This window comes from Bacillus sp. FSL H8-0545 (assembly GCF_038006105.1).
Classification (GTDB): Bacteria; Bacillota; Bacilli; order Bacillales; family Bacillaceae_G; genus Bacillus_A; species Bacillus_A cereus_U.
Window position 1 is genome coordinate 2,605,658 of sequence record NZ_JBBOUO010000001.1, and the last position, 115,343, is coordinate 2,721,000.

A 115,343-nucleotide genomic window follows, 5' to 3' on the forward strand; every position below is an offset into this window, starting at 1 on the left:
AAATCCCTACTGATTCAATCAGTAGGGACGATATTTATCGCGGTACCACCCTAGTTGTAGACTTCTTTCGTCTACCTCTCTTCATTGTTAACGATCAATATGACCGTCTTTCCCTTCATAAAGACAATACTATCTTTACTACGAAAAAGATGCTCCAGGACTGTAATTCGCTCTTGTTTTTGTACTGGTTCGCACCAACCACCAGCTCTCTGTTACAGGGAAACAACAACTACTCCTTTTCCTTTCAACGCATGACTATTTTATTTTCAAGTTGGACCACTAAAATACAAAAAGTCCCTACTGAATAAATCAGTAGGGACGATATTTATCGCGGTACCACCCTAGTTGTAGACTAACTTTCCGTCTACCTCTCTTCACTGTTAACGATCATTTGACCGCTCTTTCTTCATAAAGACAATACTATCTTTACTACGAAAAAGATGCTCCAAGACTGTAATTCATGATTATCCCTGTACTGGTTCACACCAACCACCAGCTCTCTGTTACAGTAAGACTAACCACTACTGTGATCTCTTCATTGCACTTTGTTTATTCAAATGTTTTTGAAATTGAATAAGTATGATTCGTATTATAGAACGCTTTTCAAAACACTGTCAATAACTTTTTATTTTTTTTAAAAAAATTCCACTTCTGCCCTATAATTCCCCTTGTAAATTCCCCATTACAATTCCGATACGAATCATCTCATTTTCAATTAAGTTTAATACATGTTTTTCTACTTCATACTGGATTAATAGTTCTTTTATTTGTATGATTTCATTTTCAAGTAAATCAGCTTCTTGACGTGTTTGAAGTAAAATGAAAAACACATTTGCATACTGTTCTTTATACGCTTTCATGCTATCCTTCTTTTCAAGCATCTCAATAAATAACTGTTTCATTTCCTCTTGATTGCATTGCCCTTCTACACCTAGAAATTTACTCGAAATAATACAAAGCCCTTTTTCTAAAATCTCATCCATACATAATACAATACGTAAAAGCATCATATATTCTCTCGTTGATATTACGCCCATTTTCGGACGTTCTCTTAAAAATACATGTAGCCACGCTGTCCAAAATTTTTGTTGTTCTTTTCCGCTTAACGTTTTTACGTAGTAGCATACATACTGCATAAATTTAATTTTATTCTCTTCGTTTTCTTGCATTAAAAGTGGATATAACCAATCTGTTTTTTGCTCCCAATACAGCACACATTTAATAAATACAAAACTAAGCCATTTTAAAAACGCTTCTCTCGTATACGGATGTAGCAGCTCTAAATGCTCTACCGCATATTTAATATATCTCTTCATCTCTGTAAATAAAGGTAAATTAATTTGCGTATAACATAATCCCGCCCACGCATACTTGGTCAACTCATTTTCTTTCTTTAAATCTAAGTAAGGTAATACATATTTTCGGCACCATTGCTTCTCAATATGGTATAAAAACGTAATATCTGCTGTTAAACGGGCTAACATAAAGTTCGTTCTTTCCGAAGTAACCCTTACCTGTTCCTCAAATAAAAATAAATATTCATACACATTACGATCATATAAGTGATCGTATGATAACAGTTTTAGTAATACAGCGGTCATCTTCCCAACAGGATGCTGTATAGACTCATTGTAAAACTCTTGTTTTCCAATTTTAAAATCCGTTTCCCCTCTCATAACTTGTGGAAATACTGAAAAAGCAAAGCGTTTTATAACCCGTATACTATTCTCTTCTAGCTCTTCTAATCGATTGCTAATTTCATATAGAAAACTACTAATTAACCAATGAAAAGTAGTATTTCTAACAAACTTCTGCAATAACGGAATGATCCTTTGAATCTGCTCACTCGTTAAATTCCTATTATTTCTCCACTCTCTAATACAAACAAACCAAACTTCATTACTAATTTCATGTACGCCTACTAGTTGATAAGCAAACGAAATACTCCACTCTACATTTAATTTACATGCTTTTGATAACATCTCTACAAAATGGCGTTGTTCAAAAACACCATCTTGAGAGAACTGCCGAACTTGCTTCATTATTTCATCGTCTTTCAGCTGTAGTAATCCATCAGCTGTTACATTACAAGTTATGCTTTGTTCAATATATTCTTTCTTTGGAACACTGTATCGATCAGAAGAAAAATGAGGGTGCTTCTGTTTCATTAATTCATATCCTTCTATCGTGCATCGACTATTCGAATCACATGCAAATAATGTATCTAGAACGAGACAAGCATCAAACGCCCTCTCTTCTGCAAGATGTTCTAATACAGTTTGAATAATTTCCTCTTTTGTTTCTTCTAAAGCATCTGCATAATAATTCTTTAAAAGTTGAAACACTTCATGTTTATATGTGACATCTAGCAGAAGACCTTCATGTAGTAACCACTTCAGTTTGGCATCCGCAGTAACGAATACATTTTTACTCATTGCTTCAATCGCAATTCGCTTTTGAAGTACACTATCTGTTTCTATCATTTCTGTAATATAATAATTCGCTTTTTTCTCATTGTTTTCACATAAATATGTAAGACACTCTTTTACAATTTGAATTAAAAACGTAAAATCATTTTGCTGTAACTCCTGCTCTGAAATTTCTCTATCTCTTCTTTTCAGTGCATTTTGTCTTAATGACAATAGTTGTATTTTTTCTAACCCCGTAACCATAATTGGATTTGCGTAGTAAGTAATATGTGGTCTCATTTTCTCTTTCCAAATTCGCTCCACATGAGAAAAAATAGGCATTGGTATACGACTCGATTCCTCGAGTTCAATCGACTCTTGCGTATCATTTCCCCATCTTCTTACACGCTTCAATTTTAGTTTTCCATCTAAAATAAACGTTAACAACAACAAGCCAATTTCTTTATGCTCAGGGAAAGAACATTTTTGCAATAAGTATGAAATCATTTCAATAGAGCTACTATCTTTCTCTGCTGTTTCTAATAAAAGTAATGTCCATCTTGCAAACAACAAAGGGTCCATCGCTTCTTTCGTTTCGTTTAAGTAAGTACAAATTGTTCGCCACCATAACGGGGATATTTTAGAATGATTTTTAAAAATCAATTGAAATAGTTCTTTTTGATGACTAAATAGAAATTGCTCCACTAACCATTCTGCAAGCAATTCATCTACTTCATCATAATTTGCTGTAAGCAAAAATAAATTTCGTAATTTCCCTTCCGCTTCAAGCCATTCTACCCATTCGTAATCACGAGCAAATTCAACGAAGTACCGAACGGTTTCAATTTTTTTTATTGACTGTTTTATATAGGATAATTGCTCCTGCTCTACTGATGGAGGTACGGTTACAATATCACGAATACGCATTCTTTTCGTAATATAATTATCCCCCATTAATTCCGCCCACCGCTTCACCGCTTTCACAAGTGCCTGATGATTATTTGCTTTATTCGGATACACAATCGGTCTTATCCCTAAATGCTCCCAATGATATGTATTATCCCCTTGTGCGACGAAAGCATAACGCCTTGTACTCGGTGGTAAGCCTGTTGCTAAATATTTCATTACAGGATCATTATGACTATACCCAACGAATAAAACAGTGTAATTTGAAAATAAATCAACTAAAAATCGTCTCGCCCATCCTTCTGTTAAGTAAGCCCTTCCAAAATCACCATCCGTTAAAATTAAAGCTTCTTTCTCTTGTTCTACATTCCCATGTATGTAAGCCAATCCTTTAAACGCTCTCCCTGTCGGTAAAGCAGGTGCATAATAAATATTCAGCTCTCTATTCATTTCTGTAATTACAGACGTAAAATGTTGATCAAAGTTTGTCGTTACAATTCGAACATCCGTATCTAACGGAAACAGCCTTGGAATCGCATAGTGTAATGGATTTGGTTTTGATTTTTCTATATTAACGAGGTCTCTTGCAACTTGATGCACATCTTTCGTTTTCGCAATTTTACCGAGATAATAATCGTGGGGTTCTGTCATCTCACGCCTTTCGACATATAAAGCTTTCGAAATTTCATCAACTAAATCATCGAAATTCGGTAAGTTTGATTTCCCCTTCATAGAAACTCCTGCTCCAACGAATAATACTAACTTCCCTTGTTCAAGGTGATCGATTAACTCATCTGGAATTTCTACTTCTGAAGTAATCCACATCCCGGATTCCCCCTTACCTAAAATGTCATACGCTCTCATTTTACTATAACATTTTTTAATTGTTTTTTTAATATTTAGATAAAATTTCGACGTGATAAAGTTTTATATAAATTAAACCGTTCCAATGTATGAACTCCTGAATTTATTGTAAAACTATGTATAAATGGGAGGTGTAAATATTGAGTGATATTACTGTAATACTTATCAAATTTATATCATGCATCATCGCTTTTAGTATCGGACTAGCTCTATTTTTCCCAGCAACGCTCGTCCAAATCATTTCTTTTAGTCTCTTCGTCACAATCGTTTCTTATATGTTTGTTGATAAAATTATTTTAAATCGAATTGGCAATTCCGCTGCCATTATGACGGATTTCTTACTTACGTATTTAAGCGTCTGGATTTTCGGTAATATTTTATTAGACAACTACATGCAAATTGCATGGGGCAGTATCCTTTCTGCCATCGTCTTTACATTATCAGAAGTAATCGTCCATCGCTTTTCTAATTCCCACTCAAGGCACAACAATGATAACATTCGAATTAATCGCCGGTTTGCATATGGTACGGAGTTTGCTGAAGAACAGAATGTGTTGGATAAAGATAAGAAGAAATAAAGCCATAATTACTGGTGCAAAAAAGGAGCTGTCTCATCCGTCGAATTTTTGACGATGTGGCGCTCCTTTTTATTTTTTGTAATATCAATACGGTGAATGAAATTATATTAACGATTTTTTGAATATATCTATCGTAACTCTAATTATATCAACGATTCGACAAAGAATATCGACAATGTTTGACGACCTATCCTCTAATAAAAAAGCTGCCCCCATTTAGAGACAGCCACTTCAATACTTACGCTTCTACTTTTAGATCTTTCAATGCAACAACATCCGCAAATGATCCAAACACAACATTATGATGCTTTACAATATCTTCAGCACGCAATACATCTGTATCAAACGTACTATGCGCATCACTCACTAATGTTACTTTATATCCTTCACTAAACGCTCTGCGCGTTGTCGTATCAACACAGTACTCTGTTTGCATTCCTGAAATAATAACATGCTCAATCCCTTTTTCTTGTAACACTTCGTTTAAGTTCGTCTTATGGAATGAATCTGGCGTCGTCTTTTCAATGATATTGTCCCCTTCTTGCGGTGCAATCGCCGCATGTACTTTCCAGCCATCTGTACCTTTTTCTAACGGATGATCTTTTGGCCCGTTATGTTGTACATAAATAACCGGAATACCATTTGAACGACATTCCCCAATAAGCTCTTGCAACGTTTCTAAAAACTTTTCCCCATTATGTACTGGGATTCCTGCTGTATACATACCCGCTTGCACATCAATAACTAGTAATGCCTTTTTCATTTCACACAGCTCCCTTTGTTTGTATAAGCCCTTTCATAAATCATTATAATTGTTTATATTCCATCATCCAACAATCTTCTAATTTCCCCTCATGCAGTTCATGTTCCTTTAAAATCTTCACTTTTTTAAATCCGCATTTTTCATAACAGCTTATCGCACGTACATTATTTACTCTAGGATCCATCGCTATCGCTTCTGCTCCTAAGCTCTCCATAATGTATGTAATTGCCGCTTCAACAAGGGTTGTTCCAATCCCTTTTCCCCAATACGCTGGTTCACCGATAAATTGGTCCATTCCCCACACATTTTTCATTTCTTCATATCCATATAACGCTTTCCATTCGGAATCAACAGGATATATTTGTATGTAACCGATCGGTATTTCATTGAACTCTACTAAACACCTTTTTTCATTACTATTTGGATTATGTATAAAATGATCGAGTACCTTTTCTACAGACTGCGGATTATCTCTTCCTTCGTAATACTGTAAAATTTCTGGATTTGTTAACCATTTTGAAATGATAGGTGCATCGTCTTTTGTTACATATCTAACTAATAAATTTTCTTTTTGAAATAACATGTAGCACCTCTTTATTAGCATTTTATAAACTGTTAAACTTTATTTCAAATCAACATCATTCTTATTTAATAACCCCTACTCCTCCCATGTATGGACGCAATACTTCTGGGATTATAACTGAGCCGTCTTCTTGTTGGTAGTTCTCTAAAATAGCTGCTACTGTACGCCCTATAGCTAACCCAGAACCATTTAATGTGTGCACAAATTCTGGTTTTGCACCTGGTGTACGACGGAAACGTATGCTTGCACGACGCGCTTGGAAATCTTCACAGTTTGAGCAAGAAGATATTTCACGATATACCCCATAACTTGGTAACCAAACTTCAATGTCATATGTTTTCGCAGCTGGAAATGCTATATCAGCTGTACATAATACGATAACTCGATAAGGTAATCGTAATAATTGTAGTACTCTTTCGGCATTCGCAGTTAATTTTTCTAACTCATCGTATGATTCTTCTGGCTTAGTATATTTAACCATTTCAACTTTGCTAAATTGGTGCTGGCGAATAAGTCCTCTCGTGTCACGTCCTGCACTACCAGCTTCAGAACGGAAACATGGCGTATGAGCGGTAAAATTAATAGGTAATTCTGCACCATTTAATATTTCGTCACGATAATAGTTCGCTAATGGTACTTCCGCCGTTGGAATTAAAGAGTAATCTGTGTCTTTTAATGTAAATACATCTTCTTTAAATTTCGGGAATTGTCCGGTTCCTATTAAACTATCGCTATTTACGATAAACGGTGGAATCACTTCTGTATATCCATGTTCTTCAACATGTAAATCTAGCATAAAGTTAGCTACTGCTCGCTCTAAACGTGCTCCCAAGCCATTGTAATATACAAAGCGGCTTCCTGTTACTTTTGCTGCTCGCTCAAAATCTAGTAATCCTAATTTTTCAGCAACTTCCCAATGTGGTTTTGCTTCAAATGAAAATTCGTTTATTTCTCCCCACTTACGTAATTCAACATTATCATCTTCTGATGCTCCAATAGGCACTGTTTCATTAGGTATATTTGGTAATGCCAATAATATAGAATTCAATTTCTCTTCTACATTATGTAACTCATCATCTAACGTTTTAATACTTTCTCCTACTTCACGCATTTCACTAATAAGTTCATTAGCATCTTGTTTTTCACGCTTTAACTTCGCAATACGATCAGATACTCCATTACGTTTACTTTTTAATTCTTCTACTTCTACTAACAGTTCACGACGATTTTGATCTAATTCTTCAAATGTATCCAATTCAAGAAACTCTCCACCGCGATCAATCAATTTTTTCTTTACTTCTTCAAAATTAGCACGTAATACTTTTACATCTAACATGTCTTATCTCTCCTTTAATAAGTGACTAATGTCATCTTCTTCGTTCACGTTAAGCTTTTAAGATAGGGAATTTCACTAAAAAAACACAAAAAACTCCCGTCCCTATAAAAGGGACGAGAGTTAACCCGCGTTGCCACCCTAGTTGAAAGCATAGAAAATGTAAGATTTCCACTTAAAAAATTAACGGTTTTTAACCGGAAACGATTACTAACTTCACATTGAAGGGTTCCACATTTCGCTCAAGGACGGATTCACAAGCGCTTTCTATCGGTTTACACCACCCACCGACTCTCTAAAAAAAAAGATACTTGTTACTACTTCCTTTCATAGCTTTTAAACAATATAAATTTTAATTATCATTACTTTACAATAATTCTGTTTATTTTTCAAGAAAATATTGTATCTTTAAAATAAAGAGTTCCTATAATCAAACCACAAATAAACTGGAGGTTATTTACGATGTCTCATATCACTTTGAAAGCAATAACTTCTATAAACTGGCGAGAAGCGCTTACTAAAACAATTTTCAATGTAACAAAGCAAAAAACTAAAACAATTTGGAGATGAGACTTTGAAATCGACATTAATCATTCTTCGCGGAAACTCCGCAAGTGGCAAAACAACAATCGCAAAGGAACTGCAAGAACATTTCGGGCAAGGAACACTTCTAGTCTCACAAGACGTTGTGCGCAGAGATATGCTAAAAGTTCACGATACAATAGGTAACTTATCTCATGATTTACTATTTGAAATTACGAAGTACGGAAAAGGAAAATGTGAATTTGTTATTTTAGAAGGTATACTGAACAGTCGTAGATACGGTGATATGCTGAAAGAATTAATACATTATTTCGAAGGAAACGCTTATACATATTATTTTGACTTATCACTTGAAGAAACGATTAGACGGCATAATACGAGAGAAAAACGACTTGAATTTGGAGAAGATTTATTGAGTAAATGGTATAACCCGCACGATACAATTGAAGTTGATAAAGAAACTGTTTTTACAGATGATTTCACGCAAAAAGACATATTTCATGCCATTGTTAATGATGTGACACATCAAAAATAAGACGGACAGGATGAGTCAGTCTTATTTTCATTATGTTCCTTGTATTTCAGTTTTGATAACTGAACAATCTTTACATAAGTAATAATATATCTTCATTTCACCAAACTGAAAATCAACTACTGAAATAAGTTCCCGTTCCTCAAGGTCTTGTGTAATTGTAGCAACATATTTCATCTCTTTAGAACAAGCTGGACATCCCAAATCTTCTGGAACTTCATCGTATAAAGGCGCTCCTAACAATCTACATATATATTCCGAACCGAATAAGTCAAAAGCTTCCCAGTAACGATCTTCATCAGTAGGTATATCTTCATTTTTCATATTTGTTAGCTTTACATTAGTTTTTGGTAGATCGACCGGTAGTTTATCCTCATCTTCCATTATCCAATCTTCCGTATTGTCCTGCTTTATTATTTGTACCGTTTTACCACCATTACTTAACTGAAAATATTGCGGCTCCCACACCATCGAACAATTCAAGCAAGAAACGAATGGTAAAACATTCATTTCATCATTTTTAAGTTCAACAAGCCTATCATCTTTCAAATCTAAACTAAAGATTTGATGCATTTTCTCATTGCATAGCTTACATAGTGGTAAGTCACAATCTTGACCACCAAAATAATGATTATATGAATCTTTCCCTTCAATTACTCTATACCCTTTTATTTCATTGTAATGTGTGCCATATAATTCTGTTGTCATATTTAATCCTCTTCTCGCTTATAAAGGTGATCCTCGATACTAATCTTTTAATAACTTTCGGTACATAAAACATTTTTTATTGTTGCTAATCATCATTTTTCTTATTCTTATCACCGTTATCTTTTTGGTATGAATACGATAATAAAATAATAACAATTTACCAGAAGACTGAGTTCTGTATCCATTCTGACACTATAGGGATTTGGAACGTTATAAACCCTAGTATAAGACTAAATAGAATAATTACTATTTTATGAATATTTTTCTCCTATTTATCTAATTGTATTTTAATAGTGATAGAAGAACAATATGGTTGTCAGAAATACAAATAAGGATTAAATAATTCAATATGGTTACTTTTACTGCTCACTGTACTCAGCAGCAAAAGTAAGGTTTTATTCTTTTACATATCCTTCAAATTTTTTCAATGAATCACATTAAGGCAAAAAATAAAAGCCAGTCTCAATAAAGAGAACTGACTTCTATTTGGATAACCATTATTATAAAACTTTTACTTTAACAGTTTGTCTTCCCCAGTTCATAGCTTTACTTTTTGAACCCATTAAAACATCAATACGATTTCCTTTAATAGCACTACCAGTATCACCAGCAATAGCTTCTCCATAACCTTCTACCCATACTTTAGATCCTAATGGGATTACCTTCGGATCTACTGCGATAATTCTCATATTAGGATTTGCCGTTAAATCATGACCCATCGCAGTTAAAACGCGTCCACCATATGTACCATTTTCACTTGGATCAGCAGTATATGCTGTCGCTACTACCGTTAATTCACGTTTAGCAGACTGTGAGTTATTTTTAGATACTTCTTGTGTCTTTGTTGCTTCTTTTGCTTTCGCTTGTTCTTGCTCTTTCGCTTTCGCTTGTTCTTGTTCTTTCGCTTTCGCTAATTCTTGTTCTTTCGCTTTCGCTTGTTCTTGTTCTTTTACTTTCGCTAATTCTTGTTCTTTCGCTTTCGCTTGTTCTTGTTCTTTTACTTTCGCTTGTTCTTGCTCTTTCGCTTTCGCTAATTCTTGTTCTTTCGCTTTCGCTTGTTCTTGTTCTTTTACTTTCGCTAATTCTTGTTCTTTCGCTTTCGCTTGTTCTTGTTCTTTTACTTTCGCTAATTCTTGTTCTTTCGCTTTCGCTAATTCTTGTTCTTGTTCTTTCACTTTTACTTCTTCTTTCGCTTTTACTTCTTCTTTTGCTTTTACTTCTTCTTTCGCTTTTACTTCTTCTTTCTTTCGCTTTTACTTCTTCTTTCGCTTTTACTTCTTCTTTTGCTTTTACTTCTTCTTTCGCTTTTACCTCTTCTTTCGCTTTTACTTCTTCTTTCGCTTTTACTTCTTCTTTCGCTTTTACTTCTTCTTTCGCTTTTACTTCTTCTTTCGCTTTTACTTCTTCTTTCGCTTTTACTTCTTCTTTCGCTTTTACTTCTTCTTTTGCTTTTGTTGCTACCTTAGCTTTTGCAACTTCCTGCACTTTTGCTTCTTCTTTTACTTTTGCAACTTTCTGCGTTTTTGCTTCTTCCTTCGCATTTACCGCTTTTTGTACTTTCGCTACTTGCTTCGTTTTCTCTTCAGCTTTCTTTTCAATTGGTGCTGTACTTGATAGGAAAGAAACGTTTGCATAAGCTGTTTTTCCTTTATACTCAAATTGTAGCCATCCATCTTTTACTTGATGCGTTGATTCAATTACATCATCTTTTTTCAGTCTGCCAAGAATTTCTGATTCTGTGCTCGCTTCAGAACGTACATTTAATAGGTTTGCTGTTACATGATAAACATCTTTTGTAAATTCCGAACTTACAAACAATTCTTTACCATTTAAATCAATTTTTGACCATCCTTCTTCAGTATTTATAACTTTTAACTTTTGTCCTTCTTTTACTTTTTCGATAACTTTTGATTCCGTTGTTGGCTTTTCACGTACGTTGAGTACATCCGCTGTTACGATAGTTTCTGCGATAGCAGATGTTGTAAAAGCCCCCAATCCAAAAACTGTTGCTGTTGCTGCGCCAATTAATTTTTTCATAATAGCCTCCATTGCGTTTTTTGGGGTTTTATCAAATGCTTCCATAAAATTAGGTGATTTCACGGAATATCAAAACATTTGCAAAGGTACATTGATATCGCTTAATATACCGTTATTAAAACCCTTTACTCCAATAGTATCAAATTCTCATTTTTAATTCTATACATTATAAATCTACTTATCTTATATAAACGTTTCCTATCCTTCTTCTTTTTACTAAATGGTTGTCGCAATTCCTGCCAGAAATAAACTTACGATTGCTAAAAATTGAGTACCGACTATAGCCCCTCTTAAATGAAACTTGTAATCTTTATATCCCTTCATCCCTTCCGTACAAGGAATAACAACAAATCTCGGAGTAATCCAGCAAAATATAAGCCAATCGATTATTAATAAATCTACTAAATTGAAAATCATTAAAATGCTAAAACTATGTAAATAGGCCTCAATATACAATAGTTTTTCATGTTGATGTAATATATATGTTGAAACGAAAGGAGTACCGAAGAGAATCACATTGTATGCAATACTAAAGTAAATCGTTTGCTTTTTTTCATTAATCGATTTCGGAAAAACTACCTTTTGAATATCTTTTGGATAATCATTTAACCAAAGACGAGGATTATAATATAAAGACCCCAAAATCATTACGGATAGTACAATAGACATGATGACACCAACGTACATTGTTTGCTCTAATTGACTCATAAGTCTCATTCACCCTTTTCTGTAATTCCTATGTAAGTCATTCACTTAATTACACATTGTATGTACGTATACAACCAAAAATTAACAATTACCTTTAACACCGAATCAAATTTCTTGCAATGTACATGCAACTTTTATACAGTGGAAGCCTAATTAGTACAGATAGGATTGGTGAAACCTATGAAAATCGAACATATCGCAATTTGGGTAAATGATTTAGAATTAATGCGTACTTTTTATACGAAGTATTTTAATGGCAAGGTAAACTCTTTATATCATAACGAAGCAAAACAATTTGAATCTTATTTTATTACGTTCGAATCTGGAGCAAGGCTTGAACTTATGCGTAAGAAAGGTATAGAAAACGAGCCTAATCTTAATATAACTGGCTATGCACATATGGCTTTCTCTGTTGGCAGTAAGGAACGTGTGAATGAACTGACAAAAACGTTAAAAGAAGCAGGCTATTCTTTATTAAATGGACCACGTTTCACTGGAGATGGCTATTATGAAAGTGTAATAAGCGATCCAGAAGGCAATCAAATAGAAATCACGATTTAACTATCGTTTATCTTTTCTGAAGAACAAATGAAAATTAGTTTGGAGGAATACTATGCATAAGCTATATTTTAGTAAATTTGAAGCGACAGACTTCAATTTATATTTCCAGCTCGTATCAAATGAAAAAGTGATGGCACAAATTACGGAACGTACCATTCCGTTAGGCGAGGCGCAAAACGACTATAAAAAATTGTTAAAGCGTAATAAAAAACATAGATTATTCGGCTCCTACAAAGTGTATGACTCTATTACAAATGAATTTATCGGACTTGGACATATAACAGTAAATGAGGCTGATTTTAAAGAAGCAGAACTTGGCTATATGATTTTGCCAGAGCACTGGGGAAAGAGATATGGTAGTTGTATTGCAAAGGAATTAATAAATATAGCGAAGCAGACAGATGTAAGCGTACTAAAAGCAATTATCGATCCGAGCAATATCCCCTCTCGGAAGATTTTACTAAACGTTGGTTTTACATCAGATATAGTTTGTGAGATTGATGGATTACCTGGGGAGATTTTGAGTACATATATTTAACTATATAAAAAAGCAATGCTACATTTGAACTAACCGTAGCATTGCTTTTATCTTTTATTATTATAAAAGTCCATTTTCACTTTAATACGAACTAAATCATTATTTCTTTATCTCGTCTACTACACTTTGAACTAAAGAGATAAGAGCTTTCTTTGTATCCTCATCTGTTATTTTTGCATCATCACTAAATTTAGTGCGCACAGATGGGATTAATAGCGAACCATTTTGAACGACAATTGTATCTAGCATACCTAGCGTAAGTAATAATGATTCATGAGCTTTATCCCCTCCAGCAATCGACGGTGAAGCTGTTATAATAGCAACTGGCTTTTTATAAAGTTCCGCTGATGAAACAAGCCATTCTAATGCATTCTTCAAAACTCCTGGAATACTTTTTGCGTACTCTGGTGTACAAATAATAAGTGCATGTGCTTCACTTAATGTCTTTCGAAATTCTTCAACAACAATCGGTGCTCCAACTCGATCTACATCCGGATTAAAATGAGGTAGTTCCCCTATCCCATTATAAATAGTGTAATCTATACCTTCTGGAATAAATGCTGCTAAAGTTTTTAATATGTTTGTGTTGGATGATCCTTCCCTAATACTTCCTGAAATCGCTATGATTTTTTTGTGTATACTCATATGATCCCCTCCTACAAACATCATACTTATGCAGCCATAGAAAAATCAAAAATATTGAACTATTTAACAAGCTGTACATTCATCAATTTTGTTTACATAATAATATTATGGTTTATTTTTAACCTTTTATAAAATAGGTAAGGAAACTCCATATTTGTTATCCTATTTGAGAACGGACAAATCATGTTTGTAAATGGTTTTCACGACTATTATGAATGTTGGCCAGCTGGGGTCCAATGTGAGGATTTGCTTGTAGTTGCTGCACCTGTTATCAAAGGTGAAAAGTGGGTTATGACGCAATGGATGAGTAGAAGAGCATTGTTGTAACAAGTAAATTTACCGACTTTATCATTTTAACCGAGAAGCCCTCCTCCTCTAGACCAAGTGAAGGTTGGGATAGTTCAATTCCAATCTACAATTGAAGTTTTTTGTGAAATTCATTAAAAACATACAAACAGCCATCGTTTCATGGAATGATGGCTGTTTCTGTTTACCATTATACATAATCTTAACTTGGTGGCTGCGTTATTTATAACAGCCGATCAACCTTCCTACTATACAATAGAAAACATCATGTACACTCCAACAACGAAGAAAACGGCTAATGTCTTAATTATCGTAATACCAAAAATCTCTTTATAAGCTTCTCGGTGTGTTAATCCTGTAACTGCAAGTAAAGTTATAACTGCTCCGTTATGAGGGAGAGTATCCATACCTCCCGCTGCCATTGCAATTACACGATGCAGCACATCTAACGGAATATCAAAGTTCGCTGCCGCTTCAATATATTTATCTGCCATTAAACCTAATGTAATACTCATTCCACCCGAACCTGATCCCGTCAGACCGCACAAAATATTCGTCATGACCGCTCCGCTAATTAAAGGGTTTGAAAATGTACCTGTCAAAGAATTTTGAATCATGACAAATCCGGGTAAAGCTGCTATAACGGCACCAAATCCATACTCGGCTGCAGTGTTCATGGCAGCTAAGATTGAACCACTTACGCCCACGCTTGTAATAGATTGAAACTGTTCTTTTACCGCTTGGAAGTTTAATAATATAGCAGCAAGTATTCCGATAAGAAGTGCCATTTCCACTGACCAAATACCTACGACTTGTCCCATATCAATCGTTCCGTACTCCTTCAAACCTATAGATGCAAAATCAAATCCCTTTGTATACCAAACCGGGATGAATTCTGTAAAGACTTTATTCATCACTCCGACCAGTACAAGCGGAAGAAAAGCTACCCAATAACTAGCTGGAATAACCTCGCTGGAAACAATAGGCGCTTGCACCAATTGCGCGCTAGTTGTGGCAGCCAGTTCAGAAGTGGCACCGCTTTTTCCGAAGTACCCCTCTCCCTTAGCGGCAGCCTTCTTCCTGCACCTTTCCAAATACATCATGCCACATATAAAGATAAACAGTGCTCCGATAATCCCTAATGTAGGAGCTGCATAAATATCTGTTTTAAAGAACGTAGTTGGAATAACATTTTGGATTTGAGGTGATCCAGGAAGTGAATCCATCGAAAACGTGAATGCACTGAATGCAATTGTCGCTGGAATGAGACGTTTCGGAATATCCGCCTCGCGAAATAATTGCGCCGCAAACGGATAAATCGCAAATACTGCGACAAATAAACTGACACCACTGTATGTAAGAATCGCTCCCATTAACACGATGGAAAGAATAGCTCTTTTCACGCCTATAAAATGGATGATAATTTTCGCGATTTTTTCTGCTATTCCAGTGATTTCTACCACTTTACCGAATATCGCTCCAAGCAAAAATACAGGAAAATATAATTTTATGAATCCGACCATCTTCGCCATAAAAACATTAGAAAAGAATGGTAAAACATTCGCCGGTTCCGTTAAAAATACAGCCAACAAAGCACATAACGGAGCGAATAAAATGACTGAGAATCCTCGGTAAGCTACAAATATAAGCAAGCCAAGCGATAGCAATACAATCAATAAATCCATAACCGCATTCCCCCTCAATAAAATAGATTCTCTTAAATTTACTTTACACCCTTTTATATTTATATATATTATTGCAACACCTGCCAGAGGCAGGCATTACTTTTTGTTATTTTATTTATGATGAAAAAGCGGTACCCTCTTTTCTATAAAAGCCTCCACCCCCTCTCTTACATCACTCGTTTGAAATACATGGCCGAAATTCTCAGCTTCTATTTTTAGCCCGTCCTCAAGAGAAGAAGATAATCCCTTATTGATAGATTGCTTCATCAAAGATAAAGCAGGAAGGGAAAATTGAGCCATCTTCGCGGCTAGTTCCTTCGCCTTATTCAGCGCTTCGCCACGCGGAACAACATGATTCACCAAACCAACTCGCCAAGCTACCTCGGCAGTGAACGGTTCACCAGTGAACATCATTTCTTTCGCACTTGCAGTTCCTATTAATCGAGGCAAACGTTGCGTGCCTCCCGCACCTGGAAACAATCCTAACTTCACCTCTGGAAGTCCGATTTGGGCATGTTCTTCTATAATCCGTAAATCACATGATAAGGCTAATTCACACCCGCCCCCAAGCGCTAATCCGTTAATAGCAGCGATTACAGGCTTCGACAATCTTTCTATTTTATTTAATGGATTCTGAAGCCACAATGATTTTCCCTCTGCATATTCATTCCCTTTCCCAATCCATTCCGGAAATGACTTGATGTCTCCTCCTGCAACGAAGGCCTTTTCTCCAGCGCCAGTTAGAAGTACAGCAATTACTTCATCATCCCGTTCGATTTCATCGACCACCACCGTCAGTTGCTCAACCACAGCACCGCTCAATACATTCACAGGAGGATTATCAATGATGATTGTCGCGATTCCTTTTTCTTTGGACCATGTAACAACCCGCTTATTTTCCAATTCAATCCCTTCTTTCCAATATGTAATGAGATACTTTTACTACCGTCAGCACATCAACTCGTTCTTTTAATTACATAGCCGACCTTTTCACTATCCCAAGCAGTACCGATTCCTTCCTCCTTCAGCTTGAACTTCTGAATCCGTTCCGTCGCAGTTTTTGGAAAAGTTTCACTGAACTGAACATATCGCGGCACCATGAAGTAAGCCATACGTTCTTGACACCAATCTATAATCTCTTCATGGGACATCGTTTCTCCTTTCTTTACAATCACATATAATTTGACATCCTCTTCTCCCACTTCCGATGGAACACCGATGGCCGCTGATTCAAGTACTTTCGGGTGATTATTCACTACCTTTTCGATTTCCCAAGAGGAGATATTTTCTCCACGCCTCCGGATACACTGTTTGATTCGATCGCAAAAATATAAGTAACCTTCCTCGTCTAGATAACCACGATCTCCTGTATGGAACCATCCCTCCTTCATCGCCTCTTCTGTTTTATCCCGCATTTTATAGTAGCCTTCCATGAATGCTTGTCCCTGTAAGGAACGTATAAAAATCTCTCCAATTTCACCAGTCCGCGCTTCATTTCCATCCTCATTGACAATCTTCGTCTCTACGTAAGAATAAGGCTTTCCAATAGAAGGCGGCTTATTGGCATTCAATGGATTCGTTACACAAAAACCCGTCGTTTCCGTTAATCCGTAACCTTCTACAATCTGGACGCCAAACCTCTCCTCAAACGGCTTCCAAAATCCCTTAGGCGTAGCAGCACAAGCCGTCACCCTTACAAAATTTTCATTATCGTTTTCCTTTTCTGGTTGCTTGCAGAGAATAGGAATCATAGATCCTAAAGAATTAAAAATGGTTGCGCCATGACCACGAATTTCATCCCAAAATCTAGAAGCACTAAACCGCTTGCCAAGAGCAATCGTCGCATTGGAAGAAATAGCACCGAGTACTGTATGGGCCTGGGCGTTAATATGAAATAACGGCAACGCTGTAAATAAAATATCTTTCGAACTTGCGCCAACCATATAGGTGGCAAATGACTGCGCAGAATTTACATAGGCAGAATGACTTAACATGACCCCTTTAGGTAATCCAGTCGTTCCAGAGGTATAAAGAATACTGTTAATAGAAGAGGAGGAAACAAATTCAGTTGGAAGGTGATGATTATTTGTATTCAGTACATCTTTCAATTCGATTACCAGCGGTTCTTTACCATCGTTCAAATTGATTACGCTTTCATCATTTCCGTAAACGACAATTTGAATGTCCCTTTGTATAAATGGCAAACAAGAAGCAATTTGAGGAACAAATTCCTTATCAACGATAATCAGCTTGCAATCAGAGTGAGATAAAATATACTGTAGGCCCTCTCCTTTTAAATGCACATTCAGAGGCACCGCAATTGCTCCCATAAAAGATAAAGCAAACCATACATCCAGATATTCAGGAGTGTTATGAAGCATAATACAAACCTTGTCACCTTTTTGAATACCGAGCTCACAAAATCCCGCTGCGGCTCTAGTAATTCGATGATAGAGCTCCTCATACGTAACTCTTTGTTCTTCAAATTGTAAATAGACCTTACTTGGTGTTTTTTCAATACTTTGCATAATAAAATGTGGCAAACTGTGATTTTCCAGCATTGAATTCCATCCCTTCTTGCTATAATCTTTTTTATTTATATAGCAAGAAACATGCCAAAAATCGACTCATTCTCTATTCCCTTATTCCTTCAGGGATATACCCAAGTCTCCCTTACATGTCCACCTTCACATGTCGCATTTGCGCTACAAATGATTACGATCATGTCGCATCTATAAGAAAGTGTCGCAAAAAAGAGACAGTATGTATTACTGCAAACCAAACAAAAAAAGGGCCTGTTTGCCCTTTGCTTCCTTTCACAAAATTCCATATTTTTCTATTTTACGATATAAGCTAGCCCGATGAATCCCTAAAAGCTTGGCTGCCTCTTTTATATTTCCAGCTGTCTTTTCCAAAGCCCTTGTAATCGCCCGTTTTTCAGCCGATTCCACTTCCTCCTGCAGTGAATAACTCATCTCATTCTTCTCTTGATCCACCGCAAATATTTCATGATATAACTCTTCTTCCAAATCTTTTTTCCGCAAATATACAGGAAGATGATGCACTTGAATAATCATTCCTTCTATAACATTCATCGCTCGTTCTAACACATTCTCTAGCTCCCTAATATTGCCTGGCCAATCATGCTCCATGAATATATCCCTTACTCTCTCATCCAATGAAAGAACGCTACTACCCAGCTCCCCATTCAATTTCCGAATTAAAAATTCCATTATATGTATCATATCTTCCTTTCTCTCTCGTAACGGAGGAATATCGATCGCAAACACATTCAACCTATAATATAAATCCTCCCTAAATTCCCCTCTTTGCACCATTTCACGAAGATTTCGATGTGTCGCCGCAATGAAACGGACATCAATCTTTTGAATTTTCGTACCACCAATTCTTTCAATCTCTTTCTCTTGCAACACACGCAGCAACTTCACCTGCATGTCCAAAGACATATCACCGATCTCATCTAAAAACAACGTTCCCTTATGGGCCAACTCAATCTTCCCAGGCTTACCACCTTTTTTCGCTCCTGTAAAAGCCCCCTCTTCGTATCCAAATAATTCAGCCTCCAAAAGATCCCTCGGAATCGCAGCACAATTCAAACGAATAAATGAACCCCTAGCACGCGGACTTGCACGATGTACCGCATGCGCAAAGAGCTCCTTCCCTGTACCGCTCTCTCCTCTTATCAAAACGGTAGACCGACTTTTAGAAACCTTCAAGGCCATCGTTTTAACTTCTTTCATTTTCGCACTCTCTCCTATAATACTTTGAAAGGACAACCTACCTTCTTGCAACCGCTGTAATTCAGTTTGATAGTAAGATAACTTTGATTCCATTGCACTAATCTGATCCCCCAAAGCTTTAAACTGCTGTATATCATGAAACATAATTTTACCAATCGCACCAATAACCTCACCGTCCTTAACAATAGGTATGCGAGTTGCGATAATATTCCGATTACTTATACGCTGGATATGCCCAATTTCCACCTGTCCCGTCTTCACGATAATATGCATCCTCGTATTCTCAACAACCTCCGTACAATGCTTACCTATCGCTTCCTTTGGATCATCAATCCCTAAAAATTGTGCATAAGAACCACTTAAAAAATTGACAATCCCTTGTTCATTTACCCCTAGAATACACTCCGACAGTAAATTCAAGGCATTTTCATACCGACTGATGATACTTTCCAAGGACTGTATACTTTTTTCCTTGTTTTCCAAAATGGCAATTGATCCATCTTCTTTCCCGCTCTGATATACACGGGATTCATTCATAATCAATACTTGGTTGCCCACCTTACACTCGTACTTGTACAAACTATCATTTTGATTCACTACTAGCTTTTTACGATCAGGAATAATCGTTGATATATGCTTACCTATTATTTCATTTTCTTTTTTATGTAACATGCTGCAGAATGGTTGGTTGCTGAATGTGATGATTCCATCATGACTTATGACAGCAATTCCGTTATTCATTACCTGAAGAGCCTGGCTTGTTAACTGCAAATTCATTCTTTCATCCATATGCATTTGGAAGCCCCCCCTATCAAATTGTGCTCTTTCTCGCATGTATTATATATTCATTTTAAACATTTACTTTCCTTCGGCTCTTCCGTTTGAAGTAATAATTTCTTGAACCAGTAATATAGCTGATTAACCGGTAGGTTCTTTTTTGACACCTGTCAGGTTTTAATAATCCAATTTCTTTAAATCCTTGGATGTAAGAAGATGAATCTCATGGGCTATTTACAACTTGTAGGTGAGGAATATTTGACGCTTACCTTAGATACCTAATGAGTTTTATGAAAAGTAAAAAACAGTTGATGGAGTGTCTTCCATCAGCTATTTTAATTACGAATTTTGGTGATGAAACCCATAATTATTAGATTTACTTTAGCATAGCTTCTTATCCCCCAATCCCCAACTAAACCATCTCCCATGCCCTTCCGTTTCCCCAACAGTTTCACAATATTCGTTTCCGTTAATATAATAATCAATATGAAGGTCCCGGTCCCAGATGTTGTTATATAGGTGGAATACATCACGTTTTGCACCAATGTCTTTAATTTGTTTTTCTAGCGTATGTTTTACATTTTCAGGTATTTGGTTTGCCACATGTGTATGGAAAATACAAATCACTGCATCTTCCCTTATTTGATCTGCAATGGCCGGAAGAAGTGCTACACCGTCACCTTCTATTAATCTCACTGATTTTTCTTTTACAAGCGCTGCTGCTTGATCGAATAGTTCAAGTCTTTCTTTATGTTCTGGCCAAATAAGCGCGCGTAACCATAAATAATCTTCATCGGCATTTAAATCATTCACATGTAAATCTAGTCCGATTCTTTCTACGACAGGTGGACTTTGTTTTAGAAAACGGGGCACATTCTCCCCTCTTATTTCAGAGGTTAAATGTACATTCGAATTTATATTTCCATATGTTTCATCTGTTCCGTACGAATAGCTATATTGGTCCCAGAACAGTTGTAATCCAGAACTTGTACCAATTTCAATTACCACTAACGGTTTATTCACTTTGTTAAATATGTAGCAGAAACTTGGGTATAAGTATGCACATCGTCTTACTTCATTCGTTTGAACGAGTTTCGTTTGTAATAAAGTAATGATTTCTTCTCGGTACTCATTACAGAAATCTTTAAATTGTTCAAAAGCTTTATCTAAATTTGTTTTAGCATTTTCAACTAAGCTACTATAATACGTTTTTAAATGATGGTCTTTCCCTTTTAGCAATAAATAGTGTACTGCACCTAATAATAAGTTTGGGACTGGTTGACCAGGTTGTGCGTAGGAAGCTAACGTAAGAACTTCCTCATCTTCAGAAATTTTTATTGATAAGTATTCGTATAAAGGACTCGATCCTTTACATTCATTTACAGAAAAATCCCGAAATAAGTTTGCGACTTGTTCTTTTGTAAGCATTGGTATCCCTCCTTGGTTATTTTCAGAATAATCTTATCATTTATTTGTTATTTACTCTATTTTTTCAAATTAGATGTTACAAAAATAGAATTTTACTAGTTCCCAAAGATAAAACATAAAAATAGAAGTTTTTTTGGGATAACATCAAACTGGAATTCTTCTCCAAATTCCGCTTTACTACTATGCTTTTTACCCTTATGACAGAAGAATTCTATGAAATAAAACGTTAAATAGTTTAAAATTATCAGATAACACTAGATATTTTAGTCTATTAATTATTATAATAGACTATGAGATGGTTATATAATTGAGACAAAAAAGGTAAATACCTAGGTGGGGCCTAGGCGGTGTTTTCTTTTTACGGCTTAGATATAAAAACACCTACTCTTTTTTGCCAATATAGGGGATGGAGAGATTATCATGAGCAACATGCAGCAAAAAACAGACGTTATCTTAATTGGCGCAGGAATTATGAGCGCAACGTTAGGATCATTACTTAAAGAATTGGCACCTGAATGGGAAATTAAAGTATTTGAAAAACTCGCTAATGCCGGAGAAGAAAGTTCTAACGAATGGAATAATGCTGGTACAGGACATTCTGCGCTATGTGAGCTTAACTATACGTCCGAAAAATCTGACGGGTCTATAGATATTGGTAAAGCTGTAAAAGTAAATGAGCAATTTCAACTTTCAAGACAATTTTGGGCGTATCTTGTTAAGAGAAACTTAATTCGTAATCCACAAGATTTTATTATGCCACTACCTCATATGAGTTTGGTGCAAGGAGAAAAAAATGTGGAGTTTCTAAAAAACCGTTTTGAAGCGCTTTCAAAAAACGCTCTATTCCAAGGAATGGAATTTTCTGATGCTCCTGATACATTAAAAAAATGGCTTCCACTCATTATGGAAGGTCGTAACTCTAATGAACCGATGGCTGCAACGAAAATTGACTCTGGAACAGATGTTAACTTTGGTGCGTTAACGCGCATGTTGTTTGATTACTTAAAAACTAAAAATGTCGAGCTAAACTACAAACATAGTGTTGAAAATATTAAACGTACGAAGAACGGTTTGTGGGAAGTAAAAGTACACGATATGAATAGTGGTAAAATCGAACACCATACTGCAAAGTTCGTCTTTATCGGCGGCGGTGGTGGTAGTCTACCTCTACTTCAGAAGACTGGTATTCCTGAATCAAAACATATTGGAGGATTCCCAGTAAGTGGACTATTTATGGTATGTAAAAACCAAAAAGTTGTAGAGCAGCATCATGCAAAAGTATACGGAAAAGCTAAAGTTGGCGCTCCGCCAATGTCTGTACCTCACCTTGATACAAGATATATAGACAACAAAAAAGCTTTACTGTTTGGACCATTTGCAGGTTTCTCGCCTAAGTTCTTAAAAACTGGATCAAACCTTGATTTAATTGGTTCTGTAAAACCGAATAACGTCTTAACGATGTTAGCAGCTGGTGTAAAAGAAATGGGATTAACAAAATACTTAATCCAACAAGTTATGTTATCACACGAAAAGCGTATGGAAGAATTACGTGAGTTTATTCCGAACGCTAAAAGTGAAGATTGGGATACTGTCGTTGCTGGACAACGTGTGCAAGTAATTAAAGATACTGATGCAGGTGGTAAAGGAACACTTCAATTTGGTACAGAAGTTGTTAGTGCAAATGACGGATCAATCGCTGCGTTACTTGGCGCTTCTCCAGGTGCTTCTACTGCGGTTCACGTTATGCTTGAAGTATTAGAAAAATGCTTCCCAGAACGTATACTAGCATGGGAGCCAAAAATAAAAGAAATGATCCCTTCTTATGGCGTATCACTAACGGAAAATCCAAGACTGTTCCAAGAACTTCACGCTTCAACAGGACGCACACTTGGGTTAAATGAAAAAGAAGCTGTTCACAATTAATGAATAGATTAAAAAAACGACATAATAAAAACGTCCGATATATTCGGACGTTTTTATTTTCTACTAGAAATTATACTTATCGATATTATCTTTCGTAAATACAACTCGTTCAGGTAATACGATAATACCATTTCCTTCTGCCTCATAGTCATACCCTTGAATAGAGTTCGGCTCTACTTTCACTTTTCCGATTCCTTTTACTTCAAAGCTATCCCCGACTTTTAACTTCTTCCCTTTTACAACAATTTCATTTGCAACATAAGTTGCTAGTGCACCTTGTTGTTTTACATCCCATAATCCAAATTGTTGTACTGTTTCTCGTTTCACATAATCACGCATAACGTTCGGTGTCGAAAACCCCGTTACGACTACTTTCTTATCCATTTTCAAATTCTCAGCTGCTTGTGCCATTGCTGGTAGTGCTGTTGCATCTGGACATATTACTGCGTTAATATCTGGATATGTTTTTAAAATGATCTCTCCAACTGATAAAGATTTTTGCGCATTATTTTCACCGTATTGCGTTGTTACAATTTCCCAATCCGGATATTTCTCTTTAATAATCTCTTTCGCCTTCGTTACCCACTGATTTTGATCTGTTACAGTCGGGCTTGAATAAAAGAATGCTACTTTTCCTTTATCCCCAATTTGCTTAGAAGTCATTTCAATTAATAAGTTTGCAAGTTGATCTGGTGTACCTTGGCTAATATAAAACGAACGGTCTTTCGGATTCACATCAGAATCCCACGTTAATACTGTCATCCCTTTTTTCTTTGCACGTTGTAATGATTGCGAGAGACCATCAACTGACGTAGATGAAACCATAATTGCATCATAGTTTTGGTTAATAAAATTGTTTATATATTTTACTTGCCCTGATACACTTGCCTCAGACGGTCCATCGTACTTCACTTGTACACCTAACTTATCTCCCATCTCTTTTGCACCTTCACCACCTGATGTGAAAAAGCCAACTCCCGTTAATTTCGGAATGAACGCAAATTTTACATCATCTGCTTTTTTCTTATCCGCAGTTTGGCTAGAACAAGCAATTAAACCGATTAAACAAATACACATAATAATAACAATCCCCAGTTTTCTCTTCATGACATTTCCCCCTTATGCAAATTCCTTCTTTTCCCCGTAGTGAATCGTTGTAATTTGAAATGTCTCATAATAACAGAAACAATAAGGATAATACCTATTACTACATTAGATTGTTCATTCGTTAAGCCCGTCATTTGCAAACCGTACTGCATGAGTCCTATAAAAACACTCGCTAGTACTGTCCCAATAATACTCCCTTTTCCGCCTGTAATTAGTGTGCCGCCTAATACAACTGCCGTAATAACTGGCAAAATGGTTTCACTTCCAATATCAGCACGAGCAGAACCGAAATACGCTGTTAAGAAAGCTCCTCCTAATCCACCTCCTAACCCAGAAAGTACGTAAGCAGTAATCACTACTTTCTTCGTTCGAATTCCGGAATATTTCGCCGTACTTTCATTTGCGCCAGTTAATTTTGCGTGGCGACCGTATGTTGTACGGTGAAACAATATCGTAAATACTATCGTTAAAATGACAAGGAGCCATAATAAATTAGGTATACCGATAAAACTACCATTTGCCAGTTGCACATACGAATCTGGTAAACCACTTATTCCTTCATAGCCCGCTGCACCCGAACCACCTGAAATAACAAGGGCGATTCCTGCATATAAAAACATCGTTCCAAGTGTAACGACAAGAGGTTCTACATCTGTCATTTTTATAATAAGTCCATTTAATCCGCCCGCTATGCAACTTATTACGAGCGCAATGATAACGGCTAACAGTATAGGCATGCCATTCATCCAAAGTACTCCGATAAGAATCGAAGTAAGCCCCATAATAGATCCTACTGAAACATCAATTCCGCCAGTTACAATGACAAATGTCATCGGAATAGCCGCGATTGAAATAATGAGGAAATCGTTCATACTAAAAAGGAGGTTACTAATGTTTAAGAAATCACTATTTATGAAACTAAAGAGAATGAATTCTACGAGAAGCAATATGAGAAGAACCCCTTCCCATCTATACAAGCTACGTATTCCCCTCATAGATTCACCCTCCTTTCTTCTAATTGCCGGAGTTTCTTCCATTTTTTTAAGACACTATCTAATATGATGATGAGTAAAAGTAAAAATCCTGAAATAGCACTATTCCAAAATGCAGGTATTTTTAAAAAGACGAGTGAACTGCTTATCACTTCTAAGAAGAATGCACCTAATGCCGCTCCAAATATTGAACCTGTTCCTCCTTTTAAATGAATACCACCTAAAACAGCAGCAGCGATAACTTGCAATTCTATCCCTGTACCTGTTTGATTTGGAACGAATCCAATATTCATTACGAATATACATCCAGCGAACCCAGCGCTTATGCCTGATATGATAAACGCGTATATTTTCACTTTATCTACATGTATTCCAATAAGCCTTGCACCATCTTCATTATCACCGACCGCATAAAAATATCTTCCAATTTGAACTTTCATTAAAAAGAAATATAGCAGCAGTAATATGATAAGAACGGTCCATACCGTTATCGGAATCCCTAACATCATAATAGAAGAAATTTGTTTATACTCATTCGGAATATCTTCAATCCACTTTCCGCCCGTAAATATTAACATTACGCCTCTAATAATCCCGAGCATTCCTAATGTCATAATGATAGCTGGCACCCTAAATTTCGTAACGCCAATTCCGTTTACCATACCAATAAGGGCGCTAAGTATAATTGCCGCAAATATTGAAATAAAGGCACTGTATCCATCTGTTAACAACATCCCGCAAACCGCAGCGCTTAATCCCATAATAGATCCTACTGATACATCTATATTTTTCGTAAACAATACGAAAGATTGACCAATTGCCAAAACAACTAAAATAACGCTTGATTTCATAATTAAAGATAAAGAGCTAAACTGAACAAAACTAGGGTTCATTACTCCAACGAAGGCTATGTAAAGAAGTAATAAAATAATAATAGACGTCTCATGCATTTTAAATAAACGGTTCACTCCGTTACACCTCCCTTTCCTCCGTACGCAAGGCGTGTAACTTCATCAATACAAATTTCCTTCTTCTCCAAATGAGAGACGAATTCTCCGTTTCTCATCACATAAACACGATTCGCTAATTGAACGATTTCTTCCATATCTGAAGAAATTAATATGATCGCAAGTCCCTCTCTCTTCAAACTTTGTATCGTTTCGTATACTTCTAGTCTTGCTTTCGCATCAATACCACGGGTCGGTTCATCAAGAATAATCACTTTCGGATTACATGCAAGATATTTCGCTAACACGACCTTCTGTTGGTTCCCACCTGATAAAGACGTCATTTTCTCATTCATATGAGGGACAACAATTCTAAACTGTTTTATATACAACTCTGATAAAGCGCTTTCTTTTTTGTTATTTAAAAAGAAGCTACTCATACTGTTTAAAGATGCAGCTGTTATATTTTCTTTCACAGACGCAATTGAAAAAATGCCATTCCCTGCCCGGTCCTCCGGTACATACACCATACCTTCCTTTATTCGCTTATGTACCGAATACTTCGTAATGGATTTTCCCTCTAATAAAACAGAACCTGATTTCAAAGGCATTAATCCAAATATTGATTCAGCTAATTCAGTCCTACCTGATCCGACGATACCTGCAATCCCGACAACTTCTCCAGCGTGTACAGTTAATGATACATTTTGAAACGCATAGCTTGACGCATTCGTGACATCTAATAGTTTTTCCGAATGCTCTGTTTCCTCTTGTATGATCTCTTTTTTCTCCTCAAATTTATATCCTTTCGGTAATAACCCCTCCATTAGCATGTCATATGTATACCTTGATACATCACCTTGACTTACAATCATTCCGTCACGTAAAATTGCTACTTTATTCGCAATTTCAAAGATTTCTGGAAAACGATGCGTAATGTAAATCATGCCAATTCCTTTTTCTTTTAAACTTTTCATCAACACAAAAAGACTCTTAATTTCGTGAGTTGTTAATGTCGATGTTGGCTCATCTAAAATAAGAATCTCAGCTTCCCTTATTAATCCCCTCAATATTTCTACTAATTGTTGCTGGGCAATGGATAACGATAATCCTAAATCCTGAAGTTGAATGTTCCAGCCTAAGTCTTCTAGCAACTTATTAATTTTATTTCGAAGTTCTTTCTTTTTCGCTTTCATTCCGATACAAATATTCTCTTCAATTGTCATATGCGGAAAGATGAGTGGCTCTTGTGGTATTAAATATATGCCATGTTGATGTGCTTCTGCTGTGTTTGAAAACTGTTGTATTTCCCCTTTCACATACATCTTGCCAGCATCGTATGAATACAAACCCGTTAATATTTTCATTAATGTTGATTTCCCGGCACCATTTCCTCCGACTAAAGCGTATACATCTCCACGCTCTAATTGTAAATTGACTTCTTTTAATACGAGTTGACCTGAAAAAGATTTACTCATTTTTGTAACTTCTAATAAGGGCACGTTCTCCACATGTTGTCACCTGCCTTTATGCAGAACATTTTTTGAGAAAATGATTTTTTGTTCTACTTGTTTTGTAGCATTGTATATTTATTTTTTCATATCTAGAACACTTTTTTCACTGGACTATTTTATCGCTTCAACTGGAATAAACAAAATAACGAACACATATGTTTAAGCAGTGGTCAATTGTTGAAAGGGATGAAGAGTATGTCACAGCTCAACTTTGAAGACAATTTGTTAACAAAAGTAGCTTGGTACTATTATAAAGATCAATTAACCCAGCAAGAAATTGCTTCACTTCTTCACATTTCAAGAAATAAAGTCGTTCGGTTGTTAGATAAAGCACGGACGGAAGGTGTCGTCACATTTCACGTAAAAGGTACTGGTTTGCACTGTTTAAGCATCGAACGTGACCTTATGAAAAAATTCCATCTAAAAGATGCTTTCGTTATTCCAACGCCAACTGAGGATTATGCATTTTCACTCGGAAAAGCTGCCGCACAATATTTAGAAACTCATCTGCAACAAGGAGATTTACTTGGGATTGGCTGGGGAGAGACGATAAGTAAAATGCTAGAAAACATTCATTTTGATAGCTCTATGAATCTTTCAATCGTTACTCTTACAGGAGGCGTAAATCACTATATTCCAAGAAACCAAAGCTATTTAAACTACATGCAAGGCGATCTTCATATTATTCCTACCCCTTTTCTTACATCTACAAACGAAATGACGCAAATTATTCTATCTGAACCGAGCGTGAAAGATATGCTTCACGTCGCTTCACTCGCTCATACAGCAGTAGTTGGCATTGGAAGCTTATCTCAAGACGCCACAATTGTGAAAGAAGAAAAACTAACGCTACGTGAAATGACTTATATACGTAGTCAAAACGGGGCCGGAGATATTTTAGGGCAATTTTATAATACTAACGGAAAACAATTAGAACTTCCTCATCATAATCGTCTTATCGGCACACCACTCTCTGTTCTTCAAAATATGAAACATGTCGTTGGTGTAGCTGGCGGTACGGAAAAGATAGATGCAATTTACGGCGCCTTAAAAGGAAAGTTCATTCATACATTAATTACGGATGAAGAAACTGCCCTCTCCTTATTAAGAAAGGAAGGTGACTCTTAATGTCTACTCTATTAGCTTACGACGCTGGTACAGGGAGCATTCGAGCAGTTCTTTTTGATTTAAACGGTAATCAACTTGCCGTTAGTCAAAAAGAGTGGGTTCATAAATCAGATAGTCGTTACCCTGGTTCTATGAATTTTGATGTAACAGAAAACTGGCAGCTCGTTCAAAAATGTACGAAAGAGGTTCTTCAAAAAAGTAATACGTCCCCCTCTTCTATTAAAGGTATTAGTGCAACGAGTATGCGTGAAGGCTTTGTTTTATACGATAAAAACGGGCAAGAAATATGGGCTTGTGCAAATGTTGATGGCCGCGCATCAGCGGAAGTTAGTGAGCTAAAACAAATTCGTTCCGAAATTGAAGAAGGTTTATATAGAAAATCAGGTCAAACTTTTTCGTTAGGTGCTTTACCTCGCTTACTTTGGATTAAAAAACATGAACCAGACGTGTACAAAAACATTCATTCCTTTACGATGTTAAACGATTGGATTTTATATAAATTGTGCGGCGCACTGCAAATTGATTCTTCAAATGGATGTACATCCGGTATATTCGATTTACAAAATAGAGCTTGGGATAACTGGGTTGCTGAGCAATGCGGTCTTACTCTAGCCTTTTCTCCAAAAGTAAATGAAGCTGGTACAGTTATCGGAAATATCACAAAACGAAGTGCTGAATTAACAGGATTACATGAAGGAACACCGGTCGTTGCTGGCGGCGGTGATGCTCAAATGGCATCACTCGGAACTGGAGTTGTTAAGCAAAATCAAACATTAATATGCGGGGGTAGCTTTTGGCAGCAAGAAGTAAATATAACAAAACCAGAAACTGATCCAAATGCGGCGATTCGTGTTAATTGCCACGTCATTCCTAACCTATGGCAATACGAAACAATCGCCTTCTTCCCTGGCCTTGTTATGAGATGGTTTCGAGATGCTTTTTGCCAAGAAGAAAAAAGGCTCGCTGAAAAACTCGGTGTAGATGCTTATGAATTACTAGAAGAACAAGCAAAAGAAGTACCTGTAGGTTCACATGGCATAATCCCCACTTTTTCAAATGTAATGAATTATATTTCTTGGCGACATGCTGCACCATCCTTTTTAAATTTAAGTTTAGATGCTGAAAAATGCGGTAAGAAAGAAATGTTCCGCGCAATTGAAGAGAATGCCGCCTTCGTTACACTCGGCAACTTGAAATTAATAGAAGCTCTCACAGGTAATTTCCCTTCTGAAGTAACCTTTGCTGGCGGCGCTGCTAAAGGTAAACTTTGGCCACAAATACTAGCAGATGTCCTCGGAATCCCTGTTAAAGTACCCGTTGTAAAAGAAGCCGCTGCTTTAGGTACGGCAATTGCCGCTGGAGTTGGCGTAGGCATTTTTGAATCGATGGAAGAAACTGCCGAACAATTTGTACAGTGGGAAAACACATTTAAGCCAAACGCTGAAAATCATGAGCTTTATAAAGGATTCTATGAAACATGGAAAACAGTGTATGCTAGCCAACTTTCTTTAGCTGATAAAGGCCTCACATCACATATGTGGATTGCCCCAGGTGCGCTGTAACACATTACATAAAGGAGTGATTTCTATGCTTAAAGTGAATGAGGATGATTTCACCTATCGCTTCGGTGATAACGGGCCTAAATATTTAATACAAGGTCCAAATATCGATCTTGGCCTAGTCGTTATTCAGCCTGGGCAAGAGTTTCAAAATCACTATCATACAACTTGCGAAGAAGTCTTCTATGCGTTAGAAGGCGAAATAGATTTCTATGTGAATAACGAGAGAGTTCCGATCAAACAAGGTGATGTCTTGCAAGTTCGACCTCATGAATCTCATTATCTTATTAACCATTCCGATAAGCCTTTTAAAGCTGTTTTTATAAAGTCACCACATTTACCAAATAAAGATACTGTACAAACTGAAAATCCAACATTAACGAAGGAGTGATTCCTAATGACTTGGGGATTTAAAAATCGATTAAATACAATTTTACCTGACGGCAGAGCAGTTATGTTAGCGATAGATCACGGCTACTTTTTAGGACCGATTCACGGACTTGAACAACCGTTAGAAACAGTTAAAAACTTGCTTCCATATACAGACTCCCTCTTTTTAACACGAGGTGTACTCAGCTCCTGTATACCTGAAAACTGCAGCACACCGATGGTTATGCGTGTATCAGGCGGGGCAACTGTAGTCGGCAAAGATTTAGCGAATGAAACAATTGTTACACCTGTGAAAGAAGCAGTAAAACAAAACGCAATTGGCGTCGGCGTTTCTGTCTTTGTCGGATCAGACTATGAAACACAAACTGTTTCAAATCTCGCAAATGTAGTATCTGAAGCTCACGATTACGGCCTGCCAGTACTCGGTATTACCGCCGTTGCGAAAGAATTACAAAAACGTGAAGCTCGCTTCCTAGCACTCGCTTCCCGCGTATGTGTTGAAATGGGAGCTGACATTATTAAAACATATTACTGCGAAGGATTCGAAAAAATTACGAGCACATGCCCTGCCCCAGTCGTAATCGCGGGCGGCCCAAAACTAGATTCAATCGAAGACGCATTAAACATTACGTACAATGCGCTGCAAGAAGGCGCAATCGGCGTAGACATGGGCCGAAACATATGGCAGTCCGAACATCCAGCTGCGATGATTCAAGCAATTCATGGCATTGTGAAAAATAGATTGAATGTGAAAGAGGCGCTGGAACTATATAATGATGTAAAAAATTAAGGGGAAAATGACAGACTATATATTATAACCGGTTCGGTTCAGGGGTGTAAAACTTGTTTTGACACTCAAAATACACAAAGAAAAGGATGGCAAGTGCCATCCTTTTTGACATACATTGAACTTTTATTGTTTTCAAGTTAACTTCTTCGACTAACGAGCCAGAAATTTTAATCAACCTTTAACTTTATAGCTTTTGTAGCAATAAAAGTTTTAATATGCTTATCTAATATCCTTGTTCCACCAAAATCATCCTCATAAAAACCCATTACAACAAAACCAGCTTCAATTTGACCTTGGATTTGATCTTCTAGAGTATGTGCGTATTCTATTGTTTGATTTGAATTAATGTAATCTTGAACTTCATCCTCTGGTAAATAATCCAATGTTGATGAAGGTATTGAATGTTTAACATCCAAAATACCTTTTTGTTCTTGATTGTCATCAAAAATCCATAGTAAAGGATTTGTAAATCCAGAAATAAGAATACCTTTATTCTTTAAAACCCTTGAAATCTCATTCCATACAAGATGAACATCTTTTACAAACAAATTAGAAACAGGATTTACGACAATATCAAAATATTCATCTTCAAAATCACTAAGGTCTGACATATCTCCTTGTACTGTTTTTAAAGTTAATCCATCCCGTTCCGCTACCTTTTCATCTTGTTCCAATTGCTTCTTAGATATATCAGTAACTGTTACATCTGCTCCAGCAGCAGCCAGTACTGGTGCTTGTTGCCCTCCACCTGATGCTAAACAAAGTATCTTTAATCCCTCTAATGACTTCGGAAACCAATCTCTAGGAACTGATTTTTCTGTGGTGACTGTGATCTCCCATTCACCTGATTTACTTTTTTCAATAACCTCACTACTTACAGGTTGAGTGTATCTCGAACCTTCTTCAACCTTCTTATCCCATGCATTACTGTTTTGTTGTGTAGTATCCATTATAATGATTCCTCCTAACTATCTAGTTGCATTTTAATTGTGACATTATTAACTATTTATACCCTTTTTCTATTAACCTGCCGATAGTTAATAAATGGTTTTCTATATTTATTTTAACACATAAACATCCTATTTTTCGCAATATTTAAATTAATTGATTATATTGTAAAAAATGAGAATTGTTTCAGTTATAATAAAATATGAAACCAAAAATAAAGGAAAAGAGGAATGATTATGCAACGAATGTCTTTTGAACGCCCTACTGATCATTACGATGAACGCTTATACTCTATTGATGAAAAAATTTGCGCCCTATTAAAAGAAAGAAAAGAACTTTCGAATGGGAACCCAGGATTTCCGCCTGATGAGGCTACTTCTAATTGGGCAAAGCAGTACGGATTTTATCCAAACTATTTAAATTCATTATTCTCTTCCATGATGGACGAAGAAGAATTTAAACCTCGGGTTGAACCGGCTAAGTTTAAAAAACATATACCCGTTTTAAAAACTTATGAACGTAATGGAACAGTATATACTGTAACCTTTATTCGTCAATATTCTAATGCTAGCGTAATTTACTTATATAAAGAATGGGATTCGAAAAACAAAATACTTAATGAAATAAATACACATAGCCTTGTTGAATTATCTATAAATACTACATACGATTGCTGGTCAGAAGGATGGACTGGAACAGATGGACATGTTAGCTACCAATTTGTAGTTTCCCCTACTCTTCCTAATAATCTCTCTGGAATTAGCTTATTATTTAAAGAACAAAGTATGCCATTTATGAAAGATCAAGCTATGCTTGAGTTTGAAATTCGGTTAGATTAATAAATAAATAAATAAATAAAGGAGCTGTCTCATAAGTCGGATTTCTGACTAAAAGATGCGTTATTTTATCCCTTTTAATCTATTTATCTAAAGGCGTGTATTTATAGTGAAAAATGAAAAGAAGATCGGAACTGAAAGGCTGATTAAGGAACTATTGGGTAGTAATAAAGTTACTCCACTAAAGGGCCATATTGTGTAATTGGAATATGATTAATAGAGAAGCAGAATGTTTTATACTAATGTAGAATGCTTATCTTGAATCTTTGCGAAAGGAATGTCTATATATGTCTAAAATGGTTAACATGCTTTCTATTTTATGGCTCCTCAAAACGAGAAAACAATTGACTGCTAAGGAATTAGCAGAGGAATTAGAAATCAGTATTCGTACGGTGTACCGCTATATTGATGCTCTGTGTGCAAGTGGAGTACCAATTATTTCAGATGCAGGGCATAATGGTGGGTACAGTTTACTGAATGAGTTTACAAAGGCACCTTTGTTTTTTAATTTGGATGAGCAGAAAGCGCTTGTCCATGCTGCAAAATTTGCAATAGATGCAGGGTATCCCTTTAGTGAAGCGCTAGATGCATCAATTTCTAAATTGAAAATGTATACAAACGAGGAACAATTGAATCATATCAATCGTCATTTAAGAGGGTTTGAAGTCATCCATCCTACTGTCGAACCCTCTTTGAAATCTATTCTTCAAGATTTAGAAATTTCTGTTGCCGAAAGTTATAGGTTATTTATTGTTTATCGTAAGGGGGGAGAAATCGAACCTCAATCACGTCATATTGATCCTTATGGTCTTGTTTATTGGAAAGGCAAGTGGTACACAGTGGCTTATTGCCATCTGCGTAAAGAAATTCGAAGTTTTCGAATCGATCGTATTCAATCATTATCCAGAACAGATAAAAAATTTGATCGGCCCTTGGAATTTTCAGCGCGTTCTTTCTTTCTAAAAGACATTTTACCTGATTCAAACCAACTTAAAGAACTCATTTCTGTCCGTATCCAAGGCATGCCACATGCGCTTGATGATTTATGTCAGCATTGGTTATTTAACCATGCTTTAATAGAACGAAAAAACAATCAAGCTCTTTTTAAGGTTGATATAGAGTCTATTCATACTTTTGTACCTTACTTCCTTCTCCCTTATGGTAAATCTATTAGCATTCTGGAACCAACTTTATTACAAGAAAGATTGGCAACTATCAGCTTTGAATTATTCAATCATTATAAAAACCCTTCACTTCACTGACCGTAATTGTCAGTGAAGTTTTTTTATAATGTACATGTAGCGAATTAAATTTTTAGGAGGCATAAAAATCATGAAGAATTTGATGTATGAATTTTATATTGCAGGCTCACCAGAGGCAGTTTGGAAGGCATTGATCTCTCCTGAGGGTACAAAACAAATTTATTATGGGTCCATCATTCGATCTACATTTCAAGTGGGCGATCTCTTGGAATATGTAGGTCCTGGATTAGATGGAAATGAAACGGTGCATGTATACGGAAACGTATTGGAATATGAACCAAATCAGTTACTTCGATTTACTCACTATCCTGGAAAGTCTTATATGAAAGATGATCGTGCATTTGAGTCAAGAATTTCTTATATTCTAAAACCTATTGGATCATGCACGAAATTAATACTCATTCATGACCAATGGAAAGAAGATGATCCTTATTATGAGAACAGCAACAAGGCCTGGTGGATGATATTAAATAATACAAAGACTTTAGTAGAAACAGGAAGTACACTAGACTTTGGTGAAATCTCATAGGTCCATCATAAATGATTTAACAGAAAGAAAATATTGGATTTCAGCTCCTGAACGAATTTGTATTTTAAGAATTATGTTTTTTGGCCTAGCTCACTGATTGTGAAGTAAACAACTTAAATGTGACTTAAAAAACTTAACCGTGACCTAGAATTTTTCTATATAACTGATTTCTTTGAGAAAATGATTAAACTTTTTTATAACACCATAACTGAAAACTGCTAGAGAATAATCCATTTTGATTATTCTCTTTTCAAAATGGATTATTCTTATTTACCATATAATATGGGTTTGTGGAGTGTTTTTGATTAAACTTTATTTCAAGTCAACACATTGATACCTCCATATTTCCCCTATTATTTATCTTAACTAAAAAAAACAGCTAGTTAACCTGTTAAGTGAGAGTAGTTCAAATGATTAAATTTAGCTTTTTGAATAACGAGCATTATGATAACAAGCCCCTTCCCAAACTCGATAAGGGGCTATATATACACCTTCAAACAATTACTCTTGATGAATGCTATTTAGTTTTGAAACTTTCTTACCATCTCTATAATCAAGGCAAGACACTTCAATTAACAATCCATTAAACATTGTAAAATAAAAACCATAACTACTACCTCTCATTGTATAAGGTTCCTTGTCTATTTCAATGCCTCCGGCTACTAAACGATTATATGCTCGATCAACTTCACTTGAAGTTTCCACCAAAAAACCAATATGAAAAGCTTCAGGATATGTAACGTCCTTTTTCCCCTTGAACGCTTTTGGATCACTTAACACCAGTATAAATCCATTCTCATCACTCATCACTACAAGCGCCTTTCCCTTTTGCTCCAAAAATTGAAAATCAAAAAATGTTTCAAAGAAATGTCTAGCTTCTGATAAATCATCAACACATAGATTCAAATGATTCAACCTCATTCACCCATCTCCTTTTAAACAGGGGTTATACAGAAGTATATTGACCCATATTGATAACACTTGAATGTTTAAGGGAAGGTATTCAAGTGTTCATTTTTTAATATTCTAATACTTTATTCTATCGTCTAGAACGTTTTTTTAATGCAACATTTGGAATACAGTAAATGAAATTATATGAACGATTCGACACGGAATCTCGATTTACCGATAAAGATTGACAATCGTAGTAATCTACTTAATTCTTTGTGCAATTGGGTGATCATCTTTTAGTTGCAGCAGGTCCCATAAATTCCCGTATAAATCCTTAAACACTGCAACAATTCCATATGATTGCTCTTTCGGTTCTCTCACAAATTCTATTCCTCTTGAAATCATTTCATTATAATCTCTCCAAAAATCGTCAGTATTTAAGAAAAGAAAAACTCTACCACCTGATTGGTTACCAATAAAGGGCTCTTGTTCAGGTTTAGATGCCCTAGCTAGTAATATTGTGGTGCCGACTGAACCTGGAGGAGATACCACTACCCAACGTTTGTTTTCTTCTGGCTGATAAATATCTTCAACTAATGTGAAATTTAGTTTCCTTGTATAAAACTCTATTGCCTCATCATAGTCTTTTACTACTAATGCAATATGCACTATCGATTGAACCATTACTGTCCCTCCTAATCTTACTCACTAATCGAGTTTATATTATAACATTTCTAATTTTAACCTGTCCGTTAATTCTTCTTACATCACATACGAATCATTCTCTTTATTCAATGTTAATAACCATCTATCAGTAAACAGATAGATGGTTATATATTTGAAAAATTATAATTAAACAAATGTATTATTACGACTTCTGATAAGCCGATTTCGATGATTTCACATAATAAACCCCATGTTCAACGTTAATGATATGATCTGGTTTTGGTTTACCGCGGCCCGCTCTATGTCCAGCTAAATGCTCTTCACTTGTTTCCCAGTTTTTCCATGCTTCTTCAGATTCCCAGCGAATCATAACTACAACTTCTTCATCTCCGCGTCTCACTTTTTTCACGAGAACACTTAAGTCGATGAAGCCTTCAAATTTTTCAATAATGCCTTCTCCTGTAAAACGCTCTACAACTATATTAGATGTACCTTCTTTTACTGTAAATGTTTTAGTTTCGATAAACATATAATCCCACTCCCTTTTTTATAATACGAATACTAGTATTCTTCCATTATAATTGATTATGATAATTATTTTCAATTATAAAGTTTTAAATTTTTAGAATTATGCAGACTTCTCCGCAATCGACTCATCCAAAAATTTAAAATATGGAAGCAATATCCCTATTAAAGAAGTAACACATATAATCGAACCTATGATAAAGTATAATATTCTCACTCCCCACATTTCACTCAGTATTCCCCCAAGAAACACACCTAATGGCATTGCCGATCGTATGAAAAATAATCGCACTGAAAATACTTTTCCTATCATATTATTTGGGACTGTTTGTTGGCATATCGTCGTGTTATGAACATTGAAAAATGCAATACATATACCAGCAATTACTTCAATTATTACCGCAATTATAATACTATGATTGAACCCTAGAGAAATGTATGTGAGGCCCCCTATAAACAATCCTCCGAGCATAAGTATACGCCGACTTTTATATGTTACTTTTCCAACTAATATGGAACCAACTACATAGCCAAGCGGGAAACCTGCCATGAAGTAACCGTACTCCGCATATCCCGCTGCCAGGTCATCTTTTATATAAGGAAGGTTTGTGACCATCGTTACCCCTACTCCAAACTGTACGAAAGTAAGAAATACACCGAGCCAAACGATTATTGGTTTTGTGAAAAAGTATGTAAAACCGTGAAGAAACTGTTCTAGCCACGTTTTTCTCAATTTTTGTTTTACTCTTTTTTCTTTTATGAAAAGTAACAATCCTCCACTAATGAATAGACAAACACATACGAACAACATTGTTAATTTGATTCCAATGAATTTAATAACGATACCACCTAATACTGGCGCAAGAAACATCATAAGACGAGTCATCCCATCAATATATCCATTTGCATCTTGAAGCTGTTCTTTACTTACAACGCTCGGTGTAATCGCTTGACTTGCAGGTGTATAAAGCGGTGTAATGAGCCCTATTATAATTTGAACGACATACACGTGCCAAACTTCTATACTACTAGTAACTAACATGACTAAAGGTAGTAAGAAAACAGATGCCCGTATCCATTGTGAAAAAATCATAATCCACTTTCGGCTCCATTTATCAATAAATGGACCACTTATTAGTTGTAGTATGAGTGACGGGATAAAATATAATAGCCACATGCTGCTTAATGCTGTTTTTGATCCTGTTAATTCATAAACGAGAATTGAATTACATAACGTCCCAAAAGCCCCGCCTAATTCTGAAATTGCACTACCTATCCACATAAAAAAGAATGAACGGTTTTTCAATACACTTTTCACTATATCTCACCAACTTTTCTATTAAATTCCTCCCTTTATGTACATTCTCGTTGTATATTATCTATTCAAAAATGTATCTAATTCTTTCGCTAAAGACTGCACTGCTTTCTTTCTCAACACATATTTTCCGTCTTGAATATCAACTAACTTTGCTGAACGTAAAAGTTTCAAATGATGATGTACTGTCGATTTTCCTAGTTGTAATCTTTCCGTTATTTCTTGCAGCGTACGCTCTTGTTCAAATAGTAGTTTTACAATACGGAGCCTTGCCTCGTCCCCGAGCGCCTTATGTTTATGAACTAAAAAATAATTCGGTTCGTATGGATCTTCAGGATGTATACTTTCGTTCGCGACTGGATAATGAAATACTTTCGTATCTTCAATATCCGCTTCTATGTTCCACGGTCTGTACGTCATTTGCGGGATAAGAAGTACGTGATGGACACTTGGCTCTGGCATATAGTTCACTCCACCAGTCGCCCACTCGACAAACTCTTCCGGTTTCATCTTTTTATTCATTTCATTTTTCGCTTCATAATCTCGCTGTAGTATAGAAACAATTTCTTCTGCCTCTTTTTTAACAACACAGTCATACCACCCTGTCATAATGGCGATTAAATGCGTTTTTAGTTCGCGCACATCGACATGACATATAAACTCAATATACGTAGAGAAAAACTGATGATCATGTGTCAGTTCCTTTAGTTCATGTATTACAGATACTTCTCCGCTTGCAGCTAAACGTCTTTTCGCTTGATACGCTTCTCCTAAAAACGGTAAACATATATACTTTAAATCTTCTTCTAAAAGTGAATCGATATTTGCAATAAACTGTGATAGATCCTGAAAATCTCCCTCATACAATAACTGAAGCAATGCTTTCCATGTATTATTTTCTTCTACAAACTGTAAATGCTCTCTCATCTCTACCGATAATGATTGTCTAATTTCTTCCCATTCGCTTTGAGATTTTTCAAGCGTGTCGATTAACCTCTTATGCGTAATTGCCGCAATGCCAAGTGCGCATTCGAAAAGTATCGAATACTTCATTTGAACGTTGTACGTTTCCCTCTTTCTACTCGTTACGTGAAAGACTTCCATTTTATCCCCTCCTTATTTGCTATGTATTGAATTCTATATTTATCGAATTATACCTTCTAACTTTTTAGAATTATAAAACTTTCTGAAACTTTATATTGCTACAAGTTTTTAAATTTAAGCTGCAGTTAATTTTCTTGTTCAACTATGAGGCAGGTTTCTTGAAGAGAAAGGAGAATTTATTACATTTAGAAAAATGATTTAGAAAGCATAAGTTTATTTCTACAATTACTACAACGACGCCATATTGTTCTTTTAGAAACTTCCAAACATCAATCAGATAATAAGTAGGTCCGTTTCTACCTACTTTCTCTAACACTTATTGTTGGTCTATCTCATAGTTAAGGAGGCTATACGAATGGGTAAAAAAGAAATATTACAAAATGGAGTCAAGCAAGTTTTTTACGAAGAAGAATGGTACCCACCGATATCAGAAGCGTTAAAGAATCTTACCGCTGCCCAAGCATGTTGGCACCCAGAAGGAAAGGCCAGTAATACGATTTGGGAAAATGCAAACCATTTACTAATCTTTAAAGAGCGCTTACTTTCCCGCTTACATCAAGATGACACATTTGTTGCTCCACAAAATAATGATGACACGTTTGTCCAAGGTGGACCTAATGATGATGAAGCGTGGCAACAAACAGTGAAGCGAACGCTTCAAGTACATGATGCCTTGCAATCTTCATTAACATCCCTTCAAGAAGCAGAACTGGATCAACCAAGTCCGTCTCTACCAGTTTGGTAACAATATCTGAATATCCTTTTGCACGATGCTTATCATACAGGACAAATTATACAACTTCGTAAACTCCAAGGTTCATGGCCATCGCATCGTTCATATTTATAAACAATGATTAAAGATGATAGACCAGCATATGATTCTATATTTGGCAGAATAAGTACAAAAAAAGGCAAATGAGATTCTAACTCTCATTTACCTTTTTTGCATGTTGGAGAAACGTCCTACATAGATAAAATAAAACTTTAATCAGTGGGATTTTGTCCATCCCCCACTGATTATCAACCAAAACCAATCGGACATTTCTGGGCCATTATCTCCGACCTCACTTCCTCGCATTCGCCGAGTTTTAAGGTAGGAGTCTTACCGCCCATTAATACGGGATAAAAAATTCATTCACACTTATTAATTCATCTGTGCATCGTTCAATAGCCCAATTATTTCACTCAACATTTCTTCTGTAAAAGCACCTGCGCTAAAGTTCACTAATGCTCGTAATGGCATATAGTTCAGCATAGCATCCATCATTTCAGAGGCATCACTATCCCCTTCAGTCATACTACCAAACGGACTGTCTTTTAATGCTTTTTCCATAAGTCCTTTTGCTATTGGTGCTAAAATTGGATCCGTAAATATGTCCCCAAGTAACGTATTACGATGCACTGGTTTTTGAATTATAGTCGTTGATTGAACATACATGCTATCCTGTAAAACGATCTCTTTTGAAGACTTTCCTACTAAAATTTCAAATTCACCTGTTTCAACATGCCAGTCCTTTAATTCAACATTATAATAAGTAAATGATCTTTTATTTAAAGTAAAGCTAACCGTTTTTTCTTCTCCCGGCTGCAATTCTACTTTTTCAAATCCTTTTAGCTCTTTTTCAGGACGGGTCATACTGCTTTCAACATCTTTTATATAAAGCTGAACAATTTCTTTCCCTGCTCTACTACCAGTATTTTTCACGTTCACAATGATAGAAACAGTTTCCGTATCCGTTATCTCTTTCTTATTTATTGAAAGATTACTATACTCAAAATTTGTATAGCTTAAACCAAAACCAAATGGGAACAACGGTTCAATATTTTTCGCATCGTAATAACGGTATCCGACGAACACACCTTCTTTGTATTCTACTTTGTCACCTTCACCAGGGAAGTTTAAGTAAGAAGGATTATCGCTTAACACTTTCGGGAATGTTTCCGCTAATTTCCCGCTTGGATTCGCATCACCAAATAATAAATCAGCAATCGCTCCGCCTAATGCTTGTCCACCTAAATAGCCTTCAAGTATTCCTTTTACTTTACCTATCCATGGCATTTCAATTGGAGCACCGTTACTTAAAACTACAACGATATTACTTTGAACTTCAGCAATAGCCTCAATTAATTGCACGTGATTTTCTGGCATCTGTAAATGTTTTCGATCAAAGCCTTCAGATTCATAACGATCTGGAAGTCCAACGAAAAGGACCGCTGTATCTGCTCGCTCTGCTATTTTTTTCGCTTCATTAACCATGCTTTCATTTACATCATCACTGGCAATGTCATAGCCTTGGGCAAATAATATGTTCGTTTTTTCACCTGATACAGTTTCAATTTCTTCAAGAATACTTTCAAGATTTGTTGGATTAATATGAGAGCTTCCGCCGCCTTGAAAACGCGGTTGCTTTGCAAATCCTCCAATTACTGCTACCGTTCCCTCTTTTTTCAGCGGAAGAATTGCATCTTCATTTTGTAACATAACCATACTTTCACTTGCAACTTCTCTTGCAAGCTGATGATGCGCATCCTTACTATACACAGCGTTTTCTAATTGGTTATCATAAGCTTTAAAAATAATGTCAAGAAGACGCTCTGCTGCTTGATCAAGTTTTTCTACAGATAGCTCACCACAGTTAACTGCATCAACAATTTTCTTCTCACCAATTCCAAAGCTTGAAGGCATTTCTAACTCCAAGCCGTTCGCTAAACTTGCAACACGCTCATTTACCGCACCCCAATCAGAAACGACAAAACCTTCAAATCCCCATTCATCTTTTAAAATATCATTTAATAAATAGTTATTTTCCGAAGCGTATTCGCCATTTACCTTGTTGTAAGCGCTCATTACTGTCCAAGGCTGTGCTTCCTTAATGACATCTTCAAAGCTAGCAAGATAAATTTCACGCAATGTTCTTTCATCGACAATTGCATCTACAGACATTCTGCGATGCTCCTGATTATTAGCAGCGAAATGTTTTAATGACGTTCCAACCCCTTGACTTTGTACGCCTTTAACATGGTTTGCAGCCATTTGTGCTGATAAATATGGGTCCTCTGAAAAGTACTCAAAGTTTCTTCCGCAAAGTGGCGAACGTTTTATATTTGCACCTGGTCCAAGGAGAACACCTACATTTTCAGCCTGACATTCTTCTCCTAATGCAACTCCTACTTGTTTTATTAATTCTTTATTCCATGTACTTGCTAATCCTACTGCTGATGGGAAACAAGTCGCTGGAATACTGTTATAAATCCCTAAGTGATCTGCTCCCTCTGCCTGTTTTCTAAGCCCGTGTGGTCCATCAGTTACCATAATAGAAGGAATTCCTAATCGCTCAATCCCTTTTGTATTCCAAAAGTCTAATCCAGAACATAGACTTGCCTTTTCTTCTAATGTCATTTGTGAAATGATTTTCTTAATATCTCTTTTCATGATAGCCCTCCTAAAAAATAATTAAGTAAACGCTTTCTTAATGTCATTATAGTTATTATTTTTTAGATATTATGGTATATTTTTTAGAATACTTGTAAAAATTTTAGCTGATTTTTAAAGAATAGAGGTTACAATAATGAGTTGCTCCAAACTAGAGGATTTATATTATATTTGTAAACTAATCTTTGACGTACATAAAACACCTATCTATTTTCTTAATAACAAAGGAGATTTAGTATTTGAAATCTCGTCCAATATTCAGCATAACCCTATGTATTCTTCAAAAGAGGCGATACTTAATGAACTATTTAAGGAACAGCCCCCCTTTACTTTTCCGTCATTAGAAGAGACAGCCTTTCTTGAAAATTTTTTCGCAATTAATCTGCGTTTGAACGACCAAATTAGTGGGAATATCATTGTTGGACCCGTCCTTTATTCCAGGCTATCAGAAACATCAATTAAAGGTATCGTTAATGATCTTCAACTAAAAATAGACAAAGAAGAAATGATTCGATATTATCGTTCTCTACCCGTATTAAATAATTTGAGTTTTTTAAATATAAGTTTAGTGCTTTATTACATGCTGTATCAGAAACAGTTAAACATAGCAGATGTTCTGCAAAAAAACATGCTTGTAAAAAAGGTGGAATTTAAAATTGAACAGCCCGAAATACATATATCAGAGCAACGACAAAGTACATTAACTCATATCGATCCACTAGCTGAGAGGAAAATATTTGAGTGTATTAAGCAAGGGAAAAAGGAGGATTTAATTAAAAGTCTAAGGAGATTACCTGAATCAGGAGAGCTTGGGGTGTTATCAAAGACAAGTCACCTACGAAGCCAAAAAAATTCTGCCATTGCAGCTATTACACTTGCAACTAGATCTGCTATAGAAGGAGGACTTTTCCCTGAAATCGCATATACTCTTAGTGATTTATTTATACAAAAACTCGAAGAAATACATAAAAATGAAGCCATTTCCCCTTTTTTGGAGAATGCTTTACTTGAGTTTGCAGAACGTGTCAAAAATGGGACTATAAAAAAACATTCCAAACCTATAAACGAATGCCAAAATTATATATTTACTCATCTTTATGGTGATATTACACTAACTATCCTTGCAGAAATAGTCACATTAAACCCTAGTTATCTATCTTCCCTTTTCAAAAAAGAAGTTGGAATTTCTCTAAATGAATATATTCAGCGTGCCAAAGTAGATGAGTCAAAAAAGTTAATGACTTATACGAGACATTCTATATCCGAAATTTCTACATTATTAAATTTTCACGACCAAAGTCATTTTACAAAGATCTTTAAAAAACATACTGGTATTTCACCTAAACAATTTAAAAATGGATGCAGCTATTAATTGTCCTTCGTTCTACCAATAGATTTATTTTGTTGTTTTACATTATTAATAAATATCCTTTATACAGCGAAAAAACATTAATTTTTAGTACATAAATTGAAATAGATTGATCCCAACATAATTTACATTCTTCATAACTTCTGATCATAATCCAAATTTGGAAGAATAGAGGCTTTTTTATATACAAATAATAAGCCTCAAGGAGTTGTTGACATGCATTTCATATTAAATATGTTAGGGATTTTCATTGTAATATTATTCGTTTTCCTATGTTCGCCTAATAAAAAACAAATAAAATGGAGACCAATCGTTATTCTAATAATATTGGAGCTTTTTATTACGTGGTTTATGTTAGGCACCAAATTGGGCAGTATTATCATTAATAAAATTGCCTCATTTTTCAGTTGGCTATTATCATGTGCGAATGAAGGTATTCGATTTGCATTTCCTTCAGCTATGGAAAATCAAACAGTTGATTTCTTCTTTAGCGCCTTACTTCCTATCATTTTTGTTATCACTTTTTTTGATATCCTTTCTTATTTTGGAGTCTTAACTTGGATTATTGATAAAGTAGGTGCAATTATTTCAAAGATTTCTCGTTTACCAAAGTTAGAAAGCTTCTTTTCCATTCAAATGATGTTTTTAGGAAATACGGAAGCACTTGCAGTTGTTCGTGATCAATTATCTGTGTTAAAAGAAAATCGTTTATTGACTTTTGGAATTATGAGTATGAGTAGTGTCAGCGGATCAATTCTTGGTGCTTATCTATCAATGGTTCCAGCAACATATATTTTCAGCGCTATTCCTTTAAACTGTATTAACGCATTAATTTTAGCCAATGTTTTAAATCCTATTGAAGTTACTAAAGAAGAAGATGTTATTTATAAACCTTCAAAAAATGAAAAAAAAGATTTCTTTTCTACTATTTCTAACAGTATGTTAGTCGGAATGAATATGGTTATCGTTATTTTAGCTATGGTAATTGGATATGTAGCTTTAACAGCATGTTTAAATGGTATTTTAAGCTTTTTTATAACAGGTTTAACAATTCAAAAAATCTTCTCGATTATCTTTAGTCCCTTTGCTTTTTTACTCGGTTTAACAGGCAAAGATGCTATGTACGTAGCTGAATTAATGGGGATAAAAATCACAACGAATGAATTTGTTGCAATGATGGATTTAAAATCAAACTTAAAGTCTTTACAACCGCATACGATTGCGGTTGCAACTACATTTCTAGCTTCTTTTGCAAACTTTAGTACAGTAGGTATGATTTATGGAACTTACAATTCATTATTTGGCGGGGAAAAATCATCCATAATCGGTAAGAATGTTTGGAAGCTTCTTGTTAGCGGAATGGCTGTTTCCTTATTAAGTGCTATGCTTGTGGGGCTTTTTGTGTGGTAAATGAATATTGAATTCTTTTTAATTACAAAAGACACCCGAATTAAACTGGGTGTCTTTTGTAATTATTTCACTTGTTTTTTTATAATTCTTATCTTCGAATTTGTCCATTTCCACGAATCACATATTTTGTGGAAGTCAATGCAGGTAGCCCCATTGGTCCCCTTACGTGTAGCTTTTGCGTACTGATGCCAATTTCTGCGCCGAATCCGAATTCAGATCCATCTGTAAAACGAGTCGATGCATTATGGTAGAGTGCCGCGGCATCAACAGATGTGAAAAATTTGCTGACGTTTTCCTCGTTCTCTGTAATAATCGCTTCGGAATGCATGGATCCATACGTATTTATGTGATGAATTGCTTCTTCCGTAGTGGAAACCACTTTAACTGCCAGTGTGAGAGATAAAAACTCTGTTTCCCAGTCTTCTTCTGAAGCTAATGCAATAGAAGAATCAATTGCCAACGCTTTATTATCACCACGTAGCGCTACTCCTCTTTCCTTCAAGGAAGAAAACAGCTCGCTACCAAATTGCTGCGCCCAATTCTCATGAAGTACAATCGTTTCAATTGCATTACATACAGATGGACGCTGCGTTTTTGCGTTTATAATAATATCAAATGCCATTTGTTTATCCGCTGTTTCATCAATGAAAATATGACAATTTCCCGCACCTGTTTCAAGTACTGGAACAGATGCTTCTCTCACTACAGTATCTATTAACTGCTTGCCGCCTCTTGGGATAAGAACATCCAAGTACTCATTCAATGTAAACAACTGCTTTGCACTATCGCGCGTTGTATCTTCTATGAGCTGTACACTTTCTGAAGGCAAGCTTGTTTGTTTGAGCGCCCGGTGAATAACGCTAACGATGGCTTTGTTAGAATGAATAGCAGAAGAACTACCACGTAGTATTACTGCGTTTCCTGTTTTTAAGCAAATTGTAGCAGCATCCACTGTCACATTCGGCCTTGCCTCGTAAATCATTCCGACAACACCAAGTGGTACGCGCATCTCCTGAATAGATAATCCATTTGGTCTTTCCCATGCACTTACACATTCTCCAACAGGATCACGTAAATCAATTAGTTGCTTAATACCTTCAGTCATATCAATGATACGCTGTTCATTCAGCATAAGACGATCAAGAAGAGAATCAGAAAATCCTTTTGCCTTACCTTCTTCGATGTCCTGTTTGTTTTCCTCTAAAATATAAGCTGTTTCTACTATCAACTGATCAGCAATCGCGGCAAGTGCTTCGTTTTTTTGATCTGTAGATTTAAGCACAAGTTCTCTAGCAACCTGTTTCGCTTTTTTCCCCTTTGCCAACACTTCATTCATTTTTATTTCCTCCTTTTTTAAGGTTAATCAGTATAAAATCCGAGATCTTTTTAACACTAGTAATGCACTATCCTACCTATTAGAATTAGAGCGGTCTCTATTCTTAAAATGAAACCCAATGATCTCTATGGATGACTTCATAGCTATGCCTTTCCCCTCTTGCTTGAATATCTTGGCTCTGCATACCTTTTAAATCCCTTAGTTCCTCTGCACTGTATCTGCATTGTCCTTTCCCTATTACGTGCCCTTGTTGCGTGATTACCTCCACAACTTCACCGACTTGGAAAAATCCTGATACATTAGTAACACCAGCAGGAAGAAGACTCTTTCCATGTTGAATGATGGCAGTGGCTGCCCCCGCATCTACTTCAATTTGTCCGCTAACAAGCGAATGTAGTGCGATCCATTGCTTGTTCATCTTAATCACTTTTTGAGGAGCATTCCCTATATATGTTCCATCACCTTTGCCCTTCATAACATCTAAAAACTTCTCCTGTCCACATCCCGTTCCGATAAATACACTCACTCCAAGAGATAGTGCCGTCTTTGCAGCATCGATTTTTGATTTCATACCGCCAGTCCCAAGTTTTGAGCCAGCATCTCCTGCAAGAGAAGCAATTTCTTCCGTTACCTCAGGAAGGAAATGATATTTTTTCGCATCCGCATTTTTCTGAGGATTTTTGTCATATAAACCGTTCACATCGGTAAAAATCATGAGCATATCTGCCGAAACAAGTCCGCTTACTAAAGCTGACAGCATATCATTATCACCGAACGTCAGCTCTTCTAAAGAAATGGAATCATTTTCATTGATTATAGGAAGAGCAGAACGGTTTAGTAGCTCTCCTAAAGTAGCGTAAGCGTTACTGTATTGTTCTTTTCTAGAAAAATCATTTCTCGTTAGTAAAAGTTGTGCAGTAACAATACCATATTTACGGAATTCCTCCGTGTATGCCTGCATTAATAAACTTTGCCCGACAGCGGCAGCAGCCTGTTTCCCTTTAATTGTCACAGGTCTGCTAGGATACCCTAGAGCAGAAAAACCTGCAGCGACCGCCCCAGATGTAATCAACAAAACTTCATGTCCTTCCTCTTTCAATCGTGCCAATGCAGCAACGTGATCTGAAAGCTGTTCTTTACAGATGCCTCCATGACTCGCTGCCAAGGAACTACTCCCAATCTTTACAACAATTCTTTGCTTTCTCACTTTTTTATCCCCCAAGTCTAAAATCAAAGTTTTTCATAAATTACACTTCTATCCATACAGTGTGCATCGATTTCTATCCTCATCAATGCTGCATCTATAGTATTAAAGGGTAAAATAAAAATGACCGCTTCGCCCTTAATAAAATAAAAAGGACGAAACGGTCATTGTTCCGCGGTACCACCTTAATTGATATACATAGATATCCACTTGGCGCCTATAACGCAGGCGTACGCCTAAACTTTCATTTAAGACTCAGGGATAGGTTCGATACATTCTATACGAGGAATCTTTCAGCCGGTGAATTCCACTCTCTTTCGCAAGAAGACATATGTACTATTTCCCTTCAACGATTTTCAATTTAATTTTTTATATTATGCTATATAGTTCCTTTTTGTGTCAAGAGGTATTTTGCAAAATGAATATGATGACAAGTTTCTTGTATGAGATTATGGACATACTGGATGATAGTGAAAATTGATATAACTATACTCATATTCATAAACATAAAATCTTTTAAAAAATCTCTCCTGTCATTCATGCGATTAATAACATATATTGTTCTCCATACCAAGGTATATAAAGTGAAACTTTAATCAGTGGGGGTTTTGTTCATCCCCCACTGATTATTAGCCCTCACCAATCGGGCGTTTACGGGCAGTTGATCTCCCACCTGAATTTTGAGGTGGTAGTTTTACTGCCCACAAATAGCGGGATAACATAAAATCTTTAAATATAATGCGTGTACTTACATAATGTCGAATATAATTTATTTTTATATTTTGTATTGCAAAAAAGCACACACTCTCTTAAAATGTTTCTTTATATTGCATGGAGATATCATCATTATTTTAGAATAACAATATCAGACCGATATAATTTATGATAAAAGGAGCCAGATTGAGTTATTATGGACAAACAAATTGGATTCATCGGATGCGGAAATATGGGGATGGCTATAATTGGCGGAATGCTAAACAAAAATATAGTGTCTTCAAATAAAATCATTTGTTCAGATTTAAACACTACGAATTTAAAAAATGCCAGTGAAAAATACGGGCTAACTACAACTACTGACAACAATGAAGTAGCTAAAAATGCTGATATTTTAATTTTATCAATTAAACCAGACCTATACGCATCAATAATTAACGAAATAAAAGAAGTGATAAAAAACGATGTTATCGTCGTAACGATCGCTGCAGGAAAAAGCATCAAAAGTACTGAGGATGCTTTTCATAAAAAGTTAAGGGTTGTAAGAGTAATGCCTAATACACCTGCTCTTGTTGGAGAAGGAATGTCTGCGTTATGTCCTAATGAAATGGTGACAAAAAGAGATCTAGAAGATGTACTAAACATTTTCAATAGTTTTGGTCAAACAGAGATAGTAAGTGAAAAATTAATGGATGTTGTAACTTCTGTAAGTGGTTCTTCGCCAGCATATGTATATATGATTATAGAAGCGATGGCAGATGCAGCTGTATTAGATGGTATGCCACGAAATCAAGCATATAAATTCGCAGCTCAAGCTGTGTTAGGCTCTGCAAAAATGGTACTAGAAACAGGAATGCATCCAGGTGCATTGAAAGATATGGTTTGTTCCCCAGGCGGAACAACAATAGAAGCTGTAGCAACATTAGAGGAAAAAGGCTTACGAACAGCCATCATTTCAGCTATGCAGCGTTGTACGCAAAAGTCTGTTGAACTATCTAGGCAAACTAAAGAGTAAAAACTGTAAAAGAGATCACTTTAGCTGAATACACATATCTTTAAATAGTTTTAGACTATATGCACATTTCATTTACATACTCCTCCTTTTTCACCAGTAACTGAACGGACAAATTCAAGGATAATTGAGTTTGTCCGTTTTGTATTTTGTTATTCTAAAATAATTCACCTATTCTTATTATCATTTATTTCATAGCGTAATACCCTTTGATTTATTAAGGTAACATCATTTTCATATGTATTTGCTGCAGATTTTATCAAGTTTTAAATCATACGTTTCTTGTAAGACATGATACACACCAGATGAAATATACTCAGAGACTAAGCATAATATCTATTGAAAAAAGTAATATCAATCGTCTCAAATTGTTAACATAATATTTTTATCGTCTTCTTATATTAATACCTACTATTTCCTAATCCACCTCCATTACAATTTGAATCATTTAAGTTTTCTCCATATCGTACATCTACTATTTAAACAAAAACTCCCCTTAAATCGAAAATGATTAAGGGGAGTCAGTTATATGTGGTGAAGTTATAGTTCTGATTTTACTGGAATAGAAACATTGTTTTTCACTAATTTTTTGACGTCTTTAAAGCTAACAAAATTGTTGTTTTGCTCATCCCAAAGACGGAAACTGAGTGACCGCAAACTTGTAGCAAGAGTAATCGTTGGTACATTTTTTAAAGGAAGCGTATTATTGTGTGCCTCTTCTAATTGATAATTAGGTACTCTTGGACTTAAATGGTGAACATGGTGAAATCCAATATTACCAGTTAGAAATTGCAAGATTTTTGGAAGTTTATAAAAAGAACTTCCTTCCACTGCCGCTTTCACATATTCCCACTCTTTATCTTCTTCAAAATAAGAATCCTCGAATGTGTGCTGTACGTAAAACAGCCAAATACCTATTGAACCTGCTATTAAGAATATGGAACCATGTACTAAAAGAAACGATTGCCATCCGATTGCCCAGCAAAGTAACCCTACTAAAGCAACAATTAAAACATTCGTCAAATAGGTGTTCATGCGTTCCTTCTTTCTAGCACCTTTTCGGTTAAATCTATTTTTAAGTAGGAAAACATAAATCGGACCTAATCCAAACATAACGAATGGATTGCGATATAAACGATATGCTAAACGGAGTCTAAATGGCGCTGCCAAATATTCATTCACTGTAAGGGTCCAAATATCTCCTGTACCTCGCTTATCCAAATTACCACTTGTAGCGTGATGAACGGAATGCTCATGCCCCCATTGATCAAACGGGAATAAAGTTAAAACACCCATACATGTCCCTACTATTCTATTTACACGACGACTTTTAAAAAAAGAATGATGGGTACAATCATGAAAAATAATGAAAACCCGTGTCATAAATCCAGCGGCTAACAGAGATGGAACTAATGCTAACCAATAAGAAACGGACAGGCTTTTATAAGCAAGGTACCATAAGATAATAAATGGCACTACCGTATTGATGATTTGCCAAACACTTTTTTTTGCCGTTGATTTTTCAAAAGGAGCAACTTGTTTTTTTAAATTTTTAGTATTTTGTAATGTCATTTTTTCTAATTCCTTTCCTTTATGTTGCTAATTCGTATTATAACACATTATTAGTAGTAGGTGTTATACGCAGGTATAATAAATATTTTATACTATGAAAACCTCTTTTTTCTTACTCATTCCTTACAAATTGCTTACGTCCAAAATAGCTTCTATTATAGGATAGAAGGAGCATTTGTGCCGGAAATTTCGAAGTTTTTCCCAATAAATATATTAATTAAAAAGAAACACAGAGTTTTTTTCACTTCTGTACTGCCCCGTTTCCACAATAAGAAGTGAGCTGTCCCATAAGTCGGTGACACCGACTTTGATATGCTCCGCTTAGTTTCACCTTATTCTATCGATGAACGTAATGTTCACTTGTTGCAACTGATTTTACCGGAACTGGATCTATTTCATGAAACAAATCAAATTAAACTAGTCTATTTTGAAAACTTCCTTCACTTTTATTTAACTGTTATTCTTTATAAAATATAAAAATTTAATGTCCGTTTATTTAATTTTAAATCTATGATATATTCAAAATATTAATCATACAAAGTTAATATAATGAAAATAAGGGAAATTCATGAAAAAATGCATTTTATATTCATACTAAAATCACATAGTTTTTAGTATAGAAAGGAGATTCAAAATTTGAATAAGAATTTAACCAAAATTACATTAATAAGCGGTATCGCTCTTATACTTTATCATTTTTTTAAATGGTATTTAGTTGAATTCCTTACCCCATTTGTTATGCCATTTCTTTCAATAATAGTTCATGGATTGTTTTTCTTAATATTAATTTTCACAATCATACATCTCATAAAATACAAAAATTGGAAACCATTAATTATTCAACTAATCATAGTAATTACTTGGATATGTATACCATTTAATGAGATTTATATAAATTTAGATTTTATTATCTATAAAGAAGACCGTGAAAAAGTTATAGCACTTATAGAACATAAAGAGTTAACTCCTAATGTTCATTATGATAGTAGACAAATTCATTTACCTAAACAGTTTGCATCCACTTCCAAAAACGGTGGGGATGTAATTATTCAACAAAATAAAAATGGTATTTCTGTTTTCTTTTTTACTTATCGTGGTATATTAGATAATTTTTCAGGATTTATTTACACACCAAATGATACTAGACCAAACAAATACGACTTTAATAATGAATATAAAGAAATCACAAAAATAGAAAAAAACTGGTATTATGTCAAATCATATTAAAGAACACAAAAATTTTCTTTTAATTATATTAAAAACATACCGTATTTATAGAAAGGGAATGCTTGTATACTATATACTGATCTGTACTGCATTCCCTAATTAGGCCCGATACGAATTCTTGTCGTATTAGCTCATTCAAGGTGATGCATTTTTTTTACAAGCGATACATCTTTTTTATCATATACGTCGCTTTAACACCACTCAATATAGAGGTTGCTGTTTCAAATGAATCGAACCTTAACATAGGAGTAGCATCACACATCCATCAACTTAAGAATTTTCTCGTTTTGGATTATTTGTTTTTCTCAGCTTGATTGTGACAGGGCATTGCCAACAAAAAGCGATATTCGTACGCTAAGATTCTTTCAACATAAAGATTGTTGATAACTTGTACGTGTCAGTAATACCATCTAGCTGTAGAGTGCCGAAAAAAAGTGAAGCAAACAAAAAATAACTCCAAAATCAACTTGTATTGTATATTTTGGAGTTACTTGACGTTTACTTTGCAACGAAAGAGAACCGCAACACTGCCTAAAACCTGGGCGCTTATCACATCCACAAACACACAAAATTAAGAAGCCTTCTTCATTCGTTGTTGCTCTTTAATTTGTTCAGCAATAGCTGAAGCAACAGCTGCAACATGAATACATTCCATATATAGGTCGTCAGCATCTGTATCTTTCACGCTAACTTTTATACTTGTATACTCAAAATCCCTTTGATTTGTTTTTGGATGGTAAAACATGTTTCTCTACTCTTTCATATAGAGTAAGCAATTGCTTGATAAAAGAAAATTCCGGTACTAACCAATACGAAAATAACGCTGAAACACATCCTATTAAAGCCCCTATTACAACATCAAAAGGATAATGAACCCCTACCCAAATACGAGAGATCGCTACACAAAATGCAAGTATAATCCATAACCATCCAGTCTTTTTACGAACAAGCAAAAACGAAAAACAAATCGAAAAAAAGAGAATCGTATGGTCACTAGGAAATGAATTATCTACAGCATGGTCGACAAGTTTATTAACATCAGGCAATACTGCAAACGGTTGATAATTCAAATGAAATTTCCCTGCTATTTTTCCAATCACCTCAGCAATCACAAAAGCAACCATCGCTTGAATAACCATCATCCTACTTTTTCTGGACCCGGTAAACCAATAAGCTATAATAATTAAACCAAAAATATATACCATATATTCTGCCAAAAATACCATGGCTGAGTTTAGGAATGAATATTGTTTACCTAAATCATTAATTGCTCGAAAAATATCAATATTGAATTGAGAAAAAGACATTTTCAAATTCAGTTTCAAAACTCATTACCAAAAATAAACGCTCCTAACATATTAGTCATATACAATATGTTAGGAGCGTGATATTTTAAGTGTTTTTTGGATTTAGGTCTTGATAATATACGCTAAGCAATCTTTTATATAAAAAAGCCGATTCCCTGTAATCTAAAGGATAATCGGCTTTTTGCTATTCATTTATTTGTAGTAGTTGAAGAAATTCTAAAGGTATAATCATATTAATTATTATCTATAAAACAATCCGTTTCTCAGTTTCTGAATCAAAGTAATGAACTTTGTCCATGTTTAAACCGAGCTCTATATTTGATTGACTTTGCACATCTAAAGATGTGTCCACACGTGCAACAAAAGATTGTCCATTAATGTTAGAATATAGATATGTTTCTGCTCCCATTAGTTCTGCTACATCAATACATACCGTTACTTTTGCGTTATATGGTAAATCCTCGATTTCTTTTCCATAATAAAAGTCTTCTGGACGTATTCCTATTATGATTTCTTTATTCGTATAGCCCTTATTTCGCAAGCCTTTCATCTTCTCTTCTGGCACTTCAATTTTCCACTTATCAATCATAACTGCATTATCTGTTAATACTCCTTTGAAAAAATTCATTCCAGGAGAGCCAATGAATCCGCCGACAAATACATTCTCTGGATTATCATACACTTCTTTCGGTGTACCGACTTGCTGTATAATCCCATCTTTTAGTACAACTAAGCGCGTCGCCATCGTCATAGCTTCAATTTGATCATGCGTGACATATACAGATGTCGTTTGCAGCTGTTGATGTAATTTTGTAATCTCAGCACGCATTTGAACGCGCAGCTTCGCATCTAAGTTTGATAAAGGCTCGTCCATTAAAAATACTTTTGCATTTCGAACAATCGCTCGGCCTAAGGCAACACGCTGACGCTGACCACCTGAAAGTGCTTTTGGCTTCCGGCTTAAATACTGCTCAAGCCCAAGAATTTTTGCTGCATGTTGCACACGTTGGTCAATTTCTTCTTTACTATACTTTCTTAGTTTTAATCCAAATGCCATGTTTTCATACACACTCATATGCGGATAAAGTGCATAGTTTTGAAATACCATTGCAATATCTCTATCTTTCGGTGTAACATCATTTACACGCTTTCCATCAATATAAAAGTCGCCCTCTGAAATCTCCTCAAGTCCTGCAATCATACGTAATGTTGTAGATTTCCCACACCCTGAAGGGCCAACCAAAACGATAAATTCTCCATCATTTACTTCTAGGTTAAAATCTTTTACGATTGTCACATCATGATCATATTTTTTGTAAATGTTTTTGAATGATAGTTGAGCCATAATATCCTCCTAGAATTCGAGCTATATTTATAGATATTGTTAAAAATTATGATGACATGAATTATAAAATCTTCGAAATATCCTTCATACTGTTTAAAATATAATCCGCTTTTCCTTCTAAATCTTCCTTCCTGCTCGCACCCGATAAGACGCCCACTACTTTAATGTTACTATTTCTTGCAAATGTAACGTCTGTTAATGTATCACCTACCATAAGCACATCTTCTTCAGTTAGTGAAAATTTTTCTTTAAACATATGATAAAAGTCACTTTCAGGTTTTGTTCTATTCACACCATCATCTGCACCTAAAAAATCTACATAATCATATAACTCAGTCATTTTCAGAGAATGAATAGCTGCATCAACATCGTCTGCCGTAACAACCCCAATAATATATTCATTGTCTTTTAAATATCGTAACGTTTCCTTTGCACCTTCCACTTCTGTAAATACAAGATCATCTGCAGTAGAGTACTTTTTGAATAGAAGACATACATTTTGAATAAAATTCTCTTTATCCACATATTGATTTTCTAATAACGAATACCATGCAGCCGCAATAAAGTAATTTGTGCGACAAGCTAGTAAACTCGTACTCTCAAAATCGTTATCATTCATACCAATAATCGTTAAGTAGTCATCTCGTTTACTTTTTTCATTTGGATACGTTTGAAATATATCATCTAACACACGATGCACAATTTTGTACCAAACTGAATCTAACTGTATTAATGTTCCATCTTTATCAAAAATAATCGCTTTATTCACCTTTTATTCCCCCTATAACTTCATTCCATGTTTTTATATTTTTATTCTGAACTTTATTATGAATAGGATTAATAAATGCTACTAATTCGTCCTCTTCCCATCCCTCAACTCTAGCGTACGCCCCTTCATTTAAAGTGAATGCAAAGGTTACATCGCTTCCGTATTCTTTTTCAATCATTCTTCCATTTATAAGTAATCTCCACTCACACGGTTTATCTGCTTGAAGGTTATAAATAATATTTCCTTTAGCCTCATCGCCGACAGCAATCGTTTCACCTTCGTTTTGAATATCTATCGTTAGTTTTCTAAATCGAGAGAAATAAATTCTTCCTTTTTGAATCGCAAATTTCAAGTTTTTAATAGATAAACCGTTACATAATACATATGTTCCTGGATCACCGTAAATGGATGGGTCTTTTGATCCTGGGAATGTTTTAGATGGATGTAAATGAGAATCACTTCCTCCTATTCCCCAAATTTTAAGACCATTTGACCACATTTGATCGAAACAATGTAAAGCTTCTAAAGTAGATGATTTACTTTTTTTATAAGTTGGATCACACATAATTTCCATCGTATGAACATTTTCTAAATTAATATTAACTTGGTTCGCCCAAGGCTTCATAAATGGATGATTCACACTCAATAAATAACCTTTTTCTTTCATGAGTGAAAATAGTGCATTCATTTTTTCAGCACTAAATGATTCATCTACATACTCTGTAAAATCAACAAATTCTCTTATGCCAAATATATTGTAATGACCATAAGGAGTTGTAAGTTCCATAGATGGTATAATTAATGTGTTTCCTTTTTCATAAGATGGCATAATAATATTGTGCTCCGTCGCATATAAAAAATCTAATTCTTGTTTTTCACATACTTTCATTCCAAGTTCATCATCTATCTCGCCATCTGTTAAATCTGTATGTTCATGAAAATCCCCTTTGTACCAGCGATGTTCTTCATTTACTACCTTATTAAAACGGTCTTCATCGATAAAAACATTGCCCTTACAAAAATGCTCTCTATTATACTTTCGCTCCAACTGATCATTCACTTCTATATTTACTGTATAGTCAACTTTTTCCCCAGTAAATTTCACTACTTTCTTTGCACAATGAGGGATATATACGACTTCTAATTCCCAATTACCTGACTGTATGTCTCCTCCAATACAACCAGCAGAACAAAACTTTGAATCTTTCGAAACGACTAGTTTTTCATTTACAATTGGAGTTTGATATTGTATACGTACATAACCGTTAGGATCTCTTAAGATTAGTAAAAGCGGAATTTTTCGGCTATCCCCTTGATCAATTGTTAATGTAAAGTTTGTAATATCAGTTTCATCCATTTGGAAACAGTGTTTATTTTTTACGAATGGAGAGAGTGTTATCGTACTTGTTATTTCGATCATAGTTCTCACACCTTTTCAAGTGAATTTTAGAGGCACTTCCTTCGTTCAAAAGCACCTCACGTTCGTACTACAAACAGGTTTACTTCTTCTTTTTCAAAACTTTATCTAACTCTTCTTGCGCAACTTTAGCTGCTTCATCTAATGCTTTCTTTGCTGGAACCCCTTCAATCTCTACTTTATCTTTTGCTACATTTAAAGCGTCATTGATTTTTCCGCCCGTTGGATCTACAAATGGTCCCACTCCATTATTGTTGGCTTGTTCTAACGGAACTAATGCTTGTGGTTGTTTTTTAACAAATTCAGCATATGGACCGTACTCTGTTACATTGTTACGAACAGGAATATAGCCTGTTGCCATTGACCATTCAGCCGTTTTCTCCGTACTTGTCGCAAATTTCATAAAGTCATATGCGCCTTTTGCTACTTCTGGATCAATATTTCTCGTTAATGTGAACAAATATGTTTCTAGTTTTGGCGCTGGTTTATTATTACCCCAAGCAGGCTGAGGTAATGCTTCAAATGTGTTAAGACGTTCTTCTTCCGTCATTCCTTTACCTAATGATTTGAAAACAAATCCTTGGTCACCAGATGATCCTGTAAACCCTAATGTTCTGCCTTCTACTAAATCAATTACTGTTTTATCCCAATATTCCCATCCAGTACCACCTGAATGTATTTTCATAATTTTATCTTCATGAAGCCATGTGCGGAATTCCTCCCATACCGTAACCCAAGTATCATCGTTAATTAATACTTTTTTACCATCTTCACTTAATACATTACCGCCAGCACTGCGAACTGCATCAATTAAGTTTGACGTCCCCCACATTGGCATCCAGCCAGCATATGAAACATTTCCGTTTTCACCACGTTTTGCGACTGTTTTTGCTACCTTTTCTACACCTTCCCACGTCTTTAAATCCTCTTTTGTAAAGCCATTTTCCGCTAATGCTTTTTTATTGTAATAAAAAATTTGTGTTGTACCGTAAAACGGAATTCCATATAACTTTCCGTCAATTGTTGCTTGCTCCATAAACCCTTTCCCATAATCTTCTTTTTTGAAATTGGTATCATTTTTAACATATTCATCTATAGGTACGATTAACTGTTTTTTAGCATATTCTTGAATGACATCTGAACCTAGTAATGCAATTGCTTCTTGGTTATTCGCTGCAAATCCACTTTGTAGCTTTTGATATGACTCATCGTAGCTACCCGCTTTTGTCGTTTTCACTACATATTTGTCCTGATTTTTATTGTATTCTTCCACAATCTTATCTACACGATCTGCAAGAGAACCACCTACTCCATTAATGAATGGAACAACAACCTTCTCGCCTTCTTTACTTGCCTTAACCGTACTTCCTTTTCCGCCTGAACAACCCGCAAGTGCACTAACAAACAATGTTAAAACTGTTAGAAGCATGAATAGTTTTTTCATCCCACATATCTCCTTTACTATTTAATTACCCCTTTATTCCTGAATCAGTAACACCAGATAAGAACCATTTTTGTAGAATTAAAAATACGATTAAGAGCGGCACCATTGCGATTGTACTTGCAACCATAATGTGTGACCAATCTCGTCCTAAAGAACTATTAATGAAATAATCAGCAATTCCATTCGTAATTAGTTTTTGTGTATTATCTTTCAAAATAAGAGCTGGCCAAATGTAATTATTATAGTTACCAATAAATGTGACCAATCCTAGAGTTACAAATGATGATCGTGTCATTGGAAAAATAATCTTCCAAAGAATTCGCCAATCACTCGCTCCGTCAATTTTGGCTGCTTCTACTATTTCAAAACCAACTTTATGGAACGTTTGTTTCAAATAGAAAATACCGAATACGCTAACAGCCATAGAAATCATGTATCCAAAATGTGAATCAAGCAAACCAAATGTCCCTAACATTACATATACAGGAACATACGATACAGCTCCAGGGATCATATAGGTTGCCATCACAACACTAAACGTAATATTCTTGCCTTTAAACTTATAAAATGCCAACATATAAGCAAAAAGCGCTGACGAAACAAGTACATATATAGTAATGATGAAAGAAGTATAGAAACTATTAAATAAATATGTGCTAAATGGAAGTATATCTAATACTTGCTGATAATTTTCCCAGTGAAATTCTTTAGGCCAAAAACCTCCTTGTAATACTTCACTAGATGTTTTAAACGAACCAAGCACCATCCATATGAATGGAAAAATAAATAGTATACTTGATAACGCTAGAAAGAGATGCTTTACGATTAATGGACCTTTTTTCATATTATTCACCTTAATAGTTCACCCACTTGTCACCTATTATTTTGTTTATAACAGATAGTAGTATTGTAATGATTAGTATGATAAATGCGATTGCTGTTGCAGATCCCATATCAAATTGTTCAAACCCTTGTTGGAAGAATAAATAAAGTAACGTACGCGTCGAACCACTAGGTCCACCTTGTGTTAAAATTTTTATTTGATCGTAAGCCTGCACTGAAGAAATTGTATTGACAACAACTAAGAAGAAAGTTGTTGATGAAACCATTGGCAGTGTTACATATCGAAATTTCTGCCATGAATTTGCTCCATCAATACTAGCTGCTTCATATAAACTATCTGGAACTTTTTCTAATGCGCCAATATAGAAGATCATCGTCCAACCAACTAATTTCCAAACTGTCACAATAATGACTGCTAACATCGCTGTTTGACTACTTTGAAGCCAGTCCAAACCTGGTATCCCAAAAAAGTTTAGAACTTTATTAATAACTCCAAATTGAGGTTCATATAAAAGTGACCACACAATGGATACAGCTATTGTTGGCGTTACCCAAGGTGAAAAAATCATTAATTGGTACAATGCAGAACCTTTAAATTTTTTTCGGAAGAATAATGCGAAACCTAAGCCCAATGCAATCGTCGGAATGACTGTTCCAATTCCGAAATAAAACGTATTGAGCAATGCTTGCATAAAAGAATCTTGTGTAAATAAATTAAAATAGTTTTCTAAACCAACAAAGTTAAAATCATTCGTCATAAAATCCCAATCAGTAAAACTAATACCTAAACTAATGAAATTCGGAATAATCCAAAACAAGATTAGAGGTATTCCAACTGGTAGTAAAAAGAACACAGCTTTTGATAGTTTTATTTGCATTCTTGCCACCTCCTAATTCATATTGTACGAGTATATTATTAACACAATGTTGTTAATTTGTTAACTAATTGTAAAAACAACAAATAAACAAAATAAAACAACATATAAACAAAAAGAAGACTATTTCTCAACTTACTAAGAAATAGTCTTCTTTTTGTTTTCTATACTGTTATTACTTCTACCCCATTACTTGTTAACACATTGTGCCACGCCTCATCGAGCTTAGCGTTTGTATATAATGCATCGATGTCACTGAAATTCCCGCTTTTATAGAACTTTGTTAAATTAAACTTTGACTCATCAGCCATCATGACAACTTGTTTTGCATTATTCTTTAACTGCTTATATATTTGTGCATCTTCAATATACGAACATGTTAGTTCTTTTTCTAAAGAAATTCCATCACAAGAAGCAAATAACTTATTAACAGTGAAATGGTCAAGATAGTTTAACGTCATTTCTCCAGACAATGCTAATGAATTTGTATTCAATATTCCTCCAATGACTATTAACCTGCAATCAAAGGAATCATATTGTTCTTTAAGCTCAATAATTTTATTAACAGCTGGTATCGAGTTTGTTAAAATCGTCAAATTCTTTTTATCGTGTATGTAATCCAAAATTTGCATTGTGGTTGTCCCAATTTCAATTGCGATAATATCATTATCTTCTACGAGTTTACTTGCTTCCATTGCAATTTTTCGTTTTTCTTCAATATTCTCAGCTCGGCGCCTATCAAAATGAAATTCTAGTGTTTGATCTTTTTTCTTAATTGCACCACCATGTATTTTCGTAAGCTGCCCTTCCTTGTGCAACATATCTAAATCTCTTCGTATCGTTTCTGTTGTAACATTTAGTACCTTCGCTAAATCATTTACCATAACTCGGTTGTACTTTTCTAACTCATCTAGTATGTGTTTTCTTCGTTCAAATTGCGTGTACGATTTCATTTCATTAACACCTCTTCAAATTACGAAAAATATTGTTTTTCTAAAAACTCTTATTATTAGAACGACTTAATCGTTACTTTTAACATAACATCATTTACAGAAAGAAGGAACGATTATCTGTACTATATTTCGTCAAAGGAACAATGGTATATATCACCATATTCACCATACTTTTTTATTACAAGAAGTCTATTTGTTTGGCACCCTTTTTTATAAAGAGCAGTACTTTTTATTTTCATCTGAAATTCAAATTTACTTAACAATAAAAACACGATTATAATAAATAAAAATTTATTGTTAAACGATAAATTTCATGTTAGATTAAATAGATAATTAATAAATGAGGTGCTTTATATGAAACAAAGATCAACACTCTTTTTAAAGACAGCTATTATTCTGATTGGAATCCCTGTTCTTGCTTTGTGTATATTTTTAGTTCCTAACATAGGGAATTATGCAGCGGAATTGTATCCCGATATTGCATATATAAAATATCTTATTTTAATCAATCTGTATGCAACGGTGGTACCTTTTTATTTCGCTCTGTATCAAGCTTTTAAACTTGTAAGCTTCATTGACAAGGGTAACGCTTTCTCGAAATTATCTGTTAGAGCTTTAAAAAAGATAAAACAATGTGCAGTAACAATCAGTATTTTATATGTGGTAGGTATGCCACTCTTCTATCTTGTGGCGGAAAGAGATGATGCACCAGGTATTATTATACTTGGCATGCTCCTAATCTTTTCTTCAATGGTTATCGCAGTCTTTGCTGCCGTTCTCCAAAGACTTTTAAAAGATGCGATAGATATAAAATCAGAAAATGATTTAACGGTCTGAGGTGAATAACATGGCAATAATAATTAATATTGATGTAATGCTAGCGAAAAGAAAAATGAGCGTAACTGAACTTTCAGAGAAGGTTGGAATTACAATGGCTAACCTTTCTATATTAAAAAATGGAAAAGCAAAAGCAATTAGAATTTCAACTTTAGATGCTATTTGTAAAGCATTAGAATGCCAACCTGGAGATCTTTTAGAATATCAACCTGAAGATACCGAATAAAAAGAGTCCTTCTTATATGAAGGACTCTTTTTATTGCTCATTACGGCGCAAAATTTATTTGGCCAGTAAACAATAAGATAATCGCGATAATCCAAAAAATAAAGAACGATGAGGAAAGTATTAATGAGATAATTGCAATTGCCTTCTTCTCTGTTTGTTTCGTGATTCCAATTGTTGAAAGTATAATACCTACGCCTGTCAGAGCAATTGTAATATAATCTCCCACTATATTACCCGCATTCGCTATTCTTGTTGGAGTTATAAAAACGAATAAAAAACACATAATTCCGATGAGTAAAGATACATAGCTTATTATGCTGTACTTCTTTTTGGAAACTATTTCTGTTTTCATAATTACCCACCCCTTCTATATAGCTATGAGTTCATATTAGCATGAATAACCATAATTTGGTTAAAATAATAAAAAACAGATAAAGCGGACACTTCCACTTTATCTGTTTTTTATTTAATATATAAACCTGCTATTTCTTCTTTATCATTATAAGTTACGATAAAGGTACGTTGTTCTTTACTATATTTCGCTACAAGAACAACTGTATATAAACCATCTTTTTCTTCAATCGACTTTTTTTCAATCTTTTCGAATGTACCAGCTTTTTCAATTACAGGAGTAAGATCTTTCATTTTCTCCTCTGATAATGCAGTTTTCATCTTGCTATCAAATTTGTCATGCACTTCTTTATACTTAGATTCATTTAGTAACGTTACAATTTCTTCCGCTTTCGGAATAAACTTTTTTGAAGTACTTTCATCTACTTTATTACCAGTACATGCTGCAAGTGCGAACGCCGCAATAGCACTTATAATAATGAGTAACATTCTTTTCATTTTAATACACCCTTTCTTTTTAAGATGAAACTATAACTAAATACAAGTAACGCACAAATTGCTATTGTAACTTCTACAGTAAATATAGCCCTATCTGCTGGTACGTATAGCGGTATGATACCTGCTAGTGCATTTACAGTCCCATGGATGAAAATTGCATATACAACATAACGAAATTTCTTTTGGACAACAGCTTGCAATACAATGAATGACAGACCGACATGGATTAACATCGCAAAGATACGTTCCACTCCACCGACAAAATAACTATCCGTATTTCCGCTAACTGTTTGCGATAATAATAGAGATACTACTGGAATACCGACTATCAACACAGCTTCAATACCACCGTGCCCTACTCCGAATAAAAATCCTGACTGCCAATCTCGTTGTTTCATAAAATAGCGCATTGCAATAAAACGAGCTATCTCTTCAAAAATACCAGCTGACAAACTAAGCATAATCGCAAATAATATAGGCTGCATGACACTAAACATTGAAAAAGCTGTGCTATTTCCATTTAAATAATTCAGTATTGGTATACGGATTAAAATTTGTGATACAACAAATGCCAATACGCCTAGCATATACGGGATATAGCGTTTCTTCCAAAAAGCATATAAAAGTGCAACAAGCGGTAACCCTATACTTATAAACGCTGTAAAAATAAGACCATTCATCTCGTTTCACCTCTTACTTGAAGTGTATAAAAACGATTGAAGAAAGTATGTAGTTATTTCTTATTCGGTTTGATTTCCATCATAAATGGTTATCTATTTTTTTAGTATGAAAGTTTGCGTGAAATGAGGACTCATATAAGTCGTTTCTAGCGTTGCATTATTCGTTTTATTTATAATACGTTTTAATGAGAATAACCCATATCCTCTGCCCTCTTCTTTACTCGAATAATTCTTCTCATAAATTTTTTGCAAATCAATCTCTTTATAATTGGAGCTATTACGAACAACAAAATATTGCTCTGCATCCATTTCAAAAAAGGCAATTTGCAGTACCTTTTCCTCACTATGTACCGCTTCTTCAGTTGCATTATCTAATAAGACTGAAATGATACGAATAAAAGGAACTATAGGCATCGAAACCGTCGCTATTTTTTCCGGAATATCAAGCATTACTTTTATTTGTTGTTGCTGGGCAGTACCCACTTTTGCTCTTAATACACTTTTCACTTCAGGTATATGTATACGAGATAATTTCGCAATATCGAGTTCATGATCATTGATTAATTTTAAAGTAGGAGTAATAACCTCATAATAAACTTGCTCGATTTCATTCACATTTTTTGTACGTATTCCCGCTTCTAACGCAAGTAACACATTAATATAATCGTGGCGGAAACTGGCCAATTCATCATGCATCGATTCTAATTTCTCAACATAATCGAGTAATTCTTTATCTAACCTTGTTTCATGTTCTTCTACCAACTTCTCTTTCGCCAAATGCGAACTCAGTAATACAATAAGTAGTAATACTAAGAACAATATAATTGCTGAAATAAAACTCAATTCACCATATTGCTGATTTAACTTTGCTAAAAAATCAGTGGATGGACTCGTTAAAATTAATCCAATAATAAACCCAATAATTAACAAAATATAAGTAACATAATATAGTGGACTTCCTACTATGTACTGAGCGATACTTTGAATTCGTTTACGAGCTAATACAATACCTATAAAAGTTATGAGCGACACGATAAGATGAATTATACTCGCTGTCCATAAATAGAAATCAAATGGTGTTAACATAAATAGTTTCATACCCACTTCGAGAAATAGCATTTTCACAAGCGTAATAATAACCATGCTAACAAGCGCAAAATATAAATTCCGCATAAAGTTCAATTCATTTTGCATCAATCCTAAACTTATTAGAAATAACACAATTGTACTATTAAGCTCTGGATATCTCGTTACTGTTACGACAATTACAAGTAAAATAATAAATACAACACTTAAAGACGCTAACATTCTATATGACAATCTATTGTACCGGATTAATTGAATGTATAAGAAGGTATGACTCATACTAGTGAGCAAAAGTGCAAACACATCATAAATATACATTACATCTCACCCTTTAACATTGTACGTACTTTACTAACTAAACGCCGCGATACTGGAATTCGTTTCCCACTTTTTAATATCATCATCTTCTGCGTTGTATCATAAGAAGACATTTGTATAATATTCACGACATATGATTGATGACAACGAAATAACCGTTCATCTACTATTTCAATCTCTTTTAATGTTCCATAAAAATAAACGATACGATCTAACGTCACTAAAGCTAAACGATGTGGATCATCGGTCATAATATATTCGACTGCATGAAATGGCAGTCGCACAGTAGCGTTACTATTTTCAACAATAAAATCATCCTTAGGAATAGTAGTCTTATTGCGTGCCTCATATTGAAGCAAACATTGCTCAAATACTTGATATCGTTCTTCATAAGGCAAACCTTTATCAATAAATGTTAAAGCTGATACCATGTATTGATACGAGATCGGTGCAAATTCTGAATGCGTCGTTACAAACACAATAATCCCTTGCGTATCATATTTACGAATTTCTTGCGCTACTTGCAACCCTTTACGTTCTTCTCTTTTTATCTCAATATCTAAAAAATAAATTGGTACATAAGTCGCCCGTGGAATGTTTTTAATAATGTTTTCACTTTTACTAGTTACTTCGATAAAATCGTACGGCAACATATATTTCTCACAAATCTCTTCAACTAACCGCTTCATTTGCTGCGCTTGTATGACATCATCTTCTAAAATGAAAATACTCATATTATCACTCGCCTTATAGAAATCTTTCACTTACTTAAAAAAGTTCAAAAACATAACTCTTTATCTACAGATTTATCTATAACTATATAATTCACATTATTATAACAATCTCCTTCTATACACTTGAAAGTATTAATCCACTATAGTTTTTTTAAACATAGAAAATAACCTCTACTTTCCGAGTAAAAAGTAGAAGTTTTAATCAAGCCGTTTATAAAGAAAACTCTCTATCTCTATCAATAACTACCTTAAAAAACTCAGAGTAATGCGATAAAGAATAGTCCGCTACATCACATTTATCTTGAAACATACATGTTGAAATACCTAATTCCTTCGCAGGCAATAGATCTAACTCTCTATCTCCAATTGCTAGATCAATATTGTGCTTTTTATGTAAATGATCATAAGCTAAAGAGTTCGGTTTTCGAGGGAAACCATCGTCAATTGTAACCATATCGACGAAGTATTTGTCCCATCCATCATACTTTAAGATTTCCATAACTCCTGTCCTATGTTTATGTGTCATAATCACGTTTTTATGCGCAAATTTCAAAATCTCTTCGACACCTTCAAACGGTTTCATATCTTTTGGAGTAAACTGTTTCTTCAAAACTTTAATCTGTTCTTCCTGTTCATTTGAAATGTTGTAATATTGAATTGCGTGGGAATATGATATTTTTAAGTTTTTGTATATTTCTTGTTTATCTACTGCATCACCTAATATTTCAGAAAGCATCATTGTATATGCAGGATACGTATTAAATAACGTCCCATCAAAATCCCATAAAATATTCATTTTATACATCTTCTATTTTGTACTTACATTGTTACATATTGCGTATTACGAAATCCGCCAAATCCCTCGGTGATTCCTTTTCCAAATAATACTCCTCAGCTTTCCAATACCTACTTTGAAACTTTGGAAGGTTCTTCTGCGTTTCCTCACTCTCGCGAAGAAACCTTGTCTCTCTTGAACAATCCAAATACACCATATAATGAAAGAAATTTCTCCATTCTTTTCGCTGCAGAAAAACACCTTCAACAATTATTACACCTACTAAAGGAAGCTGTATTTCTTTCATTTCACATATGTCTGTTTCATCATGATAGAAAGGCAATTGTACTTGTATATCGCTTTGTAACTTCCAAAAAAAGTTTCGCTGCAACCACTCTATATCCCATTGAAGGTTGTAGTACTCATACCATTCTGCAAATCCAGTATTATATCGCTTATTACGCTCAGTAATATGATCGTCAATATGAAAAATATGAAACGGGATTTCACTTTGCTTCAAATCTTCTTCCAACTCTTTAACCAATGTTGTTTTACCTGAACGACTTAGACCATCTATACCTAATATAAATCGCTCATCTTTATGCTCCTTAATAACTTTCATTATTTCACTTGTGCTCATTACTTTTGCCAATCTTCTTTTAATAATGAATAAACGACCGTGTCATGAGCAACATCATTTTGAATCATATATTTTCGAAGTAATCCTTCTTCTTGAAATCCGGCTTTTTTTAATAAATTACGGGAAGCTTCATTTTCTATATATACGACAGCTGCAATTCTTATAAAGTGCAACGTTTCAAATCCGTAAGCTAGCATTGCTTGCAGTGCTTCGGTTGCGTATCCTTGTCCCCAATATGTATCATCTAGCTCATAACCAATTTCAGCTCGTTTATGATGATTGTTAATTAAATGAAATCCACACGTACCAATTAATTGATCTGTGCCTTTCTTCTCTATTCCCCAGCGAAATACACTTCCCTCTTCATTACGCTTTCTAAACGTTTGAATAGTCGTTTTCGCTTGCTCAACATTTTCGAAAGAGTCCATTCCAAAATAACGAATAACGGATTCTTTTGAAAAATAATGGAACATTGTTTCTGCATCTAATAGTGTAAGTTCTCTTAATAGTAAACGTTCTGTTTCTAATTTTGGAAACCCCATCCTCTTTTTCTCCTTCTATTCTAATGAACTACAAATTTCAATATAATTACCGTCTGGGTCAGCAATGTAAGCAATTGTTTGTCCCCACGGTTTTACGATTGGCTCAACTAGAACTTTAACCCCTTGTTCTTTTAATTTCTCAATCGTTTCCTTAACATCATCTACAACAAATCCTATTTCAAAATGAGAAGATTGTAGTACACCTTCTGTAAGAGGTAGTCCCGTTAACTCCTTAACATCCTCTCGTGTATTCATCGCTAAAATTGTTGCTCCTGTTTCAAATTCGATATATGTACCGTGTTCAGCTCTTATTGGTAATTTTAAAATTTCTTTATAAAACTGAAGACATTGTTCAAACTTTTCTACATATAAAATAATGTATTTCATTTTTAAGTTCATAATTATTCCTCCTTTACCTTCACCTCTAAAAATTCGACAAATGTTTTTAAAAACCTTGTACCTTATAGAGACGAGCACAAAAAAATGAGGCCGATTTCTCGGCCCCCAGCTTATTGGCATAAAACAGGAGATTTGGTTTGGACATAACCAGTTCTTACATTTATTATATTTTATTTTTTCTGAATTTTAAATATAATATACACCTATTTATGTTGAGAAAGTTTTTTCTACGTGATCATAAAACTATGTGCATAAAATCATACCGCTTAAGAAATGCTACAAATGGAGGTGTATACATATGGAACCAATGCTATGTCCAAGCTGTAAAACGAACCGAACTCGCTTTAATATTCTTGAGCAACAAGTAAAACCAGTGAAATTAAATCCACAAACTGGTCAAGTAGAAGAAGAATACACAAACGAAACGATGAATGCTTTTCATATGGCTTATCAAGGACCTACTTATCGCGTCCAATGTGCTGTATGCGGGCTTGTTGAAAACCCAGAGCAATTTATAAAACCTGCGCAAAATCAGTCTTTCTCATAAAATCGTTACTATCCCTTATAGAAATAGATTTTTCTATAAGGGATTTTTCCGTTTAATACGGTAATAAAAAATGTATTTCTTCCTTATTATATTTGAAACTCCACACCCTTCTGGTAATATTTACATAAAAGAGGTGAAACAAATGATTTTAAATAAAAAGTTAATGATTCCATTTACATTTCTACTATTAACTTGTCACATAGGCATTTTTTACTTTTGGATCTTCGATTGGAAGAAGATCTCGACCCCTTACGGTCTAGCTATATGGATTATTTCTACTGTTTGCGGCTTTTTACTTTATTACCACTTTAAACATCAAAACTCTAATAAAATAGTATTAATCGGTAGTTCATTATTATTAATCGTTTTTTCATCATTTATGATTTTTTTAGGTATTATCACTGGTATTATCTTTGTAACTGTTAGTTCTATGCCTTAAATATATAGTTTTTTATTGTGTAAAAAAGAGTGAACAAAATAGAATTATGTAAAAATTAAAGAAGATGATTCCGGTAATCATCTTCTTTTAAAATCCAATCTTTATTATAATATTTCGCTTTTCAATTTCTTAATTTTCCAAGAGAGCCTTATAAAGAGATACATCCACATACAACTAACAACCCCCACCATAACTTTCGCCCAAATAGGCACTCTTGATTCTATCGGACTTAAAAATACGTTATACATTGATGGTAATATAGTTGCTAACATAATAACAAAGAATAGTGATAACTCCTTTAGTTTTTGTATCCTCGTCTCCTTTTCTGAATATATATCAGGCAACTCATTTTCCTCTTCTACTTCCTTACAAAAATAATTCCATTTTGTAAAACTCGTTACATGTTTCCACCCACACATTTCATATATATCAATATATTCTTTTTGTTTTTCTTTTGAATCTTTATAATCCAATCTGAAATCCGCTTTATATACTACATCTTTCGGCTTAGTTTTCTTAAATGTATACATTATATTATATTTTTGTAATGCCCAGCCTTGTTGGTGCATATTCCGTAAAAAAGCTTCTTCTTTTTCTACGCTCCATACCGCGAAAGGTTTGAATATCTTCTTTGTCTCCATCTTCCATTCACTCCCCTAATATACTGTTTCCATTTCTTACAGATCTCTGCAACCTGTTATACTCTAGCTCTAACACTTCTCTACCAAACGGCGTTAACTCATAGCACTTCTTTCTGTCTGTTGAGGCAACTTCAACAATTAACTTTTCTTTTAATAACTTCGTCGTATTCCCATATAAAGTACCAGGACCTAGCTTTACTTCCCCATTTGTCATCTCTTCTACCATTTGCATAATTCCATAGCCATGCATTGGCTTTACGAGTGACAATAGTATGTAATACGTTGCCTCGGTTAATGGAATATATTTTTGTGCTTTCACATTCATTATAACTACCTCCGATACATCGCCTTATGATATATCGACTTACGATACATCGTATACCGATATTGTATAATCATATTCCAAAATATGCAAGAGTAATTTAATAATTAAATATCTATTTCTTCGGATTAAAAAATCATACCAATTTTCTGAATAATTTGTTAAAATATAGAAATACTAACTCTTTTATTATGGAAGGAATGTTACATATGATAAATAAATTAAAAGAAAATATAGGGTCTGTTTTTGTCGGTAAGGAGAATATTATTGATCTACTACTCGTTTCATTACTTGCTGACGGACATGTACTACTTGAAGATGTGCCTGGTACTGGGAAAACTTTGTTAGCAAAAACCATTTCAAAAAGCATTGGTGGTAATTTTTCTCGCGTTCAATTTACCCCTGATGTACTTCCGAGTGATGTAACAGGTATTGAATATTTCAATCCGAAAACGAGTGAATTCGAATTAAGACTTGGACCAGTTATGACAAATATTTTACTTGCAGATGAAATTAACCGTGCGATGCCAAGAACACAGTCTAGTTTGTTAGAAGCGATGGAAGAACGACAAGTAACGCTTGAAAAGCAGTCTACTCCTCTTCCAAAACCGTTTTTTGTTATTGCGACGCAAAATCCGATTGAATCACAAGGAACTTTCCCTCTTCCAGATGCACAGCTTGATCGCTTTTTAATGACGATTTCAATTGGTTATCCGTCTCCTGAAGATGAGCTAAAAATGATGCGTCGTTTTCGTAGCGTTGCACCTTTAGAAAGCGTCACATCTGTCATTTCTTTAGAGGACATTTTAGAAGCGCAGCAACAAGTGAAAGAAATTTTCGTATCAGAACCGTTAGAACACTATATTATTAAACTTGCTCACGCTACAAGAAATCATGATTACATTGCCAATGGTGTAAGCCCACGTGCTACATTAGCTTTAGTACGTGCTGTTCAAGCATTAGCCTTTTTACGCGGCAGAGAATATTGCACGCCTGAAGATATACAATTTTTAGTTCCTTCTGTTTGGAATCACCGTATCGTCTTATCAATGGAAGGTGCATTACGTACGACAAAAAACGAATTAATGCAAAGGATTTTAAAAGAAGTTGACGTACCCGTGGAGATTGAGCAAGCATGAATGGACAGCGCGTTGTAACTGTACCTTTATTTTTTCAAATCCACATTATTCAATTAACTGTGCCCATCGCTTTACTATTTACGTTTTTTCTACCGCAACGAATTATTATGTTTCTCTTTTTCTTCTACTATTTATTTGCGATTTTTATTTATAAATATGTTGCTTACATAGAGAAAAGATTTCAAGTTATAAATGAAAAACAAACAACTCGGCTTTTCCCTGATGAATCCGGACAGTTTTTTATTCATTTAAAAAATGGGGCAAATATACCACTCGTTAACGGTGTTTGTTATTTTCATTTAAATTCGTCCCTTATACCGCATAAAGATCAAGGGATTGAACAGATATCAAAAACGTTATTTTCTTTCCCATTTTCACAACCTGCTCATTCAGCGCAAAAATGGGATTTAACATTAACCGCAACGAAGCGTGGTGTCTTTCAAATTGAACAATTTGAATGTGTTTTAAAAGACCCTTTTCATTTATTAACTGTCCATTTACCTGTTTTCGATAAATTAAAGACTGAAATTATTGTATACCCTACTCCTAAAGAAGTAGCCGGTTTACAAGAACTCCAGCAACTATTAACAGGTTCGTATCGAACGAATTTCTCTTTTTACAATGATGAAACATCCATTATCGGTGTTAAACGATATGAACGTGAATCTTTCCGCTCTATTCATTGGAAAGCGTCTGCTAAAATGCAGGCGTTACAAGCGAAGCAATATGAACCTGTAAAAAATTATAGTTGGACGATTTGTCTTTCTTTAGCTGCTGATCGAGGATTCGGTTGGAAAGAGAATATAGAAGACCTTATTTCATTTACCACATACATTTGTCAATTCGCAACGAAGCATCAAATTCCGTTTGAGTTATTTATTAGTGTTTTAGCAGAAGGTGGTGCATTACATTTACCGTTAAATGAAGGACAAACGCAATATGCAAAAGCTTTAGAGGAATTAGCACGTATTACAGATGATAGTACACTACTTCCGAAACAAGGATTTCTTCACTATGTAACGAGAAAAAGAGAACGCTCGTCTACAATGATATACATTGGTTTGCAGAAGAATGAGCTTCCTCTTCTATCTCAGCCTACGTTTCTCATTAATAATGAAGGGATGGTGGAACCAGTTGAAAACTTGGCTCTATCACGTTAATGACTTTATTCTGCTCCTCCTTCTTTCATTATTAACGGAAAGAGATGAACTCATTGGTATTGCTATATTTTTAGCGACCGGTTATGTAGGAGTATTTCTTATTCATAAACTAATGAAGAAAAAAACAACAGGATTCGTAATACTTTTAGTTATTCAAATAGTCGGTTTTTCTTTATTTCTACCGTTTTCTCTTTTTGGCACAATTATATTACCACTATTTTTCTTTATCGTACACGCGGTCGGACCTGGATATCCGGTTCAAAAATCGTTAGGCGGTATTGTATGGTTTGTCGTTACAGCTATATTTTATGCACCCTTTCCGCCGTTATGGAAATTATTAATGTTAGCCTTACACTTAATGATTACATTTTGGCTAACCGGGGCAAATCGTAAACAACAACTATTACGTTTCGCTTCTATCATTACGATTGGTGTAATGAGTATGTTAATTGTTCAAGTGTTCCCTTTTATTCGACTTATGTTTGGTTTTATGACTGAATTTATCGCATTGGGAGTCGGCTATGCTCTAATGCCATTAATTAAAGCAGCTGAAATGAAAGATACAGAAGGAGTTTGGGCAAATAAAGGACATCTCTTAAACCCTCGAATTGAAGACGGTAAAAAACTTCCTGACTTTGACCCGATACTCATAAATAGCGCTACAATAATAGTCTGTACAGTCATTGCTATTTATGTCGTAAGGAAAATAGTAAAAAATCGAAAACATTTAAGTTTACCAAATATACCAGTCTTCGAATCTACAATCATTACTGATAAAGAAGGAATTAGCCAAAAACGTATGAAGCGAAATAACCCACCACATAATGAGATTCGAAAAGAAATTTTCAAACTTGAGAGTAAACTATCCCCTCCTTTAAATCGTGAACGAGGAGAAACTGTTGAAGCTTGGCTAGAAAGAGTAAATCATGAAGAAGAGGTAAATATTCAGAGTCATATCATTATAGATGCTTATAATGCAGTACGTTATTCAAACAGTGAAAATGCTGTGCTTTTGCATGAATTTAAGGAAGAGGTTCATAAGCTTTATGCTTATCAGAAGAGTTTGAAGAAGAAGAGAAAATAATGTATACAAAAAGACTCCTATTAAACTAGGAGTCTTTTTGTATAAAAGTCCACGTTGCTTTTCACAAATTATGCTTTTTTTCCTGCTTCAATTTCTAAAGATTCTTCATGCCACCAAAGTGTTTCTTCAGGATCCTCTTTAGCGATTTGATGTGCTTCTTTCTTCGATTCTACGGTAGGATAAGATCCTTTTAATGCACGTCCTGATGTTGTAACAAACAGTACACTAAATACAACTAATCCAATTACACTTACACCTGTTAAATAAAATGCTGGTGCCAGTGGATTACCAGTAGCATGAACTAAGTATGAACATACAAGCGGCGTTGTACCACCGAATATGGATACAGAAATATTAAAGGAGATAGAAAGTGCACGATAACGTACATCGGTGAAAAAGAGTGCTGGTAATAACGAAGGCAATGTTCCTTCATAAACACTAAGGAAGAAACCTAAGACGAAAATACCCGCAAACATGGCTACAATATGTCCGTTACCAATTAATAAAAATGCTGGAATTGAACATAATGCTAAACCAAGTAAACCAATTTGTACTACGCGTTTATTACCTACTTTATCACTTAATTTACCGAAATAAAGTGCCAGTGGAATCATAAGTGCCATCGTAATTGAAATAATTAATAAGCCAGTTGTTTCTTTGACTTTTAGTACTTGTGTTAGATAAGAAGGAATATACGAAAGGATCATATAGTTTGTAATGTTAAAGAAGGCAACAATTACTGTGCTTAATAAGAAGTCTTTTTTGTGATATTTTAATATATCCATAAATGAAAATTGTTCGTTGTCTTCAGATTCCTCTTGTGCTTTTTCCATCTCTTGAAAGATTGGAGATTCATCTAAATGACGTCGTAAATATAAACCGACCAAACCAATTGGTGCAGCAATTAAGAAAGGAATACGCCATCCCCAGCTGAGCATTTGCTCATCTGTTAATAATAACGTCAAAATGGTAACAATTACCGAGGCAGCAATGTAACCTGAGAGTGTTCCAATTTCAAGACCACTACCGAGTATACCACGCTTTTTATCTGGAGAAGATTCTGCGATATAAACCATTGCTCCTGAATATTCGCCGCCTGTAGAGAAGCCTTGAATCATTCGAGCAACTAAAAGTAGTATTGGTGCCCATACACCAATTTGTTCATAGGTTGGTAGTAATGCGATGAATAATGTAGAAAGTGCCATTAAAATAATAGTTGTACTTAAAACGATCTTTCGGCCGTATTTATCTCCTATTCTACCAAAGAAAATACCTCCGATTGGTCGAACGAGAAAGGCCGCTGCAAATGTACCAAATGTAAGTACAAGTTGCAAACCACTATTATTCACACCTGAGAAGAATAATTGACTTAATATTACCGCTAAATACGCGTATAATCCAAAGTCAAACCACTCCATTGCATTCCCAATGCCAGTAGCAACAACTGCTTTCCTAGCTTGTTTAGGATTGACAATATTAACGTCTTGAGGTTCAAAATTTAAATCATTATTTTGTTGCATATAGTAAAACAGCCCCTTATTTAATTTAACTTCTTTCAGCACACCTTCTCTTACTAGAATAAATTCAATACGAAGCACTTAAGGAAAAGCAACGTCTCCTTATCTGTTATTATTGTTTCACATAATTAATTATTTGTCCAATTAGATTCTTTCTAGATTAAGTAATTAAGTATTTTAAAAAGCTGAAAAAGCGCTGTATGAGTGCCTTTTTCAGCTTTTTATTTTAATATATAAATTTATTTTTTGTCCCTATTTTCTTCCTGTACGAATTATAAATAAGGTACTTTTTATATTTGTATTTTCATCAAAATTCTTAAACACTTGCTATAGCTGCCACACTATGAATAGCGAATATAAATTCATTAATAAATGCATCAATTTCCTCTTTCGTAATTATATACGGGGGAAGTAAACGGATGATATTCCCTTGTGTAACATCGACTAACATCCCTTTCTCCATTAATTCTAACTGTAATTTCTTTACGTTTTCATTTGTATCATTCATACTAATTCCAAACATCATACCAGCATGACGTACTTCCTGAATATAATAAGAATTTTCTTTCTGAATTTCTTGCAGTTTTTCATTCAAATATAGTGAAGTTTCATATGCTTCTTCCATTAAACCATCATCAATTAATGTTGTTAATACCGTTAAACCTAAAGCCGTTCCGATTGATGAATGAGCAAACGTTGTTCCATGATCTCCTGGTGAAAATACATTACATAACTTTTCACCTACAATGATTCCTCCTAGCGGTATCCCGCCTCCTGCTCCTTTACCAAATTGAATAATGTCTGGTGTAATATTGAAATTTTGATAAGCAAATAGTTTCCCAGTTCTGCCCATACCACTTTGTACTTCATCGACTATGAGGAGTACATTATACTTTTCACACAGGAGCTGAATCCCTTCTAAATATTCACTTGATAAAGGATAGATCCCACCGCTTCCTAAAACAGGCTCTAGCATAATTGCAATGGGATGTTCATTAACAATTGTATCTTCTAATTCCTTTATATTTTCACGCTCCACTTCATATACAGGAATGGATGTTTTCGGGAAATTTTGATAAACATTTTCTTGTCTCGTAAAATGAAGAGCCCCTAATGTTCGCCCGTGGAAACTATCTTTCAGTACAACGACTCCTTCACGCTCTTCATTCGTAATAGATCTATATTTATCAATTAATTTTAATGTCGTTTCTGTCGCTTCTGTACCAGAGTTTGTAAAAAAAACTTTTCCATTTTTTAAAGAGCAATCAACTAATCTCTTTGCATACTCAATCGCAACTGGATTTAAAAAATGAAATGGAAGATGCAACGATTTCGTAACTTGCTCCATGGTCGTTTGCACAATTTTAGGATGATTATATCCTAATACGTTTACTCCTACGCCAGAAAATAAATCTAAATACTCTTTACCCTCCACATCATACAGTTTACAACCTTCTCCTCTTTCTATCGCAACCTCCGTGCGACAATACGTAGGCATCATATATTCTTTATCTAATTGAAACCAATCCGACATGTTAAATTCCTCCTAGTTATTTTTCCCGTTTTTTATATTCATTATCTATACAATCATTTATAAATTAACTTTTAAGATTGAAATTTTAATAGTGATTTTCTTCTACCTTTTACTAAAACGTGTTATTTCTCTTCCCGATATTCATTTTTCCATAATTTCTTCTATTTCAACAGGTCCACTGTATGTGCCTTTTTTTCATCTAGCGGTATGTTACTAATTTGAACTTCGTATGTAATACATAATCAAGGCTAAAGAATCATATTTAGTAACAATCAACGAAAAAATTTTGGAGGCTATATCGATGAATGAAAAACATGATAAACAGAGGCAATCTTTATTAGGAGAAGACTTAAATAGCAATCGAGAACTTAATGAACCAGCTAAACTTCACTCTCAAACAGTTGGTTCACGTGGACCTATTTTAAAGCAAGATAATGTACTGCACGAGGCGTTACAAGAATTTATTCATGAAAAGATTTTAGAAAGACCTGTTCATGTAAAAGGATTTGGTGCATTTGGTTATTTCCAAACGATATATCCGATGGCTGAACATACAAAACTTAGCTTTTTACAAAATTCAAATGAGAAAATTCCTGTTATGGTGCGATTTTCATTAGCTGTTAGTACGAAAGGAACACCTGATACTTCTAGAAATGTACGCGGTTTTGCTACAAAATTTTATACTAAAGAAGGCGTATTTGATCTTTTATGTAATCACCTTCCTGTCTTTTCTGTTCGTGATCCGATGCGTTTCCCTGAAACTATTAACGCGTTATTGCCTTCACCTAAAAATAACTTACTAGATCCTAATAGATTTTGGAGTTTTGTCGCTAGAGCACCCGAATCCATTCATTTTGTTGTCCGTTTATACTCTGATGCTGGTACGGCAAAAAGTCTTCGCCACATCCCAGGACATAGTGTAAATACATATGTTTGGAGAAATGCTCAAGGTTATCGAAAGTACGTAAAGTATCATTGGTATCCATTTGAAGGTGTACAATCCATTACTAGTGAGGAAGCAAATAAACTAGCTGCCGAAAATCCTGATTATAGTGGAAAAGATTTATACGATGCAATTGAGGCTGGTAAACCAGTGGAATATGGTTTATATGTCCAGCTCATGGATCCAAAAGATGAAGCACATCTTTCTTATGACCCTTTAGATGATACAAAAGTATGGGATGAAAAGGAGTATCCTCTTATGCCCGTAGGCAAAATGGTATTAAATAAAAATCCTGAAAATTATATGGAACAAGTAGAAAAAGTCTCCTTCTCCCCTTCTAATTTACTAGACGGTGCAGAACTATCAGATGATAAAATGCTGCAAGGTCGCGCTAATATTTATAGTGATTCTCAAAGAAGAAGAATTGGACCCGAATTTCGTAAATTAGCGATCAACCAACAGCAAGATTGGACACCCGCTAATCAAATTACAAGCGGTGACGGAAGATACGTTGAAGGAAAACTCGAAAGAACTTCTATAACTAAGCAAGATGATTTTGGGCAGGCTGGTGAATTTTATGCGAAGTTATCACACATTGAAAAAGAACATCTTGCTGAAAATTTAGCTAATGATTTGAAAGTTATATCCAATGATATTAGGAAGATAGTTTTGGGGTATTTCGATCAAGTATCAACTGATTTGAAAACAAGCATTGAGACAAAAATGAAAGAGCATTAAGAAGATTAAAACATGCTTTACGAATGAGAATTCAAATCTATATTAATTATTTTCTTGTCAAAATCCAATGAGGTTATTTAATTTAAAAATATAAAGCCAATATACCCCTGTTCTATAATTAGAACAGGGGTATATTGAAGTAGTTTAACGTTTAACATTAACTACTTTACTTAGCTAAAAAATGCAATAAGTAGCCTTTCAAAACAAACTATAGTAAATTATTTTACTTGCACTGTATAATTCCCTGTTCCACCGCCATACTTATATACACTTAAGTAATATTTCCCTGGCTTCGCATTATAATTTCCAAGCAATTTGTTTCCATCACGTTTTGTTGCATAAGCTACATAATTATTTAGATCTGATTCAGAATATAATACCCAGTTCAGTCCAAGGTTTTGTTCGTTCGTAACAGAAATCTGTAAATCTTTTTGATCCTTTACATCGATAACAAATTTATCCCCCTGATCTTGATCGCTTAAGTTTCCTCTTAATAAAGTGTTCAAAGATAGTGGATTCGCTGTATCAAATGAATTATTCGGTTCTTTTTCTACAGCCGTACCTTCTTCCGTATTCAGCCCGCTAAATACAACATCATATTCAAATTGTCCAGCATTATTTACACGGTAATTTACAAAATAAGCAGTCAATGTTTTATATCCCGTCCACTCTTTTCCTGAAAGACGTTTCAACATATCATTCGTTGCTTGATTCATTACTTTCCAATCCTCAATCTCTCCTTTTGTCGCACTTCCAGTATATGTCCCCTGTAGTGTAAATGTATTAAAGAATTGTGATTTATTCTTTGTTACTTTCACATCTTTTAACTTTGATTCATTAGTGATATCTGAAGTAACGTCCGAAAGCGATTTTGGATCATGCTGCGCTAAGTACTCATCTGATACTTGTGGAATTGTATACTTATCACGATTATCAATAAGCATTTGCATATAAGATTGATATTCTTCATTTAATTTATTATCTTTGCTTAATGTAGAACGGTATGCGTCGTAACTTGAAACATCATTTGCACGAATTAAATCATGCACTTTATCGAACATTTCAGGACGGTTATTATACATATATGATTGCAATGCAAACGAATAGTTATAAAAATCAAACGTTCCATATTTCGCATTTAATGTTTGTGCTGCTGTGTATCGTTTTGCAGGATCATTAGATAATCCACCAATTATACTTTTTCGCGGTACTACACTATCTAATCGCGTTGCACCTGCAAAGAACTCTGCATTCCCTTCTTCAAACCATGTTAAACGTTCATTTTGATACATTTCCCCTTGGCCCCATAATCCCTGAACCTCGTACCTTCCCTGTAAGTAGTGCGTAAATTCATGGCGGAATAATTCTTCCAAACTATAAATACTTTGCTGTGGTGTACGTTCATATGTAAAGAAAGTCCCTGTTCCTTCAATGTACATTCCACCATTATTCGTTTCATATCCGTACAGTTGACGATTAAATTGATACTCATCTGGACTATTATAAATAACCATCGTTAACACGTCATCAACATGTCCACTTTCAAGTGGGTTATCACTACCAACTGTACGATAAAATTGAGAGCGTACTTCTTTTGCCGCCCAGTATAGACGTTTAATTTTCTCTTCGCTAACTTTATCCCCAGCCTTAAAGACAATCGCTCCATCATCAAATGTATACGTTTTCGGTAAATATTTCTTTTTTCCATCTTCTCGGATTTGATCTAAACTTATTGTTTTTCCGTTCGCATCTACTCCTCCGTAATTTGTAGTAATTTGTTCTGCTGCAACAAAATATTGCTCCCCTAAATGTGGATAAATCCTCATCGCTTCTGTAACAACTTGTTGTCCTTTTGTTGGCGTACTATGAAGCTTTCCTAATCGACCAGCATAGTAAATTCCGTTATTAATTAACCATCCATTTTTATCTGATACAGTACCAATTAGTGCGAAACGACTTACTTCATTAATAAAGTTATCGATATTTCGATACCACATCGTATCTTTCGGCTTTTTTCCAGTCGTGTACATATCCGTCTGAATATCAAAGTCAATTCCCTTCATCAACTCATATATAGCGTCTCCTTTTGTTCGGTCTTCAATGAAAGTTGCAATGTTATCGTTATATTGTTTAAAAATTTCACCTGCATATAAAACCGTTTCAACATCAGCCGATGCATTTCCAATTAATTTTCCATATGATGAAATAACTTTATTTTGTTCTGATGTACCAAGTTTGAAATTCGGATTTTTTGCAATTGTTTTTAAAGCCGGTAAACATTTATCATGGTAGCTACGCTCATTTAGTTTGCTTAATTCATCATGGTAAAAACCTAAATAAAATGCTGCACGTAGAGCTTCTACTAATGTTTCAATCCCTTTTGAATCATCTTTCGTATAAGCTTGTCCTTGTTCTGCTAGTTTATTAATAATCGCTTGCATTCGGCTATCATCTTGATAGAATTTGAGACTATCACTATTAAACTGAAATAATTCCGGAATTTGATACCAATTAATTGTCACAAGAAGATCAGTTAATTGTTTGTTACTTAATTGATTTAACTCAGCCATCGAATACTTTTTTTCTTCAGCTAACGGTTTAACATCCTCGTTTGGTGCTAGCGGACGCTGCGATAAATCCGATAACTTTAACCGTTTTGTAAAAGATGCATTTTCTTGTACTTTTGAAGAGTGTGCCAACTCATCAACGGATTTCTGTATGCCTACCGGCTCCATTTGTAATACGTTCTTCACATTTTTTTCTTTTGTCTCTGCTTGAATTTGCAAACCATTACATGATATTGTCACTAGTCCAACACCAAGAATCAACTTAGAAATTTTTGAATATTTAACCATACCATTGCCCCCTAATAATTTTAAAGAAAATTCTGAATTTTAAAACCAGAACATACTTATTTGTATGTACTTACAGTTCCGCTATAAATACAAGTATGATCAATGATGCAATAGTAGCTTGTTTTATACTATTACGAATACAGATTCCTTAAATACAATTCCCCTTCCTTAAATTTAATACAAGCAAAAACTGTGCCAATGCTATTTCTTATGAATAGCCAACATTCTTTTATTAATACTGTAGAATAAAATATACATAGATGTTTCAGCAATGTATAAATATTTTGACACAAACTCCTCTTTTTACGATGAAGGATTCGTTAGAAATTATTTTTGCATTAGCCAGCAAATAGTTTTCAACTAACCCCATTCAAAAAGGTAAATAAACATATTACAAAAGGATAATATGTTTACTTACCTTTTCCTATTTTATATAGATAACAAGCTATCTGTTGATAAAAACAACGTTAATTAGCATTTTGTTACATCAGTTCATATTATGATACTCATTTCTCTTTTTCAGATAATCCTTTTCACATTGTAACGGTTTGTATTCCACCTTTTTCCCTTGCTTCTTTTTCGTTTCGGTAACAACCCATTCCCCTTTTTCAAGTTCAAGATGTTTTATTACATTTGTATCGTCTATTTCTTTATAAAGTACAAATGCTTCAAGCGGCTTTACAAATAACCTAGGCTCTCCTCTATATCCACCACTTTCAAAAACTTTAGTTAACGAATTATAATAAGTATCATCAACCCGGCCACCATACATTACGTGTGCAGCTTCTAAATCTTTTTTACTTACTTCCCAAAAGCTATTTTCATCAAAATTCAAATTAAACGTGGATCTAATATCCCTCATTATATTTTTCACATACTTTTCATCTCGAACTTTTCTTTCTTTGAGACAATCCGAAGATAAGCTTGGTGCATCTGATTGGGAATGTACAACATGTTGAATAGATACACATAAAACAAATACGCTTAAAATATACAATAGTTTTTTCATATTTACGTATCACCTCAAATAATGTAGATACTATATTATTTGAGGCTTAAGATATTCTTATGCTATAAATGAGAAATGTCCTATAAAATAGACTTTTTATAGGACATTTCCTTTTAATATTGCTTTATTAGATTTACCGGTGAAGCAAGTACTTTACTACTTTTCACATCATATAATCCTATAGGCGTTACCCGTATAAAAGGCAAGTGCGTCGCAGAAAAGAATAAAATCGTAAATGCTGGATCGTTATAGGCATATCCTCGCTCTTGTAGTAATTTCACCATTTTTTTCTCTTTATATATTAATTCGCTCATTTTTAAATCGGACATAATCCCGAGCAACGGTAATGCAATTTCGTGTAACACTTCATTTCTTTCCGCTATTACCATACCGCCACCTAGCTCTTTTACTCTATGAAAAGCTGTAAGCATATCTTCTTTACTTTTTCCAATAAGAATGATGTCACCTGTACCAGAATAAGAACTTGCAAGACCTCCTAATTCTTTCGCAAAACCTTTCACAACTGTATTCACTCGCCAAGTGCCATCACGAGCAATCATCATAAGGAAACATTCATCATGCTCAATAGAAAGTTCCTCACCGTTTAAGTCGATTTCAGTTACATATGGTTTTGAAATAACATCATTTAATAATTTTATACCTGTTGTTTCAGAAAAAATCATATCTTCTTTCTTTAAAGACCAGTCTAGTTGTAGAGGGGTTACTTGAAATTTATCCCATTCTATACGTAATGCTTCATTTTTGTTTACTCCGTTACGCTTCACCCATCGTCCCTTTGCAATTACACTAATCGGCACCGGGTTTTCTTTACTTTCCAAAATATTAATATTTGCAATTCTTCCTGTCGCAATCGAGCCGTGTAAATGTTCCATATTATAATAACGAGCAATATTATAGCTTGCCATATTATAAGCATCAATTACTGGTATTCCTTGCTTAATCGCTATTTCTATCAATCTATTTGTCATTCCGTTTTCATAAAATGACGGATGTGAACCATCTGTTGTGAACATGAATCTATCAAATTGTTTAACACCTAGTTCTAGCAATTCTTTTACTAAAATTTCTAAATCTGGACGGATAGAAGAATTTCTAAGAGAAACGGTGTAACCTTGCATAAGGCGTGTTAATGCTTCCTGCCCTGTCATCGCTTCATGATCACAATCCGTACCTAACAATTTTAACTTGGCTAAAGTTGTTTCAGACGCTCCGGGAAAATGACCTTCTACTTTCTTCTGTAATCGTTTTGTTTCCTGTACCCAATTTAACATGTCCTCATCGCCGTGTAATAGTTTTGGCCATGCTGTTAGCTCGCCGCCTTGAAGAACATCTTCATGGTTAAGCCATTCCATTATTTCTTCACTATTAAATAAAGATTGGCCATTTTGCAGCTCAGTCTGTCCATCGAAACGACACCACCAATACATACTTGCTGGAATCTTTTTAAATTCATCTAATAATTGAAACGCTACTTCACGCTGTAATGTGAAAAATAAAGTTAGATTATCATTAATGAAAGTTGTTGTCCCAAATTGCATCGCATGATTTGCTAAAGTCTCTGGATTATACAACTGATATGGATGCGCATGCGGTTCTATGTAACTTGGAACTATATACTTCCCCTCGCAATCAATAACTTCACAATCAGTTAATCGCTCTGGCAGTTTTTCTCCTACGTATACAATTCGATCATCATATACCCAAATATTCGCTATCGTCCATTCACGTAAGTATGAATTTAAATACGTTGCATTCTTTAATAAAATGTGCGGACTTCTCGTGCCATCTAGTACTTCAACATGTTCTCGTAATTGCTTATTACTCCATTTATAATGATTTTGTCCCAATGTACTCAACTCCAAATCTATTAATTGTTATATTGGTTAAAACGAGAAATAGTTAATCAACTAAAGTATTCTCCATTCATAACTCCCCTGTATAAATCCCTATAACCTTTATTATATGGAATGGTTGCAAAAATAACAATTTTCAGAATTAAAGGTATACCTCTTTGCTCCAAAATAAAAAGGATGTCATGCAACTGACATCCTTTTTATTTTTATACTAAGCAATAAGATTGATTTTCACTTTGAAATACACTTGATGCCATATCATAGATGCTAATACTGTCCATAGTTACAAAATTTAAAAAGCACCTCTTTTATATACAACAATAGCAGAATCCAATTCATTTTCTTTTTTCTATTTATTAAATTCAATTTTCATCATTTTATTAAACTGCGTAATAATATCAATCGCACCTAAAGAGTTAATACTGACAGCCAATGTATGTTTGCCCCCAATTACTCCCCCAACAAAAGTTGTAAACCCAGGAATTGCCCCTCCGTGACCCCAAATTGAAACACCGTTTGGAAGTTTAGTCTCATAGATTCCAAGACCATATCCGTCACCAACGCCTTCTCCTTCTGTAGGAACTGTAGTAAGCATTTCTTTTAATTGATTCTCCTTCAGTAACTTACCACCGAGTAGAGATGAAAAGAACGTATTTAAATCGTCCGCATTAGAAATCATATCTCCAGCTGAATTAGCTAAACTCGGATTATAATACGTTATGTCTTTCAACTCGCTTGTTCCGTCAATTTTCATATACCCTCGAGCATGATTCTTTCCTGGGATAACGGTTGAATTCCCTGGTAAAAACGTATTTGACAGATCCAAAGGTTCAATAATTCGCTTTTCAATTTCTTCTGCATAACTATTTCCAGTTATTTTTTCAATAAGCATTCCCAATATTACGTATCCTGTGTTTGAATACGACCACCCCTTACCTGGCGAAAAATCAGGTGGTAGAGAAAGCCCCATTTTCACTATTTCTTCTGCTGTATACGTTTTTTTCGAATTCATTATGTCAGCGTCTTTTGACTTTAAATATTCAGCTATACCACTCGTATGATTCAAAAGTTGACGTATCGTAATTTGATTGCCATCATACCCATTTCCTTGAATGAGACCCGGTAGCCACTTTTCAATTGGATCGTCAAGTTGTATACGATTTTCTCCTACTAATTGAAGAACAGTCGTGGCAGTAAACGTCTTCGTCACGCTACCAATCCGAAAACGATAATCCGATTTCATTGGTTTCTTTGTACTTAAATCCGCCACGCCAGCAGCATAGCTACTAGTTTTTCCGTTGTTAAACGTCTTAGCTAATACCCCTGGTGTTCCAAACTGTACTGATTCCTGCATTACTTGTTTCCAGCCATTCCGATTCTTTTGATCATGTGATTGTGACGGACTTGATATATTTTGTACTGACTCTGCTTTCACAGTAAAACCTGGTGTGAATAGAGTAGTACCTGCTAATAGAACTGACAAACTTGCTAGCTTTATTGAATTACATTTTTTCATAAGGCTCTCTCTCCTCTATTAATATCGTATTGATTCAAGTTATACTCTAATCCTATATGATAAATCTCTCTTTTTTCTTATCCATTCCTTACGAAATACTTACGTTCAAATCTTGATACGATAAGCTGAGAAAGAGTTGCGTATGAAACTAAAAAGGTAAAATGAAAATAAGGACAGTCACTTAACTGCCCTTATTTTCATTCCACCTCGTCTTTATTATTTTTAAGATGATTCATTAATTGTGTTCGCTTCAAAGGTACATATATGTTTGTTTCAATAACATATATTTTATCCTGATTGGATTATCTTATGAATATAATGAGTTCATATTAAGATTAACAATAAAAAAGAACGTGTTTTCATTTTTTATGTAAACACGCTCTCTTAAATATTTAAAACCCTATATCAATTTTTTATTCCATTCTATCCTTTAAATCACTATTCTCTATTCACTTTTACCATCCTGCACTAGCATTCATACCATTTCCAAGAATAGTAAGAAATAGTGGCCACAATACTGGTCCTAACGTAAGAAATATATTTAGAAGTATAAGTATTCTATATCCCACGGTAAAATTATGATTCTTACGATTTACCAATACTAAAATAACTAATAATATTATGGTCGTTAAAAATAAAAGTAGAATTAGCAACCAATACCAAACCATTAAACTGAGACTCCATGGTGTTAATAGCTCGTGTATTATACCAAATGTGATTCCTAATACTCCAAAACTAAAGGTAGTAACTGTTGATTTTATAAGCAATTTATTTAATGTTTTTTCGTATGTATTTTTACAATATAAATCTATTAAAGTGTATAAAGATAAATATGCCATTAATACACCTATCCAAGACAATAGCCAGTCTCCGCCCCCTCTAAATAACATGAACAGCAGCCAACACATCCCTACTGCAGAAAAAGCAAAGGAAATAAGTATGCTTTTCAATCCCGGTTTCATTATATTTTCACACCCTTAAAAATAAATTATACGTTTTTACTAAACTCATGTAATTTTTTATTAACATGCTACCCATTAATCGTTTAGCTTTAATACATCCTTTTTTCATTCTATATTAATAAAACAAAGATACACTCATGAACAATTAAAGAAGCAATACTCTACAAAGAGTTACATATAGCTTGTATATTCTTTTTCCATTGGTAGAGATATTAAAAAATTAACTATACATTAACATGCAATTAAATATAAGTAAATTAATTTTATTTACTTATATAATTTTTACATTCAGATTAACCCCGCCACCTTTTTTATCTTGATATAGTACATTCTACTATTCATACCGACCTTTTCCATCCCGTTCTATCCACCGCACAGTCTTCTCTACATCTAATTCCGTATACGTCTTTTCACCATAGCGAACAGACTCATATATCGGAATAATATCTCTCGTTCGACATATTCGTTTTAACCATTGTTGTATCGTTTCATAAGACCTTCTCTGTTCATGAAATGGTAAAGTTCATTCACATCAAAATATTCGAGGCCAATGACATCTCCAGGCAAAGTATCAGCTGTGAATTGAATTCTTTGAAACTTAGCGTCCACACTTTTCGCTAAAGTTGTTTTTCCTGTCCCGGGTACATCTTCTAATAAAATATGTCCTCTTGCTATAAGAGCTATAGCTGCTAGTTCAATCGATTCATTTTTTCCTATAATAACCTTCGAAATATTGCTAGTGATTTTCTTTAATGTGCTCATATATTTATCTCCCGCCTCTTATATTTCTGAAAATTAAGATTTTTTCCAAATTATAACACATTGTTTTAAAAGGAAATATAGGAATAACTTATATAAAAACAAAAAAGATGACCCCAGCAATATGATATGATCCCCTTATAGTAGACAGTTGAAAGAAAGTTACTTTACTGTTTATTATGGAGGGGATTTTTTATGGGGAAAATTAGAAGAACTTTTTCAATTGATTTTAAAATGAAAGCTATTGAATTGTACTTACATAGAGGAATTGGAAGTAAGCTAATTGGAAAGGAATTAGGAGTTACATATTCAGTTGTAGATAGATGGATTAAAAAATATAAAAATGAGGGTATTCTGGGCCTACAAGAAAAACGTGGAAGATCTAAACAAACAAATGAAATAAGTCAAGATGCTAGAATACAACGATTAGAAGCGGAAAATGCATACTTAAAAAAGCTATTAGATACGAAAAGGGGGATGAGATCAAAAAAAGTAAATCAGTAGAATATGAGGTCATTCATACCTTAAAACAAAATTTTTCAATTGTATTGCTTTGTGAAATTGCAGGTGTTTCAAGAAGTGGATATTATAAGTGGAAAAAAAGAATCAACAATCCCTCTGAAAAGATGAAAGAGGACCAATTTATCATGTCTAAAATAGGAGAATGCGAACGAGATCCAGATATAAATGGCAGCTATGGTTACCGAAGAATTTGTATATGGCTCAAAAAGTATTATGGTTTACAGGTAAATCACAAAAGAGTATATCGTTTAATGAGGAGAATGGGGCTACAAGCTAAGATTCGAAAGAAAAAGTGGCGGCATTTTGGTTTAAAAGAACAATGCGTCGTGTCGGAAAATCTGTTAAACAGAGAGTTTTCAACTACAAGACCAAATGAAAAATGGGTTACAGATATAACTTATCTTACCTTTAATAATAAGCGCATATATCTTTCAGTGATACTAGATCTTTACAATAACGAAGTTGTGGCCTACCAAATGAGCGAATACAACAATTTAAAATTAGTTACAGATACAGTCAATAAAGCCTTAAGAAAAAGAAAAGCCTGCGAAACAGTATTACATAGCGACCGAGGTTATCAGTATACGTCAAAAAAATATAACCAATTACTTAAAAAGCACAAAATAACTGTGAGTATGTCTAGGAAGGGAAATTGTTACGATAATGCATGTATAGAGAGCTTTTTTAGTCATTTTAAGGCAGAATGCTTTTATAGACATACCTTTTATGAAAAGGCAGAAGTTTTTAAGGCCACTAAAAGATATATAAGCTATTACAATAACAAAAGATTTCAAAAAAGATTAAACAACCTTAGTCCTATTGAATTTGGAACTAAGGCTGCTTAATGAAAAGGCACCTAATCTATTACTGTCTACTTGACAGGGGTAAGACCAATACGCCAAAGTCACCTTCTGTAAACCATATTATTTTACTAACTCTCCATTATAAACTTTTATATTAAGCGGAGCAGTTAAAAATTGTTGTGCTTTACTAACGAAAGATGTGAAGTGTTCACTCGTATTATGACTCGCAACTGCTGCTTCATCTTTCCATACTTCTACCATCGTATAAACATTTTCTTTTTCTGTATCTTTATATAAGTCATAAGATACATTTCCACTTTCTTCTCTTGAACCATGGATGAGTGGCTGAATTTCTTCTAAAAATGATTGTTGTTTTGCTGGATTCACTTGAAATATTGCGTGAATAATAATCATGGTGTTTCCCCTCTCATATCTCACTTATTTCTATTTGTGTAAAATTACTTCCACTCAGCAACTTTTTCAATTGGAAGACGTACTGATGGATAACCACTGTCAGCAGCTTTTCCGATTGAAATTAACATAACTGGTACGTGGCGTTCTTTATCTAATCCGAATGCTTCTGCGATTTGGTCTTTTTCAAATCCACCAATTGGGCAAGTGTCATAACCGTGAGCACGAGCTGCTAGCATAAATTGCATTGCTACAAGACCACCATCAATTAAAACTGTATCTTTCATTACTTCTGGTGTAACCATTGAGAAGTAACCTGAAAGTTTTTGTATTTGATCTTCTTTTACTTCAGCTGGCATTAAACCACGCTCTACTGCTGTACCGTAAATTTCTTCTGCGTTATCAAAGTTGTTTAAGTCACCAAATACAGCGATCATTGCTGAAGATGTTTCTACTTGAGATTGATTGAATTTCGCAAGTGGCGCAAGTGTTGCTTTTGCTTCGTCACTTTCAATAACTAAGAATCTCCATGGTTGCATGTTTACAGAAGATGGTGCAAGTGTTGCTTCTGTAAGAATTTCAGTCATCTCTTCTTTACTAATTTTCACTGAAGGATCGTACTTACGAATTGAACGACGTCCTGTTAAAATTTCGTTAAAATCATTTGTTTTTACTGAGTTAGTCATAGTTGTATTCTCCCTTTTTTATAATTCTTTTATGTTTTCTTGAATGCGGTCTAACATCGTTAAAAGATTGTCGCGCTCTTCTTCACTTAATCCTTTAAATGCTGAAGTAGCGAAACGCTCTTTTTCCTCTTGATACACTTGAATTTTATTTCGCCCCTCTTCTGTAAGAGAAACTAACGTAATTCTGTTATCATCTGGATTTTTACGTCTTGTAATCATTCCATTTGCTTCCAGCTGTTTTAAATGCCTCGTAATCGCGGCATTATCAATATTCACTTCTTGCTGAAGTGCTTTTTGACTAATTTCATCTACTTCATATAACTGAAGTATAAGCTCTAGTCTAGATTGACTCATACCCGTACAACCTTCAAACTTCGAACTTACTTCTTTATTGAGGAAGTGTAATTTATATAAAATTATTGCTTCTTTTGAGCATGAACTTGTCAAATTACCCCTCCTTTACATCCAAACCAAAAATGTTTGATGCATCAATAGTTGATATGTCAATTAATATAATCTATATCGATTTATAATGCAAGCATTTTGTTTTTCCTGTTTATTTTTTAATGTTCGCCTATTAATATTTTTCCAAAACAAGGGACTTTATCACATTACAAAAAATGTTAATTGCATTATAATAGTACTAATTTAAATGACTGGAGAGTGATTGTAATGCGGCAATACACAAATAGAAATGCGGAAATAAAAATGGAAAATGAAATGAGGATATTTATATATGACAACAATAAATATAGGGATTGTCGCGCACGTAGACGCTGGCAAGACGAGTTTGACTGAGCGTATTCTTTATGAAACGAATGTGATTAAAGAAGTTGGCCGAGTAGATAGTGGCAATACGCAAACTGACTCAATGGAATTAGAAAGACAACGCGGAATTACGATTAAAGCATCTGTCGTTTCTTTCTTTATTGATGATTTAAAAGTAAATGTCATTGATACACCCGGACACGCTGATTTTATCGCTGAAGTGGAACGATCATTCCGCGTTTTAGACGGTGCCATTTTAGTTATCTCTGCCGTTGAAGGTGTGCAAGCACAAACGAAGATTTTAATGCGAACACTACAGAAACTAAACATACCGACTGTTTTATTTGTAAATAAAATAGACCGTAGTGGCGCAAATACTGAAAAAGTTGTGAAACAAATAAAAGCAATTCTTTCAAAGGATGCATTCCCCTTCTACTCTGTAGAGAACGAAGGGACAAAGGAAGCTCGTATTATTGAATATAAGTCATATGACGATTGTATTGAACGATTAGCACCATATAAGGAATCATTGCTTGCATCATATGTAAATAACGAAATAGTACCGGATGCACTATTAAGAAAAGAACTCGAAAAGCAAATACAGCAAGCAAATGTGTTTCCTATCTTTTTTGGTTCAGCAATGACAGGTATAGGTGTAACTGAACTACTTGAAAATATTTCAGCCTTAATTCCAACTACTAAATCGGCACAAGATGAAACATTATTCGGTGTTGTTTTTAAAATTGAACGCGAATCTTCTGGGGAAAAGATTGCTTATGTAAGAGTTTTTTCTGGTTGTTTACACGTTAGAAAATATGTTGATATTCAGCGCAGTGAGTCTCTGTCACATAAAGAAAAGATTAAAAAAATGTGCATATTTCATAATGGAAATGCAATTCAAGCTTCTACTGTTCAAAATGGAGAGTTTTGCAAAGTGTGGGGACTTACGAATGTTAAAATTGGTGATATTATCGGTGAACGGACAGATTATATTAAAGACATTTACTTTGCCGAACCGCAAATGGAAGCAGCAATCGAGGCAGTTCCTAAAGAGCAAATTCATGATTTATACGCTGCACTTATGGAGCTATGCGAAGAAGATCCACTCATTAAAGTGTGGAAAGACGATGTTCATAATGAACTATACATTCGCCTTTTCGGTGAAGTACAAAAAGAAGTTATCGAAACAACACTTTATGAAAAATACAATTTACAAGTTACTTTTTCAAATACGCGCGTTGTATGTATTGAAAAACCAATTGACATAGGGAATAGCGTTGAAGTAATGAGTGAAAAAGAGAATCCTTTTTACGCAACAATCGGCTTCAAAGTGGAACGTGGTGTGCTTAACTCTGGTATTACGTATAACTTAGGCGTTGAACTTGGATCACTACCTTTAGCATTTCATAAAGCGATTGAAGATACAGTATTTCAAACGTTAAAACAAGGTTTATTTGGATGGGAAGTTACTGATATTATCGTCACGTTAACACATACTGGTTATGCAAGCCCTGTTACAACAGCGAGTGACTTTAGAAACTTAACACCGCTCGTATTAATGGCTGCTTTAAAGCAAGCTGAAACATGTGTATATGAACCATTAAACGAATTTGAATTAACTGTTCCAGAGCACGCAATTAGTACCGCAATGTATAAACTAGCTGCCATTCCAGCAACTTTCGCAGAGCCTATATTCTATAATGACTCTTACCATTTAACAGGATTATTACCTGTTGCGAAAACAGAGAATTTTAAACGACTGCTCCATTCATTTACCGAAGGAGAAGGTATCTTTATAACAAAGCCAACTGGTTTCACAAAGCTGAAGGCTCCCTTCCCTACTCGAAAACGTGTTGACTTTAATCCGCTAAATCGGAAGGATTATTTGCTTCATGTTTTGAAGGCTTATTAAATTAAAAAAGAGGTGCAATTCGCACCTCTTTTTGCATGTATTGAAAACTTAAATTAGTTTGTCCTCACAACTTCTTTAAGTCTCTCTATTACTTTCGCTATAGCTTCAATCGAATTTTCTGTTTCAAATTCCCCAACATTTAAAGAATGGTTTGCATTTTTGACAATTTCAATCTTTAACTTGGATTGTTCTAATTGATCCATTTGATTTGCATTGTATTGATGATCTTTGTCTCCAATAACTAATAGCCCTTCATGATGACTATGTAAGATGGAATCAAAAATCGCATCAAACGTCAGTAAAGGTGTAAGTAATATCATCTTTGACTGTACGTATTCTTCTCTCTTCATTAAATCATTCGCAATTGGGATTGTTCCGAGTGATTTTCCTAAAAACATCGAATTGCTATATTGCCCACTTTTTAGCACTTCAATAATGACAGGATTAATATCATCCATCATTACTTTCGTTATTTCTTCCATTGGTTTTTCCATTAATTGTCCATCGTAGGAATAATGAATATGTACTACATCTATTTTATTTTCAAGCATAAGCATCGTTGCATAATAGAATAACGGTTTATCATAATTGTAGCCTGAACCTGAGAGCATAAAACAAATTGTATTAGCACCTTTTTCGATATGTGTGTAACGAATGACTTTATCATCTATATGTATCTCTTTTTTAGTCCCCTTCACCGTTTTCCCCCTCCGGACATGTTTACTTTTGTAAAACGATATGTTCTGTATGAACTGATACGTCCTTTACTTTCTCTTTTATAAACGCTGGCTGTAAGTTATATGCATCTAACTCTTCTACCGGCACCCACTTAAACATATATGTTCTACCCTCTTCATTCAGAATATAGTGGTCGGCTCCATTCGCGGGTAATTCATGCAGCTCTACTTCATAGTAAAAGCTAATTTCATGAAACTTTCGCTCAGAAAGTGTAAAGAAATTTTCTACTGACCATATTAACCTCTTTACTTCAATTGGAACAGCTAGTTCTTCTGCAAGCTCTCGTTTTAACGCATCTTCACTATTTTCTAACATTTTCACTCTTCCGCCTGGTACATACCAAAAATCTTCACCGTCACCTTGCAGAATGAGTATTTTATTATCCTGTTTACAAATTGCTCCGACTCGGTAATTAAAACATGTTTCCTCTACTTTAAACGTAAGATCCATCCCGATTTTCCCCTATCTATTAAATATCGAATTATTTCAAAACTATTATGTATGTACTGTATAAATAAGATTACTAAATTTTTCTATTCCGTTCAATGATTTTTGATTTTTTCAAAAACTCGATACACTTGATTTGTCATTACAAGTAAATATACATATGTTACAATCACATTGCACACTAGAAAACATTATGGGGGTACGAATGGAAACGTTATTAATCCAGCAAACTGAGAAATCAAATAAGTTTTGGAAAATCGTTGTGAAAGATAGAGACTACGTTGTGTTTTACGGGAAAATTGGCACAGCTGGTAGTGTGAAAGCGAAAGAGTTTGAAACAGAAGAAGAATGTATAAAAGAAGCTAACAAACTAATCACTTCCAAACGAAAAAAAGGATATACAGACCCTATTCTAGGGGAAGATTACATAAAAGAAAAAACGATAACGGAAGAAGAATTTTGGGAGCTACTCGCTCGTGCCAAAACGAAAGGTGAAGATCAAGAAGAACAACTAGAATGGCTTACTTCTCACCTTGCTAAACGTACAGTACATGAAATTGTAGCTTTTGACACACATATGCATCGCATATTAAAAGATTCCTATACGTCTCGTTTATGGGCAGCGGCCTATATTATTATGGGTGGTTGTTCGGATGATTCTTTTGATTACTTCCGTGGATGGTTATTGTTCCAAGGAAAAGAAGTTTATGAAGCGTGTATTGAAGATCCAGAACTGTTAATTCCTGCGTTAGAAAATCTGAGCGAGTATGACGTTCCAAACATTGAAGAACTTTCTTTATATTTCGGTTTCACTGTATATGCAGAAAAAACCGGGGATGAAGATGATACTTACTTTACACTTTATCATGTCTTATCTAATCAAGAATTCGACGAGATAGATATTGAGTTTGACTGGGATGAAGATGACGAAGAAGGATTGAAAAAGATGTTTCCTAGACTGTGGGAGATGTACGGGGAAGAACCGATTGAGTGGTAGATTTACATACGAAAAACGCCTTGTTTCTTTAGTAACAAGGCGTTTTTTATTAATACTATGGTTAAATTGTTATTCTCCCAGTCCCCCACCACTTCATAAACATTTCTCCTCCTTATGTGCAATCAAGTATATTCAAATGGCTCATCTAAATTTATTGATACCACTTTTCTAACAAACCCTTCTCCCTCTCGCCTGAAATACCTGCTTTTAATTCCCATTCATCCATACTCTTCATCCAGTCATACACGTCTTTAACTGTCTCTTCTAACCTTCTAAAAGTAAGCCCTTCTTTAACGGCACTCTCGATACTAATAGAGAATCCACCTTTCCACGGATCTGTTTCACCTTCTAATGCAAAAGTTTCAGGAAGCCATAATGGCATTTTCGTCCATGGCTGCACTTTATTCTCATGCATAAATGATTCATCAACCCAAACGAATTCAGCATCACTATTCGTAACTTTTTTACACGTATTTAATAGCTCTTCCATCGTCAATTCATCATTTGGACCTGTTATATTGAATGTACCTGCTTTATTATTTTCTGCCATGTTTAGTCCAAAGCTCGCAACATCTTTTATATCAACTAACTGTACTGGACGGTCTTTTCTTCCTGGCACTAACACTTTTCCGCCCTTTGCTACGCGCTGAATCCAGTATGGAAGCCGATCTGTATAATCAAACACTCCCGAAAGAAGTCCCGCTCTTACGTGTAAAACATGCCCCGGCCAATACTTCTCTGCCTCTTTTTCACATAATACTTTAAGCGCACCATAATGCTCGTAAGGCGATATTTCACCATTCTCTACAGCCTTTATCTGATCACTCGTCGGTTCGGGTTGTAATATATAGTCTTCTTTTATGTGATGAGGGATCCAATCTTTATATACGGAAATGCTTGAGATAAATATATAGTGTTCAATATTATCTTTAAGTACTTCTCCAACATTCCTAATATGATGTGGAGAAAATCCACACGTGTCTATGACAACATCCCATTTTCGATTTTTTAAACTTGATACATCGTTATTTCTGTCACCGATTAACTGCTCTACTTTAGGAAAAATTTCTTTGTTTGTTCCACGGTTGAATAATGTAACTTCATGCCCTCTCTGTAAAGCCTCATCTACAAATGCTCTTCCTAAAAATCGTGTACCGCCTAGTATTAGAATTTTCATGGTTTTCCCCCATTCGTGATTAAAAATCTATTCTTTTGTTTAACGATTTTCTATTGTGGAAAGTTACGGATGAATAATTTATTTTTTCACTACACTTTCAAATCCATATACTAAAAAGAAACCATTTTAAAAAGTTAATCGTCATGGTTTCTAAAATAAAAAGTAAGTGTATTTTATATGTATCTTAGCTGAATTGCTAACTCTCATTCTGTTCATTAATTCTTTAACTCCGCACAACTTCCCCATCAACTAACTCAATAATTCTATTACACTGATTAGCTACTTCAATATCATGCGTTACAATAATAATCGTTCTTCCTTCTTCATTTAGTTGTAATAATAGATTCATAATTTCTTCTCCCGTTTTCCTATCTAAATTTCCAGTCGGTTCATCGGCCAAAATTAATTCTGGTTCGCCTACTAACGCTCTTGCGATAGCTACCCGCTGTTGCTGACCACCTGATAGTTCATCGGGTGTTTTATGCATTTGTTCTTTTAAACCTACTTTTTCCAAATAGAACTTCGCCTTATTTTCTCTTTCCCGTTGCTTTAACTTTCTATATGTTAGCGGTAGTGCTACATTATCCAGTACAGTATGTTCTTTTAACAACGCAAAGTATTGAAAAATAAACCCGATTATTTCATTTCTTGTTTTATGAACTTTATTCCTTCTTATTTCACTTAATGTTTTACCATTTAAGGAGTATTCCCCCTCATTTGGCATATCAATTAACCCTATAACATTTAATAGTGTACTTTTGCCTGAACCTGATCGACCCATAACCGCTATAATTTCGCCCTTGTTTATCGTTAAGTTTATACCGTTTAACGCGAACGTTTTGTGATTCTTGTTGCTATACACCCTTTTAATATCTTTTAGCTCAATTAAACTCATTATTCCATCCCTCCTATTAATGTTTTAGGTTCAAGCTTCCTAATAAACCAGAAGACAATGAAATTTGAAACAATGATGATAAGAAGTAAGAATAGGAATACTAAAAATAATATTGGTAGATTTAAATTTAAGTCTAGTACAGATGCCACATTTAAGTCCTTTGAAAATTGTAGATGAGCCTCATATCTCCAAAGAAAATACACCATGGACATAACCATGCCAGCTATCGCAATACATATGTTTTCTAAAACAATTTGAAATAACATCCCATACTTACTCTCTCCAAGGACCATCTTAATACCAAATTCACGCTTCCTCATGATTATGGAAACGATTGTTGTTACGACAATTCCCGCCATTATAAATAAAATAATTAGACTTCCTACTATAAGTCCAATAATTTCAGAATGTCTACTACTAGTAACATCTTCATTTATTTCTTCACCTAAATTTTTCAGGTATAACGTAACGTCGTTTCCTTTAAGTTGAATCGTTTCTTGTAGTTTTTTTACATCTGCATCTTTTCGTAAAGTTAGAATCGTACCTTGATGTAATCTTAAAAAAATCGATTCATAATTTTCATATCTATCAATCGGCATGGGCATTATCATTGCCTTTTCTAACTTTAGGTATGTGTTCGCTCCGTTATTATTTACAATGAATTTATTTTCCGGCAAAAAACCAATAATTGTATATTGATTATTGATTGTATCCCCTATGCGAAAGTACTTTTCAAAATAAGAACCAACTAAAACATTCATTTTTTCTCCACTGTTTTTTTGAAAATCTTGATGTGAGAATCCTTTTTCAGTTTTTATAGGTAAGTTCAGTAATTTATAGTAATTTTCATCTACTATGATTGTCCTAATAGTTGGACGTTCCTCATGATATGTTTTATTTGTCAAATCAGTAAGCATGCTGTCTTTCAATGGTCTATTGCTTGATTCTAGTTCGATTATTCTCTCTTCGTATGTACCATACGAAATTACATCTTTATTTTGTTGAATTTTATTGTAAATCTCTTCTATATGCTCTTTATTAAATTGTTCTTCTTTCAACCTATCCGTAGTCATATCAAAAGTAATTAAATATGTAATGTCCTTATTTAACACTGAACTGGAGTTATTGGTGAGATAGTATAAATTGTAAAAAATATTGACTGAAACAGTTATTGTTGATAATCCAAACGTAAATTGTAAAAGGAGAAACATCGAGATTAGCAATCTGTTTTTCAAGGCTATTAGAGCACTTTTTATTCTCATCATATTTTTTACTCCTTTAAGGCTTTAGCAGGTTCAATGTTAATGATTTGGATGAATGAAATTACCGAGGTGATGAAAGAAATAGAAAGAGCGATACATACACTCATCACAATATGAAAGAAGTCTATACTAATGTGAAAACCTATAGAATGTATAATACTTTTACTCAGTGCACTTAACATCCATTGAATACATGTTGCACAGATCGCTGCAGAGAGTGCACATATAAATAATTGGCTAAATATAAAAACAAAAAGATTCAAATTACTTGCTCCCAAAGCTTTCCTTAAAGATATACTCTTTCTCTTCTTATAAATCCAAAAATAACTCACAATAATACAGTTAATTAAAGCTATGAAGAGCAATCTATACGGAATACTTAACTGCTCTGTCATAGCTTGACTTGAGTTTTTTTCGTTCTTGTAATTCTCGTTTTCATTTACCACTTTAATCTCTTTGTTGTTCTGTTTAATTTGCTGAACGAATGTATCTATCTCTTTTTCAGGGTTTTCGTTAGATCTAATTATCATTTGAAATGTTTGTTCATTTTGTATACGTCGTTTTATCTCATCTGGCATGTCATTTAGTGGTACGAAAATTTTATTATTATATTCATATTCAGTATTCGTTCCACTCACTCCTTTAACTGTATACTCTCTACTAAATAGTTGTATTGTTTCAGAATCTTTATAAAGACTCTTTCCCACAATTACACTATTTGCTTCATCCTGTTTAATACGAGAGCCTTTTACTAACGGCGGAGACCAGCTCTTATTATTAATAAGACCAATCATAGTCACATGACCTAGATCTGGAATTTTACTATTAATATCATTTGTAATAACACTAGCGTTTGTAAAGTTAGCTTGTGCTAGCTCTTGAATTTCATTAAAACTTAATTCCCCTTTACTCGTAAGATGAATAGAATAGTAATATTTAAAGTAACCATTTTTACGCTCATAAAATTTCTCATCATAATACTCACGAGTAGATATAGCTATTAGTATCGGCAATATCGTTAATACAAATCCAATAAGTAACATAATGAATATTTTTCTGTTCACTGCTATTTCTTTTAAAAGTAGCTTCATATTCCCTCCGCATTTAAAAAATAGTGAATTAGATATTTCTCCATTTGCCACCGTTTTAATGGTTTTTATTAGACATGAATGGACTTTTCTTTTTACTATGCAATTACTGAGTGAACCTAATTCATCGAGATACATTAAGGAAATTAACTAATGATGTTTGAATTAGAGTTTACATATGTACGGAAATATTTAGTATTTTCATTATACTTAGAAAAACACGCCATAAAATTAGGTATGGAAAATTTTACATTCCCAAAACATAATTTACATTCAATTAATAACAAACCTCTATTCCTTATGTCTATTCATTACTCTATAGCGTAAAGTCATCCAATCTATGAAAATGCTTATTTATACGGAAAATGCTCCTGCCAAGTTGACAGGAGCATTGCTTTTTCAAAATTTATTTACTTTTATATACTTGAATTAAAATTAATATGAAGTCCAGCCGCCGTCTACAGAAATCACTTGTCCGTTTACGAAACTAGCTTCGTCTGAACCTAAGAAGATAGCCAGTTGTGCAACTTCTTCTGGTTGTCCAGCACGTGGATTAATTGCCATACCTAATGCTTGGCGGCTCGCACCAAATTCGCTCACATTTGTCATTGTAGAAGCAATGTTTGTTATGACTGCTCCAGGAGCGATACCGTTACAACGGATGTTGTTGTTCGCATACATAAAGGCAGTGTTTTTTGTTAGGCCAACGACCGCATGTTTAGATGCTGTGTAAGCGGCACCAGCACGTGCACCATATAATCCACCTGCAGAAATATTATTGACGATCGTACCGTGTCCTTGTTCCAAGAATAGATTCACTGCAATACGCATTGTTTTCATTACAGATACTGTATTCACAGAGAAAACCTTCTCCCAGCGTTCGTCTGAAACTTCACCAACAGGCTCCATTCCATCCATGATACCTGCATTATTAACAAGAATATCTAATTTCCCATAAGCTTGTTTTGTTTCATCGAAAAGACGTTGGACATCTTCATCGGAGGTAACGTTTGTTTGAACAGCAATGGCCTCTGCACCTGTAGCTTTAATTCCTTGTACTACATGTTGAGCCCCTTCTAAGTTTAAGTCTGATACAACGACTTTTGCTCCTTCTTTTGCATAACCTTCTGCAATTGCTTTCCCCATGCCTGACGCAGCACCAGTGACAATTGCTACTTTACCTTTTAATCTCATCTGAAACGGCCCCCTTTGTCTTTTATTGCACAGTTGTTCAATAAAAATTATAATAATATAAAAGAACGCTTACAATGAGCAAAAAAACGATAAATGTTCAATAATTAACAAATCGTATGAAATGTGTTCAATAAGAGGTGAAAAAAATGATGCGTACAGATATGCGTATTGTGAAAACAAAAGAGGCGTTACATAACGCATTGTTAGAATTATTAAATGAAAAAACTTTAGAAGTCATCTCCATCTCGGAAATTTGCAGAAAGGCAAAAATAAATCGTGGTACATTTTACTTGCATTATAAACAAGTAGAAGATTTATTTGAGGAGTATTTTAAAGAAATTACAGCAGATTTGACACGTTCTTATCAAGAACCTTATCGCTACGTATCAGTATTGAAAACTAGTAAATTAGATCCTTCTACAATTCGAATTTTTCATCATATCGAAAAATATAAATCATTCTATAGAATTGTTTTTTCCAAAAAGGTTCCTTTAATGTACTATTATTTATTTTTTGAGGAAATAAAGCATTTGTTACTTCAAGATAATGAGGCTTTGCTTAAAGAAGGAGTGAACCATTCACTTTATTGTTCCTACCAAGCAAATGCGATTATTGGCATCATTATTGAGTGGTATCAAAATGATTTTTCTTATAATACAAGTTATTTAAATGATCAACTTGTTCAATTTTTAAATATGGGAGTAGACGGTTAATTTAAAACAAAATTGTTTTATGAAATTTTTCATTCCGTCTATTTTCATTTCATATATAATTAAAATATCGGATATTCGATTAACAACTTATATATACTTAGGTAGGTGAAAAATATTAATAGAAACATAGTTTATCATTCAACATTATGTATTTATTTTCTCACATCGATTGTATATATCATCTTGCTGAACATAGAAAATGGTCGTAATTATTTGGGATTTACGATGGTTGTTCCGCTTTTAGCAGTTATTTTGTATCAAAAATTATATAAGAAACAAAAAATAGTTCATACATTGGGAATTTCACGTCCAAAAATAAAAACACTAATCTTCTCCATTTTATTTCCACTACTTCTAGGACTATGTCTCCATTTTTATTTTTATATTTATGATATTAAGTTCTTATATAATCATTGGAATGAATTAGGATTTCTCTTACTCGTTGGTCTTACAGTCGGATCTTTATCTGCATTATTAGAAGAGATTATATGGCGCGGAAATTTTCATTACTATTTACGAAAAAAATATTCATTCATACACACAGCTATTATTACAGCTTTTCTCTGGTCTTTATGGCATATACCAGTAGCAATCTTTTATAAAAATTATGAGTTTTGGTTTGTAGGAATATTAAGTTATTTCTCGTTATTATTCATGTTATCTATAATTTTGACGTACACGAGAGAGTATGGTCATTCTGTAGTACCACCCGCAATTTTACATGGTATGTTTAATGTATTTTATTTAACAGATGGATTGCAAAACAAGTGGGATGCCAGCCTAATAGAATTTATTAAATTTATCTTGCTAGCAATTGTGCTCGGCATGATGTACCTTATACCTCGAAAAGTTAAAGAATAGTTAACAATTACAGAAAAAAGGTATCACGGGGATGTTTTATTTTTCACTACAATTTCTAAGTTCCCTCTTTCGCATCTTTTAATTTTTCATTTTTAATTCCTAATGTAGCGAGAGCTAAAAAAGAAACCCTTTTGAAAAATTAATCAAAAGGGTTTCTTTTTATATTAACTTTTCATTTTATTAAAAGAGATATAAATAAATTATACTACTCTATTGTAATGCTCCAATCACCATCTGCTTTTACCGCAAAGCTATACATCCCTGAATTCTTGAAAACTTGAGAAGATGACCCTTCATACGTACCAATTTTATTTACTAACAAATTCTGATCGTTCACTTTAATAATAAAATTCCTTGAACCTGTATGTTTTAATTTAACAATGTGGTTTCCACTTGGAACATCGATGAAAACTACGTCATCACCATGACCATTAATCGTACCTGGAACCTTTTCAGATACAGGTGGTGTTTCTTGTGTTACAGTAGCATTCCAGTTGCTACTTGATTTTACTTCTAAATAATATTCTCCACTTACCGGAATAGCAGTAGATACTTTTCCTGAATAATTTCCGATAGTGTTTACTAGCAATTCTATCGTCTTACCACTACTATCTTTTAGATGTACAATAAAGTTTCTTGAACCCGTATTATTAAAATCAAAGAATACTAATCCTGAATTTAGTTGCATTTTATTTGTGACTGAGTCTCCAGAACCTTCCATTTTATTCTTTTTACTTTCATATAATTCCTTTAATTGCTTATTCGCTTCTTCATTTGCAATTCTTTTTTCTTCGTTCATCCTATTTTCTTCATCTTTAATGAAATTCCCTAATAATTCTTGATTATTTAATGTTTCAACTTTAATTACTTCCTTTGCATTTAATACTACTGCTACAATTTGTCCCTCTTTAGTATCAAATGTGTATAATCCAGCTGGATTATAGTTATTATAATTTCGTACTTTTATTTTACTCTCTTCTTTTTTATCATCAAATTCCTTAGTACTCATACCAGTAATAAACAAAGATTTTATTTCTTCTGTACTATACTCTTTATATATAGGCTCTTTATCTTTCTTTACTTCATCCGACGAAGTTACTTCTTCTTTTTTTGAATCCTCTTCATTTGTCGTTTCCTCACTTACTTTCGATTCATTTACCGTAAAAGTGTCCTTTTTCGGAACAAATACAATACAAATGAATGCAACTGAAAAACATCCGAGACATGCTACAATTGCTTTCATTCTTTTTTGCCAGTCCATTCTCTTATGAAATCTAACAATGAATAACCCACTGATTATCATTCCTAATACTAATAAAAACATAAAAATACCATACATACCTAAATACCTTCCTTTTCCCTTCTTACAACAAAACACCCTATTTATTCATGCGGAAAATGCACATACCTTTCTCCATTCCAGCTATGATATTAACATATTATACTTATACATGAAATGTTTTTATTATACAAATATAATTATATTTGCATTAACAGCTAAACTAGTAGGCTAGAATTAGTAGCAAATATACAAAATAAACAAAAAAGGATTTTTTAAATTTTAATTTTCAAATAAACTTTAGTAAAAGAAAAAATCCTCCTGCAGTGTAGGAGGATTTTTAAAGTTAACTATAGGCATCGCTTAATTAATTCCCATATATCCTTCGCTTCATGTACAATTTCAGATGCAATCGCCACCACCAATTCCTTCTCCGGTATACAACAAATCACATTTCCACCATCGCCCATGGCACAATATGAAAAGATACCATCTTCTTCTCGTAACCACCATAAGTACCCATATAGATTTTCGTTCATTATTGTCGATTCTTTTACCCATGATTTTGAAAGAATTTGCTTTCGACCATAAATACCTTCATTCAAATACAATTGTCCAAACTTAGCCATATCTCTAACCGTTAACGTAAGTCCCCAACCGCCCGTCGAAATACCATTTGGATCGTGTACCCATCCTTTCACATCTTTTCCGAATAAGTCATCAAATCCAAATGCTTTCATATTGTAGTTTGGAATTTCTCTCATATCGATTGATTGAAATAAGTATTCATTCGCAAACTCACGAGCACTTTTCCCTGTTACACTCGTAATAATTGCTGATAGTAAATGAGCTCCTGCAGATGAATATTTAAAAGAGCCAATTTGCCCGCCGTTCCCAATTCTACTGAGTGTATACTGTACCCAATCCTTTTGTGTACACAGTTCTTCTAGCGGTTCCTGCCAATCTGCATAAGGATATGGAGCTGTCATTGTAAGAAGATGCCGCACTGTTATTTCAGATGACTTAAGATTATATTCAGGAAAAAACTCTATTACTTTTTGATCAACATTTTTTATATAACCTTTATCTACACATATCCCAATTAATGCAGAGATTATCGTTTTTGTTACTGATGCTACATGACATGCATCATCTGGACCGTAACCATTATAATAGTTTTCAAAAACGACATTACCTTTTTGTACAACTAACACACCATTTATATTTTTGTATTCTTCTTTTACAACACAATCTAACTGTTCAGCAGTTTTCATCGTTCTTCCCCCTTAATCTATGATTAAAAAGGTTCGATAGGTACATATATATCGACTATATGTTTATTTTCCGGATGCTGCCTTGGATCATTTCTATATACTTCAAAAGGATACGAATCTCTCGGTTTATATCCGCTATTCGGGAGCCATTCACCATATAAAAAGTTCCATGCTCCTTTGTATTCATCTTGGAATATTTCAAAGTGGCCTACTGCATATTTCCCTGATGGTATTGTCATTAGTCCCACTTCACTATTTCCTTCTTCTACTCCATTTGGAATTGTTATGCATAGACTTGTTCTTAAATGATAGTCCTCAGTAAACTCATGATGATCATGATAAATTGTTAATATCTTCGTATCCTCAAATACATGATAGTTTTGCTCCGCTGCGTAATGAAATAGCTTTCCTATCATTTTTGGAAAATCTATAGCTAAATCCTTATATGTACCTACGTGTCTTATGTATGCGACGTTTACTTTGTCCGCTGTTACAATTTCGACCTCTCCTCGAACCTTCTTACACTCATTGTATTGAGAACCTTCGCTAACGTCTTTGCAATTCTTGCTATTGTGATTTCTATAGTGAGACGGACTTACTCCGTACTGACTTTTAAATGTCCGGGAGAAAATTGCTGAATCCGTAAAACCATAATGATAAGCAATATCTGTAACCGTCATATCCATACGATATGTAAGTAAATGTGTTGCCCTCTCTAATTTCAAACGATTCACATACCGAGATAACGGCTCTTCCATCATCCCTTTAAAAATTCTATGAAAATGAAATTTTGAAAAGCCTGCAACATTAGCTAAATCTTCAATGGAAAGCGAATCATTTATATTTGATTCTATATAGTCTTGCACTTTATAAATACGTCGTAAATACTCGTTTCTACTTTGAGAACTCTCCATATTCATACCTCCTCACAACAAAAAGGCTAACTTTAAGTTAGCCTACTTTACACATATTTTAAAAATAATACTCTACTCCCGCCGTTCCCGTCATAATTTGTATGTATGGATACACCTTCTATTTCATCATCCCCAGCTTCAATTTGAAAGCCAATTCCTTGATGAAATTGTATTGATTTTTTATTAACTGGTGACGTGATTGCTTTTACAACTTTACGATTGTTTGCGCGAGCAACATCAAAGAAATAAGAATACAATGTCGATGCGATTCCTTTTCTTCTATATTTCGGATTTACACCGATAAAATGAACGTACGCTTCCTCTTTATGAGTTTGTGAAAAGAATCCGCATAAGAAACCTAACGTTTCTCCTTCTTCTTCAATGATAAAACTCGTTTCTTGAAAGTGAACGAAAAACAATTTTGGCAACATATTAGCCATATCTCTTCCGCCCCACCAATCATTTAAGACGGAATGAATCTTTACATAATCTTCCCCTTGAATGTTTCTTACTCGCATGTATTTCTCCCTCTCACTCACTTCATTTTCTCATAAATTTTAATAACCGTTTCTACTAAAAGAATGAATACCCAAATACCACAAAATACAAGAGCAGATTGGAATATTGACCCTAGCATAATAATGCCAACTGCACCTGATCCTGAAAATGATAGTTTAACAAAGCCTGGATCATGTATAAGTGTTCCAGCGTATACGGCCATTAAAACGGATGATATTAAATAAATAACACTCATTATTTTTAATATTTTTATAGAAAGATACGAAGTTTGTTCTTTCTCCACTTGTGATAATTCGATTTCCCCGCTCGCAATTCCTTTTTGCAGACAATCTTCACACAAAAATTCTTCATTTATTTTTTTACCACCATGTATTGTACCCGTTATTTCTTTACACCTTGAACATTTTCGATTTATCATTTTGTTATCACTCCAATCAACTATGATTATCTTAATATAATTCGACATTTACCTTATTATCCCTTTTATGTATTTTATAGAGAAAGGTCGTTTTTTATGATTTCGAAACTCACATTTGGTTCTAAAATAACTACTGTTCAGTATGTATTATGGCCGAGCTGTTATGCGGTTATTTTTGATCCAACTACTTCAAACATAGCTATCATTCAAAATGGAGAACGTTACTTTTTACCAGGTGGCGATATGGAAGGTAATGAAACAAAAGAAGAATGTTTGCATCGTGAATTACTCGAGGAATTAGGATGGACAATTGAAATCGAACAGTATATCGGTAATGCAGCGCGATATTTTTATGCGGAAAAGGAAGATACATATTATTTAAACGATGGGTTCTTTTACATTGCGAACATGGTACATAAGCAAACCGAAAATTGTGAGGAGGATCATATTTTAAGGTGGATGTCTCCATCGCTTGCTATAGAACATTTACTTCACGATCATCAAAAATGGGCTGTTGAACAAGCGCTTTTATCGCATAAACAAAAAGGATCTCCTTCTATTTGAAAGAGATCCTTTTCACTATTAACTTGCTTTTTTTAAATTGAAAGCTGGCTTCTTCACTCCGCCTTTTTTTACAACATATAATCCGATGAAGATAATAAACCCGCCAACTAATTGCATCATGTTTATTTGCTCTCCAATTGTTACAGCCGCAAAGATAACTGCGAACAATGGTACGAGATACATATAAACCATTACTTTCGTTGAACCGATTTTACTAATACCGACATACCACATTGCAAGTCCGAAAATTGTCGCAAAGACGATTGAATATGCTAGAGAACCCCAGCTTGGCATATCTACTGGCCACGTTAATGTATTTACGTTGAATAAACAATATACAACGAGTGGTACAATTCCAATTAAAGTAGACCATGATGTGACTCTCATTGCGGAGTATTTTGTAATAAGAGGTTGCGCTAAAATTGGATACCATCCCCACGCGACTGCTGCGACTAATCCAATTACATTTCCGAGCCACGCATACTCATAATTTGCTCCTCCTGAATGCCCTGTCAATAAAACGAGTGCTGCACCAATAAAGGCTACTGTTGAACCAATTTGTACTTTCATCGAAAAGCGTTCTTGTTTGTGCAATACTGCTAATATCCCTGTAAATATAGGTGACATCGCAATTAATAATGAGGCGTTCGTTGCTGAAGTATATTTCACAGATAGCATAAACATCGTTTGATACATTGTCGTACCAACGATACCGACTGCTAATAATCGTAACCAATCTTTTCTTTCAATACGAAGTGAGCGTTCCATAATAAATGTAATAAGTAATAATACCGGTGATGCTACTAAAAATCGTAAACTATTAAATTGAATGGATGACATAAATGCCACGCCATACTTTCCAATTGTATAATTTGCTCCCCATACTAACGCAACTGATACTAGGAGCCATTCCATTTGCCATCGTTTCATCCGAATCTCCCCTTCCCTATTTAGCATAGTAAAATTGGCTGGATATAACACCGTCCAATTGGCTGTTTTTTTACCCAGCCAATTTGTTATACTTGATGTAGTTAAGAGATGCGGAGGCGTTTGTATGGAATGGAAGCTAGATAACGACAGCAAAATCCCAATTTATCAGCAAGTTGTTGACTTTATTGAAAGACGCATTACATATGGAGAGCTTCCCCCAGGTAGCTTCCTCCCTTCAGAACGGAAATTAGCTACGCAGTTAAATGTAAACCGCAGTACGGTAACGACTGCTTATAATGAACTTCGCGCAATGGGAATTGTAGAAAGCACGACCGGTAAAGGTACACGTGTGAGTACACATATGTGGGGCGTTTCTCCAACATTTACGCCGAACTGGAGAGGTTTCGTAGAAGGCGGGACTTTCTTACCAAATTTACCGTTACTTCGCCATATTCGGGCAGAAGTACAGCAAAATGAAAACATGATTGATTTCGCAAACGGAGAGCTCGGTTGTAACCTTTATCCTCACGATCAACTACAAATGATTTTACGAGAACAACCGTTAACACAGTCATTAAGTTACGATCATCCGCAGGGCTATCTCCCGCTAAGACAAGCGGTAGTAAAATATATGAAGGATTATTTAAAAATTGAAGCGACCGAACAGTCGATTATGATTACATCTGGCGCGCAGCAAGCACTTCACCTTATCGTACAATGTTTATTAAATCCAGGTGATGCAGTCGCTTTCGAAAGTCCTTCTCACTGCTATTCATTACCGCTATTCCAATCAGCAGGTATTCGTATTTTTCCTTTGCCTGTCGATGAACACGGTATTAATCCAGACGATGTGCAAGAGTTATATAGAAAGCATCGTATTAAAATGATCTTTTTAAATCCAAATTTCCAAAATCCTACTGGAACGATGCTGCATCCAAATCGGAGAAAAAAACTGCTATCACTTTGTGCGGACTTACGAATTGCAATCGTTGAAGATGATCCGTCTAGTTTACTTACGCTAGAAAATAAACAACCTTGCCCTACTTTGAAATCAATTGATGAAAATGGAACTGTCATTTATGTACATTCTTTATCAAAAATGATTGCGCCAGGGTTACGAGTTGGCTGGCTTGTCGCTCCGCAGTCAGTAGTAGAACGATTATCCGATGCACGGCACCAAATGGAATTAGGAATGAGTATATTCCCCCAGTGGCTTATGCAACAATTTTTCGAAACCGTTCCATTCCAGTCACATATCGTACCGTTACGAAAACAACTGGCAGAAAAAAGAGATATTATCGTCCGCGCTCTAAACGAGCAACTTCATGATAAAATCTCTTTTTCAAAGCCTACTGGTGGTATTTATATATGGGGAAAATTAAACGAACCGATAAACGAAAAACAGCTCATTATGCAAAGCTTAAAACAAGAAATCGCCTTTATGCCGGGTAGTATTTTCGGCGCGAAAGATGGTTATATTCGTTTATCTTACGGGAAGGTGAATATTGATCAAATTGAGGAAGGTATTTCTCGTTTGCGTGAGGCAATTTTGATTTGTGAAAAATAACTTTAATCAGCGGGGGTTCTGTCCATCCCCACTGATTATTAGCCTTCACCAATCGGACTTTTATGGAGAGTTGATCCACCACCTAACTTCCTCGTAATCACTTATTTTTGAGGTTGGAATCATACTGCCCGTTAATGCAGGATAGAGCATTCTCGTTTGACAAAACCTAAATCTACCATTATTATCAACTCGAACCTATTTATAGGAGTGATAAATATGAAAATTTATGTTGATGCAGATGCTTGTCCTGTAAAAGATGTGATTATTTTTGAAGCTACGAATGCAGAAATTCCTGTTACTCTCGTTACTAGCTTTTCTCATTATTCTAATGCTAAGCAGCCAGCAGGTGTGGAAACAATTTATGTTGATTCCGGAGCAGATGCTGCGGATTACCGAATTATGCAGTTAGCAAAAAAAGAAGATTTAATCGTAACGCAAGATTACGGTCTTGCTTCGCTCGCTTTAGCAAAAGGCTGTATCGTTCTACACCATAAAGGCTATAAGTATACGAATGAAAACATTGACCAACTATTGCAAACACGGTATTTAAGTGCAATGGTTCGAAAAAGCGGCAAGCGTACAAAGGGGCCAAAACCATTTACAGCAGAAGATAAAGAGAAATTTAGAGAGCTCTTTAAAAGTGTAATTTCACTTTAGAAATGAACATTCTATTTGTAGGGAAAGCTTAGCAAAAAAAGAAGAGAATATCCAAATGAACATTCTCTTCTTGAGGTTTACCCGTTCAAAAAGACGGTAAGTTATCTAAGTTATTCTCTTTCATACCATCCGGTTCACTACGTATAATATCCCTACCATACTTATGAAATACGTCTACATGAGCTAACTTCCCTGATTTTGCTTCATCAAGAGCAGTAATATAATCTAACTCTCTTCCGCCACTTGTTTTAAAAGCAATCAAATCCCCATCATCATTTTTACGAACAGCAACAATGTGTTCTGCTCCTGAATCGACTTCCCTGGCTACTTCCAATTGAGCTTGCTCTTCTCCTTGATGTAAGTAATCATTATAAACTTTTTGAAAGTCTTTTTTATCCAATAAACTCACCTCCAAAACATTTTATTAGTATGTTTGGAAGGTATTGGTTTTATGTACTTCTTCCATCAAGTTCACAAAAATACACTCCCTCAAAGAGATAACCCGAATCATAATTTTTTCAATCTAATACAAATTCATTTTAGAATCCTATAGAGTATCTCTCAATTTAAGCTTAATTAAAGTGTTAATATTTTCCTGATAATATTATAATTTATTTATATCGAAAAAAAATATGAAATGGAGAATGATTATGTTGAATATAGATATTAATCGTTTAACTGATATTTGTTTAGACTATCAGCAGTCTAGATTTTATGTTACTAGAATACCTAAAGATTTCTTATCAATTGCAAATACACGTTTTTCTATACCAACAGATGACCAAATTATCGCTTTTTTAAGTTGTAATTTGTTTGGATCAGGAAAATATGGCGTTTACTTTACAAGTTCAGGTTTATACTGGAAAAATTGGTTATTAGGTACAGGGAATATGACATGGGATCAATTAAATGAAGTGCAACAAATTGAAATTGATAAAGATGGCTTTTTATCTTTTGATGCACAAAAAAGCTTTAATATTAGCGGAAGCGATTATCCGCCACTGTTATTTAAAGAATTACTTATGACTCTTATAAGTTCTTTCCATAATTCAAAGAAAAATGATATACATCCAGTTATAAAAATTAATGAGATAAAATCAATCTGTTCTTTGTTTGAGACGCATGATGAATTATTAGAACCTGATAATGGTTTATTTGTAGATACTCATATTTCACACAAAAAGTTAAAGGAAATTGGAGCAAAATATATTATTCCAAAAGAAGAAAAAATCATTGCTTTTTTAGATACATCAGTCCTTGGTAATTTGGGTAAAGGATCCGATGGAGTATTAATTTGTGAACCTGGTATATATTTTAGAGAAACTTTTGTACACTTGTATTTCCCATGGCATGCCTTTAGAAATGTTCCTATTACTTTGACTTCAAACGAATTAGAAATCGGAAAAGGAAACATATTTCATCTTCAACATGCTAGAATGCCTAGTCAGGATATTCTATTATTCATCAAGAATTTAAAACAATATGTGAATACTTTATATGAGGAAAATCCGCAACTACATATTTAATAAATTCGTTACATATAAGCTCGTGTATAATTAATTCTAAAATTTCAATTCAACTAAAAAACCGATTATTTTTGTAGGGAACCCACAGAAATAATCGGTTTTTAAATCTTATTCTTTGTTTAAATGCTCTTTTATGATGGAATCTGGTGATGAACCACATGCTCTAATTCGGTAGTCTTTTTAATATCTATGTCGTTTCTTCAAAATCTTCAATATAGCATCTGTGTAAAAAACGTACTCCACTCTTCTTCAGTTAAAAGCTTTTGGTTCTGTAACGACATGATAGATGTTACTAATACAACTTACACTAGAAATTTAAATATTCTTTTGAGTGTTTTCAAATGAAAACATAGTCCCCTCACTATTTGATTGTAAAGTGTATTTTATATCGAACATCTTTGATATATCTTCAATATTTTTTAAGCCGAGCCCCGTTCCTTTACTATTCATATCAAACCCAATCCCGTTATCTCTAAAGAAAACAATATCATCACCTATGAGAATCTCAAGTTTGTTAGCTTTTGAATGTTTAAGCACATTTTGAAAAATATTATCGAATAGCCTTTGAATCCATAACTCATTACTATTCCATATCAACTCTTTTTCTTGTGGATTATATACTAATTCAATTTTATGAATGCTATACAAATAGCTCCATTTTTTAACCATGTTTTCTATTAAATTTTGTATATTCACTTCATCCTTCACAATATAAGTATTCTCTAATGTCTCTGTAGATTGAATATTAAATTCGTTAGTTAAATCACTTATATATTGTATCTGCCCATACATTGATTCAAGTACTGGTGCTTGTCCTTCGTATTCGCCTTCTAAATAATATAATTGTAATCTAACCGCTGTTAAGGGTGTATTAATATCATGCCGTAATTTATTTAATAGTTCCTTTTTTATTTGATCCTGTTGTTGTAGTTCTAATTCTCGATAAGTCGTTCTTTCTATAAGCAAGTTTACTGATTTAATCAGTTCCCCCATCTCATCATCGCTTTTGACATCTATTATATTTGGAATTTTTTTATCACTTGCTAAATCTCGAATCGTTTGATTTAATACATTAATTTTATTTAATAATGTATTAATTGATTTTGAAAATACAAAAGCTAATACTAATAGTGATAATAAAAATATGATTAACATAGTAGGATATGCAAAGGATTCATGAAAAGGAATGTTCTTGTTTTTAGTTTTAAAGGCAACATTATAAATAACTGATACAAAGATACTAATCGACAGTAATAACAATGGTACGCTAATAATAGCAGTGAATAGTAATAACTGATATTTCTTCTTTAATTTCATTTCTTCATAAAGGTATTTAATCTATACCCTTCTCCATATATGTTCTGAATAATGTTACCTGTTTTATCATCGATTTTGGTCCTAATTTTCTTTATATGTACGTTCATGATATTTTGATTTCTATCTTCGAGTTGCCATAAGTAATCAAAGAAGTGTTCTTTTGTTAGAATTCTATCCCTATTTTCATACAAATAGAAAAATATTTTACGCTCAATCGCTGTAAACACAACTTCATCACGCAAACCATTAATGAAAACCCTTTTATATTCTGCATCTATAAATAAATGTTTAATTTGCGTGAAAGTACCATATTGATTATCTAACATTTTCTGAATTCTTAACAATAATTCTCGAGGATCAAAAGGTTTTATCATGTATTCTTCTCCAATGGTAAGACCTTTTAGTTTACTATCAATATCATTCCGAGCTGATAGAAATATGATTGGAATATTTAATCCTAGATTTTTTATTTTTTTTGTAATTTGATAACCATCTTCACCTGGTAACATAACATCCATTATGACTAAATCTATTTCATGAATTACATCAAGAACATTCTTTCCTTCTTTCTCCCAATACACTTTATACTTCTCACGCTGCAAAATTTTTTGTAATAAATTCCCTATCATCAAATCATCTTCAACAATTAATATGTTATATTCTTTCATTATGTAGACCTTCCATCACTAAAATAACAATAGCTTAGTTCTTCACTACTTTATTATTAATAAAATCCATTGCAAGTTTGTATATTTCATCAGGAGCGTGTAAATAAATACTATGTGTACCTTCAATTTTTTTCACATCAGCTATCAATAACTTGCTAGCAAACTCCTCATAATCTCTGTTTTTTTGCTTTGTATATTTCGAGTTTTTATTTTCCCTAGCAATCGCATCTATAAATAAAATTGGTGTTTCTTTTGGGAATGATAAGGAATTAGATTTGTTACTGTTATTGTAACTTTGTAAAAGTTCTTGCTTCATATTATCATTAAAAGCTTGTTTATATGAGAGCGCTTTATAAATAGTTTTTTCCTGTTCGGTTAAAAAGGATTGCTGAATTACTTCGGGATTATAAGTAATAGAAGGAGCTAATCGCTGAAAACCAATTTTCGTTAAAATATTCATCCCTTTTATTATTAATGAATCAACCTCGTCTATTTTATGAGTTACGTACTGATTAGGTAAACCAATATCTAACCCAATAATCCCTTTTACTTCACTTGGGTATTTTTGTGCCCAATAAATAGCCTCTATACCCGATAGAGAATGTGGCACTAAAATATAGGGAGGTTTATTCCCACTTCTAATAAGCGCTTCTCTCGTTTGTTCTAATATCGTATCAATATCTCTATCATCATGAAAAACATCACTGTATCCATAACCAGCCCTCTCAATTACAGAAATCTTGTTTTCTTTCGAAAATTCACTATATAATCCTTTCAATTCATAAACAGGA

General features: G+C 34.4%; 106 protein-coding genes, 4 pseudogenes and 4 other annotated features (1 of these 114 cut by a window edge). Of the genes and pseudogenes, 35 read left to right on the forward strand and 75 right to left on the reverse strand.

The features are described from left to right. Positions 1-20: 20 nt before the first annotated feature. Positions 21-257, reverse strand: a binding site (T-box leader). Positions 258-311: 54 nt separating this feature from the next. After that, positions 312-548: a binding site (T-box leader), on the reverse strand. 108 nt (positions 549-656) lie between these two features. Next, the gene (locus MHI07_RS13670) at positions 657-4,139 is read right to left on the reverse strand and encodes a DUF4020 domain-containing protein (protein WP_340824391.1); all 3,483 of its coding nucleotides are present in this window, start codon (positions 4,137-4,139) and stop codon (positions 657-659) included. 179 nt (positions 4,140-4,318) lie between these two features. On the opposite strand from MHI07_RS13670, the gene MHI07_RS13675 reads away from it, so the two are divergent. Next, a complete protein-coding gene (locus MHI07_RS13675; protein ID WP_002110461.1) occupies positions 4,319-4,756 on the forward strand; it encodes a YndM family protein in 438 nt (145 codons plus the stop codon). Positions 4,757-4,994: 238 nt separating this feature from the next. On the opposite strand, the gene MHI07_RS13680 is transcribed toward MHI07_RS13675, so the two are convergent. The 3 genes from MHI07_RS13680 to serS all read right to left on the reverse strand — a co-directional run bounded on the left by MHI07_RS13680 (position 4,995) and on the right by serS (position 7,438). Beyond that, positions 4,995-5,519: a cysteine hydrolase family protein gene (locus tag MHI07_RS13680; protein WP_340824394.1), complete on the reverse strand. Its 525-nt coding sequence runs from the start codon at positions 5,517-5,519 to the stop codon at positions 4,995-4,997. Positions 5,520-5,562: 43 nt separating this feature from the next. Beyond that, entirely contained in the window at positions 5,563-6,102 is a 540-nt protein-coding gene (locus MHI07_RS13685; protein ID WP_340824396.1) for a GNAT family N-acetyltransferase, read from the reverse strand. A 61-nt stretch (positions 6,103-6,163) separates the two neighbouring features. Then, complete coding sequence (serS, locus tag MHI07_RS13690; RefSeq protein ID WP_340824398.1) at positions 6,164-7,438, reverse strand: serine--tRNA ligase; 1,275 nt, start codon at positions 7,436-7,438, stop codon at positions 6,164-6,166. Positions 7,439-7,544: 106 nt separating this feature from the next. Continuing rightward, positions 7,545-7,775, reverse strand: a binding site (T-box leader). 234 nt (positions 7,776-8,009) lie between these two features. On the opposite strand from serS, the gene MHI07_RS13695 reads away from it, so the two are divergent. Further along, complete coding sequence (locus tag MHI07_RS13695) at positions 8,010-8,513, forward strand: kinase (RefSeq protein WP_016105177.1); 504 nt, start codon at positions 8,010-8,012, stop codon at positions 8,511-8,513. Positions 8,514-8,543: 30 nt separating this feature from the next. On the opposite strand, the gene MHI07_RS13700 is transcribed toward MHI07_RS13695, so the two are convergent. The 3 genes and pseudogenes from MHI07_RS13700 to MHI07_RS13710 form a co-directional block, all read right to left on the reverse strand. Continuing rightward, on the reverse strand, positions 8,544-9,218 hold the full coding sequence (locus MHI07_RS13700; protein WP_215596650.1) for a hypothetical protein: 675 nt from the start codon (positions 9,216-9,218) through the stop codon (positions 8,544-8,546). A gap of 500 nt (positions 9,219-9,718) precedes the next feature. Next, positions 9,719-11,255 (reverse strand): annotated as a pseudogene (locus tag MHI07_RS13705) (SH3 domain-containing protein). Positions 11,256-11,471: 216 nt separating this feature from the next. Continuing rightward, entirely contained in the window at positions 11,472-11,963 is a 492-nt protein-coding gene (locus MHI07_RS13710; protein WP_002110474.1) for a hypothetical protein, read from the reverse strand. Between the two features lie 180 nt (positions 11,964-12,143). On the opposite strand from MHI07_RS13710, the gene MHI07_RS13715 reads away from it, so the two are divergent. Both MHI07_RS13715 and MHI07_RS13720 read left to right on the forward strand, forming a co-directional pair. Continuing rightward, positions 12,144-12,524, forward strand: coding sequence for a VOC family protein (locus MHI07_RS13715; protein ID WP_002110475.1), 381 nt, complete (start codon positions 12,144-12,146; stop codon positions 12,522-12,524). 52 nt (positions 12,525-12,576) lie between these two features. Beyond that, entirely contained in the window at positions 12,577-13,062 is a 486-nt protein-coding gene (locus MHI07_RS13720) for a GNAT family N-acetyltransferase (RefSeq protein WP_340824406.1), read from the forward strand. 99 nt (positions 13,063-13,161) lie between these two features. Here the strand turns inward: MHI07_RS13720 and MHI07_RS13725 are convergent, their stop codons facing one another. From MHI07_RS13725 to MHI07_RS13750, 6 genes are all read right to left on the reverse strand, one after another. After that, entirely contained in the window at positions 13,162-13,707 is a 546-nt protein-coding gene (locus MHI07_RS13725; RefSeq protein WP_215588273.1) for an NADPH-dependent FMN reductase, read from the reverse strand. A 554-nt stretch (positions 13,708-14,261) separates the two neighbouring features. Beyond that, on the reverse strand, positions 14,262-15,698 hold the full coding sequence (locus MHI07_RS13730) for a GntP family permease (RefSeq protein WP_340824409.1): 1,437 nt from the start codon (positions 15,696-15,698) through the stop codon (positions 14,262-14,264). A 111-nt stretch (positions 15,699-15,809) separates the two neighbouring features. Then, complete coding sequence (locus MHI07_RS13735) at positions 15,810-16,601, reverse strand: enoyl-CoA hydratase (RefSeq protein ID WP_002161387.1); 792 nt, start codon at positions 16,599-16,601, stop codon at positions 15,810-15,812. Positions 16,602-16,654: 53 nt separating this feature from the next. Continuing rightward, positions 16,655-18,259, reverse strand: coding sequence for an ATP-dependent acyl-CoA ligase (locus MHI07_RS13740; RefSeq protein WP_340824410.1), 1,605 nt, complete (start codon positions 18,257-18,259; stop codon positions 16,655-16,657). Between the two features lie 255 nt (positions 18,260-18,514). Further along, on the reverse strand, positions 18,515-20,254 hold the full coding sequence (locus MHI07_RS13745; protein WP_078181120.1) for a sigma 54-interacting transcriptional regulator: 1,740 nt from the start codon (positions 20,252-20,254) through the stop codon (positions 18,515-18,517). Between the two features lie 363 nt (positions 20,255-20,617). Further along, complete coding sequence (locus tag MHI07_RS13750; protein ID WP_340824413.1) at positions 20,618-21,664, reverse strand: DUF2332 domain-containing protein; 1,047 nt, start codon at positions 21,662-21,664, stop codon at positions 20,618-20,620. Between the two features lie 420 nt (positions 21,665-22,084). Between MHI07_RS13750 and MHI07_RS13755 the strand changes: the two genes are divergently transcribed. Next, positions 22,085-23,587: a malate:quinone oxidoreductase gene (locus MHI07_RS13755; protein WP_002161383.1), complete on the forward strand. Its 1,503-nt coding sequence runs from the start codon at positions 22,085-22,087 to the stop codon at positions 23,585-23,587. A gap of 63 nt (positions 23,588-23,650) precedes the next feature. On the opposite strand, the gene lsrB is transcribed toward MHI07_RS13755, so the two are convergent. The 4 genes from lsrB to MHI07_RS13775 are packed head-to-tail and all read right to left on the reverse strand — an operon-like array spanning position 23,651 to position 28,144. Next, positions 23,651-24,694: an autoinducer 2 ABC transporter substrate-binding protein LsrB gene (lsrB, locus tag MHI07_RS13760; RefSeq protein ID WP_340824416.1), complete on the reverse strand. Its 1,044-nt coding sequence runs from the start codon at positions 24,692-24,694 to the stop codon at positions 23,651-23,653. Beyond that, positions 24,691-25,689, reverse strand: coding sequence for an ABC transporter permease (locus tag MHI07_RS13765; protein WP_002110489.1), 999 nt, complete (start codon positions 25,687-25,689; stop codon positions 24,691-24,693). The genes lsrB and MHI07_RS13765 overlap by 4 nt, the downstream gene beginning before the upstream one ends. Continuing rightward, positions 25,686-26,654, reverse strand: coding sequence for an ABC transporter permease subunit (locus MHI07_RS13770; RefSeq protein ID WP_002110490.1), 969 nt, complete (start codon positions 26,652-26,654; stop codon positions 25,686-25,688). Before MHI07_RS13770 ends, MHI07_RS13765 begins: the two co-directional genes overlap by 4 nt. Next, positions 26,651-28,144 carry a sugar ABC transporter ATP-binding protein gene (locus MHI07_RS13775; RefSeq protein WP_340824420.1) on the reverse strand — a complete coding sequence of 498 codons (1,494 nt, stop codon included), beginning with the start codon at positions 28,142-28,144 and terminating at the stop codon, positions 26,651-26,653. Before MHI07_RS13775 ends, MHI07_RS13770 begins: the two co-directional genes overlap by 4 nt. A 198-nt stretch (positions 28,145-28,342) precedes the next feature. Here MHI07_RS13775 and MHI07_RS13780 point away from each other — a divergent pair, with 198 nt between their 5' ends. The 4 genes from MHI07_RS13780 to lsrF are packed head-to-tail and all read left to right on the forward strand — an operon-like array spanning position 28,343 to position 32,014. Beyond that, a complete protein-coding gene (locus MHI07_RS13780; RefSeq protein WP_199692884.1) occupies positions 28,343-29,275 on the forward strand; it encodes a sugar-binding transcriptional regulator in 933 nt (310 codons plus the stop codon). Continuing rightward, a complete protein-coding gene (lsrK, locus tag MHI07_RS13785; RefSeq protein WP_340824424.1) occupies positions 29,275-30,837 on the forward strand; it encodes an autoinducer-2 kinase in 1,563 nt (520 codons plus the stop codon). The genes MHI07_RS13780 and lsrK overlap by 1 nt, the downstream gene beginning before the upstream one ends. A 25-nt stretch (positions 30,838-30,862) precedes the next feature. After that, positions 30,863-31,225 (forward strand): cupin domain-containing protein, encoded by a 363-nt coding sequence (locus MHI07_RS13790; RefSeq protein WP_000921867.1) that lies wholly within the window; start codon positions 30,863-30,865, stop codon positions 31,223-31,225. 6 nt (positions 31,226-31,231) lie between these two features. Further along, entirely contained in the window at positions 31,232-32,014 is a 783-nt protein-coding gene (gene lsrF, locus MHI07_RS13795) for a 3-hydroxy-5-phosphonooxypentane-2,4-dione thiolase (RefSeq protein ID WP_002084866.1), read from the forward strand. A gap of 167 nt (positions 32,015-32,181) precedes the next feature. On the opposite strand, the gene MHI07_RS13800 is transcribed toward lsrF, so the two are convergent. Beyond that, entirely contained in the window at positions 32,182-32,964 is a 783-nt protein-coding gene (locus MHI07_RS13800; protein WP_340824427.1) for a class I SAM-dependent methyltransferase, read from the reverse strand. A 234-nt stretch (positions 32,965-33,198) separates the two neighbouring features. Here MHI07_RS13800 and MHI07_RS13805 point away from each other — a divergent pair, with 234 nt between their 5' ends. The 3 genes from MHI07_RS13805 (at position 33,199) to MHI07_RS13815 (ending at position 35,589) form a co-directional block, all read left to right on the forward strand. Continuing rightward, the gene (locus MHI07_RS13805) at positions 33,199-33,801 is read left to right on the forward strand and encodes a hypothetical protein (protein WP_340824429.1); all 603 of its coding nucleotides are present in this window, start codon (positions 33,199-33,201) and stop codon (positions 33,799-33,801) included. A 284-nt stretch (positions 33,802-34,085) separates the two neighbouring features. Next, positions 34,086-35,060, forward strand: coding sequence for a helix-turn-helix transcriptional regulator (locus MHI07_RS13810; protein ID WP_002200118.1), 975 nt, complete (start codon positions 34,086-34,088; stop codon positions 35,058-35,060). 70 nt (positions 35,061-35,130) lie between these two features. Continuing rightward, positions 35,131-35,589, forward strand: coding sequence for an SRPBCC domain-containing protein (locus MHI07_RS13815; protein WP_002147085.1), 459 nt, complete (start codon positions 35,131-35,133; stop codon positions 35,587-35,589). A 501-nt stretch (positions 35,590-36,090) separates the two neighbouring features. Here the strand turns inward: MHI07_RS13815 and MHI07_RS13820 are convergent. The 5 genes from MHI07_RS13820 to MHI07_RS13840 all read right to left on the reverse strand — a co-directional run bounded on the left by MHI07_RS13820 (position 36,091) and on the right by MHI07_RS13840 (position 40,090). Next, the gene (locus tag MHI07_RS13820) at positions 36,091-36,510 is read right to left on the reverse strand and encodes a VOC family protein (RefSeq protein ID WP_340824436.1); all 420 of its coding nucleotides are present in this window, start codon (positions 36,508-36,510) and stop codon (positions 36,091-36,093) included. Positions 36,511-36,741: 231 nt separating this feature from the next. Beyond that, entirely contained in the window at positions 36,742-37,164 is a 423-nt protein-coding gene (locus MHI07_RS13825) for a VOC family protein (protein WP_002161374.1), read from the reverse strand. 184 nt (positions 37,165-37,348) lie between these two features. After that, a complete protein-coding gene (gene hmoA, locus MHI07_RS13830) occupies positions 37,349-37,675 on the reverse strand; it encodes a heme-degrading monooxygenase HmoA (protein ID WP_070139454.1) in 327 nt (108 codons plus the stop codon). Between the two features lie 99 nt (positions 37,676-37,774). Further along, a complete protein-coding gene (locus tag MHI07_RS13835; protein WP_340824440.1) occupies positions 37,775-38,989 on the reverse strand; it encodes an MFS transporter in 1,215 nt (404 codons plus the stop codon). 57 nt (positions 38,990-39,046) lie between these two features. After that, complete coding sequence (locus MHI07_RS13840; protein WP_340824442.1) at positions 39,047-40,090, reverse strand: ArsR/SmtB family transcription factor; 1,044 nt, start codon at positions 40,088-40,090, stop codon at positions 39,047-39,049. Between the two features lie 355 nt (positions 40,091-40,445). Between MHI07_RS13840 and MHI07_RS13845 the strand changes: the two are divergent. Then, positions 40,446-40,937, forward strand: a pseudogene (locus MHI07_RS13845) (DinB family protein). Positions 40,938-41,234: 297 nt separating this feature from the next. Here MHI07_RS13845 and MHI07_RS13850 read toward each other — a convergent pair. Then, positions 41,235-43,523 carry a glycoside hydrolase family 3 C-terminal domain-containing protein gene (locus MHI07_RS13850; RefSeq protein WP_340824443.1) on the reverse strand — a complete coding sequence of 763 codons (2,289 nt, stop codon included), beginning with the start codon at positions 43,521-43,523 and terminating at the stop codon, positions 41,235-41,237. 136 nt (positions 43,524-43,659) lie between these two features. Between MHI07_RS13850 and MHI07_RS13855 the strand changes: the two genes are divergently transcribed. Together MHI07_RS13855 and MHI07_RS13860 are read left to right on the forward strand one after the other, a co-directional pair. Then, complete coding sequence (locus MHI07_RS13855; protein WP_340824445.1) at positions 43,660-44,895, forward strand: helix-turn-helix domain-containing protein; 1,236 nt, start codon at positions 43,660-43,662, stop codon at positions 44,893-44,895. A gap of 213 nt (positions 44,896-45,108) precedes the next feature. Next, positions 45,109-46,302: a nucleoside transporter C-terminal domain-containing protein gene (locus MHI07_RS13860; RefSeq protein WP_340824447.1), complete on the forward strand. Its 1,194-nt coding sequence runs from the start codon at positions 45,109-45,111 to the stop codon at positions 46,300-46,302. Between the two features lie 88 nt (positions 46,303-46,390). Here MHI07_RS13860 and MHI07_RS13865 read toward each other — a convergent pair whose 3' ends face one another. Together MHI07_RS13865 and proB are read right to left on the reverse strand one after the other, a co-directional pair. Then, on the reverse strand, positions 46,391-47,638 hold the full coding sequence (locus MHI07_RS13865; protein ID WP_340824449.1) for a glutamate-5-semialdehyde dehydrogenase: 1,248 nt from the start codon (positions 47,636-47,638) through the stop codon (positions 46,391-46,393). Positions 47,639-47,741: 103 nt separating this feature from the next. Next, positions 47,742-48,845: a glutamate 5-kinase gene (gene proB / locus MHI07_RS13870; RefSeq protein ID WP_078182174.1), complete on the reverse strand. Its 1,104-nt coding sequence runs from the start codon at positions 48,843-48,845 to the stop codon at positions 47,742-47,744. Between the two features lie 145 nt (positions 48,846-48,990). Then, positions 48,991-49,201: a binding site (T-box leader), on the reverse strand. 551 nt (positions 49,202-49,752) lie between these two features. Between proB and proC the strand changes: the two genes are divergently transcribed. After that, positions 49,753-50,571: a pyrroline-5-carboxylate reductase gene (gene proC, locus MHI07_RS13875; RefSeq protein ID WP_340824452.1), complete on the forward strand. Its 819-nt coding sequence runs from the start codon at positions 49,753-49,755 to the stop codon at positions 50,569-50,571. Positions 50,572-51,108: 537 nt separating this feature from the next. Here the strand turns inward: proC and MHI07_RS13880 are convergent. Next, a complete protein-coding gene (locus tag MHI07_RS13880) occupies positions 51,109-52,140 on the reverse strand; it encodes a fatty acid desaturase (RefSeq protein ID WP_340824454.1) in 1,032 nt (343 codons plus the stop codon). A gap of 636 nt (positions 52,141-52,776) precedes the next feature. Here MHI07_RS13880 and MHI07_RS13885 point away from each other — a divergent pair. Continuing rightward, complete coding sequence (locus tag MHI07_RS13885) at positions 52,777-53,367, forward strand: hypothetical protein (protein ID WP_002161362.1); 591 nt, start codon at positions 52,777-52,779, stop codon at positions 53,365-53,367. Positions 53,368-54,074: 707 nt separating this feature from the next. Here MHI07_RS13885 and MHI07_RS13890 read toward each other — a convergent pair. The 8 genes from MHI07_RS13890 to MHI07_RS13925 form a co-directional block, all read right to left on the reverse strand. Beyond that, on the reverse strand, positions 54,075-54,674 hold the full coding sequence (locus MHI07_RS13890) for an undecaprenyl-diphosphatase (protein ID WP_002127913.1): 600 nt from the start codon (positions 54,672-54,674) through the stop codon (positions 54,075-54,077). 244 nt (positions 54,675-54,918) lie between these two features. Then, a complete protein-coding gene (locus MHI07_RS13895) occupies positions 54,919-56,019 on the reverse strand; it encodes an ABC transporter ATP-binding protein (RefSeq protein ID WP_340824457.1) in 1,101 nt (366 codons plus the stop codon). Positions 56,020-56,080: 61 nt separating this feature from the next. After that, positions 56,081-56,788, reverse strand: a complete 708-nt coding sequence (locus MHI07_RS13900; RefSeq protein WP_215557041.1) for an HAD family hydrolase — start codon at positions 56,786-56,788, stop codon at positions 56,081-56,083. After that, positions 56,781-58,208, reverse strand: coding sequence for a CehA/McbA family metallohydrolase (locus MHI07_RS13905; RefSeq protein ID WP_340824461.1), 1,428 nt, complete (start codon positions 58,206-58,208; stop codon positions 56,781-56,783). Before MHI07_RS13905 ends, MHI07_RS13900 begins: the two co-directional genes overlap by 8 nt. 79 nt (positions 58,209-58,287) lie before the next feature. Beyond that, positions 58,288-59,649 carry an extracellular solute-binding protein gene (locus MHI07_RS13910; protein WP_340824463.1) on the reverse strand — a complete coding sequence of 454 codons (1,362 nt, stop codon included), beginning with the start codon at positions 59,647-59,649 and terminating at the stop codon, positions 58,288-58,290. Between the two features lie 25 nt (positions 59,650-59,674). Beyond that, positions 59,675-60,493, reverse strand: coding sequence for a carbohydrate ABC transporter permease (locus MHI07_RS13915; protein ID WP_340824465.1), 819 nt, complete (start codon positions 60,491-60,493; stop codon positions 59,675-59,677). 10 nt (positions 60,494-60,503) lie between these two features. Then, positions 60,504-61,370 carry a carbohydrate ABC transporter permease gene (locus tag MHI07_RS13920; protein WP_002165547.1) on the reverse strand — a complete coding sequence of 289 codons (867 nt, stop codon included), beginning with the start codon at positions 61,368-61,370 and terminating at the stop codon, positions 60,504-60,506. 161 nt (positions 61,371-61,531) lie between these two features. After that, on the reverse strand, positions 61,532-62,320 hold the full coding sequence (locus MHI07_RS13925; protein WP_002127921.1) for a DeoR/GlpR family DNA-binding transcription regulator: 789 nt from the start codon (positions 62,318-62,320) through the stop codon (positions 61,532-61,534). A 354-nt stretch (positions 62,321-62,674) separates the two neighbouring features. Between MHI07_RS13925 and MHI07_RS13930 the strand changes: the two genes are divergently transcribed. Then, positions 62,675-63,157: a DUF2975 domain-containing protein gene (locus tag MHI07_RS13930; RefSeq protein ID WP_340824467.1), complete on the forward strand. Its 483-nt coding sequence runs from the start codon at positions 62,675-62,677 to the stop codon at positions 63,155-63,157. Between the two features lie 10 nt (positions 63,158-63,167). Then, positions 63,168-63,383 (forward strand): helix-turn-helix domain-containing protein, encoded by a 216-nt coding sequence (locus tag MHI07_RS13935; RefSeq protein ID WP_002110519.1) that lies wholly within the window; start codon positions 63,168-63,170, stop codon positions 63,381-63,383. A gap of 40 nt (positions 63,384-63,423) precedes the next feature. Here MHI07_RS13935 and MHI07_RS13940 read toward each other — a convergent pair whose 3' ends face one another. The 9 genes from MHI07_RS13940 to MHI07_RS13980 form a co-directional block, all read right to left on the reverse strand. Continuing rightward, the gene (locus MHI07_RS13940; RefSeq protein ID WP_002110521.1) at positions 63,424-63,735 is read right to left on the reverse strand and encodes a hypothetical protein; all 312 of its coding nucleotides are present in this window, start codon (positions 63,733-63,735) and stop codon (positions 63,424-63,426) included. A gap of 110 nt (positions 63,736-63,845) precedes the next feature. Next, positions 63,846-64,232 carry a DUF3887 domain-containing protein gene (locus MHI07_RS13945; protein WP_340824469.1) on the reverse strand — a complete coding sequence of 129 codons (387 nt, stop codon included), beginning with the start codon at positions 64,230-64,232 and terminating at the stop codon, positions 63,846-63,848. Continuing rightward, the gene (locus MHI07_RS13950; protein ID WP_078174267.1) at positions 64,229-64,912 is read right to left on the reverse strand and encodes a YhfC family glutamic-type intramembrane protease; all 684 of its coding nucleotides are present in this window, start codon (positions 64,910-64,912) and stop codon (positions 64,229-64,231) included. Before MHI07_RS13950 ends, MHI07_RS13945 begins: the two co-directional genes overlap by 4 nt. A gap of 93 nt (positions 64,913-65,005) precedes the next feature. Continuing rightward, positions 65,006-66,316 carry a GHKL domain-containing protein gene (locus tag MHI07_RS13955; protein ID WP_016127181.1) on the reverse strand — a complete coding sequence of 437 codons (1,311 nt, stop codon included), beginning with the start codon at positions 66,314-66,316 and terminating at the stop codon, positions 65,006-65,008. Beyond that, positions 66,316-67,050, reverse strand: a complete 735-nt coding sequence (locus MHI07_RS13960; protein WP_002165542.1) for a response regulator transcription factor — start codon at positions 67,048-67,050, stop codon at positions 66,316-66,318. The genes MHI07_RS13955 and MHI07_RS13960 overlap by 1 nt, the downstream gene beginning before the upstream one ends. Before the next feature lie 211 nt (positions 67,051-67,261). Beyond that, complete coding sequence (locus MHI07_RS13965) at positions 67,262-67,846, reverse strand: HAD-IA family hydrolase (RefSeq protein WP_340824477.1); 585 nt, start codon at positions 67,844-67,846, stop codon at positions 67,262-67,264. A 31-nt stretch (positions 67,847-67,877) separates the two neighbouring features. Further along, positions 67,878-68,465, reverse strand: coding sequence for a kinase (locus MHI07_RS13970; RefSeq protein ID WP_340824479.1), 588 nt, complete (start codon positions 68,463-68,465; stop codon positions 67,878-67,880). Further along, positions 68,465-69,007, reverse strand: coding sequence for a GNAT family N-acetyltransferase (locus MHI07_RS13975; RefSeq protein ID WP_002200088.1), 543 nt, complete (start codon positions 69,005-69,007; stop codon positions 68,465-68,467). Before MHI07_RS13975 ends, MHI07_RS13970 begins: the two co-directional genes overlap by 1 nt. Positions 69,008-69,022: 15 nt before the next feature. Then, positions 69,023-69,406, reverse strand: a complete 384-nt coding sequence (locus tag MHI07_RS13980; protein ID WP_070139481.1) for a VOC family protein — start codon at positions 69,404-69,406, stop codon at positions 69,023-69,025. A 298-nt stretch (positions 69,407-69,704) separates the two neighbouring features. Between MHI07_RS13980 and MHI07_RS13985 the strand changes: the two genes are divergently transcribed. Together MHI07_RS13985 and MHI07_RS13990 are read left to right on the forward strand one after the other, a co-directional pair. Beyond that, on the forward strand, positions 69,705-69,953 hold the full coding sequence (locus MHI07_RS13985; RefSeq protein WP_000433610.1) for a hypothetical protein: 249 nt from the start codon (positions 69,705-69,707) through the stop codon (positions 69,951-69,953). 142 nt (positions 69,954-70,095) lie between these two features. Continuing rightward, positions 70,096-70,392: a hypothetical protein gene (locus MHI07_RS13990; protein ID WP_340824482.1), complete on the forward strand. Its 297-nt coding sequence runs from the start codon at positions 70,096-70,098 to the stop codon at positions 70,390-70,392. A gap of 104 nt (positions 70,393-70,496) precedes the next feature. Here the strand turns inward: MHI07_RS13990 and MHI07_RS13995 are convergent, their stop codons facing one another. Both MHI07_RS13995 and MHI07_RS14000 read right to left on the reverse strand, forming a co-directional pair. After that, positions 70,497-71,033 (reverse strand): DUF2812 domain-containing protein, encoded by a 537-nt coding sequence (locus MHI07_RS13995; RefSeq protein ID WP_002110529.1) that lies wholly within the window; start codon positions 71,031-71,033, stop codon positions 70,497-70,499. Between the two features lie 7 nt (positions 71,034-71,040). Beyond that, complete coding sequence (locus MHI07_RS14000) at positions 71,041-71,358, reverse strand: PadR family transcriptional regulator (RefSeq protein WP_002110530.1); 318 nt, start codon at positions 71,356-71,358, stop codon at positions 71,041-71,043. Between the two features lie 206 nt (positions 71,359-71,564). Here MHI07_RS14000 and MHI07_RS14005 point away from each other — a divergent pair, with 206 nt between their 5' ends. From MHI07_RS14005 to MHI07_RS14015, 3 genes are read left to right on the forward strand one after another with little or no spacing between them, the layout of a single operon-like run. Then, positions 71,565-72,494 carry an AAA family ATPase gene (locus MHI07_RS14005; protein ID WP_002161339.1) on the forward strand — a complete coding sequence of 310 codons (930 nt, stop codon included), beginning with the start codon at positions 71,565-71,567 and terminating at the stop codon, positions 72,492-72,494. Continuing rightward, positions 72,491-73,654 carry a DUF58 domain-containing protein gene (locus MHI07_RS14010; RefSeq protein WP_002161338.1) on the forward strand — a complete coding sequence of 388 codons (1,164 nt, stop codon included), beginning with the start codon at positions 72,491-72,493 and terminating at the stop codon, positions 73,652-73,654. The genes MHI07_RS14005 and MHI07_RS14010 overlap by 4 nt, the downstream gene beginning before the upstream one ends. Then, entirely contained in the window at positions 73,629-74,738 is a 1,110-nt protein-coding gene (locus MHI07_RS14015; protein WP_002161337.1) for a DUF4018 domain-containing protein, read from the forward strand. The genes MHI07_RS14010 and MHI07_RS14015 overlap by 26 nt, the downstream gene beginning before the upstream one ends. Positions 74,739-74,806: 68 nt before the next feature. On the opposite strand, the gene MHI07_RS14020 is transcribed toward MHI07_RS14015, so the two are convergent. Both MHI07_RS14020 and MHI07_RS14025 read right to left on the reverse strand, forming a co-directional pair. Continuing rightward, the gene (locus tag MHI07_RS14020) at positions 74,807-76,258 is read right to left on the reverse strand and encodes an MFS transporter (RefSeq protein ID WP_033711045.1); all 1,452 of its coding nucleotides are present in this window, start codon (positions 76,256-76,258) and stop codon (positions 74,807-74,809) included. 313 nt (positions 76,259-76,571) lie between these two features. Continuing rightward, positions 76,572-77,789 carry an aspartate aminotransferase family protein gene (locus tag MHI07_RS14025; RefSeq protein WP_340824492.1) on the reverse strand — a complete coding sequence of 406 codons (1,218 nt, stop codon included), beginning with the start codon at positions 77,787-77,789 and terminating at the stop codon, positions 76,572-76,574. A gap of 301 nt (positions 77,790-78,090) precedes the next feature. On the opposite strand from MHI07_RS14025, the gene MHI07_RS14030 reads away from it, so the two are divergent. Next, on the forward strand, positions 78,091-79,470 hold the full coding sequence (locus tag MHI07_RS14030; protein ID WP_215578881.1) for a catalase: 1,380 nt from the start codon (positions 78,091-78,093) through the stop codon (positions 79,468-79,470). Between the two features lie 218 nt (positions 79,471-79,688). Here MHI07_RS14030 and MHI07_RS14035 read toward each other — a convergent pair whose 3' ends face one another. The 7 genes and pseudogenes from MHI07_RS14035 to MHI07_RS14065 form a co-directional block, all read right to left on the reverse strand. After that, the gene (locus MHI07_RS14035) at positions 79,689-82,325 is read right to left on the reverse strand and encodes a collagenase ColA (protein WP_340824496.1); all 2,637 of its coding nucleotides are present in this window, start codon (positions 82,323-82,325) and stop codon (positions 79,689-79,691) included. Positions 82,326-82,812: 487 nt separating this feature from the next. Then, positions 82,813-83,334 (reverse strand): hypothetical protein, encoded by a 522-nt coding sequence (locus tag MHI07_RS14040; RefSeq protein ID WP_340824499.1) that lies wholly within the window; start codon positions 83,332-83,334, stop codon positions 82,813-82,815. 113 nt (positions 83,335-83,447) lie between these two features. Then, positions 83,448-85,202: an adenine deaminase gene (locus tag MHI07_RS14045; protein WP_340824501.1), complete on the reverse strand. Its 1,755-nt coding sequence runs from the start codon at positions 85,200-85,202 to the stop codon at positions 83,448-83,450. A 355-nt stretch (positions 85,203-85,557) separates the two neighbouring features. Further along, a complete protein-coding gene (locus MHI07_RS14050; protein WP_340824503.1) occupies positions 85,558-86,724 on the reverse strand; it encodes a serine hydrolase domain-containing protein in 1,167 nt (388 codons plus the stop codon). 455 nt (positions 86,725-87,179) lie between these two features. After that, positions 87,180-87,686: a DUF3902 family protein gene (locus MHI07_RS14055; protein WP_340824505.1), complete on the reverse strand. Its 507-nt coding sequence runs from the start codon at positions 87,684-87,686 to the stop codon at positions 87,180-87,182. A 334-nt stretch (positions 87,687-88,020) separates the two neighbouring features. After that, a pseudogene (locus MHI07_RS14060) lies at positions 88,021-88,209 on the reverse strand (signal peptidase II); the annotation flags it as partial. Continuing rightward, positions 88,209-88,448: pseudogene (locus MHI07_RS14065) on the reverse strand (AAA family ATPase); the annotation flags it as partial. The pseudogenes MHI07_RS14060 and MHI07_RS14065, both read right to left, overlap by 1 nt. 192 nt (positions 88,449-88,640) lie before the next feature. On the opposite strand from MHI07_RS14065, the gene MHI07_RS14070 reads away from it, so the two are divergent. Both MHI07_RS14070 and MHI07_RS14075 read left to right on the forward strand, forming a co-directional pair. Beyond that, positions 88,641-88,949: a helix-turn-helix domain-containing protein gene (locus MHI07_RS14070; RefSeq protein ID WP_078175295.1), complete on the forward strand. Its 309-nt coding sequence runs from the start codon at positions 88,641-88,643 to the stop codon at positions 88,947-88,949. Continuing rightward, on the forward strand, positions 88,928-89,812 hold the full coding sequence (locus tag MHI07_RS14075; protein WP_254866035.1) for an IS3 family transposase: 885 nt from the start codon (positions 88,928-88,930) through the stop codon (positions 89,810-89,812). The genes MHI07_RS14070 and MHI07_RS14075 overlap by 22 nt, the downstream gene beginning before the upstream one ends. A 78-nt stretch (positions 89,813-89,890) precedes the next feature. Here the strand turns inward: MHI07_RS14075 and MHI07_RS14080 are convergent, their stop codons facing one another. Genes MHI07_RS14080 through MHI07_RS14090 form a run of 3 tightly spaced genes read right to left on the reverse strand, consistent with a single transcriptional unit; the run spans position 89,891 to position 91,314 of the window. Then, the gene (locus MHI07_RS14080) at positions 89,891-90,184 is read right to left on the reverse strand and encodes a putative quinol monooxygenase (protein WP_340824507.1); all 294 of its coding nucleotides are present in this window, start codon (positions 90,182-90,184) and stop codon (positions 89,891-89,893) included. A 44-nt stretch (positions 90,185-90,228) separates the two neighbouring features. Further along, entirely contained in the window at positions 90,229-90,867 is a 639-nt protein-coding gene (locus tag MHI07_RS14085) for a nitroreductase family protein (RefSeq protein ID WP_340824509.1), read from the reverse strand. An 18-nt stretch (positions 90,868-90,885) separates the two neighbouring features. Further along, complete coding sequence (locus MHI07_RS14090) at positions 90,886-91,314, reverse strand: MarR family winged helix-turn-helix transcriptional regulator (protein ID WP_000204168.1); 429 nt, start codon at positions 91,312-91,314, stop codon at positions 90,886-90,888. 289 nt (positions 91,315-91,603) lie between these two features. On the opposite strand from MHI07_RS14090, the gene MHI07_RS14095 reads away from it, so the two are divergent. Further along, a complete protein-coding gene (locus MHI07_RS14095; protein WP_340824511.1) occupies positions 91,604-93,547 on the forward strand; it encodes a translation factor GTPase family protein in 1,944 nt (647 codons plus the stop codon). Between the two features lie 53 nt (positions 93,548-93,600). On the opposite strand, the gene MHI07_RS14100 is transcribed toward MHI07_RS14095, so the two are convergent. Continuing rightward, the gene (locus MHI07_RS14100; RefSeq protein WP_340824513.1) at positions 93,601-94,245 is read right to left on the reverse strand and encodes an alpha/beta hydrolase; all 645 of its coding nucleotides are present in this window, start codon (positions 94,243-94,245) and stop codon (positions 93,601-93,603) included. A gap of 22 nt (positions 94,246-94,267) precedes the next feature. Beyond that, entirely contained in the window at positions 94,268-94,735 is a 468-nt protein-coding gene (locus MHI07_RS14105) for an NUDIX hydrolase (protein ID WP_002110576.1), read from the reverse strand. A gap of 202 nt (positions 94,736-94,937) precedes the next feature. Between MHI07_RS14105 and MHI07_RS14110 the strand changes: the two genes are divergently transcribed. Beyond that, positions 94,938-95,729 carry a DUF4240 domain-containing protein gene (locus MHI07_RS14110; RefSeq protein WP_340824517.1) on the forward strand — a complete coding sequence of 264 codons (792 nt, stop codon included), beginning with the start codon at positions 94,938-94,940 and terminating at the stop codon, positions 95,727-95,729. A 151-nt stretch (positions 95,730-95,880) separates the two neighbouring features. On the opposite strand, the gene MHI07_RS14115 is transcribed toward MHI07_RS14110, so the two are convergent. From MHI07_RS14115 to MHI07_RS14135, 5 genes are all read right to left on the reverse strand, one after another. After that, positions 95,881-96,906, reverse strand: coding sequence for an SDR family oxidoreductase (locus MHI07_RS14115; RefSeq protein WP_340824519.1), 1,026 nt, complete (start codon positions 96,904-96,906; stop codon positions 95,881-95,883). 223 nt (positions 96,907-97,129) lie between these two features. Further along, positions 97,130-97,801 (reverse strand): ABC transporter ATP-binding protein, encoded by a 672-nt coding sequence (locus MHI07_RS14120; RefSeq protein ID WP_340824521.1) that lies wholly within the window; start codon positions 97,799-97,801, stop codon positions 97,130-97,132. Then, on the reverse strand, positions 97,801-99,063 hold the full coding sequence (locus MHI07_RS14125; RefSeq protein ID WP_340826903.1) for an ABC transporter permease: 1,263 nt from the start codon (positions 99,061-99,063) through the stop codon (positions 97,801-97,803). The genes MHI07_RS14120 and MHI07_RS14125 overlap by 1 nt, the downstream gene beginning before the upstream one ends. An 8-nt stretch (positions 99,064-99,071) precedes the next feature. After that, positions 99,072-100,154: an ABC transporter permease gene (locus MHI07_RS14130; RefSeq protein WP_340824523.1), complete on the reverse strand. Its 1,083-nt coding sequence runs from the start codon at positions 100,152-100,154 to the stop codon at positions 99,072-99,074. A 432-nt stretch (positions 100,155-100,586) separates the two neighbouring features. Then, positions 100,587-101,345, reverse strand: a complete 759-nt coding sequence (locus MHI07_RS14135; RefSeq protein WP_002200050.1) for an SDR family oxidoreductase — start codon at positions 101,343-101,345, stop codon at positions 100,587-100,589. 146 nt (positions 101,346-101,491) lie between these two features. On the opposite strand from MHI07_RS14135, the gene MHI07_RS14140 reads away from it, so the two are divergent. After that, positions 101,492-102,058, forward strand: coding sequence for a TetR/AcrR family transcriptional regulator (locus tag MHI07_RS14140; RefSeq protein WP_088078835.1), 567 nt, complete (start codon positions 101,492-101,494; stop codon positions 102,056-102,058). Positions 102,059-102,163: 105 nt separating this feature from the next. Further along, positions 102,164-102,919 (forward strand): CPBP family intramembrane glutamic endopeptidase, encoded by a 756-nt coding sequence (locus MHI07_RS14145; RefSeq protein WP_340824525.1) that lies wholly within the window; start codon positions 102,164-102,166, stop codon positions 102,917-102,919. 205 nt (positions 102,920-103,124) lie between these two features. On the opposite strand, the gene MHI07_RS14150 is transcribed toward MHI07_RS14145, so the two are convergent. The 5 genes from MHI07_RS14150 to MHI07_RS14170 all read right to left on the reverse strand — a co-directional run bounded on the left by MHI07_RS14150 (position 103,125) and on the right by MHI07_RS14170 (position 107,323). After that, positions 103,125-104,243: a tripartite tricarboxylate transporter TctB family protein gene (locus tag MHI07_RS14150; RefSeq protein WP_340824527.1), complete on the reverse strand. Its 1,119-nt coding sequence runs from the start codon at positions 104,241-104,243 to the stop codon at positions 103,125-103,127. A gap of 305 nt (positions 104,244-104,548) precedes the next feature. Beyond that, positions 104,549-105,472, reverse strand: coding sequence for a serine hydrolase domain-containing protein (locus tag MHI07_RS14155; protein ID WP_340824529.1), 924 nt, complete (start codon positions 105,470-105,472; stop codon positions 104,549-104,551). Between the two features lie 23 nt (positions 105,473-105,495). Beyond that, positions 105,496-106,386, reverse strand: coding sequence for an AraC family transcriptional regulator (locus MHI07_RS14160; RefSeq protein WP_340824532.1), 891 nt, complete (start codon positions 106,384-106,386; stop codon positions 105,496-105,498). A gap of 47 nt (positions 106,387-106,433) precedes the next feature. After that, entirely contained in the window at positions 106,434-106,904 is a 471-nt protein-coding gene (locus MHI07_RS14165) for a GNAT family N-acetyltransferase (protein ID WP_340824534.1), read from the reverse strand. A 17-nt stretch (positions 106,905-106,921) separates the two neighbouring features. After that, positions 106,922-107,323, reverse strand: a complete 402-nt coding sequence (locus MHI07_RS14170) for a DUF3980 domain-containing protein (protein ID WP_340824537.1) — start codon at positions 107,321-107,323, stop codon at positions 106,922-106,924. Between the two features lie 96 nt (positions 107,324-107,419). On the opposite strand from MHI07_RS14170, the gene MHI07_RS14175 reads away from it, so the two are divergent. Then, positions 107,420-107,887, forward strand: a complete 468-nt coding sequence (locus tag MHI07_RS14175) for an NUDIX hydrolase (protein WP_340824538.1) — start codon at positions 107,420-107,422, stop codon at positions 107,885-107,887. 18 nt (positions 107,888-107,905) lie between these two features. Here MHI07_RS14175 and MHI07_RS14180 read toward each other — a convergent pair whose 3' ends face one another. Then, complete coding sequence (locus MHI07_RS14180) at positions 107,906-108,817, reverse strand: DMT family transporter (RefSeq protein ID WP_340824540.1); 912 nt, start codon at positions 108,815-108,817, stop codon at positions 107,906-107,908. A 124-nt stretch (positions 108,818-108,941) separates the two neighbouring features. Between MHI07_RS14180 and pdxR the strand changes: the two genes are divergently transcribed. Next, positions 108,942-110,384: a MocR-like pyridoxine biosynthesis transcription factor PdxR gene (gene pdxR, locus MHI07_RS14185; protein ID WP_340824544.1), complete on the forward strand. Its 1,443-nt coding sequence runs from the start codon at positions 108,942-108,944 to the stop codon at positions 110,382-110,384. Positions 110,385-110,600: 216 nt separating this feature from the next. Then, positions 110,601-111,041, forward strand: coding sequence for a YaiI/YqxD family protein (locus MHI07_RS14190; RefSeq protein ID WP_002161286.1), 441 nt, complete (start codon positions 110,601-110,603; stop codon positions 111,039-111,041). An 85-nt stretch (positions 111,042-111,126) separates the two neighbouring features. On the opposite strand, the gene MHI07_RS14195 is transcribed toward MHI07_RS14190, so the two are convergent. Continuing rightward, on the reverse strand, positions 111,127-111,441 hold the full coding sequence (locus tag MHI07_RS14195) for a DUF3892 domain-containing protein (protein ID WP_002161285.1): 315 nt from the start codon (positions 111,439-111,441) through the stop codon (positions 111,127-111,129). Positions 111,442-111,691: 250 nt separating this feature from the next. On the opposite strand from MHI07_RS14195, the gene MHI07_RS14200 reads away from it, so the two are divergent. Continuing rightward, entirely contained in the window at positions 111,692-112,567 is an 876-nt protein-coding gene (locus MHI07_RS14200) for a hypothetical protein (protein WP_340824548.1), read from the forward strand. A 315-nt stretch (positions 112,568-112,882) separates the two neighbouring features. Here the strand turns inward: MHI07_RS14200 and MHI07_RS14205 are convergent, their stop codons facing one another. The 3 genes in view from MHI07_RS14205 to MHI07_RS14215 are tightly spaced (at most 34 nt apart) and all read right to left on the reverse strand, a layout consistent with a single transcriptional unit that may run on beyond the window. Continuing rightward, positions 112,883-113,884 (reverse strand): sensor histidine kinase, encoded by a 1,002-nt coding sequence (locus MHI07_RS14205; RefSeq protein ID WP_340824549.1) that lies wholly within the window; start codon positions 113,882-113,884, stop codon positions 112,883-112,885. Then, the gene (locus tag MHI07_RS14210) at positions 113,881-114,552 is read right to left on the reverse strand and encodes a response regulator transcription factor (protein ID WP_340824552.1); all 672 of its coding nucleotides are present in this window, start codon (positions 114,550-114,552) and stop codon (positions 113,881-113,883) included. Before MHI07_RS14210 ends, MHI07_RS14205 begins: the two co-directional genes overlap by 4 nt. Before the next feature lie 34 nt (positions 114,553-114,586). Then, positions 114,587-115,343, reverse strand: the 3' portion of a protein-coding gene (locus tag MHI07_RS14215; protein ID WP_340824555.1) for an alpha/beta fold hydrolase. Its footprint extends 230 nt past the window's final position; the window shows 757 of its 987 coding nt (coding positions 231-987); its start codon lies off the right edge, out of view; the stop codon is at positions 114,587-114,589.

Excerpts from the sequence above, each read along its gene's own strand:
- MHI07_RS13670 (WP_340824391.1), bottom strand. The coding sequence starts at position 4,139 with ATGTGGATTACTTCAGAAGTAGAAATTCCAGATGAGTTAATCGATCAC.
- MHI07_RS13680 (WP_340824394.1), bottom strand. The coding sequence starts at position 5,519 with ATGAAAAAGGCATTACTAGTTATTGATGTGCAAGCGGGTATGTATACA.
- MHI07_RS13685 (WP_340824396.1), bottom strand. The coding sequence starts at position 6,102 with ATGTTATTTCAAAAAGAAAATTTATTAGTTAGATATGTAACAAAAGAC.
- serS (WP_340824398.1), bottom strand. The coding sequence starts at position 7,438 with ATGTTAGATGTAAAAGTATTACGTGCTAATTTTGAAGAAGTAAAGAAA.
- MHI07_RS13700 (WP_215596650.1), bottom strand. The coding sequence starts at position 9,218 with ATGACAACAGAATTATATGGCACACATTACAATGAAATAAAAGGGTAT.
- MHI07_RS13710 (WP_002110474.1), bottom strand. The coding sequence starts at position 11,963 with ATGAGTCAATTAGAGCAAACAATGTACGTTGGTGTCATCATGTCTATT.
- MHI07_RS13715 (WP_002110475.1), top strand. The coding sequence starts at position 12,144 with ATGAAAATCGAACATATCGCAATTTGGGTAAATGATTTAGAATTAATG.
- MHI07_RS13720 (WP_340824406.1), top strand. The coding sequence starts at position 12,577 with ATGCATAAGCTATATTTTAGTAAATTTGAAGCGACAGACTTCAATTTA.
- MHI07_RS13725 (WP_215588273.1), bottom strand. The coding sequence starts at position 13,707 with ATGAGTATACACAAAAAAATCATAGCGATTTCAGGAAGTATTAGGGAA.
- MHI07_RS13730 (WP_340824409.1), bottom strand. The coding sequence starts at position 15,698 with ATGGATTTATTGATTGTATTGCTATCGCTTGGCTTGCTTATATTTGTA.
- MHI07_RS13740 (WP_340824410.1), bottom strand. The coding sequence starts at position 18,259 with ATGCTGGAAAATCACAGTTTGCCACATTTTATTATGCAAAGTATTGAA.
- MHI07_RS13745 (WP_078181120.1), bottom strand. The coding sequence starts at position 20,254 with ATGCATATGGATGAAAGAATGAATTTGCAGTTAACAAGCCAGGCTCTT.
- MHI07_RS13750 (WP_340824413.1), bottom strand. The coding sequence starts at position 21,664 with ATGCTTACAAAAGAACAAGTCGCAAACTTATTTCGGGATTTTTCTGTA.
- MHI07_RS13755 (WP_002161383.1), top strand. The coding sequence starts at position 22,085 with ATGAGCAACATGCAGCAAAAAACAGACGTTATCTTAATTGGCGCAGGA.
- lsrB (WP_340824416.1), bottom strand. The coding sequence starts at position 24,694 with ATGAAGAGAAAACTGGGGATTGTTATTATTATGTGTATTTGTTTAATC.
- MHI07_RS13765 (WP_002110489.1), bottom strand. The coding sequence starts at position 25,689 with ATGAGGGGAATACGTAGCTTGTATAGATGGGAAGGGGTTCTTCTCATA.
- MHI07_RS13780 (WP_199692884.1), top strand. The coding sequence starts at position 28,343 with ATGTCACAGCTCAACTTTGAAGACAATTTGTTAACAAAAGTAGCTTGG.
- lsrK (WP_340824424.1), top strand. The coding sequence starts at position 29,275 with ATGTCTACTCTATTAGCTTACGACGCTGGTACAGGGAGCATTCGAGCA.
- MHI07_RS13790 (WP_000921867.1), top strand. The coding sequence starts at position 30,863 with ATGCTTAAAGTGAATGAGGATGATTTCACCTATCGCTTCGGTGATAAC.
- lsrF (WP_002084866.1), top strand. The coding sequence starts at position 31,232 with ATGACTTGGGGATTTAAAAATCGATTAAATACAATTTTACCTGACGGC.
- MHI07_RS13800 (WP_340824427.1), bottom strand. The coding sequence starts at position 32,964 with ATGGATACTACACAACAAAACAGTAATGCATGGGATAAGAAGGTTGAA.
- MHI07_RS13805 (WP_340824429.1), top strand. The coding sequence starts at position 33,199 with ATGCAACGAATGTCTTTTGAACGCCCTACTGATCATTACGATGAACGC.
- MHI07_RS13810 (WP_002200118.1), top strand. The coding sequence starts at position 34,086 with ATGTCTAAAATGGTTAACATGCTTTCTATTTTATGGCTCCTCAAAACG.
- MHI07_RS13815 (WP_002147085.1), top strand. The coding sequence starts at position 35,131 with ATGAAGAATTTGATGTATGAATTTTATATTGCAGGCTCACCAGAGGCA.
- MHI07_RS13820 (WP_340824436.1), bottom strand. The coding sequence starts at position 36,510 with ATGAGGTTGAATCATTTGAATCTATGTGTTGATGATTTATCAGAAGCT.
- MHI07_RS13825 (WP_002161374.1), bottom strand. The coding sequence starts at position 37,164 with ATGGTTCAATCGATAGTGCATATTGCATTAGTAGTAAAAGACTATGAT.
- hmoA (WP_070139454.1), bottom strand. The coding sequence starts at position 37,675 with ATGTTTATCGAAACTAAAACATTTACAGTAAAAGAAGGTACATCTAAT.
- MHI07_RS13840 (WP_340824442.1), bottom strand. The coding sequence starts at position 40,090 with ATGGAAGTCTTTCACGTAACGAGTAGAAAGAGGGAAACGTACAACGTT.
- MHI07_RS13850 (WP_340824443.1), bottom strand. The coding sequence starts at position 43,523 with ATGAAAAGAGATATTAAGAAAATCATTTCACAAATGACATTAGAAGAA.
- MHI07_RS13855 (WP_340824445.1), top strand. The coding sequence starts at position 43,660 with ATGAGTTGCTCCAAACTAGAGGATTTATATTATATTTGTAAACTAATC.
- MHI07_RS13860 (WP_340824447.1), top strand. The coding sequence starts at position 45,109 with ATGCATTTCATATTAAATATGTTAGGGATTTTCATTGTAATATTATTC.
- MHI07_RS13865 (WP_340824449.1), bottom strand. The coding sequence starts at position 47,638 with ATGAATGAAGTGTTGGCAAAGGGGAAAAAAGCGAAACAGGTTGCTAGA.
- proC (WP_340824452.1), top strand. The coding sequence starts at position 49,753 with ATGGACAAACAAATTGGATTCATCGGATGCGGAAATATGGGGATGGCT.
- MHI07_RS13880 (WP_340824454.1), bottom strand. The coding sequence starts at position 52,140 with ATGACATTACAAAATACTAAAAATTTAAAAAAACAAGTTGCTCCTTTT.
- MHI07_RS13890 (WP_002127913.1), bottom strand. The coding sequence starts at position 54,674 with ATGTCTTTTTCTCAATTCAATATTGATATTTTTCGAGCAATTAATGAT.
- MHI07_RS13895 (WP_340824457.1), bottom strand. The coding sequence starts at position 56,019 with ATGGCTCAACTATCATTCAAAAACATTTACAAAAAATATGATCATGAT.
- MHI07_RS13905 (WP_340824461.1), bottom strand. The coding sequence starts at position 58,208 with ATGATCGAAATAACAAGTACGATAACACTCTCTCCATTCGTAAAAAAT.
- MHI07_RS13910 (WP_340824463.1), bottom strand. The coding sequence starts at position 59,649 with ATGAAAAAACTATTCATGCTTCTAACAGTTTTAACATTGTTTGTTAGT.
- MHI07_RS13915 (WP_340824465.1), bottom strand. The coding sequence starts at position 60,493 with ATGAAAAAAGGTCCATTAATCGTAAAGCATCTCTTTCTAGCGTTATCA.
- MHI07_RS13920 (WP_002165547.1), bottom strand. The coding sequence starts at position 61,370 with ATGCAAATAAAACTATCAAAAGCTGTGTTCTTTTTACTACCAGTTGGA.
- MHI07_RS13925 (WP_002127921.1), bottom strand. The coding sequence starts at position 62,320 with ATGAAATCGTACACGCAATTTGAACGAAGAAAACACATACTAGATGAG.
- MHI07_RS13930 (WP_340824467.1), top strand. The coding sequence starts at position 62,675 with ATGAAACAAAGATCAACACTCTTTTTAAAGACAGCTATTATTCTGATT.
- MHI07_RS13935 (WP_002110519.1), top strand. The coding sequence starts at position 63,168 with ATGGCAATAATAATTAATATTGATGTAATGCTAGCGAAAAGAAAAATG.
- MHI07_RS13940 (WP_002110521.1), bottom strand. The coding sequence starts at position 63,735 with ATGAAAACAGAAATAGTTTCCAAAAAGAAGTACAGCATAATAAGCTAT.
- MHI07_RS13945 (WP_340824469.1), bottom strand. The coding sequence starts at position 64,232 with ATGAAAAGAATGTTACTCATTATTATAAGTGCTATTGCGGCGTTCGCA.
- MHI07_RS13950 (WP_078174267.1), bottom strand. The coding sequence starts at position 64,912 with ATGAATGGTCTTATTTTTACAGCGTTTATAAGTATAGGGTTACCGCTT.
- MHI07_RS13955 (WP_016127181.1), bottom strand. The coding sequence starts at position 66,316 with ATGTATATTTATGATGTGTTTGCACTTTTGCTCACTAGTATGAGTCAT.
- MHI07_RS13960 (WP_002165542.1), bottom strand. The coding sequence starts at position 67,050 with ATGAGTATTTTCATTTTAGAAGATGATGTCATACAAGCGCAGCAAATG.
- MHI07_RS13965 (WP_340824477.1), bottom strand. The coding sequence starts at position 67,846 with ATGAATATTTTATGGGATTTTGATGGGACGTTATTTAATACGTATCCT.
- MHI07_RS13970 (WP_340824479.1), bottom strand. The coding sequence starts at position 68,465 with ATGAGCACAAGTGAAATAATGAAAGTTATTAAGGAGCATAAAGATGAG.
- MHI07_RS13975 (WP_002200088.1), bottom strand. The coding sequence starts at position 69,007 with ATGGGGTTTCCAAAATTAGAAACAGAACGTTTACTATTAAGAGAACTT.
- MHI07_RS13980 (WP_070139481.1), bottom strand. The coding sequence starts at position 69,406 with ATGAACTTAAAAATGAAATACATTATTTTATATGTAGAAAAGTTTGAA.
- MHI07_RS13985 (WP_000433610.1), top strand. The coding sequence starts at position 69,705 with ATGGAACCAATGCTATGTCCAAGCTGTAAAACGAACCGAACTCGCTTT.
- MHI07_RS13990 (WP_340824482.1), top strand. The coding sequence starts at position 70,096 with ATGATTTTAAATAAAAAGTTAATGATTCCATTTACATTTCTACTATTA.
- MHI07_RS13995 (WP_002110529.1), bottom strand. The coding sequence starts at position 71,033 with ATGGAGACAAAGAAGATATTCAAACCTTTCGCGGTATGGAGCGTAGAA.
- MHI07_RS14000 (WP_002110530.1), bottom strand. The coding sequence starts at position 71,358 with ATGAATGTGAAAGCACAAAAATATATTCCATTAACCGAGGCAACGTAT.
- MHI07_RS14005 (WP_002161339.1), top strand. The coding sequence starts at position 71,565 with ATGATAAATAAATTAAAAGAAAATATAGGGTCTGTTTTTGTCGGTAAG.
- MHI07_RS14010 (WP_002161338.1), top strand. The coding sequence starts at position 72,491 with ATGAATGGACAGCGCGTTGTAACTGTACCTTTATTTTTTCAAATCCAC.
- MHI07_RS14020 (WP_033711045.1), bottom strand. The coding sequence starts at position 76,258 with ATGCAACAAAATAATGATTTAAATTTTGAACCTCAAGACGTTAATATT.
- MHI07_RS14025 (WP_340824492.1), bottom strand. The coding sequence starts at position 77,789 with ATGTCGGATTGGTTTCAATTAGATAAAGAATATATGATGCCTACGTAT.
- MHI07_RS14030 (WP_215578881.1), top strand. The coding sequence starts at position 78,091 with ATGAATGAAAAACATGATAAACAGAGGCAATCTTTATTAGGAGAAGAC.
- MHI07_RS14035 (WP_340824496.1), bottom strand. The coding sequence starts at position 82,325 with ATGGTTAAATATTCAAAAATTTCTAAGTTGATTCTTGGTGTTGGACTA.
- MHI07_RS14040 (WP_340824499.1), bottom strand. The coding sequence starts at position 83,334 with ATGAAAAAACTATTGTATATTTTAAGCGTATTTGTTTTATGTGTATCT.
- MHI07_RS14050 (WP_340824503.1), bottom strand. The coding sequence starts at position 86,724 with ATGAAAAAATGTAATTCAATAAAGCTAGCAAGTTTGTCAGTTCTATTA.
- MHI07_RS14055 (WP_340824505.1), bottom strand. The coding sequence starts at position 87,686 with ATGAAACCGGGATTGAAAAGCATACTTATTTCCTTTGCTTTTTCTGCA.
- MHI07_RS14070 (WP_078175295.1), top strand. The coding sequence starts at position 88,641 with ATGGGGAAAATTAGAAGAACTTTTTCAATTGATTTTAAAATGAAAGCT.
- MHI07_RS14080 (WP_340824507.1), bottom strand. The coding sequence starts at position 90,184 with ATGATTATTATTCACGCAATATTTCAAGTGAATCCAGCAAAACAACAA.
- MHI07_RS14085 (WP_340824509.1), bottom strand. The coding sequence starts at position 90,867 with ATGACTAACTCAGTAAAAACAAATGATTTTAACGAAATTTTAACAGGA.
- MHI07_RS14095 (WP_340824511.1), top strand. The coding sequence starts at position 91,604 with ATGACAACAATAAATATAGGGATTGTCGCGCACGTAGACGCTGGCAAG.
- MHI07_RS14105 (WP_002110576.1), bottom strand. The coding sequence starts at position 94,735 with ATGGATCTTACGTTTAAAGTAGAGGAAACATGTTTTAATTACCGAGTC.
- MHI07_RS14110 (WP_340824517.1), top strand. The coding sequence starts at position 94,938 with ATGGAAACGTTATTAATCCAGCAAACTGAGAAATCAAATAAGTTTTGG.
- MHI07_RS14115 (WP_340824519.1), bottom strand. The coding sequence starts at position 96,906 with ATGAAAATTCTAATACTAGGCGGTACACGATTTTTAGGAAGAGCATTT.
- MHI07_RS14120 (WP_340824521.1), bottom strand. The coding sequence starts at position 97,801 with ATGAGTTTAATTGAGCTAAAAGATATTAAAAGGGTGTATAGCAACAAG.
- MHI07_RS14125 (WP_340826903.1), bottom strand. The coding sequence starts at position 99,063 with ATGAGAATAAAAAGTGCTCTAATAGCCTTGAAAAACAGATTGCTAATC.
- MHI07_RS14130 (WP_340824523.1), bottom strand. The coding sequence starts at position 100,154 with ATGAAGCTACTTTTAAAAGAAATAGCAGTGAACAGAAAAATATTCATT.
- MHI07_RS14135 (WP_002200050.1), bottom strand. The coding sequence starts at position 101,345 with ATGAGATTAAAAGGTAAAGTAGCAATTGTCACTGGTGCTGCGTCAGGC.
- MHI07_RS14140 (WP_088078835.1), top strand. The coding sequence starts at position 101,492 with ATGATGCGTACAGATATGCGTATTGTGAAAACAAAAGAGGCGTTACAT.
- MHI07_RS14150 (WP_340824527.1), bottom strand. The coding sequence starts at position 104,243 with ATGTTTTTATTAGTATTAGGAATGATAATCAGTGGGTTATTCATTGTT.
- MHI07_RS14155 (WP_340824529.1), bottom strand. The coding sequence starts at position 105,472 with ATGAAAACTGCTGAACAGTTAGATTGTGTTGTAAAAGAAGAATACAAA.
- MHI07_RS14160 (WP_340824532.1), bottom strand. The coding sequence starts at position 106,386 with ATGGAGAGTTCTCAAAGTAGAAACGAGTATTTACGACGTATTTATAAA.
- MHI07_RS14165 (WP_340824534.1), bottom strand. The coding sequence starts at position 106,904 with ATGCGAGTAAGAAACATTCAAGGGGAAGATTATGTAAAGATTCATTCC.
- MHI07_RS14170 (WP_340824537.1), bottom strand. The coding sequence starts at position 107,323 with ATGATAAATCGAAAATGTTCAAGGTGTAAAGAAATAACGGGTACAATA.
- MHI07_RS14175 (WP_340824538.1), top strand. The coding sequence starts at position 107,420 with ATGATTTCGAAACTCACATTTGGTTCTAAAATAACTACTGTTCAGTAT.
- MHI07_RS14180 (WP_340824540.1), bottom strand. The coding sequence starts at position 108,817 with ATGAAACGATGGCAAATGGAATGGCTCCTAGTATCAGTTGCGTTAGTA.
- pdxR (WP_340824544.1), top strand. The coding sequence starts at position 108,942 with ATGGAATGGAAGCTAGATAACGACAGCAAAATCCCAATTTATCAGCAA.
- MHI07_RS14190 (WP_002161286.1), top strand. The coding sequence starts at position 110,601 with ATGAAAATTTATGTTGATGCAGATGCTTGTCCTGTAAAAGATGTGATT.
- MHI07_RS14200 (WP_340824548.1), top strand. The coding sequence starts at position 111,692 with ATGTTGAATATAGATATTAATCGTTTAACTGATATTTGTTTAGACTAT.
- MHI07_RS14205 (WP_340824549.1), bottom strand. The coding sequence starts at position 113,884 with ATGAAATTAAAGAAGAAATATCAGTTATTACTATTCACTGCTATTATT.
- MHI07_RS14210 (WP_340824552.1), bottom strand. The coding sequence starts at position 114,552 with ATGAAAGAATATAACATATTAATTGTTGAAGATGATTTGATGATAGGG.